Annotated in this window: 100 protein-coding genes, 4 pseudogenes and 1 riboswitch (2 of these 105 cut by a window edge); of the genes and pseudogenes, 56 read left to right on the forward strand and 48 right to left on the reverse strand. The window is 72.1% G+C overall.

The genetic code is table 11. The features are described from left to right. Positions 1–508: the final stretch of a zinc-dependent alcohol dehydrogenase family protein gene (locus ABD329_RS07375; RefSeq protein ID WP_198277008.1), read on the forward strand. It extends 512 nt beyond the left edge of the window; only the last 508 of its 1,020 coding nucleotides appear in the window; its start codon lies beyond the left edge, outside the window; the stop codon is at positions 506–508. Between the two features lie 12 nt (positions 509–520). Here ABD329_RS07375 and ABD329_RS07380 read toward each other — a convergent pair whose 3' ends face one another. Continuing rightward, positions 521–1,285 carry an SDR family NAD(P)-dependent oxidoreductase gene (locus ABD329_RS07380; protein WP_198277009.1) on the reverse strand — a complete coding sequence of 255 codons (765 nt, stop codon included), beginning with the start codon at positions 1,283–1,285 and terminating at the stop codon, positions 521–523. 123 nt (positions 1,286–1,408) lie between these two features. On the opposite strand from ABD329_RS07380, the gene ABD329_RS07385 reads away from it, so the two are divergent. Both ABD329_RS07385 and ABD329_RS07390 read left to right on the forward strand, forming a co-directional pair. Continuing rightward, a complete protein-coding gene (locus ABD329_RS07385) occupies positions 1,409–2,269 on the forward strand; it encodes a transketolase (protein ID WP_198277010.1) in 861 nt (286 codons plus the stop codon). After that, a complete protein-coding gene (locus ABD329_RS07390) occupies positions 2,266–3,261 on the forward strand; it encodes a transketolase family protein (protein ID WP_198277011.1) in 996 nt (331 codons plus the stop codon). The genes ABD329_RS07385 and ABD329_RS07390 overlap by 4 nt, the downstream gene beginning before the upstream one ends. Before the next feature lie 131 nt (positions 3,262–3,392). Here ABD329_RS07390 and ABD329_RS07395 read toward each other — a convergent pair whose 3' ends face one another. Both ABD329_RS07395 and ABD329_RS07400 read right to left on the reverse strand, forming a co-directional pair. Beyond that, positions 3,393–4,184, reverse strand: coding sequence for an IclR family transcriptional regulator (locus tag ABD329_RS07395; protein ID WP_198277012.1), 792 nt, complete (start codon positions 4,182–4,184; stop codon positions 3,393–3,395). A 40-nt stretch (positions 4,185–4,224) separates the two neighbouring features. Beyond that, the gene (locus tag ABD329_RS07400) at positions 4,225–4,764 is read right to left on the reverse strand and encodes an ATP-binding protein (protein ID WP_344316117.1); all 540 of its coding nucleotides are present in this window, start codon (positions 4,762–4,764) and stop codon (positions 4,225–4,227) included. 381 nt (positions 4,765–5,145) lie between these two features. On the opposite strand from ABD329_RS07400, the gene ABD329_RS07405 reads away from it, so the two are divergent. The 13 genes from ABD329_RS07405 to ABD329_RS07465 all read left to right on the forward strand — a co-directional run bounded on the left by ABD329_RS07405 (position 5,146) and on the right by ABD329_RS07465 (position 17,830). After that, positions 5,146–6,201 (forward strand): substrate-binding domain-containing protein, encoded by a 1,056-nt coding sequence (locus ABD329_RS07405; RefSeq protein WP_246618535.1) that lies wholly within the window; start codon positions 5,146–5,148, stop codon positions 6,199–6,201. Between the two features lie 81 nt (positions 6,202–6,282). Further along, entirely contained in the window at positions 6,283–7,320 is a 1,038-nt protein-coding gene (locus ABD329_RS07410) for an ABC transporter permease (protein WP_198277763.1), read from the forward strand. After that, positions 7,317–8,162: an ATP-binding cassette domain-containing protein gene (locus ABD329_RS07415; RefSeq protein ID WP_198277764.1), complete on the forward strand. Its 846-nt coding sequence runs from the start codon at positions 7,317–7,319 to the stop codon at positions 8,160–8,162. The genes ABD329_RS07410 and ABD329_RS07415 overlap by 4 nt, the downstream gene beginning before the upstream one ends. 40 nt (positions 8,163–8,202) lie before the next feature. Next, positions 8,203–9,105 carry an MBL fold metallo-hydrolase gene (locus ABD329_RS07420; RefSeq protein ID WP_198277765.1) on the forward strand — a complete coding sequence of 301 codons (903 nt, stop codon included), beginning with the start codon at positions 8,203–8,205 and terminating at the stop codon, positions 9,103–9,105. Then, positions 9,102–9,746 (forward strand): bifunctional 4-hydroxy-2-oxoglutarate aldolase/2-dehydro-3-deoxy-phosphogluconate aldolase, encoded by a 645-nt coding sequence (eda, locus tag ABD329_RS07425; protein ID WP_198277766.1) that lies wholly within the window; start codon positions 9,102–9,104, stop codon positions 9,744–9,746. The genes ABD329_RS07420 and eda overlap by 4 nt, the downstream gene beginning before the upstream one ends. Before the next feature lie 95 nt (positions 9,747–9,841). Beyond that, positions 9,842–10,678, forward strand: coding sequence for an SDR family oxidoreductase (locus tag ABD329_RS07430; RefSeq protein WP_198277767.1), 837 nt, complete (start codon positions 9,842–9,844; stop codon positions 10,676–10,678). Between the two features lie 13 nt (positions 10,679–10,691). Next, positions 10,692–11,780, forward strand: coding sequence for a galactitol-1-phosphate 5-dehydrogenase (locus ABD329_RS07435; protein ID WP_198277768.1), 1,089 nt, complete (start codon positions 10,692–10,694; stop codon positions 11,778–11,780). After that, positions 11,777–12,871, forward strand: coding sequence for a zinc-dependent dehydrogenase (locus ABD329_RS07440; RefSeq protein ID WP_198277769.1), 1,095 nt, complete (start codon positions 11,777–11,779; stop codon positions 12,869–12,871). Before ABD329_RS07435 ends, ABD329_RS07440 begins: the two co-directional genes overlap by 4 nt. A gap of 4 nt (positions 12,872–12,875) precedes the next feature. Then, positions 12,876–14,375, forward strand: coding sequence for a glycerol kinase GlpK (glpK, locus tag ABD329_RS07445; protein ID WP_198277770.1), 1,500 nt, complete (start codon positions 12,876–12,878; stop codon positions 14,373–14,375). Between the two features lie 54 nt (positions 14,376–14,429). Then, on the forward strand, positions 14,430–15,392 hold the full coding sequence (locus ABD329_RS07450) for a shikimate dehydrogenase (RefSeq protein ID WP_198277771.1): 963 nt from the start codon (positions 14,430–14,432) through the stop codon (positions 15,390–15,392). Continuing rightward, positions 15,389–15,970 carry a glucose-6-phosphate isomerase gene (locus tag ABD329_RS07455; RefSeq protein WP_198277772.1) on the forward strand — a complete coding sequence of 194 codons (582 nt, stop codon included), beginning with the start codon at positions 15,389–15,391 and terminating at the stop codon, positions 15,968–15,970. The genes ABD329_RS07450 and ABD329_RS07455 overlap by 4 nt, the downstream gene beginning before the upstream one ends. Continuing rightward, a complete protein-coding gene (locus ABD329_RS07460) occupies positions 15,967–16,896 on the forward strand; it encodes a phosphoglycerate dehydrogenase (RefSeq protein WP_198277773.1) in 930 nt (309 codons plus the stop codon). Before ABD329_RS07455 ends, ABD329_RS07460 begins: the two co-directional genes overlap by 4 nt. Positions 16,897–16,912: 16 nt before the next feature. Then, on the forward strand, positions 16,913–17,830 hold the full coding sequence (locus tag ABD329_RS07465; protein WP_198277774.1) for a MurR/RpiR family transcriptional regulator: 918 nt from the start codon (positions 16,913–16,915) through the stop codon (positions 17,828–17,830). A 13-nt stretch (positions 17,831–17,843) separates the two neighbouring features. Here ABD329_RS07465 and ABD329_RS07470 read toward each other — a convergent pair whose 3' ends face one another. From ABD329_RS07470 to ABD329_RS07480, 3 genes are read right to left on the reverse strand one after another with little or no spacing between them, the layout of a single operon-like run. Continuing rightward, on the reverse strand, positions 17,844–18,428 hold the full coding sequence (locus tag ABD329_RS07470; RefSeq protein ID WP_246618536.1) for a hypothetical protein: 585 nt from the start codon (positions 18,426–18,428) through the stop codon (positions 17,844–17,846). A gap of 60 nt (positions 18,429–18,488) precedes the next feature. Beyond that, positions 18,489–19,628, reverse strand: coding sequence for an acyl-CoA dehydrogenase family protein (locus ABD329_RS07475; protein WP_198277775.1), 1,140 nt, complete (start codon positions 19,626–19,628; stop codon positions 18,489–18,491). A gap of 53 nt (positions 19,629–19,681) precedes the next feature. Beyond that, entirely contained in the window at positions 19,682–23,206 is a 3,525-nt protein-coding gene (locus tag ABD329_RS07480) for an indolepyruvate ferredoxin oxidoreductase family protein (protein WP_344316119.1), read from the reverse strand. 184 nt (positions 23,207–23,390) lie between these two features. Between ABD329_RS07480 and ABD329_RS07485 the strand changes: the two genes are divergently transcribed. Beyond that, complete coding sequence (locus tag ABD329_RS07485) at positions 23,391–23,831, forward strand: Lrp/AsnC family transcriptional regulator (RefSeq protein WP_037961940.1); 441 nt, start codon at positions 23,391–23,393, stop codon at positions 23,829–23,831. Positions 23,832–23,976: 145 nt separating this feature from the next. Here the strand turns inward: ABD329_RS07485 and ABD329_RS07490 are convergent, their stop codons facing one another. Then, positions 23,977–24,489, reverse strand: coding sequence for a MarR family winged helix-turn-helix transcriptional regulator (locus tag ABD329_RS07490; protein ID WP_198277280.1), 513 nt, complete (start codon positions 24,487–24,489; stop codon positions 23,977–23,979). A gap of 149 nt (positions 24,490–24,638) precedes the next feature. Between ABD329_RS07490 and ABD329_RS07495 the strand changes: the two genes are divergently transcribed. Then, entirely contained in the window at positions 24,639–25,703 is a 1,065-nt protein-coding gene (locus ABD329_RS07495; protein ID WP_198277281.1) for an alkene reductase, read from the forward strand. Positions 25,704–25,785: 82 nt separating this feature from the next. On the opposite strand, the gene ABD329_RS07500 is transcribed toward ABD329_RS07495, so the two are convergent. Beyond that, a complete protein-coding gene (locus ABD329_RS07500; protein WP_198277294.1) occupies positions 25,786–26,238 on the reverse strand; it encodes a Rossmann-fold NAD(P)-binding domain-containing protein in 453 nt (150 codons plus the stop codon). Here ABD329_RS07500 and ABD329_RS07505 point away from each other — a divergent pair. Then, complete coding sequence (locus ABD329_RS07505) at positions 26,225–26,584, forward strand: MmyB family transcriptional regulator (protein ID WP_344316120.1); 360 nt, start codon at positions 26,225–26,227, stop codon at positions 26,582–26,584. The genes ABD329_RS07500 and ABD329_RS07505 overlap by 14 nt on opposite strands. Here the strand turns inward: ABD329_RS07505 and metE are convergent. The 3 genes and pseudogenes from metE to ABD329_RS07520 all read right to left on the reverse strand — a co-directional run. Next, positions 26,525–28,843: a 5-methyltetrahydropteroyltriglutamate--homocysteine S-methyltransferase gene (gene metE / locus ABD329_RS07510; protein WP_198277282.1), complete on the reverse strand. Its 2,319-nt coding sequence runs from the start codon at positions 28,841–28,843 to the stop codon at positions 26,525–26,527. The two genes, ABD329_RS07505 and metE, sit on opposite strands and share 60 nt — an antisense overlap. Positions 28,844–29,008: 165 nt before the next feature. Then, a riboswitch (cobalamin riboswitch) is annotated at positions 29,009–29,230 on the reverse strand. A gap of 67 nt (positions 29,231–29,297) precedes the next feature. Continuing rightward, on the reverse strand, positions 29,298–29,507 hold the full coding sequence (locus ABD329_RS07515; RefSeq protein WP_198277283.1) for a hypothetical protein: 210 nt from the start codon (positions 29,505–29,507) through the stop codon (positions 29,298–29,300). 148 nt (positions 29,508–29,655) lie between these two features. Further along, positions 29,656–29,769 (reverse strand): annotated as a pseudogene (locus tag ABD329_RS07520) (AraC family transcriptional regulator); the annotation flags it as partial. 297 nt (positions 29,770–30,066) lie between these two features. Here ABD329_RS07520 and ileS point away from each other — a divergent pair. From ileS to ABD329_RS07535, 3 genes are read left to right on the forward strand one after another with little or no spacing between them, the layout of a single operon-like run. After that, positions 30,067–33,177, forward strand: a complete 3,111-nt coding sequence (gene ileS, locus ABD329_RS07525) for an isoleucine--tRNA ligase (protein ID WP_198277284.1) — start codon at positions 30,067–30,069, stop codon at positions 33,175–33,177. Between the two features lie 40 nt (positions 33,178–33,217). Then, the gene (locus ABD329_RS07530) at positions 33,218–34,810 is read left to right on the forward strand and encodes an amino acid adenylation domain-containing protein (protein ID WP_198277285.1); all 1,593 of its coding nucleotides are present in this window, start codon (positions 33,218–33,220) and stop codon (positions 34,808–34,810) included. After that, positions 34,807–35,847 carry a GNAT family N-acetyltransferase gene (locus ABD329_RS07535; protein ID WP_198277286.1) on the forward strand — a complete coding sequence of 347 codons (1,041 nt, stop codon included), beginning with the start codon at positions 34,807–34,809 and terminating at the stop codon, positions 35,845–35,847. The genes ABD329_RS07530 and ABD329_RS07535 overlap by 4 nt, the downstream gene beginning before the upstream one ends. 242 nt (positions 35,848–36,089) lie before the next feature. Here the strand turns inward: ABD329_RS07535 and ABD329_RS07540 are convergent, their stop codons facing one another. From ABD329_RS07540 to ABD329_RS07605, 14 genes are read right to left on the reverse strand one after another with little or no spacing between them, the layout of a single operon-like run. Next, on the reverse strand, positions 36,090–37,109 hold the full coding sequence (locus tag ABD329_RS07540; RefSeq protein ID WP_198277287.1) for a class I SAM-dependent methyltransferase: 1,020 nt from the start codon (positions 37,107–37,109) through the stop codon (positions 36,090–36,092). A 41-nt stretch (positions 37,110–37,150) separates the two neighbouring features. Beyond that, entirely contained in the window at positions 37,151–37,933 is a 783-nt protein-coding gene (locus tag ABD329_RS07545) for a class I SAM-dependent DNA methyltransferase (protein ID WP_198277288.1), read from the reverse strand. 53 nt (positions 37,934–37,986) lie between these two features. Next, the gene (locus tag ABD329_RS07550; protein WP_309142725.1) at positions 37,987–38,973 is read right to left on the reverse strand and encodes an LLM class flavin-dependent oxidoreductase; all 987 of its coding nucleotides are present in this window, start codon (positions 38,971–38,973) and stop codon (positions 37,987–37,989) included. Then, on the reverse strand, positions 38,952–39,209 hold the full coding sequence (locus ABD329_RS07555; protein ID WP_344316121.1) for a phosphopantetheine-binding protein: 258 nt from the start codon (positions 39,207–39,209) through the stop codon (positions 38,952–38,954). Before ABD329_RS07555 ends, ABD329_RS07550 begins: the two co-directional genes overlap by 22 nt. A gap of 46 nt (positions 39,210–39,255) precedes the next feature. After that, positions 39,256–40,260 carry an aldose epimerase family protein gene (locus ABD329_RS07560; RefSeq protein ID WP_198277290.1) on the reverse strand — a complete coding sequence of 335 codons (1,005 nt, stop codon included), beginning with the start codon at positions 40,258–40,260 and terminating at the stop codon, positions 39,256–39,258. Then, entirely contained in the window at positions 40,260–40,829 is a 570-nt protein-coding gene (locus ABD329_RS07565; RefSeq protein ID WP_198277291.1) for an N-acetyltransferase, read from the reverse strand. Before ABD329_RS07565 ends, ABD329_RS07560 begins: the two co-directional genes overlap by 1 nt. A gap of 3 nt (positions 40,830–40,832) precedes the next feature. Continuing rightward, positions 40,833–42,473 (reverse strand): aldehyde dehydrogenase family protein, encoded by a 1,641-nt coding sequence (locus ABD329_RS07570; protein ID WP_198277292.1) that lies wholly within the window; start codon positions 42,471–42,473, stop codon positions 40,833–40,835. Then, positions 42,470–44,167, reverse strand: a complete 1,698-nt coding sequence (locus tag ABD329_RS07575) for a class I adenylate-forming enzyme family protein (protein ID WP_344316122.1) — start codon at positions 44,165–44,167, stop codon at positions 42,470–42,472. The genes ABD329_RS07570 and ABD329_RS07575 overlap by 4 nt, the downstream gene beginning before the upstream one ends. Before the next feature lie 3 nt (positions 44,168–44,170). Continuing rightward, positions 44,171–44,905, reverse strand: a complete 735-nt coding sequence (locus tag ABD329_RS07580; protein ID WP_344316123.1) for a cupin domain-containing protein — start codon at positions 44,903–44,905, stop codon at positions 44,171–44,173. Then, positions 44,902–46,077, reverse strand: coding sequence for an SIS domain-containing protein (locus tag ABD329_RS07585; protein WP_344316124.1), 1,176 nt, complete (start codon positions 46,075–46,077; stop codon positions 44,902–44,904). The genes ABD329_RS07580 and ABD329_RS07585 overlap by 4 nt, the downstream gene beginning before the upstream one ends. Further along, a complete protein-coding gene (locus ABD329_RS07590) occupies positions 46,074–46,880 on the reverse strand; it encodes a BtpA/SgcQ family protein (RefSeq protein WP_246618803.1) in 807 nt (268 codons plus the stop codon). The genes ABD329_RS07585 and ABD329_RS07590 overlap by 4 nt, the downstream gene beginning before the upstream one ends. A gap of 3 nt (positions 46,881–46,883) precedes the next feature. After that, positions 46,884–48,455, reverse strand: a complete 1,572-nt coding sequence (locus ABD329_RS07595; protein WP_198279620.1) for a pyridoxal phosphate-dependent aminotransferase — start codon at positions 48,453–48,455, stop codon at positions 46,884–46,886. Between the two features lie 59 nt (positions 48,456–48,514). Beyond that, positions 48,515–49,432: a TauD/TfdA family dioxygenase gene (locus tag ABD329_RS07600; RefSeq protein WP_198279621.1), complete on the reverse strand. Its 918-nt coding sequence runs from the start codon at positions 49,430–49,432 to the stop codon at positions 48,515–48,517. A gap of 19 nt (positions 49,433–49,451) precedes the next feature. Continuing rightward, positions 49,452–50,681, reverse strand: a complete 1,230-nt coding sequence (locus ABD329_RS07605) for an MFS transporter (RefSeq protein WP_309142840.1) — start codon at positions 50,679–50,681, stop codon at positions 49,452–49,454. Between the two features lie 374 nt (positions 50,682–51,055). Here ABD329_RS07605 and ABD329_RS07610 point away from each other — a divergent pair, with 374 nt between their 5' ends. The 7 genes from ABD329_RS07610 (at position 51,056) to ABD329_RS07640 (ending at position 56,639) form a co-directional block, all read left to right on the forward strand. Then, positions 51,056–51,445: an NUDIX domain-containing protein gene (locus ABD329_RS07610; RefSeq protein WP_309142841.1), complete on the forward strand. Its 390-nt coding sequence runs from the start codon at positions 51,056–51,058 to the stop codon at positions 51,443–51,445. Between the two features lie 164 nt (positions 51,446–51,609). Then, on the forward strand, positions 51,610–52,671 hold the full coding sequence (locus ABD329_RS07615) for a helix-turn-helix transcriptional regulator (RefSeq protein WP_309142842.1): 1,062 nt from the start codon (positions 51,610–51,612) through the stop codon (positions 52,669–52,671). 219 nt (positions 52,672–52,890) lie between these two features. Beyond that, on the forward strand, positions 52,891–53,382 hold the full coding sequence (locus tag ABD329_RS07620; RefSeq protein WP_198279623.1) for a hypothetical protein: 492 nt from the start codon (positions 52,891–52,893) through the stop codon (positions 53,380–53,382). 180 nt (positions 53,383–53,562) lie between these two features. After that, positions 53,563–53,790, forward strand: coding sequence for a hypothetical protein (locus ABD329_RS07625; protein ID WP_198279624.1), 228 nt, complete (start codon positions 53,563–53,565; stop codon positions 53,788–53,790). Next, positions 53,787–54,146, forward strand: a complete 360-nt coding sequence (locus tag ABD329_RS07630; protein ID WP_198279625.1) for a response regulator transcription factor — start codon at positions 53,787–53,789, stop codon at positions 54,144–54,146. The genes ABD329_RS07625 and ABD329_RS07630 overlap by 4 nt, the downstream gene beginning before the upstream one ends. 6 nt (positions 54,147–54,152) lie before the next feature. Continuing rightward, complete coding sequence (locus ABD329_RS07635) at positions 54,153–55,787, forward strand: AfsR/SARP family transcriptional regulator (RefSeq protein WP_344316126.1); 1,635 nt, start codon at positions 54,153–54,155, stop codon at positions 55,785–55,787. A gap of 369 nt (positions 55,788–56,156) precedes the next feature. After that, complete coding sequence (locus tag ABD329_RS07640; protein WP_198279670.1) at positions 56,157–56,639, forward strand: molybdopterin-dependent oxidoreductase; 483 nt, start codon at positions 56,157–56,159, stop codon at positions 56,637–56,639. Positions 56,640–56,672: 33 nt separating this feature from the next. Here the strand turns inward: ABD329_RS07640 and ABD329_RS07645 are convergent, their stop codons facing one another. Beyond that, positions 56,673–57,524 carry a putative RNA methyltransferase gene (locus tag ABD329_RS07645; protein ID WP_198279669.1) on the reverse strand — a complete coding sequence of 284 codons (852 nt, stop codon included), beginning with the start codon at positions 57,522–57,524 and terminating at the stop codon, positions 56,673–56,675. A 166-nt stretch (positions 57,525–57,690) separates the two neighbouring features. Then, entirely contained in the window at positions 57,691–58,797 is a 1,107-nt protein-coding gene (locus ABD329_RS07650) for a glycoside hydrolase family 99 protein (RefSeq protein ID WP_198279668.1), read from the reverse strand. Between the two features lie 311 nt (positions 58,798–59,108). On the opposite strand from ABD329_RS07650, the gene ABD329_RS07655 reads away from it, so the two are divergent. The 6 genes and pseudogenes from ABD329_RS07655 to ABD329_RS07680 all read left to right on the forward strand — a co-directional run bounded on the left by ABD329_RS07655 (position 59,109) and on the right by ABD329_RS07680 (position 68,128). Next, positions 59,109–59,903: an IclR family transcriptional regulator gene (locus ABD329_RS07655; RefSeq protein ID WP_198279667.1), complete on the forward strand. Its 795-nt coding sequence runs from the start codon at positions 59,109–59,111 to the stop codon at positions 59,901–59,903. 280 nt (positions 59,904–60,183) lie between these two features. Then, positions 60,184–61,356, forward strand: coding sequence for a Gfo/Idh/MocA family protein (locus ABD329_RS07660; RefSeq protein WP_198279671.1), 1,173 nt, complete (start codon positions 60,184–60,186; stop codon positions 61,354–61,356). Positions 61,357–61,480: 124 nt separating this feature from the next. Then, positions 61,481–63,940: a PQQ-dependent sugar dehydrogenase gene (locus tag ABD329_RS07665; RefSeq protein ID WP_198279666.1), complete on the forward strand. Its 2,460-nt coding sequence runs from the start codon at positions 61,481–61,483 to the stop codon at positions 63,938–63,940. Positions 63,941–64,079: 139 nt separating this feature from the next. After that, positions 64,080–64,655 carry a hypothetical protein gene (locus tag ABD329_RS07670; protein WP_198279665.1) on the forward strand — a complete coding sequence of 192 codons (576 nt, stop codon included), beginning with the start codon at positions 64,080–64,082 and terminating at the stop codon, positions 64,653–64,655. A gap of 309 nt (positions 64,656–64,964) precedes the next feature. Beyond that, a pseudogene (locus ABD329_RS07675) lies at positions 64,965–65,711 on the forward strand (ThuA domain-containing protein); the annotation flags it as partial. A gap of 29 nt (positions 65,712–65,740) precedes the next feature. Beyond that, on the forward strand, positions 65,741–68,128 hold the full coding sequence (locus ABD329_RS07680) for a glycoside hydrolase family 95 protein (RefSeq protein ID WP_214665593.1): 2,388 nt from the start codon (positions 65,741–65,743) through the stop codon (positions 68,126–68,128). A 16-nt stretch (positions 68,129–68,144) separates the two neighbouring features. Here the strand turns inward: ABD329_RS07680 and ABD329_RS07685 are convergent, their stop codons facing one another. The 4 genes and pseudogenes from ABD329_RS07685 to ABD329_RS07700 form a co-directional block, all read right to left on the reverse strand. Next, the gene (locus ABD329_RS07685; RefSeq protein WP_309142912.1) at positions 68,145–68,840 is read right to left on the reverse strand and encodes an HAD family hydrolase; all 696 of its coding nucleotides are present in this window, start codon (positions 68,838–68,840) and stop codon (positions 68,145–68,147) included. 149 nt (positions 68,841–68,989) lie between these two features. Further along, positions 68,990–70,351 carry a pyridoxal phosphate-dependent decarboxylase family protein gene (locus ABD329_RS07690; protein WP_198281122.1) on the reverse strand — a complete coding sequence of 454 codons (1,362 nt, stop codon included), beginning with the start codon at positions 70,349–70,351 and terminating at the stop codon, positions 68,990–68,992. A gap of 71 nt (positions 70,352–70,422) precedes the next feature. Next, positions 70,423–70,521: pseudogene (locus tag ABD329_RS07695) on the reverse strand (fumarylacetoacetate hydrolase family protein); the annotation flags it as partial. A gap of 74 nt (positions 70,522–70,595) precedes the next feature. After that, positions 70,596–71,171, reverse strand: coding sequence for a MarR family winged helix-turn-helix transcriptional regulator (locus ABD329_RS07700; RefSeq protein ID WP_198280267.1), 576 nt, complete (start codon positions 71,169–71,171; stop codon positions 70,596–70,598). Between the two features lie 150 nt (positions 71,172–71,321). Here ABD329_RS07700 and ABD329_RS07705 point away from each other — a divergent pair. Further along, positions 71,322–71,750, forward strand: a pseudogene (locus ABD329_RS07705) (glutamine synthetase family protein); the annotation flags it as partial. A 29-nt stretch (positions 71,751–71,779) separates the two neighbouring features. Here the strand turns inward: ABD329_RS07705 and ABD329_RS07710 are convergent. Then, positions 71,780–72,511, reverse strand: coding sequence for a dienelactone hydrolase family protein (locus ABD329_RS07710; protein WP_198280266.1), 732 nt, complete (start codon positions 72,509–72,511; stop codon positions 71,780–71,782). Positions 72,512–72,696: 185 nt separating this feature from the next. After that, on the reverse strand, positions 72,697–73,638 hold the full coding sequence (locus tag ABD329_RS07715) for a LysR family transcriptional regulator (protein ID WP_198280265.1): 942 nt from the start codon (positions 73,636–73,638) through the stop codon (positions 72,697–72,699). 98 nt (positions 73,639–73,736) lie between these two features. Here ABD329_RS07715 and ABD329_RS07720 point away from each other — a divergent pair, with 98 nt between their 5' ends. The 5 genes from ABD329_RS07720 to ABD329_RS07740 all read left to right on the forward strand — a co-directional run bounded on the left by ABD329_RS07720 (position 73,737) and on the right by ABD329_RS07740 (position 78,749). Then, positions 73,737–75,050 carry an aspartate aminotransferase family protein gene (locus ABD329_RS07720; RefSeq protein ID WP_198280264.1) on the forward strand — a complete coding sequence of 438 codons (1,314 nt, stop codon included), beginning with the start codon at positions 73,737–73,739 and terminating at the stop codon, positions 75,048–75,050. A gap of 91 nt (positions 75,051–75,141) precedes the next feature. Next, positions 75,142–76,068: an ABC transporter ATP-binding protein gene (locus tag ABD329_RS07725; protein WP_198280269.1), complete on the forward strand. Its 927-nt coding sequence runs from the start codon at positions 75,142–75,144 to the stop codon at positions 76,066–76,068. After that, on the forward strand, positions 76,065–76,880 hold the full coding sequence (locus tag ABD329_RS07730; RefSeq protein ID WP_198280263.1) for an ABC transporter permease: 816 nt from the start codon (positions 76,065–76,067) through the stop codon (positions 76,878–76,880). The genes ABD329_RS07725 and ABD329_RS07730 overlap by 4 nt, the downstream gene beginning before the upstream one ends. A 25-nt stretch (positions 76,881–76,905) precedes the next feature. Continuing rightward, the gene (locus ABD329_RS07735; RefSeq protein ID WP_246618911.1) at positions 76,906–78,147 is read left to right on the forward strand and encodes a sensor histidine kinase; all 1,242 of its coding nucleotides are present in this window, start codon (positions 76,906–76,908) and stop codon (positions 78,145–78,147) included. Next, complete coding sequence (locus ABD329_RS07740; protein WP_198280262.1) at positions 78,144–78,749, forward strand: response regulator transcription factor; 606 nt, start codon at positions 78,144–78,146, stop codon at positions 78,747–78,749. The genes ABD329_RS07735 and ABD329_RS07740 overlap by 4 nt, the downstream gene beginning before the upstream one ends. A gap of 118 nt (positions 78,750–78,867) precedes the next feature. On the opposite strand, the gene ABD329_RS07745 is transcribed toward ABD329_RS07740, so the two are convergent. Continuing rightward, complete coding sequence (locus tag ABD329_RS07745) at positions 78,868–79,884, reverse strand: alpha/beta fold hydrolase (RefSeq protein ID WP_198275512.1); 1,017 nt, start codon at positions 79,882–79,884, stop codon at positions 78,868–78,870. A gap of 211 nt (positions 79,885–80,095) precedes the next feature. Between ABD329_RS07745 and ABD329_RS07750 the strand changes: the two genes are divergently transcribed. From ABD329_RS07750 to ppk2, 3 genes are read left to right on the forward strand one after another with little or no spacing between them, the layout of a single operon-like run. After that, complete coding sequence (locus ABD329_RS07750; protein ID WP_198275511.1) at positions 80,096–81,250, forward strand: inorganic phosphate transporter; 1,155 nt, start codon at positions 80,096–80,098, stop codon at positions 81,248–81,250. A 27-nt stretch (positions 81,251–81,277) separates the two neighbouring features. Then, positions 81,278–81,511, forward strand: coding sequence for a hypothetical protein (locus ABD329_RS07755; RefSeq protein ID WP_069862019.1), 234 nt, complete (start codon positions 81,278–81,280; stop codon positions 81,509–81,511). 39 nt (positions 81,512–81,550) lie between these two features. Further along, on the forward strand, positions 81,551–82,483 hold the full coding sequence (gene ppk2 / locus ABD329_RS07760; protein ID WP_198275510.1) for a polyphosphate kinase 2: 933 nt from the start codon (positions 81,551–81,553) through the stop codon (positions 82,481–82,483). 296 nt (positions 82,484–82,779) lie between these two features. Here ppk2 and ABD329_RS07765 read toward each other — a convergent pair whose 3' ends face one another. After that, on the reverse strand, positions 82,780–84,108 hold the full coding sequence (locus ABD329_RS07765) for a family 43 glycosylhydrolase (protein WP_198275509.1): 1,329 nt from the start codon (positions 84,106–84,108) through the stop codon (positions 82,780–82,782). 129 nt (positions 84,109–84,237) lie between these two features. Here ABD329_RS07765 and ABD329_RS07770 point away from each other — a divergent pair, with 129 nt between their 5' ends. After that, complete coding sequence (locus ABD329_RS07770; RefSeq protein ID WP_198275508.1) at positions 84,238–86,217, forward strand: aconitate hydratase; 1,980 nt, start codon at positions 84,238–84,240, stop codon at positions 86,215–86,217. A gap of 10 nt (positions 86,218–86,227) precedes the next feature. Then, complete coding sequence (locus ABD329_RS07775) at positions 86,228–86,788, forward strand: YceI family protein (protein ID WP_198275507.1); 561 nt, start codon at positions 86,228–86,230, stop codon at positions 86,786–86,788. Between the two features lie 37 nt (positions 86,789–86,825). Here the strand turns inward: ABD329_RS07775 and ABD329_RS07780 are convergent, their stop codons facing one another. Both ABD329_RS07780 and ABD329_RS07785 read right to left on the reverse strand, forming a co-directional pair. After that, positions 86,826–88,346, reverse strand: coding sequence for a sulfatase family protein (locus ABD329_RS07780; protein ID WP_198275506.1), 1,521 nt, complete (start codon positions 88,344–88,346; stop codon positions 86,826–86,828). 81 nt (positions 88,347–88,427) lie between these two features. Next, a complete protein-coding gene (locus ABD329_RS07785) occupies positions 88,428–89,405 on the reverse strand; it encodes an MsnO8 family LLM class oxidoreductase (RefSeq protein WP_198275505.1) in 978 nt (325 codons plus the stop codon). Positions 89,406–89,525: 120 nt separating this feature from the next. Here ABD329_RS07785 and ABD329_RS07790 point away from each other — a divergent pair, with 120 nt between their 5' ends. From ABD329_RS07790 to ABD329_RS07800, 3 genes are all read left to right on the forward strand, one after another. After that, on the forward strand, positions 89,526–89,966 hold the full coding sequence (locus ABD329_RS07790) for a PPOX class F420-dependent oxidoreductase (RefSeq protein ID WP_198275504.1): 441 nt from the start codon (positions 89,526–89,528) through the stop codon (positions 89,964–89,966). A gap of 95 nt (positions 89,967–90,061) precedes the next feature. Beyond that, on the forward strand, positions 90,062–93,742 hold the full coding sequence (locus tag ABD329_RS07795) for a CHAT domain-containing protein (protein ID WP_309142620.1): 3,681 nt from the start codon (positions 90,062–90,064) through the stop codon (positions 93,740–93,742). A gap of 137 nt (positions 93,743–93,879) precedes the next feature. Further along, on the forward strand, positions 93,880–94,803 hold the full coding sequence (locus ABD329_RS07800; protein ID WP_198275502.1) for a MerR family transcriptional regulator: 924 nt from the start codon (positions 93,880–93,882) through the stop codon (positions 94,801–94,803). On the opposite strand, the gene ABD329_RS07805 is transcribed toward ABD329_RS07800, so the two are convergent. Continuing rightward, positions 94,800–95,456 (reverse strand): maleylpyruvate isomerase N-terminal domain-containing protein, encoded by a 657-nt coding sequence (locus ABD329_RS07805; RefSeq protein WP_198275501.1) that lies wholly within the window; start codon positions 95,454–95,456, stop codon positions 94,800–94,802. The two genes, ABD329_RS07800 and ABD329_RS07805, sit on opposite strands and share 4 nt — an antisense overlap. A gap of 143 nt (positions 95,457–95,599) precedes the next feature. After that, positions 95,600–96,064 carry an RrF2 family transcriptional regulator gene (locus tag ABD329_RS07810; protein WP_086883838.1) on the reverse strand — a complete coding sequence of 155 codons (465 nt, stop codon included), beginning with the start codon at positions 96,062–96,064 and terminating at the stop codon, positions 95,600–95,602. Between the two features lie 220 nt (positions 96,065–96,284). Here ABD329_RS07810 and ABD329_RS07815 point away from each other — a divergent pair, with 220 nt between their 5' ends. Continuing rightward, complete coding sequence (locus ABD329_RS07815) at positions 96,285–99,047, forward strand: FAD/NAD(P)-binding protein (RefSeq protein WP_198275500.1); 2,763 nt, start codon at positions 96,285–96,287, stop codon at positions 99,045–99,047. Between the two features lie 267 nt (positions 99,048–99,314). Next, positions 99,315–99,833, forward strand: a complete 519-nt coding sequence (locus tag ABD329_RS07820) for a lytic polysaccharide monooxygenase auxiliary activity family 9 protein (RefSeq protein WP_198275499.1) — start codon at positions 99,315–99,317, stop codon at positions 99,831–99,833. Positions 99,834–99,934: 101 nt separating this feature from the next. Here ABD329_RS07820 and ABD329_RS07825 read toward each other — a convergent pair whose 3' ends face one another. Beyond that, positions 99,935–101,158 (reverse strand): DUF418 domain-containing protein, encoded by a 1,224-nt coding sequence (locus tag ABD329_RS07825; protein WP_198275498.1) that lies wholly within the window; start codon positions 101,156–101,158, stop codon positions 99,935–99,937. 164 nt (positions 101,159–101,322) lie between these two features. On the opposite strand from ABD329_RS07825, the gene ABD329_RS07830 reads away from it, so the two are divergent. Then, positions 101,323–102,105: a TetR/AcrR family transcriptional regulator gene (locus tag ABD329_RS07830; protein ID WP_198275497.1), complete on the forward strand. Its 783-nt coding sequence runs from the start codon at positions 101,323–101,325 to the stop codon at positions 102,103–102,105. Here the strand turns inward: ABD329_RS07830 and ABD329_RS07835 are convergent. From ABD329_RS07835 to ABD329_RS48175, 5 genes are all read right to left on the reverse strand, one after another. Beyond that, positions 102,102–102,611 (reverse strand): ATP-binding protein, encoded by a 510-nt coding sequence (locus ABD329_RS07835; protein ID WP_198275496.1) that lies wholly within the window; start codon positions 102,609–102,611, stop codon positions 102,102–102,104. The two genes, ABD329_RS07830 and ABD329_RS07835, sit on opposite strands and share 4 nt — an antisense overlap. A gap of 89 nt (positions 102,612–102,700) precedes the next feature. After that, complete coding sequence (locus tag ABD329_RS07840; protein WP_198275495.1) at positions 102,701–103,735, reverse strand: ABC transporter substrate-binding protein; 1,035 nt, start codon at positions 103,733–103,735, stop codon at positions 102,701–102,703. A gap of 103 nt (positions 103,736–103,838) precedes the next feature. Continuing rightward, on the reverse strand, positions 103,839–104,630 hold the full coding sequence (locus ABD329_RS07845; protein ID WP_198275494.1) for an ABC transporter ATP-binding protein: 792 nt from the start codon (positions 104,628–104,630) through the stop codon (positions 103,839–103,841). Beyond that, positions 104,603–105,412, reverse strand: a complete 810-nt coding sequence (locus ABD329_RS07850) for an ABC transporter permease (RefSeq protein ID WP_198275493.1) — start codon at positions 105,410–105,412, stop codon at positions 104,603–104,605. The genes ABD329_RS07845 and ABD329_RS07850 overlap by 28 nt, the downstream gene beginning before the upstream one ends. Positions 105,413–105,537: 125 nt before the next feature. Then, a complete protein-coding gene (locus ABD329_RS48175; protein WP_350203233.1) occupies positions 105,538–105,621 on the reverse strand; it encodes a putative leader peptide in 84 nt (27 codons plus the stop codon). A gap of 101 nt (positions 105,622–105,722) precedes the next feature. Between ABD329_RS48175 and ABD329_RS07855 the strand changes: the two genes are divergently transcribed. Continuing rightward, on the forward strand, positions 105,723–106,142 hold the full coding sequence (locus ABD329_RS07855) for a YjbQ family protein (protein ID WP_198275492.1): 420 nt from the start codon (positions 105,723–105,725) through the stop codon (positions 106,140–106,142). Between the two features lie 35 nt (positions 106,143–106,177). Here the strand turns inward: ABD329_RS07855 and ABD329_RS07860 are convergent, their stop codons facing one another. Beyond that, positions 106,178–108,649 (reverse strand): ABC transporter permease, encoded by a 2,472-nt coding sequence (locus tag ABD329_RS07860; protein WP_198275491.1) that lies wholly within the window; start codon positions 108,647–108,649, stop codon positions 106,178–106,180. Continuing rightward, on the reverse strand, positions 108,643–109,380 hold the full coding sequence (locus ABD329_RS07865) for an ABC transporter ATP-binding protein (protein ID WP_198275490.1): 738 nt from the start codon (positions 109,378–109,380) through the stop codon (positions 108,643–108,645). Before ABD329_RS07865 ends, ABD329_RS07860 begins: the two co-directional genes overlap by 7 nt. A 192-nt stretch (positions 109,381–109,572) precedes the next feature. Here ABD329_RS07865 and ABD329_RS07870 point away from each other — a divergent pair, with 192 nt between their 5' ends. Beyond that, entirely contained in the window at positions 109,573–110,835 is a 1,263-nt protein-coding gene (locus tag ABD329_RS07870) for a sensor histidine kinase (RefSeq protein ID WP_198275513.1), read from the forward strand. Beyond that, positions 110,808–111,467 (forward strand): response regulator transcription factor, encoded by a 660-nt coding sequence (locus ABD329_RS07875; protein WP_198275489.1) that lies wholly within the window; start codon positions 110,808–110,810, stop codon positions 111,465–111,467. The genes ABD329_RS07870 and ABD329_RS07875 overlap by 28 nt, the downstream gene beginning before the upstream one ends. Before the next feature lie 104 nt (positions 111,468–111,571). Here the strand turns inward: ABD329_RS07875 and dacB are convergent, their stop codons facing one another. Further along, positions 111,572–112,915, reverse strand: a complete 1,344-nt coding sequence (gene dacB / locus ABD329_RS07880) for a D-alanyl-D-alanine carboxypeptidase/D-alanyl-D-alanine endopeptidase (RefSeq protein WP_198275488.1) — start codon at positions 112,913–112,915, stop codon at positions 111,572–111,574. A 314-nt stretch (positions 112,916–113,229) separates the two neighbouring features. Between dacB and ABD329_RS07885 the strand changes: the two genes are divergently transcribed. Then, positions 113,230–114,366 carry the 5' portion of a DUF1996 domain-containing protein gene (locus ABD329_RS07885; RefSeq protein ID WP_344316129.1) on the forward strand. 294 nt of this gene lie beyond the right edge of the window, so only the first 1,137 of its 1,431 coding nucleotides appear in the window; the start codon lies at positions 113,230–113,232; its stop codon lies beyond the right edge, outside the window.

A 114,366-nucleotide genomic window follows, 5' to 3' on the forward strand; every position in this document is an offset into this window, starting at 1 on the left:
GCTGCTGCTCGCACAGCTGCTGGCCGGCAGCGGCGCGGGGCGGGTGACCGTCGCGGCGCCGACCGAGGCCAAGCTGAGACTGGCCCGGGAGTTCGGCGCCGACGAGACGGTGGTCATGGACCGCGACGACTCCTCGGCCTCCCTCGGCGCGCTGCGCGCCCTGGCACCCGACGGCTTCGACACCGTCGTCGACGCGACCGGCGCCCTCACCGTGATCGAGCGGTGTCTGCCGCTGACCCGCGACGGCGGGACCGTCTTCCTCTACGGCATGGCCGGGGAGCGGGAGCGCGTCGAACTCTCCCCGTACGAGATCTTCAGCAGGGAGCTGACCATCCGCGGCTCCTTCACCCAGGCGTTCAGCTTCGATCGCGCGCTGCGGGTCCTGCGCACGGGCCGGGTGCGCACCGACGGCATGATCACCCATCGGTTCGGGCTGGACTCGTACGGCGCCGCCCTCGACGCCGTACGGAACGACCGCGGCTGCATCAAGGCGGTCATCCACCCCTGACCCCGTACGGGGTCAGAAGGTGCCGTCGATCGTGATGCCCCCGTCGACCCGGAGGGTGGCGCCGTGCACGAAGGAGGCGTCGGCGGAGAGGAGGAAGGCGATGGAGGTGGCGATCTCGGCGGGCTCGGCCAGTCGTCGCATCGGTGTGCGCCGCACCAGCGCCTCCCGGTCGAGCGCTCCCGACTCCAGGCCGCTGCGCACCATTTCGGTGGCCACGTATCCCGGCGCCACGGCGTTGACCCGGATGCCGTCCGGCCCCCATTCGGCCGCCAGGGTCCGGGTCAGGCCCAGCACTCCGCTCTTGGCGGTGGCGTAGCCGAGCCGTCCGGGGAGCCCGAAGGTCGACCCGACGGAACCGATGTTGACCACACTGGCCCGGGCGCTGCGGACCAGCAGCGGGTAGGCGCCGCGCGCGCAGTGCATCGCGCCGGTGAGGTGGACCGCGAGCTGATGGGTCCACTGCCGGCTGTCGAAGTCCTGGGCCGCCTGCCGGAAGATCACCCCCGCGCCGTTGACCAGCGCGTCGAGCCCACCGGCCCGGGTCGCGATGTCGTCGAACATCGCGGTGACGCCGGCCTCGTCGGTGACATCGACGGCGACGGCCAGATGCCCTCCGGCCACGGGGGATGCCGAGTCGAGGGCCGCGACCTGGCCCTGGGCGGCCTCGCCCTTGAGGTCGGCGACGACGACGCGCCAGCCGCGCTCGGCGAGGACCCGGGCCGCGGCGGCCCCGATCCCCTGTGCGGCGCCGGTGATGAGAACGGTGGGGTCGGCCATGGGAGATCTCCGTGGTGGTTTCGGCGTGCTGGACCCTTGAAACATTCCCATGACGTGGACTACCTGTCCAGTGAGTGATAACTTCCGTTGACCTACGGGCTCACCGACTGGGAGAGACACCGAATGACTGCACAGACGCCGGTCGCGCCGGCGGACCGCGAACTCATCGAGCACATCGAGGAACGGGCCCAGTTCGCCCGTCTGGAGACCGTGCGGCTGATCTCGATCGCCAAGACCGGCCACTACGCGTCCGGCTTCTCCTGCGCCGAGATCCTGGCCACGCTCTACTACGGGGTGATGCGGCTGCGGCGCGGCGAACCGGACTGGCCCGACCGCGATCGCTTCCTCTTCGGCAAGGGCCATGCGGCGGCCACGCTGTATCCGCTGCTGGCCGACTGGGACTTCTTCGACGCGGCCGAGCTGGATGAGTACACCCGTCTGGGGAACGCCTTCGGCGACCACCCGGACATGACCCGCATTCCGGGGATCGACTTCAGCTCAGGGTCGCTGGGCCACGCGCTGTCGGCGGGGACCGGTATGGCGATGGGCGGCCGCCTCCAGGGGCGTTCGTACACCACGTTCGTCCTGCTCGGCGACGGAGAGCTGCACGAGGGGCAGGTCTGGGAGGCGGCCCTGGGCGCCGCACACCACCGCCTGGGGCGGCTGGTCGCCATCGTCGACCGCAACGACCACTCGCTCGACGGCCGCATCGACGGTGTGACCGGGATCGAGCCGCTGCTGGAGAAGTGGCGGGCGTTCGGTTGGCAGACGCACGAGGTGGACGGGCACGACGTCTCGGCCCTGCTGCCTCTGCTGCGCTCGCTGGCGCAGGACACCGGCCGCGACCGTCCGGCCGTGGTCGTCGCCAACACCGTGAAGGGGAAGGGGATTTCCTACATGGAGTCCGAGTTCGGATGGCACCTGGGCTGGCTGGCCGAGCGGGACGAGGCCAACGCCCTGGCGGAACTGCGGGGGACACGATGAGCGTCGCACCCGGTCTCCAGCCCGAATCCTGGCACCTGCTGAGCCTGCTGGAGCAGGCTCCGGGACTTCAGGCCCTCGGCGACACCCTCGCCGACCTGGCCGACGAGGGCCATCCCGTGGTCGTGGGCACCGCCGACCTGAAGTACTCCAACGGACTGGTGCGCTTCCAGGACCGGCACCCGGACAAGTACCTCCAGTTCGGGATCTCCGAGCAGCACATGGTGTCCACGGCGGCGGGTCTGGCCACCACGGGCTTGCGGCCGTATGTGGCCACCTTCGCGTCCTTCATGGCGCTGCTGGCCTGCGAGCAGATCCGCACCGACGTGGCCTACACCCGCCAGCCCGTCCGGCTGATCGGCCACCACGCGGGGATCACCCTGGGCTTCTACGGGACCTCCCACCACGCGACCGAGGACCTGGCCATCACCCGCAGCATCGCCGGACTCACCGTGGTCGCACCGGCCGACACCGCGGCCCTGGCCGCGGTGCTGCGCGCCTCGGTGGACCTCCCGGGCCCGGTCTACTTCCGTATCGGCCGTGGCCGGGACCCGGACGTCTACCCGGCGGGCACCACCCTTCAGATCGGGAAGGCGGTCGAGCACGGGACGGGAAGCGACCTCACCCTCATCGCCACCGGCTCCATGGTCCACCCCGCCCTTCAGGCCGCGGCGGCGCTCACCGCGGACGGGTACGACGTCGGGGTGCTGGACATGCACACCGTCAAACCGCTCGACGAGGAGGCGGTGCTGACGGCGGCGCGGCGCTCCCGGCTGCTGATGACGGTGGAGGAGCACAATGTGCTCGGCGGTCTCGGCGGCGCGGTGGCCGAGCTGATCAGCGAGCACGGCGTGCCGGTCCGGCTGCACCGCCACGGGATCCGCGACCACTACAGCCTCATCGGCCCGCCCACCCATCTGTACGGGCACTACCGGCTGGACGCCCCCGGAGTCGAGGCCGAGGCCCGCGATCTGCTGCGCGCACCGGGCCGTTGACCCCGAACGGGTCCATCGCCCCCGGCGCTCCGCCCGCCTCGGCGGAGCGGCCGGGGCGGGCGGCAGGCTCCGCCGGGTCGGCAGGCTCCGCCGGGTCGGCAGGCTCCGCCGGGTCGGCCGGTTCCGCCGGGTCAGCCGAAGTCGGCGACGGCGCCGGTGACGGCCTGCCAGCCCAGCGCCCGCGAAATCTCCTGGCCGGCCTCGACCAACCGCTCGCGCAGACCGGCCGGGTCGGTACCGAGGATCGCCTCCCGGACCCCGCTGATGGACAGGGCGGCACGCACCTGTCCCCGGTAGTCCAGGATCGGGACGCCGAGCGCGGCCACGCCGACTGTGACGTCCTGGTCGCTGACCGAGACCCCGGTGTCGAGGGTCTCCTCCAGTACCGGGATCAGCGTGTCCGCCGTGACCGGGGTGGACGGGGTGAACCGCTCCACGGGCCCCTGTTCGAGGTAGTCCGACCAGGCCGAGCGGTCCTGGAAGGCCAGCAGGGCGCGGGAGGCCGCCCCGGCGTGCAGCGGCAGCGCACCGCCGAGCTTCAGGGCGAGGGACTGGACCCGCCGGCCGTCCAGCCGCTCGATGCACACCGCCTCGCGGCCGCGCTGGACGCACAGGTACACCGTCTCGCCGGTCTCGTCGTGGAGGCGCTCCATCACCGGCTGCGCGAACCGACGCTCGTCGAACCGCTCCACCACGGCGGTGCCGAGGGTGAGCAGATGGAACCCCAGACGGAAGGTGCCGCGGCGGCTGCCGCCCTCCACCATGTCCAGGCCCTGGAGGCTCGACAGCAGCCGGTAGACCGAGCTGCGGGGCTCGCCCAGCTCCTCCGCGAGCTGTGCGGCCGTCGCCTCTCCCTTCGCCGCGAGCAGGTCGAGGACCTCAACGGACTTACGGACGAGAGCCAGACCACCTTCATGTGCCACGCGCGCAAAGATATCACTCAGCGGACAGGCGGTCTCCTGGTCAGGAATCGACGCCGATGAACGGGTGCGGGGAGGCGGCGCGGGGTGCCGGGATCCGGTCGTCCCGTACCCGGCGCCGGAACCAGGTGACCTTTCCGGTGGTGGTGACGCGGGTGCCGAGGGCGTCGGCGAGGGCGGCGACGAGGAGCAGCCCGCGGCCGCTCTCGGCGTCGGGGTCGCCGGGGCGCGGCTGGGGCGTTTCGTGGCAGCCGTCCCCGACCTGGCAGATCACACAGCATCCGCGGCGCAGCCACAGCCGCAGCCACACGGGGCCGCCGGCGTGCTCGATCGCGTTGGTCACCAGCTCGTCCACCATGAGGACGATGTCGTCGGCGGCGGTGTCGGGCACCCCCCAGCAGCGCAGCGCGCCCGCCGCGGTACGGCGGGCCCGGCCTACGGCGGCCGGGTCGGTGGGCAGCCGCAGGGCCAGCCCGCACGGGGCGGTGTGGGCATCGGGCGGACCCGTCCGCCGGCGCGGCGGCGGGGGGTTGGGTGGTGAGGGGGATGCGGTGGCGACCGCCCCCGCTGGGTTCACTGTCATATCCGTACTCCTTTCCGGGCGCCGTGCGGTCCGGAAGGGGGTTGTGGCCGACTCCGTCGGGAAGGGGGCCACCTCCCAGCCTCGTAGTGATTTCTGCGACAGTCAAGATTATTCGAAGAAATTTCCACGTCGATGTCGCGGTGCGGCTTGTGTCGGGCCTGTCGTGGAAATTTCTTCGAGATGCATTGACAGTGCTCGAAACCTCTGCGACGTTGTGGATCGAGCCGCTGAGCACGTCCCACCGGCCATCCCCAGCCCGATCAGGGCCGAGCCGACCGAGGAACGCGTCGGCACCGACAGTCCCCGCTGCCGCGAACCGGCACCCGGCGGGCGGCGCACTCCCCCCAAGCCACCCCCCGCACGTCGAGAAAAGGCAATCTCATGGCAGATCGCGTCATGCCGCGCCACAGAGCGCTCGCGGCCGCTTCCGCGGGAATCGGTCTCACCCTGCTGCTCACCTCATGTGGGAGCGGCATCAGCGGTCACGGTGACGACAAGCCCATCGTCGGCCTCGTCACCAAGACCAACGACAACCCCTTCTATGTGAAGATGCGCGAGGGCGCCCAGCGGAAGGCCCGCCAGCTCGGCGTGGACCTGAGGACCTTCGCCGGTAAGGGCCAGGCCGACAACGACTCACAGGTCAAGGCCATCGAGAACCTGGTGGCCGCGGGCGCCAAGGGCATTCTGATCACCCCGGCCGACTCCGGTGCGATCATCCCCGCCATCGATCGGGCGCGGAAGGCCGGTGTCATGGTCGTCGCCCTGGACTCGCCGACGGAACCGGCGTCCGCGGTGGACGCCACGTACGCCACCGACAACCGGCTGGCCGGCCGCATGATCGGCAAGTGGGCCAAGGCGCGGATGGACGGCGAGCGGCCGAGGATCGCCCTGCTGGACCTCAGCTCCGAGCAGGTCAAGGTCGATGTCCTGCGGGACCAGGGCTTTCTGGAGGGCTTCGGCGTCGACGTCCGGAACCCGAACCGGATCGGCGACGAGCGCGACTCCCGGATCGTCGGCCACGAGGTGACCGGCGCCAACGAGGAGGGCGGGCGCGACGCCATGGAGAAGCTGCTCCAGAAGAACGGCTCCATCAACCTCGTCTACACCATCAACGAGCCCACCGCCGCCGGTGCCTATCAGGCCGTCAAGGCGGCCGGTAAGCAGAAGGACATCAGCATCGTCTCCGTCGACGGCGGCTGTCCCGGCGTCAAGAACGTGGCCGGTGGCGTCATCGGCGCGACCTCGATGCAGTTCCCCGTGAAGATGGCCGCCGAGGGCCTCGCCGCCGTGGCCGCGCACGCCAAGGACGGCGGCAAGGGTTCCGGCTCCGCCGGACAGGGCTTCACCAACACCGGAGTCTCCCTCATCACGGACAACCCCGTATCCGGTCTGGATTCGCAGAAGTCGGACTGGGGCCTGCGCCACTGCTGGGGCTAGCCCCGCGCACCACCGCTCGGGGCCGACCCCGGCGGACGTCCGGCACATCCACATATCCCTTACCGCTTCCAGGAGTTGACCGTGGTGCACGACACCGTCCCCCCACCCGCCGCAGACCCTCCCACCACCCGGCCGCGGGCGCGCGGAGCGCTCGCCCGCGGACAGTCGGCCCTGCACACCAAGCCGCTGCTCGGCCCGCTCATCGTGCTGCTCCTCGCCTCGCTGTTCTTCAGCGTGTGGGTGGGGTCCCGGTTCAGCGATCCGCTCAACATCTCGCTGATCGTCCAGCAGGTGCAGATCATCGGCATGGTCGGTATCGCCCAGACGCTGATCGTGCTGACCGCGGGCATCGATCTGTCGGTCGGGGCCATCACCGTGCTCGCCTCCGTGGTGATGGGCAAGCTGGCGGTGGACCACGGTCTGCCGGTGCCCCTGGCCCTGTTGCTCGGTGTCGTCGTCGGCGGCGTCTGCGGCGGACTCAACGGTGTGCTGGTCACCCGGTTCCGCATTCCGCCGTTCATCGCCACGCTCGGCACCCTCAGCGTCTTCTCCGCCCTCACCCTCTTCTACTCGCGCAGCGAGACCATCCGGGCCCAGGACGTGCCGCCCCTGCTGAGCTGGCCGGGCCGCTCCATCAATGTCCTGGGCACCGATGTCACCTACAGCTCGCTGCTGATGATCGGCTGCTTCGCCGCCGTGGCCTATCTGCTGCGGGGCACCGCGTGGGGTGCCCATCTGCACGCGGTGGGCGACAACCGCGAGGGGGCCCGCCTCAGCGGGATCCGCACCGGGCGGGTGCTGCTCAGTGTGTATGTGGTGGCGGGGCTGATCTGCGGTCTCGCCGCGTGGTTCCTCATCGGGCGGATCGGCTCGGTCAGCCCGCAGGCCGGTGAGAACCTCAACCTCCAGTCCATCACGGCCGTCGTCATCGGCGGGACCAGCCTCTTCGGCGGCCGTGGTCATGTCCTCGGCACCCTGCTGGGCTCCCTCATCGTGGGCGTGTTCAGCAGCGGACTCGCGCTGTCCGGAGTGGACGCCCTGTGGCAGGTCTTCACCGTGGGCGTGCTGGTGATCGTGGCCGTCGCCGCCGACCAGTGGATCCGGAAGGTGGCGGCATGAACCCCCGGAACAGCCCCCGGAACAACGCCCGGAGCACCCCCCGGAACACCGACGTACTCGCCCTCCAGGCGCGCGGTCTGGTCAAGCGCTACGGACATGTCACCGCCCTCGGCGGGGCCGATGTGGAGCTGCGGGCCGGTGAGGTCCTCGCCGTCATCGGCGACAACGGCGCGGGGAAGTCGACGCTCATCAAGTGCCTCTCCGGAGCGGAGGTCCCCGACGCCGGGGAGATCCGCCTCTTCGGGGAGCCGGTGCGGTTCCGCAACCCCCTGGACGCGCGGGACCACGGACTGGAGACCGTCTACCAGAACCTGGCCGTCGCGCCCTCCCGGGACATTCCCGCCAACCTCTTCCTCGGCCGTGAGCGCCGCAGGTCCGGCCCGCTCGGCAGGGTCTTCCGGCTGCTGGACAAGAAGGGGATGCGGGAGGAGACCCGTGAACTCCTCACCTCCCTCGGGCTGCTGACCATCCAGAACTTCTCCCAGCCGGTGGAGACGCTCTCCGGCGGGCAGCGCCAGGGCGTCGCCGTGGCACGCGCCGCCTGCTTCGGCAGCCGGGTGATCATCATGGACGAGCCGACGGCGGCGCTCGGGGTGCGGGAGTCGCAGCGGGTGCTCGACCTCATCCGCGAGATCCGCGACCGGGGTGTGCCGGTCGTCCTGATCAGCCACGACATGCCCCACGTCTTCGACGTCGCCGACCGCATCCACGTCCAGCGGCTGGGCCGGCGCGTCGCCCTGGTGAACACCTCCGACATCTCGATGCCCGACGCCGTCGCCCTGATGACCGGAGCGCTGGACCCCGCGGAGCTCGACGGCAGATCCCCGGCGGGCACCCCATGACCGCACACAGCGACCCCACCCCCACCCACCGGGAGCACGCATGAACAGCACACGGCCAGCCGTGCGCCCCGTGTCCGGCACCCCCCTCACCGGCACCTTCACCGCCCCGCCGGAGGCCGGGCCCGACGATGTGACGCTGTGGTGGCTCGGCCAGGCCGGATTCGCCCTGCGCCACCGCGGCCGGCTGATCCTGATCGATCCGTACCTCTCGGACACCCTCGCCGAGAAGTACCGGGGCCAGCTCTTCCCGCACCGCCGGATGCACCCCGCCCCGGTGGCACCGGAGGCCATCCGCGGGGTGGACGCGGTGCTGTGCACCCATGGACACACCGACCATATGGACCCGGGCACCATCCGGGCCCTGCTCCCGCACAACGACCCGCGTTTCGTCGTCCCGCGCGCCGAGCGGACGCGGGCCCTGGAGCGCGGTGTACCCGCCACCCGTCTGACCGGGACCACCGCGGGCGAACGCGTGGAACTGGACGGCGGGATCACCGTCGAACCGGTCCCCGCCGCCCATGAACACCTCGAACAGGACGGGAACGGAGACCACCGCTTCCTCGGCTATGTGCTCACCGTCGGCGGGGTCCGCGTCTACCACTCCGGTGACTGCGTCCCGTACGACGGGCAGTCCGAACGCCTGCGCACACTCCGCGCCGATGTGGCGCTGCTGCCCGTGAACGGGCGCGACCGCCACCGCACCGAGAACGGCGTCCCCGGCAACTTCACCGTCCGGGAGGCGGCCGAGCTGTGCGAGGCGGCCGGGATCCCGCATCTGCTCTGCCACCACTTCGGCCTGTTCGACTTCAACACCGTCGACCCGGAGGAGACCCGGGACGCACTGCGCCGCCGCGCCACGCCACTGTCCTGGACGGTGCCGCGGGTGGGCGACGCGTACGTCCTCACCCCGGGCGACGACCCCACCGCGAAAGAGGACCGATGAACCCCACCGAACTCCTCGGCGAACTGCGCCGCGTCCGGGTCGTCCCGGTCGTCACCCTGCCACACGTACGCCACGCCGACCCGCTCGGCGAGACGCTGCTCGGGGCGGGGCTGCCGGTCGCCGAGATCACCTTCCGCACCCCGGCCGCCCGGGACGGGATCGCCACCCTGCGGGCCCGCCACCCCGAGCTGCTGGTCGGCGCGGGTACGGTCCTGGACCGCACGACCGTGGACCACGCCATCGACGCGGGCGCCCAGTTCGTGGTGGCGCCCGGCTTCAACCCGGACGTCGTGGACCACTGCCTGGAGCGCAAGATCCCCGTCGTCCCCGGCATCAACAGCCCCACCGGTGTCGAGGCGGCCGTGGCCAGGGGACTGCCGCTGGTGAAGTACTTCCCGGCCGAGGCGTCGGGCGGACTGCGGCTGCTGGACGCCATGGCGGCTCCGTACGACGGGATGGCGTTCCTCCCCACCGGCGGCCTGACACCGGAGAACCTCCCCGACTACCTGAGCCGCCCGCACGTGGCCGCCTGCGGTGGCACCTGGATCGCCAGTACGGCGCTGCTGGCCGAGGGGGAGTACGAGGCCATCGGGCGCAACGCCCGCGGCGCGGTCGGGATCGCCGCCGCGGCCACCTCCTGAAACCACCTCCCGCAACACCACCTGACGACCACCTACTGCCACACCACCTGAAAACCACCTCCGTACACCCACCCACCACACCCCAAAGGGACAGCATGACCACCACCTACGAACCCGCCTCCGGCACCGCGCTGGAGGGCAAGGTCGCCATCATCACCGGTGGCGCCTCCGGTATCGGCGAGGCCGTCGGCCGGATCTTCGCGGCCAACCGGGCCAGGGTCCTCCTGGTCGACATCGACGGCAAGCGGCTCCAGCAGGTCGTCGGCTCCATCCAGTCCCAGGGCGGCAGCTGCGTGGGCATCGAGGCCGATGTCACCGAGGAGGAGCAGGTCCAGGGCTTCTTCCGGACCGCCATGGAGGAATGGGGGCAGGTCGACCTCCTCGTCAACAGCGCGGGCCGCGACTCGCTCTCACCCCCGGTGACCGAGGTGACGCTGGAGGAGTGGAACAAGACCATCGGCCCCAATCTGACCGCGGTCTTCCTGTGCTGCCGCGAGGCGTTCCGCATCATGGAGCGGCAGTCCACCGGCGGGCGCGTCATCAATATGGGATCGTCCTCGGCCCGATTGGCATCCGGCCCCGGCCACAGCCCCTACCGCGCCTCCAAGCACGGGATGATGGGATTCAGCAAGAACATTCTCCTTGAGGGCAAGGAGAAGAACATCGGTGTGACGGTGATCAACCCGTCCCACGTCAAGACCCCGATGACCGAGATCATCGACAAGGGCCTGTACGACGGCGACATCCCCGCCTACCTCGACGGCTGGCTGGACGACAAGGAGCTCGCCGAGGGCATCCACGCCAGCTGCATCGACGTCGACAACGTCGCCGAGGTCTCCCTCTACGTGGCCACGCGCACGCCCGACGTCACCATCCCGCAGATCGCGCTCTACCCGACGCACAAGGCACACCGCTACGGCATGGAAGTCTGAGGCGGACCGAGCGATGAAGGCAGCAGTACTGCGATCCGAGGGCGTCCTCACCCTCACCGACATCCCCGCCCCCGCGCCGGTGGGCGACCGCTCCGTCCTCGTCCGCGTCGGCGGTGTGGGCGTCTGCGGCTCGGACGTGCTGAGGTACGGCCGCGGGAAGGCGTATCACTATCCGCTCGTCCTGGGCCATGAGTTCTCCGCCGTGGTCGAGGAGGCCCCGGAGGGAAGCCGCTTCCGCCCGGGGGACCGTGCCGCGGTCTTCCCCCTCCTGCCCGACCCGGCGGATCCGATGACCCAGATCGGCGAGTACGCCGTGGGCTCCGGCTACGACTACTACGGGTCGCGGCGCGACGGCGCCATGGCCGAGTTCCTCCACGTGCCCGAGGCCAATCTGGTGCCGGTGGCGCGGGACGTGCCGCTGGTGCACGCCGCCATGGTGGAGCCCGCCGCGGTCGCCCTGCACGCCATGCTGAAGTTCCAGCTGCCCGCCCACGCCACCGCGCTGGTGATCGGGGCGGGGCCCATCGGGGCGCTGGCCGCCCAGTGGCTGCGCATCCTGGGCGCCGACGAGGTGTACGTGGCCGATGTGGACGAGCGCAAGCGCGCCGTCATGGCGGACCTCGGCTTCCCGGTGATCGACGCGTCCGCCGGGGACACGGTGGACACGGTCCGGGAGCTGACCGGCGGCCGGGGCGTGGACTGCGCGGTGGAGGCGAGCGGTCTGCCCGCCACCCTCGTCCAGGCCATCACCGCGGCGGCCCGGCTCGGCCAGGTCATGCTCCTGGGCGACATCTCCGGTGACCTCACCCTGCCGCGCGCCCTGGTCTCCTCGATCCTCCGCCGTGAGCTGCGCGTCTACGGCACCTGGAACTCCAGGATCACCCCGGCCGGGCGCAGTGAATGGGACATGGTGGTCCACCATCTGGGCCGCGACCTGAAGGTGGCGCCACTCATCAGCCACACCCCGAGCCTGGAGGAGGCACCGGCGATGTTCGCCGACATGCTGGAGCGCCGCACCTGGTACAACAAGGTCGTCTTCGCGGTCTCCGACCAGGCCCAGGCCGAGCTCATCCGGCCCGGTGTCGTCGGAGGTGCGGCATGAGGGCCGCCGTTCTGCGCCGACCGGGGGAGCTGGCGGTCGAGGACGTGCCCGAGCCCACCGTCGTCGGCGACGACCTGCTGGTGCGGGTCCGGGCGGCCTCCATCTGCGGCACCGACCTGCGCATCTTCAAGCACGGCCACTTCAAGATCCCGGACGGGCGACGCCGGGTGCTGGGCCACGAGGTGGCGGGGGACGTGGTGGCGGCCGGGCCGCGGGTGTCCGCGTTCCACCCGGGCATGCGGGTCACCGTCACCCCGAACGTGGGCTGTGGCCGCTGCGACATGTGCCGCCACGGCTACAACAACATGTGCCCGGACTACGAGGCGTTCGGCATCACCATCGACGGCGGCTTCCAGGAGCTGCTGCGGGTGCCCGGCTTCGCCCTCCAGCGCGGCAACGTCTTCGAGATACCCGATGGTGTCTCGTACGCCGAGGCGGCCCTGGTGGAGCCGTTCTCCTGCTGCTACAGCGGGCAGCGCGGGCTGCGGGTGGGCCCGGAGGACGTCGTGGTCATCACCGGCGCGGGCCCCATCGGCGCGTTCCACGTGCTGCTCGGCAAGCTCGCCGGGGCCCGGAAGGTGATCATCTCCAACCGCGGCCGCCCCCGTCTGGACGTCGCCGCCCGGCTGGGTGCCGATGTGTGTGTCGGGGTCCGCGAACAGGACCTGGCCGAGGTGGTGCGCGAGCACACCGGCGGCCGGGGCGCGGACGTGGTGATCACGGCCGTGTCCGACCCCCAGGTGCAGGCGCAGGCGGCCGAACTGCTCGCCCCGCACGGCCGGCTCAACTACTTCGCGGGCCTCGGCGCCGCGCGGACCATCCCGCTCGACACCAACGCGGTGCACTACAAGGGCCTCACCCTGACCGGGACGACCGGCTCCACCAACGGCGACTACGGCCGTTGTCTGCGGCTGGTCGGCGAGCGCCGCGTCGATCTGTCACCCCTGGTCAGTGAGGTGTTCCCACTGGAGAAGATCCACGATGCCTTCGGCTACGCGGCCTCCGGGGCCGGAATGAAGGCCATGGTCGCGCTTCACGGCGACCCCCACGCCACCACATCGGGCCCCGCGGTCCCGGCGGAAGACAGGTGACCCCATGACCCACCGCTATGTCATGGCCTTCGACGCCGGTACCACCAGCATCCGGGCCATCCTCTTCGACAAGGCGGGCGACATCGCCGCGGTCGCCAGCCAGGAGTTCCCGCAGATCTACCCCCAGCCCGGCTGGGTCGAGCACAACCCGCTCGACATCTGGAACACCCAGGTCACCGTCGCCAAACAGGTGCTGGCCCAGGCCGAGTGCGGCTCCGAGGACATCGCCGCCATCGGTGTCACCAACCAGCGCGAGACGGTGGTGATCTGGGACCGCGCCACCGGAGAGCCCGTGCACCACGCCATCGTGTGGCAGGACCGCCGCACCGCCGCGCTGTGCGAGGAGCTCAAGGCCCGCGGCCTGGAGGAGTACGTCAAGCGGACCACCGGGCTGATCATCGACGCCTACTTCTCCGCCACCAAGGTGAAGTGGATCCTCGACAACGTGCCCGGCGCACGGCAGCGCGCCGAGCGCGGCGAGCTCGCCTTCGGCACCGTCGACTCCTGGCTGATCTGGAACCTCACCGGCGGCGCCGCACACGTCACCGACTACACCAACGCCTCGCGCACCATGCTGTTCGACATCACCCGTCTTGACTGGGACCAGCGGCTGCTCGACGAGCTCGACATCCCCCGTGCGATCCTCCCCGAGGTGCGCCCCACCAGCGAGGTCTACGGCCACACCGAGGAGTCGGTGCTGCTCGGCGCCCGGATCCCGGTCGCCTCGGCCGTCGGCGACCAGCAGGGCGCGCTGTTCGGCCAGGCGTGCTTCGACCCGGGCTCGGTGAAGGCCACGTACGGCACCGGGGCCTCGCTGGTCCTCAACACCGGCGACAGCCCCGTCTTCAGCGGCAGCGGCATGCTCACCACCATCGCCTGGGGCGTGGACGGCGGCGTCGAGTACGCCCTGGAAGGGCTGATCTTCGTGGCCGCCGCCTCCATCCAGTGGCTGCGCGACGAGCTCCAGATCGTCTACGACGCCGAGGACACCGAGTACGCCGCCCTCAACGTCCCCGACACCAACGGCGTCTATGTCGTACCGGCCTTCGTGGGGCTCGCCGCCCCGTACTGGGACCAGTACGCGCGGGGCGCCATCCTCGGACTGACCCGCGGCGCCAGCCGCAAGCACGTCATCCGGGCCACGCTGGAGTCCATCGCCTACCAGATCCGCGACGTCATCACCTGTATGGAGGCCGACTCGGGCCTCACCACGCGGGAGATCAAGGTCGATGGCGGGGCCACCGCCAACAACTTCCTCATGCAGTTCCAGGCCGACATCCTCGACGTCCCCGTGCTGCGCCCCACCGTCATCGAGTCCTCGGCCCGTGGCGCGGCCTTCCTCGCCGGGCTCGCCACCGGGTTCTGGAAGGACCGGGACGAGCTGTCCGGCACCTTCCGGCTCGAGCGCCGCTTCGACTGCGCGATGGACCGGGCGCGGGCCGACCGGCTCTACGCGGGCTGGCAGAAGGCGGTGGGCTGCGCCCGGGACTGGGAGGAGCACTGACCCGGCCGCCCACCCGGCCCTCAACCCCGCACGGCCGCTCGAAGGAGAACTGACATGCCGCGGACGTATCACGCCGCCGCCAGCCCGACGATGTACTTCATCGGCGTCACCACCACCAAGTCCTCCATCATGAAGGTCTTCCCGGCGTGGGCGCGCGAGCTGAGCCTCGACGCCGTCATCGAGGGCATCGACCTCCCGCTGGACGACACCCCCGAGCACTACCGGGAGGTGGTCGACTTCATCAAGCACGACCCGCACTCGCTGGGCGCGCTGGTCACCACCCACAAGCTCAACCTCTACAAGGCCGCCCACGACCTGTTCGACGGCGTCGGCCACGAAACCGAGCTGCTGGACGAGGTCAGCAGCGTCTCCAAGCGCGGCGACCAGCTGTGGGGCCACGCCATGGACCCCGTCACCAGCGGCCTGGCCCTGGAGGCCATCGTGCCCGACGGCTACTGGTCCCGCACCGGGGGCGAGCTGCTGCTGCTCGGCGCGGGCGGCTCCTCGCTCGCCCTCACCCTGTACCTCCACAACCGCGCGGCGGCCGGTGGCGACGTCCCCTCCCGCATCGTGGTCACGGGCCGCCGCGAGGCCCGGCTGCGCGAGATGCGCGACGTCCACGAACGCCTCGGCTTCGCCATCCCCGTCGACTACCGGCTCGCCCCCGAGCCGGGCGACAACGACGCACAGCTGCGCACACTCCCGCCCGGCTCCGTCGTGGTCAACGCCACCGGACTCGGCAAGGACCGGCCCGGATCCCCGCTCACCGACGCCGCCCGGTTCCCCGCCGACGCCATCGCCTGGGACTTCAACTACCGCGGCGACCTGGTCTTCCTGGACCAGGCGCGGGCCCAGCGGGACGCCTCCGGGCTGGGCGTGGTCGACGGCTGGCTGTACTTCATCCACGGCTGGACCCGGGTCATCGCCGAGGTCTTCCACATCGACATCCCCACCCACGGCCCCGTCTTCGAGCGGCTGTCCCGCATCGCCCGCGACGTCACCAAGGAGCACGCATGAGCACCACCGCCCCCCGCCCCGCCGTCGTCACCGACTTCAGCCTCGTCACCGGACTCTCCCGGACCAGGAAGCCGCTCCAGCGCCGGATGTCCGCCATGGCCGGGATGTACGCCGACCAGCGGGCCGCGGAGCGCCTGGCCGAAGAGGACGTCCTGGTCTACGAGTTCTTCGACATGGGCGTCCCCCAGAGCTCCGGTGAGGTGGCCTACGGCACCAGCATCACCTACCCGGGCAAGGTCGGTGACGAGTACTTCATGACCAAGGGCCACTTCCACTCCGTGCTCGACACCGCCGAGATCTACTACTGCCTGCGCGGCCGGGGCCTGATGATGATGGAGAACCCCGAGGGCGATGTGCAGTGGCAGGAATTCACCCCCGGCCAGGGCGTCTACGTCCCCGGCCGGTACGCCCACCGCTCCATCAACACCTCGCCCGACGAGCCGCTGATCACCTTCTTCGCCTTCCCCGGCCACGCCGGACACGACTACGGCACCATCGAGTCCAAGGGCTTCCGCAAGATCGTGGTGGAGCGCGACGGCGCCCCGGCGGTCGTGGACAACCCGAAGTGGGCGCGGTGACGAACCGGATCGCCGTGACGCCACGCTCGCTCTCCCAGGGTGGCCACCCCGCGCTGGCCGCCCTGGAGGCGGCGGGCTACGACCTGCTGTTCCCGACCCCCGGCCGCCAGCCCACCCGCGAGGAGCAGCTGCGGTTCCTGCCCTCGTGCGTGGGCTATCTCGCCGGGGTCGAGCCGATCACCCGCGAGGTGCTGGCCGCGGCCCCCGGCCTCAGGGTCATCAGCCGCAACGGCGTCGGAGTCGACTCCGTCGACCTGACCGCCGCCGCCGAGCGGGGGGTGGCCGTCGAGACCGCGGCCGGGGCCAACGCGCAGGGCGTCGCCGAACTCGCCATCGCCCTCATGCTCGCCGGGCTGCGCCACATCCCGCCGCAGGACACCGCGCTCAAGGCCGGCCGCTGGCAGCGGATCGAAGGCCGGGAGGTGGCGGGGCGCACCCTCGGGGTCGTGGGGTGCGGGCAGATCGGCCGCAGGGTGGTCCGGCTCGGCCTCGGGCTCGGCATGTCCGTACGCGCCTTCGACGCCTTCCCCGACCCGGAGTTCACCCCCGCCGGGGACTTCTCGTACACCACGATGGAGGACCTGCTCGCCGGCGCGGACGCGGTGACCCTGCACTGCCCGCCCGCGGAGCGGCCACTGATCGACAAGGCCGCCCTCGCGGCCATGCGGCCCGGCGCCCATCTGGTCAACACCGCCCGCGCGAGCCTGGTGGACGACGGCGCGGTCCTCGACGCCCTCGAGGACGGCCGGCTCACCGGGTACGCCACCGATGTGTACGACCAGGAGCCGCCGGAGCCCCAGGAGCTGCTCCACCACCCGCGAGTGATCTCCACACCCCATATCGGGGGGTACACCGGGGAGAGTGTGGAGCGCGCCACCCGCGCGGCCGTGGAGAATCTGCTACGGGTACTTACCGTCCCTTCCTGAGACCACGGAGCGAGTCATGGCTGTCCCGGCGGACGAGGCCGGCAATGTGCTGCACCTCATCACCAGCAAGCTGCCCTACCTACCGGGCGCCCTGCGCCAGATCGGCGAGTATCTGCTGGCCCACCCCCGGCAGGCGCAGTCGATGACCATTTCGCAGCTGGCCTCGGCGTGCGGGGTGGCCGAGTCGACGGTCTCCCGGTTCGTCCGCGAGCTGGGCATGGACAGCTATCACTCGCTCCGCCTCAGCCTCGCCGAGGCCACCTTCGCCACCCGGTCGGCCGCCGCCGGCCGGGACGAGGAGTTCGTCTACGAGGGCATCCTCCGCGGCGACGAGCCCCCCGCCATCGTGGGCAAGATCGAGCGCAGCAGCCGTCAGACGCTGGCCCAGACCGCCAAGCAGGTCAGCGGCGACGCCATCAGCCGGGCCGTCGATCTGCTGCACGAAGCGGACGCGGTGGTGTTCTGCTGCATGGGCTCCTCCAGCATCGCCGCGGAGGAGGGGGTCATGCGGTTCACCCGCGCGGGCAAGAAGTGTCTGCTCTACCGCGACCAGAGCGTGCAGGTCATGCTGGCCACCATCCTGACGCCCCGGGACGTGCTCATCGGCATCAGCGACTCCGGCAAGTCCACCGCGATCGTGGACGCCATGCGGCTCGCCCGGCAGACCGGGGCCACCTCCATCGGCATCACCTCCGTCCAGGACAGCCCGCTGGCGGAGCTCAGCGATGTGCCGCTGTTCACCTCCAACGTCGCGGGGGAGGGGCTGTACGGGGAGTCCGTCACCTCGAAGTGGGGCCAGCTGCTGCTGATCGACATCCTCTACGCCACCTACGCCGCCCGCCACTTCGACGACACCCTCCACCACCTCAAGGAGACCTACGAGGCGGGCATCCGCCACTCCCGTTCCCCCGGAAGCCCGCCGGTGGAGGGCTGACCAGCGGGGCCGGTCACCTGGACACGATGTGCAGGACCGCCGTGCCGTCCGCCCCGGCGGCCATCAGGATCACCACGGCGCCCGGCTGAGCGGCCGGCCGCGTGGTGCTCACCCTTCCGCACACGTTGCTGCTGCCGTGGTCGCGCAGCACGGTGAGGCACCCCTGGCCGGGGCCGCTCGCCCCGCCCCGGGAGCGGTTGTTGCCCGACTTCACCGTGTATGTGACCTTGTTCGGACCGATCTCGTCCACGGTCAGCGTCGCCGGACCGGCCGGGCCCTTGAAGCGGACCGTCACCCGCTCGGACACCACGATCTCGCAGTCGCCGTCCGCGCAGGCGCCGACGTCACGCCCGTCCGCCGCCGACGCCGACGCCGACGGTTTCGCCGGGGCCCCGGGATCGCCGGAGGGGCTGCCCGAGGGCTGTGCGGAACGGGACTCCGACGGGTTCCCCCGGTGCGGGGGCGCCCCGTCGGTCGTGTCCGACCCGCCGCAACCGGCCACGGTCAGGGCGGTCAGCACCGCCATCATCACCGCCGCCGTACGACCTGATCCCGGCTGATGCGCTCGCGCCCCGCGCGTTCCACGTACCGATGTCATGGTGGTCATCATGACCGGTGTCCCGGCGTGCCAGGGTGCGACATTCCGTCACGGGGCCGGTCAGGGGGCGAGTTGGCGGCTGATGATGAGCCGCTGGATCTGGTTGGTGCCCTCGAAGATCTGCATGATCTTCGCTTCGCGCATATAGCGCTCCACGGGGAAGTCGCGGGTGTAGCCGTACCCGCCGAAGACCTGGACGGCGTCCGTGGTCACCTTCATGGCGGCGTCGGTCGCCGTCAGCTTGGCGACGCTGGCCTGACGGGTGTACGGGCGTCCGTGGTCACGGCGGCGGGCCGCGTCCAGATAGGTGGCGCGCGCGGAGTCGACCGCGGCGGCCATGTCGGCCAGCAGGAAGCCGAGCCCCTGGTGGTCGATGATCCTGCGGCCGAAGGCGGTGCGTTCATGGGCGTAGCCGACCGCGGCGTCCAGGGCGGCCTGGGCGAGCCCGGTGGCGCAGGCGGCGACGCCCAGCCGGCCGGAGTCCAGGGCTTGGAAGGCGATATGGAGCCCTTGGCCCTCGCCGCCGATGAGCCGGTCGGTTTCGAGGAGGGCATCGTCCCAGAAGGCGGAGGTGGTGGGGATGGCGTGCAGACCCATCTTCTCCTCGGGCCGGCCGAAGCTGAGGCCGTCGGTGTGGCCGGGCGCGAAGAAGCAGGAGATGCCGTCGCTGCCGGGGCCGGTGCGGGCGAACAGGGCGTAGAAGTCCGCCTTGCCGCCATGGGTGATCCACGCCTTGGCGCCGTTGATCCGGTAGCCGTCGGGGGCCTTCTCGGCGCGGCAGGTCAGGGCCGCCGCGTCGGATCCGGCCTGGGGCTCGGACAGGCTGTACCCGCCGATGAGCCGGCCGCCGAGGATGTCCTCCGCCCAGCGTTCGCGCTGCCCGGCGGTGCCGAACGTGAGCAGGGGGAAGGCCGCGAGGGTGTGGACGCTGGTGGCGATGGCGACGGCGGCCCAGCGCGCGGCCAGCTCCTCCAGCACCTGGAGGTAGACCTCGTAGGGCTGGCCGCCCCCGCCGAACTCCTCCGGGTAGGGCAGACCCAGCAGCCCGGCGTCGCCCAGCAGGCGGAACAGGCCCTCGGGGTAGGTCTCGGTGCGTTCGTGCTCGTCGACGCGGAGGGCGAGCTCCTTGTCGGCGATCTCGCGGACGAGGTCGAGCAGATCCTCGGCCTCACGGGTGGGAAGCAGACGGTCGACGGGCATGAGGGGCGCTCCTGTGCTGCGGACGGGGCGAGGCGGTGTGCCGAGGGCCGGGGTCAGACGGAGACGGCCGCGGGGGCGTCGGCGGTGGCGGTCAGATCGTCCAGGGCCGCGCGGGCCGTGGCGCGGAACTCCTCGACCCGGGCCAGCTTGATGTCCTCGTAGCCGCGGACGGCCTCGACGAGCCGCACCAGATCCTCCACGGCCGCGGCGTTGCCGGGCGTCAGCCGGGCCAGGGCGTCGCTGACCAGGCGCGGGTACTCCTCGATCAGCGCCCGCTCCTGGCGGCGGACCTCGGCGTATCCGAAGAGGTCCAGCCGGGTGCCCCGCAGCCGCCGCAGGGCGCGGAGGAGCGAGAAGAGGGCGGGGGCGGTGCGGCGGAGCCGGATCTTGCGCTTCATGCCCAGCGCGCGCAGCGCCGGAGGGTGCAGCAGGACGGACACGTCGGCATCGGCACCGAACTCGTCCGCGACCCTGGCCCGTTCCACGGTGTCCAGATGCAGCCGGGCCACCTCGTACTCGTCCTTGTAGGCCATGAGCTTGTGCAGCCCCTCGGCGTAGGCGACGGCGATGCGCTCGCCCGCCTCGTCACCGGCCCGCCGCCGGGCCGTCGCGGCCACCCGCTCCACCTCGGTGGCGTACCGCTCGGCGTAGGCCCGGTCCTGATAGGCGATCAGGTCGGCGGTGCGCAGGGCGACGGTGTCCTGGAGCGTTCCGGGCCCGGCGGCGGTGGCCGCGACGGTGCGCGCCTCGGGTGTGACCTCCAGGACCGGCCGCTCCGGTGCGGCCAGCGCACGCCGTACGGCCTCGGGGTCGAGGGCGGCGGCGCGCCCCCAGCGGAAGGCCGCGAGGTTCTTCTCCACGGCGGCGCCCAGGCGGATCGCGCCCTCGATGGCGTCTTCCGTCAGCGGGACGCAGCCGCGCTGGAAGGCGGCTCCCACGAGGAGCATATTGGTCGGCATGTGGTCGCCGAACAGGGCCTCGGCCATGCTCTGCGCGTCGAGGTAGAGGTTGTCCCCGGGGCGGGTGGCCGACTCGATCCGCTCCAGGGCGTCGTCCGGGGAGCCGGGCACGACGACCCGGTTGGTCACCATGGCCGCGGTGGGGACGATGGCGGAGTTGACGACGGCGATGGTGTGGCCGGGGCGGGCGATGCGCAGATTGGCGTCGGCGGCAGCCCCGAGCAGATCGAAGCCGATGAGCACGTCCGCGGTGGCGCGGGAGGCGCGCACGGCACCGGTGACCGGAGTGGCGGAGATCCGCACGTCACTGACGACGGGTCCGCCCTTCTGGGCCAGCCCCGTCTGTTCCAGTCCGGCCGCGTAGCGGCCGTCGAGATGGGCGGCCCGCTGGAGCATCTGTGAGACGGTCACGACGCCGGTGCCGCCGATGCCGGGCATCCGCAGCAGTGTGCTGTCCCCGGCCACCGCCGGAGTGGGCGCGGCCAGCGCAACGGGCGGCTGGGGGATCGCACGGGGCCGCTCGCCCTTCGCCTTCGCCTTTGCCTTCGTCTTCGCCTTCTTCGGCTCGACGAGGAGGAAGGAGGGGCAGTCGCCCTTCAGGCAGCTGAAGTCGGAGTTGCAGGACGCCTGGTGGATCCGGGTCTTGCGGCCGAAGGTGGTGTCCACGGGCTGCACCGACAGACACGTGGACACGTCCCCGCAGTCGCCGCAGCCCTCACAGACCCGCTCGTTGATGACCACCTTCTCGGCGGGGGTGGGCAGCTGACCGCGCTTGCGCAGCCGGCGCTCCTCCGCGGCGCAGCGGTCGTCATGGATGAGCACGGTCACGCCGTCGGTGGCGGCCAGCTCCTTCTCGGCCTCGGGCAGATCGTCGCGGTGGCGCACCGTGGCGATCGGGTCGAGGCGTACACCGCGGTAGTCGGCCGGTGCCGCGGTGGTCACCACGACCCTCCGCACACCCTCCAGGGCGAGCCAGCGGGTCAGCGCCGGGACGTCCAGCCGCCCCTCCGGCCGCTGACCGCCCGTCATCGCGACGGCGTCGTTGTAGAGGAGCTTGTACGTCATGGTCACGCCCGCGGCGACCGCCGCGCGGATGGCCAGGGAGCCGGAGTGGTGGAAGGTGCCGTCACCGAGGTTCTGCACGAAGTGCCGGTCGTCGGTGAACGGGGCCAGGCCGATCCACTGCGCGCCCTCGCCGCCCATCTGGGTCAGCCCGATCTGGTGGCCGCGGCCCGCGCCATCGAGGGCGATCATGGCGTGGCAGCCGATGCCCGCGCCGACGAGGGTGTCATCGGCGGTGCGGGTGGAGGTGTTGTGCGGGCAGCCGGAGCAGAAGTAGGGAGTGCGCGCCGACACGGTGGGCAGCGCGATCCGGGGCGCGGGCGGCGGTGCCAGCGAGGCCAGCCGGGCGGTCGCGGTCCGCGGCAGCCGGTCCTGGCCGATGCGCTGGGCCAGGGCCTTGGCCACGTCCTCGGCGCCGAGGGTGCCGCGGGCGGTGAGCAACGGACGGCCGTTCTCGCCGCGGCGGCCGACCACCACGGGCGCGTCGGCGCTGCCGTACAGGGCCGCCTTGAGGTGCCCTTCGAGGAAGGGCACCTTGTCCTCGACCACCAGGACCTGGTCCAGATCGCCGGTCATGGCCACCAGGTCCTCGTCGCAGAGGGGGAACGGCATCGCCAGCCGGATCAGCCGGATACCGAGGGCCTCCATGTCTGCCTCGCCGATACCGAGATCGGCCAGGGCGCGCCGCACCACGGCGTACGAAGTACCGGACGCCACCACGCCCAGGGTGGCGTGCGCGGCGCTGAAGGTGATGCGGTTCAGCCCGGCCTCGCGGGCGTAGGCGCGCGCCAGGTCCAGCCGGCGGGTGAGCATGTCGTGCTCGGCGTCCAGGGACGCGGGGCCGACCAGGGTGGGCGGCGCGCCGCGCGGGGCGGCGGGCGGGGCGGGGATGTCGGGCCGGAGCGCGTCCAGGTCGACGACCGCCGAGGCGTCCGCGATATCCGCGACGATCTTCAGCCCGGCCCAGAGGCCGGTGACCCGGGACAGGGCCACGGCGTGCAGCCCAAGTTCGAGGATCTCGGGTACGGAGCCGGGCGCGAGCAGGGGCATGGCCAGGCTCTGGCACATCGGCTCGCAGGAGCTGGGCACGGTCGAGGACTTGCTCCCGGGGTCGTCGCCGATCCAGGCCACCGCGCCGCCCAGCGCCGCCGTACCGGCCACCGTCCCGTGCCGCATCGCGTCGGCCGCGCGGTCGAGACCGGGGTTCTTGCCGTACCAGAACCCGGTCACCGCCTCGTGGCGGCGTCCGGGCACCTGTCCCAGCAGCTGTGTCCCGGCCACGGCGGTGGCGGCCAGCTCCTCGTTGAGCCCGGGCCGGAACACCACACCGGCGGGGTCGAGGAAGCGGCGTGCCCGGTCCAGCTCCAGATCGACTCCGCCCAGCGGTGAGCCCGGATAGCCGGAGACGAACGCGCGGGTGTCCAGGCCGCGCGCCTCGTCCAGCCTGCGCTGTTCGAGGGTGAGCCGGACCAGGGCCTGGATGCCGGAGATCAGCACACGGCCGCCGCGGGCCGTGTAGGGGTCGTCGAGCGAAACCGCGGCGGGGTCGGTGCTCACGTGAGCCTCCTCGGCGTATCTGGGGTCCGGCTCAAGGACAGCAACACCCACCGGAGGAGCACAAGTAACTTGCGGCCGATCCGGGAGAAGACGCAAACTGCCGAAGATATTCGCGGTGCCGACTAAAAGAGTTTGCGCGCGCTGTGGGGCCGCACGGGCGTGCGCGGCGCGGAGTGGAGGGCCGATGCCCGAGTTCGACGATGTGGACCGGCAGTTGCTGCGCATGCTGCGCGAGGACGGGCGGCGCACCTTCTCGGAGATGGCACCCGAGGTGGGACTGTCGGTGGCCGCGGTCAAGCGCCGGGTGGACCGGCTCAAGGACACCGGGGTGATCAAGGGCTTCACGGTGCAGATCGACCACACCAAGCTCGGCTGGGGCATCGAGGCGTTCGTGGAGCTGTCCTACACCGGTACGACACCGGTCGGGGAGATCGTCCGCACCTGCTACACGGTTCCCGAGGTGCAGGCCGTCTTCACCATCGCTGGTGACCCCGACGCGCTGGTGCACGTCCGGGTGCGGGACATCGAGCACCTTCAGCAGGTCATCGACGGTCTGCGGCGCGTCGGCCTGGTCACCGGAACCAAGACGCTGATGGTGCTGGGCTCGTGGACACGCCACGCCTGACCCAGGGGGTGCCCGACGGATCCTGACGCCTGCGGCGGGCCGCTCCCCTCCCCGCCCCTTCCCACAACGGGGGCTCCGTCCCAGACCCCTGGCCGGGGGCGAAGCCCCTGCCATGCGGCTCCGTCGCATGGTCCGCCGGACACTCCTAGGAGCGCTCGGGGCCCTCTTCTCCTTCATCCGCGGCGAGGTTCTTCTCGACCTTCGTGAGGATCCTGGCGAAGGCCTCGCGCTCCCCGTCGTCGAGCCCGTCCAGGATGTGCTCCTCCAGCCGCGCCCAGGTCTCCGCGACCTTGGGCCGCAGGGCGTAGCTCCGCTCCGAGGCCCGGACGAGCATGACGCGCCGGTCCTGCGGATCGCGGGCCCGGGTGACATGCCCGCCCTGCTCCAGCCGCCGCAGCATCAGCGTCACCGTCGACGGGTCCAGGTCGAGCGCCCTCGCCAGCTCCGACTGCCGGACCGGCCCCGCGTCCCACAGGGTCATCATCAGGAATTCCTGGCCGGAGCAGAGACCGGTCGGGCGCAGCAGCCTGCCCCCGGCGAGGCGGTGCAGGCGGGACACCCGCGCCAGGGTCTGACTGACGTGGCCGCCGGATCCGGCCTCCGTGGCGCCGGTGGGCCCGACCTCCGTCGCGCCGATGTGCGGGAGCTCTGTGGTCATGGGGCAAGGCTATCGTGGCCGACCAATCATTGGCCACCCAATGAATGGGTTATGGTGGCTCCGCCGCGAGGTCATTGGCTGCCCAATGATCCCGTTGCCGACTGTTGTGCGTCCTCGACCGTCATGCCCCATCGACCCCGGGAGCCGTTGTGTCCACACCCTTCGAGCCGATCGACCTTGCCGGGCTGCGGCTCCGCAATCGCCTGGTCATGCCCGCCATGGGCCGTGCCCGTGCCTTCGGGCCCGGCAATACGGCCACCGAATCCATGGCCACGTACTACGCACAGCGGGCCACGGCCGGGCTGATCATCACGGAGGGGTCACAGCCGTCCGTGGTCGGCCAGGGCTTCCCCCACACCCCGGGGCTGCACAGCGCCGAGCAGATCGCCGCCTGGCGCCGCGTCACCGACGCGGTGCACGCCGAGGGCGGGACGGTCTTCGCCCAGATCTCGCACGTCGGCAGGGTCGGCGACCCCGGCCTGCTGCCCGAGGGGCTGGTCCAGGTCGCCCCCTCGGCCGTCGCCGCACCCGGCAGGCTGTTCACCGTCGACGGGATGAAGGACTTCACCACCCCGCGCGAGCTGACCTCCCAGGAGGTGCGGGAGACGATCGCGGACTTCGCCCAGGCGGCACGCAACGCCGTCGAGGCGGGGTTCGACGGGGTCGAACTGCACGCCGCCTACGGCTACTTGATCCACCAGTTCCTGGCCCCCAGCTCCAATCTGCGCACCGATGAGTGGGGTGGATCGACCGAGGGCCGGATCCGGTTCGCGGTCGAGGTGGTCGCGGCCGTGTCGGCGGTCATCGGAGCGCGCCGCACGGGGATACGGATCTCGCCCGGGATCCGTTACAACGGCATCGAGGAGCCCGACCTCGAGGCCACCTACGTCCAGCTGATCCGTCGCCTGAACGGGACCGGCCCCGCCTATCTGCACCTGGTCGAGGACTCCCGCGAGCTGACCGGCATCCTCCGCAAGGAGTTCTCGGGAACCCTCATCCTCAACCCCGCGACGGACGGGTTCACCAGCGAGGAGGAGCTGGCGCTCATCGAGGACGGCACGGCCGACATGCTGTCCTTCGGGGCGCTCTTCCTCGCCAACCCGGACCTGCCGGCCCGGCTGCGCGCGGGCGGGCCGTACAACACACCGGACGGGACGACCTACTACGGCGGCACCGACAAGGGGTACATCGACTACCCGAAACTGAACGGCTGAGGGGGTGCGCGAGGCCGCTCAGGGCGTGTGGGTCACGGTGAACCGCTCGACGGCGTCCCGCAGTTCGCGCTCGCGCCGCGGGTCATAGGACTCCTCGGACGGGGTTGTACGCGATGGCGTCGAGCCCGGCCGGAAGCCTCCGTGCGTACTCGTGCACGAGGTGGATGGCGGCCAGCTTGCTCGTCGAGTACGCGGTGCGCCCGCCCGCCGTGCCGGACGGCTTGGCGAAGGCGCCCGGACGGGCCAGCACATCGGGGGAGTTCCAGACGGGCCCCGGCACCATGCCCATGTTGTGCTTGAAGTCCCCGAAGTGGGTGTCGCTGACGGTGATCACGATCCGGGCGGGCGCGGCGAAATGGTCCTGGAGCACCCGGACGAAGAGGTGGTTGGCCAGTACGTTGACGGCGAAGGTGGCCTCGTACCCGTCGGGGGACTCGGTCAGCGCGTTGGTCGCGCCCCGGGGCTGCGCCGCGAGGAGCTCGCCGAGCTGGCCGGGCTCTCCGTCCTTCGAAACCTCGATCGTGGCCGACCTCAAGGACGCCGTCTCCCGCTACCCCGCCGACGCGGGGCTGGCCCGTCTGGTGCGGGAACTACGGACGGGGTCCGAGGTCTTCGCCCATCACTGGGCCACCGCCGCCCAGCACACCTCCGACCGCAAGACGATCCGGCATCCGGAGATCGGCGACATCCTGCCCGACTGCGATGTGCTCATCGTCCCCGGCGCGGATCTGCGCATGGTCACCTACACGGCGGCGACCGGAAGCGGCGACGCGGGCAAGCTGGACCTGCTGCGCGTCACCGGCCCCGGCCGCTCTTCCGGGTCAGGACGCGGGCAGCTCACCGCGGACCGTACGGGCCGCGGTGACCAGATGCGCGAGTGAGGCGCGGGTCTCCGGCCAGCCGCGGGTCTTCAGGCCGCAGTCGGGGTTGACCCACAGCCGTTCGGCGGGGATGGCCCTCAGCCCGGTCCGCAGCAGTTCGGCGGCCTCCTCCGCGCTGGGCACGCGCGGGGAGTGGATGTCGTACACCCCGGGCCCGGCCTCGCGCGGATAGCCGTGGGCGGCGAGCTCGCGGGCCACCTGCATATGGGAGCGGGCGGCCTCCAGGCTGATGACGTCGGCGTCGAGGTCGTCGATCGCCTGGACGATGTCGCCGAACTCGGCGTAGCACATATGGGTGTGGATCTGGGTGTCGGGGCGCACGCCGCCGGTGGTGAGGCGGAAGGCCTCGGTTGCCCAGGCCAGGTAGGCGGGCCGGTCGGCGGTGCGCAGGGGCAGGGTCTCGCGCAGCGCGGGTTCGTCCACCTGGATGACCGAGGTTCCGGCCGCCTCCAGGTCGTTGACCTCGTCGCGCAGGGCGAGGGCGACGTGGCGGGCGGTGTCGCCGCGGGGCTGGTCGTCGCGGACGAAGGACCAGGCGAGCATGGTGACCGGGCCGGTGAGCATGCCCTTGACCGGGCGGTCGGTGAGGGACTGCGCGTAGCCCGTCCACCGCACGGTCATCGGCTCGGGGCGCGAGATGTCGCCGGCCAGGATCGGCGGGCGGACGTAGCGGGTGCCGTAGGACTGGACCCAGCCGTGCTGGGTGGCCAGGTAGCCGGTGAGCTGTTCGGCGAAGTACTGGACCATGTCGTTGCGCTCGGCCTCGCCGTGCACCAGCACATCCAGGCCGGTCTTCTCCTGGAAGGAGATCACCTCCTGGATCTCGGCCTTGACGCGCTCCTCGTAGCCGGCGGTGTCGATCCGGCCCCCGCGCAGGTCGGCGCGTGCTGTGCGCAGTTCGCCGGTCTGCGGGAAGGAGCCGATGGTGGTGGTCGGCAGCAGCGGCAGGCGGAGGTGGGCGCGCTGGGCCGCGGTGCGTTCGGCGTAGGGCTGGGAGCGGCGGCCGTCGGCCTCGGTGACCGCGGCGGCGCGGGCGCGGACGGCCGGGTCGCGGGTGATGGGGGAGCCCGCGCGGGAGGCGAGGTCGGCCCGGTTCGCGGCCAGTTCGGCGGTGATCGCGCCGGTGCCGCGGGCCAGGCCCTTGGCGAGGGTGGTGATCTCCGCGGTCTTCTGCCGGGCGAAGGCCAGCCAGCGCAGGATCTGCGGTTCGATGTCCCGCTCGGCCGTGGTGTCGAGGGGGACGTGCAGCAGCGAGCAGGAGGCGGCCACGTCGACCCGGTCCGCCAGGCCCAGCAGGGTGCCGAGCGTGGTCAGGGACTTCTCCAGGTCGTTGACCCAGATGTTGCGGCCGTTGACGACACCGGCGACCAGCCGCTTGCGGGGCAGCCCGCCGACGGCGGCCAGCGCGTCCAGATTCGCCGCCGCGGCCTCGGTGAAGTCCAGCGCCAGCCCCTCGACCGGGGCCTTGGCCAGCACCGGCAGCGCCTCGCCGAGGCGGTCGAAGTACGAGGCGACCAGCAGCCTCGGGCGGTCGGTGAGGGCGCCGAGGTCGCGGTAGGCGCGGCCGGCCGAGTTCAGCTCGGCCGGGGTGCGGTCCTGGACCAGCGCCGGCTCGTCCAGCTGCACCCACTCGGCACCGGCCGCCCGCAGATCGGCCAGGACCTCGGCGTACACCGGAAGGAGGCGGTCCAGGAGGGTGAGCGGCTCGAAGCCGGCGGGCGCGCCGGGCGCGGGCTTGGCGAGCAGGAGGTAGGTGACGGGGCCCACGAGGACCGGCCGCGCGGTCAGCCCGAGCGCGAGGGCCTCCTTGAGCTCGGCGACCTGCTTGGCGGAGTCGGCCGCGAACACCGTGTCCGGACCCAGCTCCGGGACCAGGTAGTGGTAGTTGGTGTCGAACCACTTGGTCATCTCCAGCGGCGCCACGTCCTGTGTGCCCCGGGCCATCGCGAAGTACCCCTCGAGCGGGTCGGCGGCGACGGCGTTCCGGTGGCGGTCGGGGATGGCGCCGACCATGACGGTGGTGTCCAGTACATGGTCGTAGTAGGAGAAGTCACCCGTCGGCACCTCGTGGATACCGGCGTCGGCGAGCTGCTGCCAGTTGCTCCGGCGCAGCTCGGCGGCGGTGACGCGGAGGGCGTCGGCGGTGACGCGGCCCTTCCAGTAGCCCTCGATCGCCTTCTTCAGTTCCCGGTTCGGGCCCTGGCGGGGGTAGCCGTACACGGTCGCCCGTGCCGCCGCGGCTGCGGACTTCGCTGTCACGGAGATCTCCTTCGCGAGATGGATCCCTGAGATCCCGGCGAGGGGAGGAGAGCGCGAAGGGTGACGGACCGGGCGGAAACGACCCCGCGCGGTACGGCACGGTCATCCGCCTGGTGTGTTCGCCGACCCGCCCTCGAGGTCACCGGGATGTCCGCGCACGGATGGTCCGTACACGGGCAGATGGCAGGTCTTCGGACTCACGGGCGCGCCCTCCCCAGGAGGACACCTACTGGCCGTCGCTTCCCAGACCCGGTACGTCGGACCCAGTGCGTATGACGGCGGTCGTTCCCGCTCACCGCTGCGGGGCAGTCCCGGATTCCCACCGGGTTCCCTCTTGCGACGCCTCCCGCCTGGCGGGCGGGGCGAACCAGCTGCACCAGCCAGCCTACGGCATGGGAAACCCCCGGCCGCGTCGGCCGGGGGTCCGTGCCTCACGGGTTCGCGGGGCGGGGGCTCAGCACGAGCTGGAGTCCGACTGGCTCCCCAGGCCGACCGGGACGGTGATGAAGGAGAACTGATTGCTGGCGCATACGCCGGGGAAGGTCGTGCTGCTGGTGTTGTTGACGGTGACATCGGGGTCGTCCTCCGCGACGGCACCGGTCGCGCCGACGGCGAGGGACGCTGCGGTGAGAGCAAGCGCAGAGAGGGCGGTCCGCATACGCATGGGAACTCCTTGCTGGGGATGAGCGGCCGGAAATGACCGGCTTCGCATGCATGGTGCCCCTTTGTCGGGCGGATTGCGGCCCAACGTCCCCCCAATGGGGTAACACGTCACCCGCTGTCACATCACCCGCCGCCGAGCCGTGCCTCGTCCGCCGTACCGCGGTGCGCAGTTCGGCCGGTGTCATGCCGTGCCGGGCGGCGTGCTCGGCCACCGACAGCGGCCGGAAGGCGTCCCGGGCCAGCGCCTGGAGCACCGGATGCCCGCCCGAGCTGATGACCACCGCCACATGGTGGTCCGGGCCGCTGCTGACGGCGGTGGCGCGGGGGGGTGCGCTCGACGCCGTCGATGAGCACCGTACGGACCGGCTCCCGCTGCCCGTACAGCACCGCCCCGCTCTCGCTGCCGTTCCGATTCCGGCCAGTGTGAGGGAATCGCCGGGTAATCGCGCGGCGCCATCGGCGCGCATGCCATGTTTTCGCGATTACCGGGCATTGCCCGTCCGCTCGTTAGAGTCGGCCCTCACTGCACTGCGGGCCGACCCTGCGAGGTTTACTGAGCGATGGCATATCCGATGGCCGGGGCCGATGGCGTACCCGCGAGACCGCATTTTCCCGAGGTCGAACTCGACGTCCTGGACTACTGGGCGAAGAACCACATCTTCCAGGAGACCGTGGACGCGCGAAAAGCCGAAAACGCCGAAGAATTCGTGTTCTACGACGGGCCGCCGTTCGCCAATGGCCTGCCGCACTACGGGCATCTGCTGGCCGGTTACGCGAAGGACGTGGTGCCGCGCTATCAGACCATGCGCGGCCGCAAGGTCGAACGGCGCTTCGGCTGGACCTCGCACGGGCTGCCCGCGGAACTCGACGCCGAAAAGCAACTCGGCATCACCGCCAAGTCCGATATCGAGCGCATGGGCGTCGAGCGGTTCAACGAGGTGTGCCGTACGACGGTGATGCGCTATACCGGCGAGTGGCGCGACTACGTCAATCGGCAGGCCCGCTGGGTCGATTTCGACGAATCCGTCAAGACCCATGACCTGGACTACATGGAGAGCGTCATGTGGGCGTTCAAGACCATGTGGGACAAGGGGCTGATCTATCAGGGACATTCGGTTTCCTGGTATTGCGCGCACTGCGAGACCCCGCTGGCCAACGCCGAGAGCAGCGGCCGTATCGACGGCAGCGACACCCACCGCGAGGTGCCGGGCACCACCGTGGTCGTGGGCGTGCCGCTGGACGGCGGCGAGCTGCTGCTGGTGGAGTCCGAGCAGCCCTGGGCGCTGCCGGGCGCCACGGCGGTGGCCGTGCACCCCGAGGCCGAGTACGCCGTGGTGGAGAGCGGCGGGCGGCGCCTGGTGGTGGCGGCCGACCGGCTCGACGCCCACGCCGAGCTGCTGGGTGGCGGCTCCGTGGTCGCCCGGCACAGTGGCGCCGAGCTGGCCGGCCGCCACTACACACCGCTGTTCGACTTCTCCGGCACCGCCGACGACAGCCACGTCGTGGTGGCGGAGCGCTTCGTGGACACCGACGAGGGCACCGGCGCGGTGGCCGTCACCCCGTGTTTCGACGAGCGGGACCACGCCCTCGCCACCGAGGAGGGCATCGGCCGGACGTACCCGGTAGACTCCGCCGGCCGCTACACCGACGAGGTGCCGCCGTGCGCCGGGGCCCCGGTGCTGGAGTCCACCGGAACCGTGCTCCGCCTGTTGGAGACGAGCGGCGCGCTGCTGAACAGCCGGCCGCACACCCGCTCCCGGCCGCACTGCTGGCGCTGCGGCAGCCAGTTGCTGCAACACGCCATCGCCACCTGGTTCGTCGCCGTCACCCGGCTCCGCACCCGGATGCTCGAACTCAACGAGCGGATCAGCTGGACCCCCGAGCACGTGCGCGACGGCCAGTTCGGCAACTGGGTGCGCGGCGCCAAGGACTGGAACATCTCCCGCAACCGCTACTGGGGCGCCCCCATCCCGGTGTGGGTGTCGGACGACCCGGCCCACCCCCGGGTCGATGTGTACGGCTCCCTGGACGAGATCGAGCGCGACTTCGGCGTACGGCCGGGCGATCTGCACCGTCCGTACATCGACGAGCTGACCCGCCCCAACCCCGACGACCCGTCGGGTCGGTCGGTGATGCTGCGGGTGCCCGAGGTGCTGGACTGCTGGTTCGAGACCGGCTCCATGCCGTTCGCGCAGGTGCACTACCCCTTCGAGAACGCCGAGTGGTTCGAGCGCCACTCCCCGGGCGACTTCGTGGTCGAGTACTACGCCCAGACCCGCGGCTGGTTCTACAACATGCACGTCATGTCGACCGCGCTGTTCGACCGCCCGGCCTTCGCCAACTGCACCGTGCTCGGTGTGGTGCTCGGCCACGACGGCCAGGCCATGTCCAAGGCGCGCAACAACTACCTGGACGTCAACGACGTCTTCGCCCGCGACGGCTCCGACGCCATGCGCTGGTTCCTCATGAGCTCACCCCTGCTGCGCGCCCGGGACCTCGAGGTCACCGAGGCCGGCAGCAGGGAGGCCCTGCGCCAGGTGCTGCTGCCGCTGTGGAACGCCTGGCACTTCCTGACCCTGTACGCGGGCGACACCGAGGGCCGCGTCCGCACGGACGCCGGCCATCCGCTGGACCGCTATCTGCTGGCCAAGACCCGTGACCTGGTCGAGCTGACCACCCGCGCGATGGACGACTACGACCTCTCGCGCGCCTGCTCCGCGCTGCGGGACCACCTCGATGTGCTGACCAACTGGTACATCCGCTGCTCCCGCGACCGGTTCACCGCCGGGGACCGCGCGGCCGTGGACACCCTGCACACCGCGCTCGAAGTGCTGTGCCGCCTGATGGCGCCGCTGCTGCCGCTCCTCACCGAGCGGATCTGGCGCGGGCTGACCGGCGGCCGGTCGGTGCACCTGACCACCTGGCCCTCGGCGGCGGAACTGCCGTCCGACCCGGAGCTGGTGCGGGTGATGGACCGGGTGCGCGAGGTCGCCTCGACCGCGCTCGGCCAGCGCAAGAGCCACCGGCTGCGGCTGCGGCTGCCCCTGGCGCGGCTGGTGATCGCCGACCCCGACGCCCCCGCGCTGGAGCCCTACACCGGGCTGCTGCGCGATCAGCTCAACGTCAAGGACGTGGCGCTCACCACCGATGTCTCCGCCCACGGCCGGATGCGGCTGACCGTCGACCCCCGCAAGTGCGGCCCCCGCCTCGGCGGGGCGGTGCAGGAGGTCATCCGCGCCGCCGCCACCGACGACTGGACCACGAACGGGGACGGAAACGTCGTGGCGGCGGGGCGGGAACTGCTCGCCGGGGAGTACGAGCTGCGGCTCGCCGCCGACGGACCGGGCGCCGTCGCCGCGCTGCCCGGCGGAGCGGGGCTGATCGTGCTCGATGTCGAGGTGACCGAGGAGCTGGCGGCCGAGGGCGCGGCACGCGACCTGGTGCGCGTGGTGCAGCAGGCACGCCGCGCGGCCGACCTCGACGTCTCCGACCGCATCGTGCTGAGCGTCGAGCTGCCCGACGAGGTGGCGGCACGGATCCGGGCCCATGACGCGCTGCTGACGGCCGAGACCCTGGCCGAGCGCCTGACGTACGGCCCCCTCGCGGACGCCGGTCACGAGGGCGTCATCGGCGACGGCACCGCGGTCCGGGTGCGCATCGACAGGCTCTGATCCGGCTCTGACCCGGCCCTGACACAGGAAGAGAGAACGGATGACCCGTCTAGAAGGGCTTGTGAGCGCACAGGCCAGGCGAACACCGGACGCGGACGCGGTCGTGTTCGGCCCGACCCGGCTGACCTATCGAGAGCTGGACGAACGGGCCGGCCGGCTGGCGCACGCGCTGCGCGCCGGCGGGCTGCGCCCGGACGACCGCGTGTGCGTACTGGCGCCCAAGGGCCCGGACGCGGTGGTGTATCTGCTCGGTGTGCTCAAGGCCGGTGGCGTCTGTGTGCCACTGGACACGGCGTCGCCCGCGGACCGGCTGGTGTCCATCGTCAACCAGACCGGGCCGTGCCGGATCCTCGCCGACCGGCGGCGGACCCCACTGGCCACCGAGGTGTCGGCCGCGGCGGCGCCCGGCGCGGTGGTGGGCCTGTGCCTGCCCGAGGGAGACGCCACGGGTCCCCTCCCCACGGTCACCGCGGCCGATGTCGCCTCCGCGCCCACGACCGCGCCGGAGCCGGTCAGTGGCGAATCCGGGGTGGCGTATGTGCTGTTCACCTCCGGCTCGGCGGGTGAGCCCAAGGGCGTACCGCTCACCCACGCCGCCATCATCCACTTCGTCACCTGGGCCAATGAACACTTCGGGCTCAGGTCCGACGACCGGATCTCCTGCCATCTCCAGCTGCACTTCGACGGTTCGCTGTGGGATGTGTACGGTCCGCTGATCTGCGGGGCCGAGCTGCACCTGGTGCCGCCGGAGGCGAGCCTGCTGCCCACCACGCTGGCCCGGTTCATCCGCGACGCACGGCTCACCCAGTGGCTTTCGGTGCCGTCCGTGCTCAGCGCGATGGCACGCCATGAGGTGGTGGAGAAGGACGACTTCCCGGAGCTGCGCCGGGTGTTGTGGGGCGGTGAGGTGTTCCCGCCCACGGATGTGGAGTACTGGATGCGGCGGCTGCCCCACGTCACCTTCACCGGCTTCTACGGCACCACCGAAACCACCATCGCCAGTTCGTACTACACCCTGACCGAGCTGCCCGACGAGGCGCTTCCGGTCGGCCGGGCCATCCCCGGCGAGTGGCTGGAGCCCGTCGACGACCAGCTGCGTCCGGTCGCCCCCGGTGAGGTGGGCGAGATGGTGATCGGCGGCGCGGGGGTCAGCCCAGGCTACTGGCGTGACCCCGAGCGCACCGCGGCCTCGTTCGTCGAGCTTCCCCCCGGCTCCGGTCGGCGCGCGTACCGCACCGGGGACCTCGGCAGCCGGGACGCGGACGGCCTGCTGCGCTTCCACGGCCGCGCCGACCGCCAGGTCAAGGTCAACGGCTACCGCGTGGAGCTGGACGAGGTGATGACCGAGCTGCACTCACTGCCGGAGATCGCCGCCGCGGCCGTGGTGGCGGCGCCGAGCCGCACCGGATCCCCGCTGATCTGCGCGGCCTACACCCTGACCGCCGGTGTCTCGCTGACCACGGCACAGGTGAAGGCCCGCCTCGGGAGCAAGGTGCCCGGGTACATGCTGCCCACGCGCTGGCTCGCGCTGGAGACGCTGCCCGTCAACGCCAACGGCAAGACCGACCTGCGCGCCCTCCAGCAGCGCTTCACCGCCGACGAGGCCGTCCCCGGCGGTGGTGGCGGCGCGTGACCGAGTTCTCCTTCACGGGCTGCACGGCCCGGGACCGGCTGGAGATCGCGGACTTCCAGGACTCGCTGTGGCGCGGCGGACGCCGCGCCAATCTGGCCTACCTGGACTGGAAGTACGCCACCAACCCCCACCTCGACGACCGCTACGTCACCCTCGCCCGCGAGGGAGACGAGCTGGTCGGCATGGTGGGGGTCTTCGGCGCGTGCTGGGAGGTGGCGGGGGAGCGGTTCATGCTGCCCTGTCTGACCGACACCGTGGTCGCCCCCCGCCACCAGGGCAGCCCGCTGTTCCGGATGCTCACCGACGAGGTGGTGGCACGGCTGCGCGCCGACGGCGTGCCCTGGCTGCTGGACTTCGGCGACCAGGGGGCCGGCCCCGCCATGCTGATGAACGGCTGGCGTCCGATCGGCCCCTGGGCGCAAGCGGTGGTCAAGCGCGAGAAGCCACTGGTGGCCGACCGGCCGTGGCACGAGCTGCCCGCCACACGGGGGGCCAGGTCCGGCCTGACGCTGCGTCCGGCGCCCGCCGTGGCCGCGGAGGCGATGGCGGGGCTGGTGGCCCGGCTACCGGGCGGCGAAGGCCCGCGCCCGGCCCGGGACGCCGCGTACTTCCGCTGGCGCGCCGCGAACCCACTGGCCCGCTACTTCCATCTGGTGGCCGGTGACGGACCGATCGAGGGCTATCTCATCGGGCACCGCTCGGGCGTCGACACCGACGACGGCGAGACCCCGACGACCATCGTGGACTGCGAGGCCACCTCCGACGAGGTGTTCGCGGACCTGGTGGAGGCCGCCCTGGCGTGGCTGCCGGGCGCCGAGGTGCTGATGTGGACCCGCGATCTGTCCGCGGTACGGGTGGCTGCGCTGCGCGCGCTCGGCGCCGAACTCGACGAGCCCACGGGCCTGTTCACCCGCGATATGTACCTCCCCGGTCTGATGGTCCGCGCGACCGGTGCCGAGCTGCCGCCCGCGCTGCGCCACCTCGACAAGCCGGACGGCTGGAACCTGAGCGGAGTGTCCGGCCGCGCCTGGCGCTGACACCGGCTGACCCGTCCCCACGGACGAAAGCGCCGCTCGCCCCCCCTTCCGGGAGGCGAGCGGCGCTTTCGTCGCAGCTCTACGGAGTGTCCCCCGCGCGGCAGGGGCTTCGCCCCCGGACCCTGGGGTGGCCCCGGACCCCGGGGTGGACCCGGGCCCCGGGGTGGACCCGGGCCCCGGGGTGGACCCGGGGCCTGGGGCGGAGCCCCGTCTTCCAGCCCCTCCGTGGCCCGCCGCAGGCGTCAGCGGCTGGGGCGCAGCTCGAAGAGCAGGCCGCCGGGCGGCCGGTTGAACTCCTGGACCGCCTCGCACTCCCAGCCCGAGGCGTCGAACGCGGCCATCCAGTCCGAACGCGTCGGCAGCGTCACGCCCATGAGCGCGTGGGCGAACTCGAAGCCCAGGGTGAAGATGGGCGTGTGCGGCCCGGGCGCCACCTCGCTGCGCACCACGTCGCACAGCAGGAACCGCTCCACATCGGGGAAGACCTCGCGGATCCGGCGCAGCACCGTCACACACTTGTCGTACGGCCAGAAGTCATGCCCCATGAACACGCAGGTGACCACGTCGATCCCGGCGAACTCGGGCAGCTGGGGCAGCGCGTGCACATCGCCGTGGTGCACCGAGATCCGGTCCGCGAGACCGGCCTCGGCCACGGAGGCCCCGGTCAGCTCCACGGCCGCGGGCGCGATGTCCACTCCCACGCCACGCACATCGGGGTGGTTGCCCGCGATGCGGATGAGCCGCTGGCCGGAGCCGCAGCCCAGGTCGCACACCGCGCGGGGCGGCTGGTCGGCCAGGATCTTGTCGAACCGCAGCTCGACCTCGACATCGCCGATCATCCGGGAGCTCACCGCGACGGCCCGCATGTCCCGGTGGTAGAACTCGCCCTCGCGGTTGCGCTCCAGCGCGACATGCGGCGCCCGGCTCGTCAGCTCGCCGTTGCCACCGGCCAGCCAGTAGAAGTAGCCACGGTCGAGGTAGGCCGCGTCGAAGCCCGGTCCCGGGCGGGCGGACCGCTCGTCCAGCACGACGATCCCGGCCCACTCCAGGGGCAGCAGGATGCCGCGGAGCACGGCGGGGTCGATCCGGTCGTCGCCCTCCTGACGGTCGTCGAACCGGATCTCGCCGCGGTCCTTGAGGTGGTCCAGCAGTCCGAGCTCCACGGCGGCCGACAGCGCGGAGACCGCCACGGACGCGGAGAACAGGGAGCCGGTGCTGGGAGTGGCGCTGGGAGTGGGGGTGAAGTGCGGTGTTGTCGTCATCACTGCTCCTTGGGTGGTGAGGGGGGTGTGCCGGCGGCCGATCACTTCTGCCCGAGGGGCTTGCGGGCGCGGTAGATGGTGCGGCAGGGGACGGGGGTCAGCGAGCACGAGCCCGAGTCGCATTTGACGTAACGCCGCTCGAAGTCGTGCTCGGCCGGGACGAGACCGGCGGCCTCCAGCGCCCCGGCCACCTCGGCGTCGTCGTACTCCCAGCTGCGCAGCGTCTGGTCCACCCGCTGGGCGGACACCCCGGTGCCGAAGACGCCGGAGACGCGCAGCATCCCGGTCCGCGTGCCGTCGTCCCAGACGCCGCGCTTGACGATGACCGCCTCGTCGTCGTCGGTCAGGGTGACGTTGTTCCAGTGGCGGAAGTGGGATCCGGCGTAGAGGTCGAAGACGAACTCCCCGCCGGGGAGCAACGCGTCGTGCACCGAGGTGAAGCACTGGGTCAGCTCCGCCACCGAGCCCAGGTGGTTGAGCGCCCCGTCCAGGCTCACGCAGGCGGCGGCCCGGCGCGGGACGCGGAAGCTCCGGGCGTCGGCCTCGACCAGCGTGAGTGTGCCGTTCTCCACGGCGGGGGCGAGCTTCTTGCGCGCGATGTCCAGCATGGCGCTCGACCCGTCCACGCCGGTGGCCCGCCAGCCCGCCGAGCAGAAGACCGACGCCGTGACGCCCGTGCCGCAGCACAGGTCGATCACCGAGCGCTCCGGCAGGCCCTGCCGGTCCAGGTGTTCGGCGAGCCGGGGCGAGAAGGCGTGGACCCATCCCGTGTACCGGCTGTCGAAGAAGGTCGCGAAGCCGTCGCTGTAGTAGTAGTTCGCCATGGTGAGCCTCCGTGGGCCGCGGTGTGGAAGGAAGGGGGACGGGGGCCGGTCGCTCAGCCGGCCGGGTGGGCGCGCAGCGCCGGGGCGACACGCCGGGCGAAGAGCTCGAGGGTCTGCCAGTCGACCGGTGGGCGGGCGCCGAGCAGGAAGTCGCGTACGCCCAGCTCCAGATAGGGCCGCAGCCGCTCCACGCACTGCTCGGGCGTGCCGAAGACCAGATACTCCGGCCACACCGGCGAATCGGGGCCCACCCGCTCCAGCAGCCGCTCCCTGCGCTCCAGCGCCTGCCGTTCGTCCTCGGCGAGGATCGCCCGGAACGTCACCGACTGGCGGACGGTCCCGGGGTCGCGGCCCACGACGGCGGCGTGTTCGGCAAGCTTCCGGACCTTGCGGCGGTAGGTGTCCGGGGTTTCGGCGAGGGTGTTCCAGATGTCTGCGTGTTCCGCGACGATCCGCAGCATCCGCCGCTCGCCCTCGCCACCGATGACCAGCGGCAGCCGCCGCTGGAGGGGCCGCGGCGCCAGATGGGCGTCCGCCAGCCGGAAGTGCTTCCCCGCGAAGGTGGCCGGTCCGCCGGTCCACAGCGCCCGGAGCACCTGGCATGCCTCGTCCAGCATGTCCAGCCGGGTCCCGGCGCCGGGGAAGTCGATGCCGTACTGGTCGTAGGCCAGGTCCGCACCGGCCGCGCCCATCCCGAACTCCAGCCGCCCGTCCGAGACATGGTCGATGGTGGCCGCGGTGGCGGCGGCCAGCGCCGGGTGCCGCCAGGTGACCGCCGAGACGAGCACGGCGCAGCGGATCCGGCTGGTGCGCGCCGCCAGCGCCGCGAGCAGCGACATGCCCTCGAAGCAGGGGCCCGCCGGGCCGCCCATGGGCGGACGGAAGTGGTCGAAGAGGGACACCCAGTCGTATCCGAGTTCCTCGGCCGTCTGCCACAGCTCCAGCGCCTCGGCGAAGGACGTGTACTGCTGGCCCGAGTGGACGCCCACCCGGACGGCGTCTCCGTGGATCCGCATGGTCAGCCGGCCTGCGGTGCGCACAGCGTGCGGACCGTATCGGTGAGGGTGCGGATGGTGCGGAACACCTCGGGACTGACCGCGTCGTCGGGGAACCGGAAGGAGAAGGTCTCCTCCAGGTCCACGATCAGTCCCGCCACGCCGAGCGAGCTCACCCCGAGGGACGACAGTTCGGCGTCCGGGTCCGGGGCGGTGGCCGGTGGCGGCGCCTCCGCGCGGCGCCGCACGGCCTCCGCCACGGAAGCCATGAGTGGGTCCATGTACGCGATACCTCCTGTGGATCGGGCCCGATGGGCGGGCGTCGGCTCAGTGGGCCGAGAAGTGGTGAACGGTGCGATGGCGGTAGGTCTCGCCGGGGTCGAGACGCACCGGGGGGTAGTCGGCGCGGTTGGGCGCGTCCGGCAGCGGGCCGGCCTCCAGACAGATGCCGGAGCGCCGCCGCCCCGCGAAGCCGTCGGCCGAGTACACCCCCACCGCGGGCTGGTCGGTGACCACGCGCATGGTGCGCCCCGAGGCGGGGTCGTGCAGCCGCGCCGCCCAGTCCGGGCCGTCCAGGACGAAGCAGTTGTCCAGCCGCCGGCCGCCGATCGGTTTGGGCTCGCGGTGGTCCAGCGGACTTCCGGTGAGGTCCGCCGGCGGCCCCGGGAGGGGGATCAGCTCGTCGTCGAAGACCACCGCGCGGCCGGCGTTGAGCGCGAGCAGATGGCCGTCGATCCGTCCGCCGCCGGCCAGGTTCCAGTACGCGTGGTTGGTGAGCCCCACGATGGTGCTGGCGGTGGTGGTGGCCCGGTAATCGAAGGTCAACGTCCCCTCGCCGGACACCTGGTAGCGGACCTCGGCGGACAGCGCGCCGGGGTAGCCCTGGTCGCCGTCCGGGCTGTCCAGGCACAGCCGCAGCGACAGCACACCGTCCGCGCGCTCCGCCTCCGCCCGCCACACATACCGGTCGAAGCCGAGGGCCCCGCCGTGGATGTGGTGGTCGCCGTCGTTGCGGTCGAGGTGGTGTGCCACGCCGTCGAGCCGGAACCGGCCGCCCGCCACACACCGGCAGTAACGGCCCACGGTGGAGCCGACATACGGATTGGCCGCCCGGTCCTGGTAGCCGTCGAGGTCCGGGAGGCGCACCACCACATTGCCGGTGCGGCCCTCCCGGTCGGGGACCAGGACCTCCACGAGCTGCGCCCCGTAGGTCCACACCACCACGGCCAGGCCCTCGCCGGTGTCCAGGGTGTAGGCGTCCACATCGGTCGGCCCCTGGCCGCGGTGGCCCGCGGTGGTGCCGACCCTCTCCCGCTGAATCGTCGCGCCCATCAGCCCTCCTGGTCCGGGCCGGAAACCGCGGTGCGGAGCGTCTTCTGAAGGTGGACGCGGCGGCTGCCGCCCTCGTCGCCGAGCGTGGGCCCGTACTGCCGGAACCCCAGGATGTCCAGCAGCGACCGGGTCTCCCGCAGATCCGGATTGGCCTCCGAGCGCAGTACGTCAGCACCGGCCCGCGCCGCCTCCTCGATGGCGTGGCGTACGCACCGCAGCCCCACCAGCGACCCGTCCGCGAGCCATTCGGGGGCCACCGCCAGCCGGGAGAGGTGGATCGGCCGGTCCGCGTGCGGGTACACCCCCTCGGCCACGGTGAACGGCCGGTCCCAGGTGAGGGTGAACATCCCGGCGGCGCACGCGCCGTGGCGCAGCAGCCGCACCGAGCCGGATCGCACCCGGGCCTCGGTGGTCTCCGGGCGGCGCCGGGGCGCGGGGGTGCCGGAGGCCGCCGCCTGGTGGGCGTCGCACGCGCACAGCAGCGCGTGCGCCTCCCGCGGGTCGCGGCTCACCTCCCACCGCCATCCGGCCGTCGTCGTCTCCTCGGCCAGGAGCCGGGTCTCCGCCATCGCTCAGCCCCTGCCCACGCGTACGGTCACGGTCTTGGGGCGCTGGTACTCGGTGAGCGCGAGCACGCTCATGTCCGTGCCGTGTCCCGAGCTGCCGCGTCCGCCGTGGGGGAGTTCCGCGGTCTGCTCCAGATGGCAGTTGACCCACACCTCCCCGGCGTTCAGCCCTCCGGCCAGCTCCAGGACCTCGTCCGTACGGGCGCCCCAGACGCTCGCGGCGAGGGCCTGCGGCACCGAGTTGGCCAGGGCCAGGGCCTCGGCGTGGCCGTCCGCCGCCTGCACGGTGAGCACCGGAGCGAACACCTCCGCCAGCACCGCCGGATCGTCCGGTGGCAGGTCGGCGAGGACACGGCCGGGCCGCCAGTGGCCGCCCTCCGCGCCCGGGGGCGGGGCCAGCGGGGCGATGTGCTCGATGCCCGCCGCGCTCCGGCCGACGATCCGGTCGTAACGGGCCGCCTGGTCCGCGTTGTTGAGCGGGCCGAAGTGGACACCCGCACGGCGGTCGGCCATCGCCTTGGCCAGCCCCTCGACGGTCTCCAGGTAGTTCTCCCGGAGGGTGATGACCCGGGCGGGCGCCGCGCAGCTCTGCCCGGCGTTGTAGGTGGCGGCCCGTACGAGCGCCTCATGGGTGTCCGGCGGCGCGTCGGGCAGCACCAGCGCCGGGCAGTTGCCGCCGAGCTCCAGGCTGACCCGGCGCAGACCGGCCCGGGCGACGACGTCGCGGCCGCCCGCCTCGCTGCCGGTGAACGCCACCGCGTCGATGTCGCTCTCCACCAGCAGCCGGCCGGTGTCGCGGTCGCCCGGCACGGTGAGCAGGACGCCGGGGCCCAGTGTGGTCGCCGCGTCCCGCGCCAGGAGCAGCGCGGTGTCCGGGGTGGTCAGCGCGGGCTTGAGGACCACCGTGTTGCCGGTGGCCAGCGCGGGCCCGATGCGCCACGCGGCCATCATCAGTGGGTAGTTCCAGGGGACGATCACCCCGATGACGCCCAGCGGCTCCCACCGGACCCAGCTCTCCCGGCCGGGCAGATGGTGTCCGCCCGCCGGGGAGATGCCCGCGCGCACCGCGCCCGCGTAGAAGCGCAGCAGATCGGCGCAGTTCCCGACCTCTCCGGCCGCCTCGGCGGCGGGCTTGCCGGTGCCCGCCCGCTCGGCCTCGGCGTACTCGGCGGACCGCTCCTCGATCAGATCGGCGAAGCGGAGCAGCCGCCGTGCCCGGTCGCGGGGCGCGAGTGAGGCCCAGGAGGCCGCGGCGGCGCGGGATTCGGCCACCGCGGCCGCCACCTCCGGCTCACCGCCCAGGGCGATCCGCCGTCGCTCGTGTCCGGTGCGCGGGTCGGTCAGCACCGTCTCGGCGGCGGCCGGGCCCCGCGCGGCGACGGCGGGGCCTGCGGGGCCTGCGGGGCCTTGTTTGGCGGCCACGAACGCGGCGATGCGTTCGACGGTGCGGAAGCTGTCCGGGGACAGGTCGGCGGCGGTCACACCGATGCCGAACTCCTTCTCCATCGCCACGAACAGATTCATGAAGCCGATGGAGTCGAGCAGACCGGTCTCGATCAGATCCGTCCCCGGTGGCGGCGGCTCGATCTGGAGGACCGCACACAGCAGGTCCGTGACGCGGGAGGTCATCCCGGAGTCGGTGTTCATGGGGTACTCCTGGGGCTGGGCGGGGAGGTTGCGGGGGCCGGGCGCGGATGGCCGGTGGCGCCGTCCCGGGCCGTGGCGGCCAGCCGGTCGGCGAGTTCCCGGCGCAGGACCTTGCCGGTGCGGGTCCTCGGGATGGCGTCGAACAGCTCCACCCGGCGCGGCAGCACCGCGGGCCGGAACGCCGCGGCCAGCGCGGGCAGCACATCGGGCGGGCCGTCGGCGCCGGGCGTCGGCACGACCGCCGCCACGATCTCCTCGCCCAGGAAGCGGTGCGGAAGCGCGGCACACGCGGCGTCCCGCACCCGGGGCACGGCGCGCAGCACCCGGTCCATCTCGTCGAGGGAGACGGTCTCGCCCCCGACCTTGGCGATGTTCTTACGGCGTCCGGTGACCACGACGAACGACTCCGGGCGGTCCGGGTCGGCCACCTCCGTCCCCAGATCCTGGGTGTGGAACCAGCCTCCCGCGAACGCCTCGTCGGTCGCGGCCGGGTTGGCCTCGTAGCGGGACATCACATTGTGGCCGCGCACACAGATCTCTCCCACCTGCCCGGGGGCCGCCCGCTCGCCCTCCGGGGTCAGCACCGCCACCTCGTTGCCGAACAGGGCCGTGCCGATCGTGGGGATGTCGGTGTCGAGCATCAGCCGCCGGTAGGTGTCCTCGGACAGATCGGCGGGGAGTGTGGTGGAGAAGTTCACCGTCTCGGTCAGCCCGTAGCCCTGGAGCACCCGGGCGCCGAACCGGTCCCGTACGGCCCGTGCGGTGCGGGTGGTCAGCGGTGCTGCGGCGGAGACGAAGTACCCGAAGTCAGCGGGGAGTTCGGGCGTCCGCCACGTCTCGAGCAGCGCCTCCAGCACACTGGGCACCACACTGGCGATCCGCGGCCGGAACCGCTGGAGCAGCCGGGGGTAGCGCAGCGGGTCGAAGCCGTCCGCGAGCAGCACATGGGCACCGGCCGCCAGGACGCCGAGGACGGTGAAGTGCAGACCGTTGACATGGTGGACGGGAAGGCAGCCCAGCAGCCGGTCACCGGGGCGCAGCCCGTGGTGGCGGCCGAGGGCCTCCGCGTTCACGGCCGCGTTGTAGTGGGACTGGGCCACCAGTTTGGACGCCGCGGTCGATCCCGAGGTGGCGAAGAACAGCGCGTCCTGATCCGGGTGGAGCTCCGGCTCCGCGGCGCCGCCCTCCGGCTCCTCCAGGGTCCGCGGATCGGGGAGTACGACCGCCTCCGGCAGCGCCTCGGCGGGCACCGACGGCGGCCGGAGCACCAGCCGGGCCCCTACGGCCTCGGTCTGCTGCCGTCGGCGGTCGGCCGGGTCCTGCGGGCCGAGCAGCAGCAGGGGACAGCCCGTCCGCAGCACCCCGAGGACGGCCACGATCGAGGCCGGGTCGTTGACCGGGGCCAGGGCCACGGTCCGGCCGGGCGCCACCCGGAGCTCGGTGCGCAGCCATCGGGCCACCCGCCGGCTCAGCCGGTCGGCCTCGCCGTAGCTGAGCGTGGTGAGCTCACCGTCGTCCGCCACGGTGGTCAGGAAGGGGTCCCCGCCCCGGGTCCTGGCGTGGTGCGCGAGCCGGGACACCAGGGTGGGGTGCGGGGTCAGCCGGTCCTCGAAGGGGATGCCGCGGTAGGTGTGGGCCAGTTCGGCGTCGGTGCGTGGCGCGGAGACCGCGCCGGTGGGAGATGGCGAGCCCATCGCTCACCCGAACCGGTGGGGGGAGTGGGTGCAGCCCTTCGCCGTGAGCTCCTCGCCGCTGGTGGCCCGGATGTCGCACAGCCGGCAGGTGATCTCCCCCAGCTCGCCCAGCAGCGCCGCGTACGCCGTCAGTTCCTGCCGGTCCGGGCTGTCGAGGCGGCGGTGCGGCGCGCCCACGGACAGGATCATGTGGTCGGTGACCGCGCCCACCGCGTGGGTGACGGCCCCCTGGACCATGTACACCTGACCGGGCCGGGTCCGCACGATCTCACCGGCCACCGCGATCGTCCCGGTGCCCGCGAGCACGAACAGCAGATGGTCCCCGGGGTGGGTGTGGGGCGCGAAACCGCTGCCCGCCGGGACATGCAGGATGTCGGCCCCCACATGCCCGCTGGACACCAGGGAGTGTCCGGTGGCGGCGGCCGTCTTCATCACCTTCGTCGGCCCCGGCTCGACCGTGATGCCGAGTTGCTGGGTCGAGCCGTCCAGGCCGAGGTCTTCGGCCCAGTCGCAGATCAGCAGCGGGCCGGGCGGGGTCTCGGGCGCCTCGGGGCGCTCCTCGGCGGGCAGCGCGTCGGCCTTGGCCCGGCCGAAGACCGAGAGCAGTTCGAGCGATTTCGCCTTGCGCTCGGCGGGGTCGAGGTCGTGCAACTCCTCCGTCAGCAGGGAGATGATCTGCTGGGTCGACAGGTCGGTGGACAGGTCGGTGGACAGGTCTTCCGTCGTGGTCCGGGTCACGGGGTCTCTCCGCGGTGTTGGGGGGTGGTCGGGGTCGGACGGGGCAGGTCGGCCAGGAACGGCGCCCGCCCCAGGTGTTGGGCCAGATGGCAGGAAAGAGGGGCGGCGAACACGTGGTAGAGGAGCGGCGAGAACTCCTCCCGTACGCGCCCGGTCACCGGCAGCGCGGCCCAGCCGTGCCGGGTGACGCCGGGGTCGTCCTCGGGCGCCACGGTGATGACGCGCCGTCCGAGCGCCGCCGCCCTCGCGGCGACTTCCGCGGCGTGCCCGTACGCGCGCCCCGGTGCGGCCACCACGATCACGGGCGTCCCGGGCGGGCGGGCGAACCGCTCGACATGGCACCACTCCTCCAGGTCCTGCCCGGTGGCGAAGACGCCGGAGGTCTCGATCACCTTGGCGGCCGCGAAGAGCGCGGTGCCGTGGGAGGGGCCGCTGCCGAGCACGCTCAGCACGGGCGCGTCGGCGATGCGCTCGGCGAGCTCGGGACACCGGGCCCGTGCCGCCCCGGCGGTCGCCTCGACCGGTCCGGCCAGCGCGGTCAGCTCGTCCCGCAGGGCGTCCGCCTCCTGCCCGGTCAGGCGGCCGCGCAACGCGCCGAGACGGATGGCTATCAGCAGCAGGCCCAGCACACTGGCCTGGTAGGTGCGCACACCCGGCGACCGCTCGGTGTCCGGCAGGGCGACCAGGAGGGCGTCATCGGCCGCCCGCGCCACCGGGCTGTCCGGCGTTCCGGTGACCGCGATGGCATGCGCCCCGCTCTCCCGGGCCCGTTCGGCCGACCGCACGACGAGCGGGGTACGGCCCGACGCGGAGACCGCGAGCGTGAGTTCGTCACGCGGCGGGCGGCCACCACCGAGTCCGGGGTGGTCGTACTCCACGAACCGCAGCGCGTTCACCGGGCGGCAGTCCACCCCGGCCAGCGTGGCGAAGGCCATCCGCACGGCGCAGGCGGCGTGGTAGGAGTCGCCGTCGCCCACGATGCTGACGGTGTCCACCGCCGCCCACCGCGCGGGCAGCAGGGTACGCACCCGCTCGTCGAAGGGCCCGGTGCGCCCGCGGAGGTCCCCGGCGAGGGCATCGACCTGGCGCAGCATCACGGCCGGGTCCAGGGGCGGTGGTGGCGCCTGGATTCCGGCTCCGGCCCGCGGGTCGGGATCGCGTCGGCCGGTCACCGCTCGAGCCTCCGTACGATGTCCACGTACTCCGCCACCCGGTCGCGGTCGACCTCGCCACCCCACCCGTCGCGCTCCAGGCAGGTGCCCACGAACGCCCCGTCCGCCGCGGCCATCAGCCGTGCGGCGTTCTCGTGGCGGGTGTGTCCGGCGAGGATCACGGGCAGCTCGGGGGCTGCCTCGCGGACCGAGGCGATCATCCCCAGCGCGGTGTCCTCGTCCGGGTGGCACAGCGACACCGCGTCGGCACCGACGGCCTTCGCCGCGCGCGCCACCTCCGCCGTGGTCTTCTGCCCGTCGGGCCACCGGAAGTGCATCGAGTCGACCTCGGCGATGATTCTGACGTCTTCGGCACCGATCCGGCGGCGGTAGTCCATCACCGCCAGCGGATCGGCCCGCACCATGCCGTGTGCGGTGAGGGTCTGCCCCACCAGGGCGCCCGCGCGGATGTAGCCGCCGCCCGCCACCTTCGCCACCGCCAGGGATGCCTTGAGGGCGTTGCGCATCAGCTGCACACCGATGTGGAACCGTTCGCCGGTCGCCTCGGCCACCGCACGTGTGATCAGGCCCATCGCCACCGTGCGCGCCGGGTCGGACTCCTCGTCGACGGTGTACACCCGGTCCACGGTCTGGATCAGGCACCCGTCCGCCCCGCCCTCGTACAGCGCCCGCGCCGATCGCACGGCGGTGTCGAGAATCCGGGCGAAGGAACCCTCCTCGTGGAAGGGGGTGCCGGGCAGCGGTGACAGGTGCACCATGCCGAGGACCAGCTTGCGGCCGCCCGCGGTCAGCCATCCGTCCATGGGTCAGCCTCCGTGTCCGGGGGCGGCGTGGATACGCAGCCGGTCGAGGGCGGGGGCGAGCTCGTCCCACGGGCGGGACGTGGTGACGCGCACGACGCCGCCGGAGAGGCAGAAGGTGAGGATCCCGGGGAACACCGAGACGCCGGTCTCCCGCAGGACATCGCGGAAACACCGGTAGGAGTCGTCCCAACCGGGCAGCTCCACGGCGGTGTTGATGGAGAAGCGCGGCGGAAGCACCCGGCCGGGGATCTCCGTCAGCCGTACGGTGGCCGCGTCCCGCAGGACGGTCAGGTCCTCGGCCCGGCGCAGCCGCTCGACGCGATAGCCGCGGTAGGCGTTCCGCAGCCGTTCCAGATCGATGTCGTACGAGGACTCGAACTCCTTGGCCTCGGCCGGACCCGGTGTTTCGACGCCCGTGATGTGCCACCGCTCCAGGCGGGCGAGCACCTCGATGACCGTGTAGAAGAACGAGGGCGGGCCGCCGAAGGAGGACGACGCGTACTCGTAGTACTCGTCGATGAACGCCGGATCGGCCAGGAACCACCCGGCCTTCAGCCCGGGCGCCGACCAGGTCTTGGAGAGGCTGGACACCCGCACCACCTGGGGCGCCGCACGGTCCGCCGACCGCTTCTCGTACTCCCCGAGCCACTCGTGGCACTCGTCCAGCACGATCACCGTGGAGGGCGAGGCGGCGCGGATCAGCCGGACGAGATCGGCCTCGGCCACGGCGGCGCCGGTCGGATTGCCCACCGTCTGGAGCATCACCAGCGGGGTGTCCGGGGTGAGCGCGGCGATGAGCGGCTCGAGGGAGGTCTGGCCGCCCTCGGAGGCCAGGGGCACCAGCCGCACTTCATGCCTGCGGGCTATCGTCTCCACCAGCGGCGGGTAGTTGGGGATCGCGCACAGCGCCGGTGCGGTGGGCCGCGCGCCGCCGTGCAGCACGAAGTCGGCGAGCGTGCTGATGGCGAAGGTGCCGCCCATGGTGATGGCCACGTTCTCGGTGCCGTAGCGCGCCCCCTCGATGCGGGCGTTCTCGTACGCGGCGATCGCCTCGCGCGCCGGGACCCGGCCGCGTGAGTCGGAGTAGCCGTACCAGTCCCGGTCGAGGGCGTAGCGGACGCACTCCTTCAGGCTCTGCGGCAGCCCCCACCGCTCCTCGTCGATCGACCCGCTGGAGAGGATGTAGCGGGCGCTGTCCCGCAGTTCGCCGTAGAGGTCGTCACGGAAGAACCAGTTGAACAGCTCCTTGACGAAGCGGACGGTGGCGCGGGACGAGAGCACCTCCTCGGCCTCCACGGACCGGCGCGGCCTGCTGGCACGCCAGGTCTCGGCGAGCGCCGGGCGCAGGGCGTTGCCACCGAGCTCGTGCTCGATCCGTCCCAGCCACAGGTCCCGCAGCTCCAGCGGGTCGTGGGGGTCGCGGGCCCGGGCGTAGACCTCCAGGACACGGTGGTCGACACCGGGTGTGAAGACATCGCGGATGCCGCCGGGACGCGGTGGGCGCGCCGCGGTCTCGCGCGCGTCCGGCGGGGCGTGACACGGACGCGGAGACGGTACGGATTCGAAGAGTTTCATGCGTTTCCCCGAGTGGGCCGCCCCTGTGGGCGAGCGTGAACGGATGGCATGGGCAGGCCCTACACGACGCGCAGGCGCTTGAGGTGCCGCAGCCGCGCCTCGGGCGTGGCCGAACCGCTGGTTCTCCCGTGGAAGAAGTAGGTGTTGTCGATGACGACGAGCAGCCCGCGCCGCCACTGGAGCCCCTGCGCGTGCTCGGGCGCGTACATGGCCGCCAGCAGCTCGCGGAGCGCGTCGCCCACGGCCGTGGCCTCCTCCTCCGGTCCCTCGTACGACCACCGGAGCTCATCGGCGAGGAAGTCACGGAAGGAGAACACCCAGCGGTCCCCGACCTGCCGGGCGATCGTGGGCACGCCGGTGCGGTCGCGGTATCGGGTGCGGGAGAGCACGGCCAGCGTCTCCGGGGACAGCCGGCGCGCCACCTCCCGCATCGGCACGAGCACCGTCCTGGCACCCTGCGCCGCGTCCCCGGGGGCGAGGCACATCAGCACGATGTAGCGCGGCTGGGTGTCGACGGGGGCGCCACTGCTCTCGGTGTGCAGCGAGAGGGGGTTGACGGCGAAGGGCTGCAAGGACACGTCGTCGGTGCGGGCGTGCTCACTGCGCAGATTGAGGATCACCTCCCGCTCCACGTACGGCGCGACGGCCGGGTCCCGTTCGGGCATGGCCGTGCCCAGGAACGGGCCGAGCGCGGTGAACCGGTCGTCGGTCAGGGGCTCGTCGAGCTGGATCGCGGCCAGGCCACGGCTCCAGAGCTGCTCGGACACCTCCTCGTGGAGGGCGTCGTGCGGCCCGGCCGCCAGATCCGGCCGGGGGCGGCCGGTGACATCGGCCAGCGGGACGCCGTTCCCCAGCAGCCGCTCGCGCGGTGCGAGATGCGGATCGGTTGGGCCGGCCAGGAAGGTGCCGTGGGCGGGCCCGTCCCCGGCGCTCCGCACCGGGGGCCGGACGGGGGAGAGGGCGGATCGATGTTCCATCGCAGTGCTCCTTGGGGGGTCAGCCGCTGTGGGCGAGCCGCGGGGCGCGGGTGCGCTCGGCCCAGCCGACGACCGGCTTCATGGCCAGTCCGGCGAGGATGAACAGGCCGCCGAGCAGCAGCCAGCCGAGGGCACCGCCCTGGAGGACGGTGGCGGTGAGAAAGGTGGGCGCGATCATGGCGGATGCCGCGTAGCCGGAGAAGAAGAACCCCTGGTACTGCCCCTGCTTGTCGGCCGGCGCGAGGTCGAACCCGATGACCCAGGCCCCGGCCGACAGCACCATCTCCCCGTACACATGCACCGCGCCGGCCAGCAGCAGGAAGGCCACGGCCATGGCCATGCCGTCCGCCGACGAGGCCGCGAACAGCCCACACGCGGCGCACAGGACGAAACCGGCCTGCCGGACGGCCCGTACGGCGAGCGGAAGTTCGGACACCCGCTTGGCGATCCGCACCTGGAACGCCACCACGTTCGCCGTGTTGAGCAGGAACAGGGCCGTCACCATCCAGCGAGGCGCGTCCGTATGACCGGCGATCCACAGCGGCACCACGATCTCCAGCAGCACCGCGTGCAGGGACAGCACCGCGCTCAAGGCGGTGACCAGGGCGAAGGGCCGGTCGCGCAACACGGCGAGCCGGGGCTGTCCGGCGCCGCCCTCCGCGGCGGCCACCGGCGCCACCTTCGGCAGGGCGGTCAGCACGGCCGCGGCCACCAGGAAGGAGAGCGCGTCCAGCACCAGGACGGTACGGAACGCGGCGGGCGAGTCCAACTGGAGCGCTATGCCCGCGAATCCGGCGCCCACCGCCACGCCCACATTGGTGATCGCGCGCAGATAGGCCCGGGTCTCCACCAGGTCTGCACCGCGCAGGGTGCCCGCCACGGCCGTCTGGAGGGCCGCCCGGCCGCCGCGCTCCAGCACCACGAACAGACACGCCGACACGGTGAATTGGGCGAAGGAACCGACGGCGAGGTATCCGGCGGCCGCCAGTCCGTTGAGGGCGATCAGCAGCGCCGCCGTTTCGCGCCCACCGTGGCGGTCGGCCAGATGCCCCAGCGGAACTCCGGCGAACAGCCCCACCGCTCCGGCAATGGTCAGCCCGAGTCCCAATTGGGGCACGGAAATTCCGACCACCGTGGTGAAATACAGCGCCGAACACGTCATGAAGGCGCCCTGCCCCATGGTGAGGAAGAGGGTCGCCAAGGCCAGAACGCGTCCCGGCCCCGAAGCGGGGAGAAGTCGATTCAGCACGCGGACAACTGTAGGGATCGGGCGGAATTCGCCGGGAACTGTGAAAACGGCGGCAGCGGTTGGGGAAATGACCGCGCGATGACCGGAGCTTTCCCCGGGGCGTCGGCCCGCGGGCCCGCCGGGGCCCGGGCGGAGCCGGGCCGGTCCCGGGCTTTCCCGCTGGTGCGGCGGCCCGGTTGTTGTATGTTGCCTGCTGCCGCATGCCGAGGAAGCGGAGTGGGAGGCTCATGGGGTACACGCGTGGACGCCGCGTCACACACTGTTCCTACTGCGGTACCGCCTTCGCCGAGGGGGCCGGCTGGCCGCGGGACTGCTCCGGCTGCGGTGAGACCCAATGGCGCAACCCACTGCCCGCGGCGGTGGTCCTACAGCCCGTGGCAACGTTGTCAGGCAGGCTCGGGGTGGTCGTGGTGCGCCGGGCCATCGAGCCCGCCCTGGGGCGGCTGGCGCTGCCCGGCGGCTATGTGGAGGTCGGCGAGACCTGGCGGGAGGGCGCCGTGCGGGAACTGCGGGAGGAGACCGGCCTCGAGGCCGATCCGGGGCGGGTCCGCCTCTTCGACGTGCACTCCACCCGCGACACCCTCGAGGTCTTCGCCCTGCTGCCGGTGCGTGACGCCGCGACCCTGCCCGAGGCCGTGCCGATGCCCGAGACGGCCGGATGGCAGGTCCTCGACGCACCCGCCACGCTGGCCTTCGACGGACATACGACGGCCGTGGCCGCACTCCTGGGGACGGCCTCGCACGCCGGGGCGGGGCCCGAGTGAACCCGCCCGCGGCGATGGACGTCTGTCCCACCAGAGCGCTTCTGACCGGCCCAGTGGGAGAAGAGAAAAGAAACCGAAATGCTCCAGAGACACCGGCTGCCCGATGTCGGATTCCCGTCCGATGGCTCGTCGACAAGACTCCTCGGCGGACGCGGGGAGAGCCTGTGAAGCTGCCCCTCCAGCGGGCCGCTTGCGGCTCCTCCTATGTGAGCGACACCGAAGTCGCGGTGTATTCCTGCATACTGCGATTCCAGCAGGTGACCAGGAAATTCCTGTGCACCTTATCCGAGCTGGAAATCTCCGGGGAAGAGCTTGACGCGGCGGTCGACCGGCTGGAGGAACTGGGGCTGTTGCGCTCCCATTCGAAGGACCCGTCGCTGCTGGTGCCCGTCGACCCCGACCTGGCCGCGGCCGCGCTCACCGCCCCGATTCAGGAGTCCCTCCAGGAGCGGCGGCGCCAACTCGACCAGATCAGCGTCGAGTTCGGCCAGCTGCGGGCCCACTTCCTGGAAGGGAGGCGCCGTCACGCCGCCGGGAGCATCGAGGTGGTCGGCCATCTGGACGAGGTGCGCGCCGCCCTGAACCGCGCCTCCAACGAGTGCCAGGAGGAGGTGCTGAGCAGCCAGCCCGGCGGCGGACGGGCGCCGGAGGTGCTGGAGGAGGCGATCAGCCGGGACACGGCGTTGCTCGCCCGGGGGGTGCGGATGCGCACCCTCTACAACCACACGGCCCGGTTCAACGCGCCGAGCCAGGCGTACGTGGCCGTCATGTCCGGCCTGGGCGCCGAATACCGCACCGTCCACGATCCCTTCGGCCGCCTGATCGTCTTCGACCGGGACCTGGCGTTCATCCCCGACGGGGACGGGAGCCTGGGGGCGGTGATCGTGCGCGAGCCGTCCGTCGTGAGCTATCTCTGCTCGGTCTTCGAGAACGCCTGGGCCCATGCCCGACCCTTCTCCGACGCCGCCGTCGACGGTCTGGAATCCGTGGCGAAGGAGCTGGACGGAACGATCCTTCGCCTGCTGGCGGCGGGCTACAAGGACGAGGCGATCGGCCGCAGACTGGGGATGTCGCTGCGCACCACGCGCAAGCACGTCGCCGACATCATGGACACCCTCGGCGCGGTGAGCCGGTTCCAGGCCGGAGTCCTCGCCGCCCGCGCCGGTCTGCTGGACCACGACGAGAGCGAACCGGACACCGGGGTCGGCGAGGCCGCCGCCCGGTAATCGGCGCCCGTCCGGCAGTGGGCGGGGAGGTGAGGCCGCGACGGTGGTACGCCGTCGCGGCCTCACGCGTTCTGGCCGAATGTGTTTGTCACGCCGGTGCGGGACCGCCCGTACGGGACTGGCACACCGGGTCGTCGGCGGGCGAGGATGGGCAGCCGCCTGCGCGGGGGGTTCCGTGGACGACACTTCCGGCGGCCCATTCGAGAGCGAAGGGCAAGGGTGTCCGATACCGACTGGGAACTCTTCCTCCGTGACCTGGCGCTGTGCCTGTCCACGTACCAGGACAGGGGCCCCGCGGTGGTCTGGCCCGAGCGCGCCCACAGCGTCCTCCCGAGCCTTGGCGGGACGTACGGCGGGGAAGTGGCGGACACGGAGTGGCGGCCCGCGCCCCTCGGCGCGCGCGCCCGCCAACTGGCCGCCGATCTGGGCCATGTCATGGGCTACCCCGTCGAGGCGTACGAACGGCTGCTGCCGGCCGGGACGGCGCTCCCCCTCGGGTGCGTCGGCGTCGACGTCCTGCTCTTCCCGCTGAGCGGCGGAGCGCGCTGCCGGGTCGAGGGCCCGGGCCCCGCGGGCCCTCGGAGCGGGGGAGTCGAACTGCGGTTGCGCGCCGGAGAGATGGTCTTCGTGCCCGCCCGCCATTCCTGCACGCTCTCCGAAGCCTGGACGCCGTGCCGACTGTTGCTGTTGGTGCTCCACGCCACACCATGATGGGACGACGCCGGACGACCGAATAGTCTGGTTCGTCACCTTGTGTTCCCCCCTCGTTTTGTTGCCGGGCACCTTGGTGAGCGGCGGAACGCGTGGTGCGCGGGCCGGGGTCGAGCCATGATCGATCCATTCGAGCCCAGGGCCGATTCCCACACCGGATCTCTTCCACCGGAGGCCAGAATGCGTACGTTGCTCCTCACCGCCGTCATGACCGCGATCGCCGCACCGGCCCTCTCGCTCTTCGTGAGCACGGCCGCACACGACCGAGCCGGCACCGGCACCCGCGGCCTTCACCCGCTCGCCGTCGCCATGGACGCCACGCCCCTGGCGACGGACGGCGCCAAGTCGCCGGGCGAGGACGACACCGGCTGGGGCCTGTACGGCAAGGCTCTGCCGTCGGGCCGATGACGGCCGGACGGCCCGGCCGTCAACCGCTGGACTTACTCAGCGACCGCGAACGCGAGGTGCTGGACCGCGTTCTGGAAGGGCACACCTACCCCTCCGTGGCGCGCGCTCTGGGTCTCAGCCCGCACACCGTCGACACGTATATGCGACGCATCCGTGCCAAGACGGGGGTCACCCATCGCCTGCAACTGCTGCGGCTCGCGATGGCCGACGCCCTGGAGACGGGCTCGGCGGCCACAAGGAACGCCGGGGCCACAAGGAACGCGGGGGACGCAAGGAACGCGGTGGGCGCAAGAAACACGCGGGACGCAAACAAAACGGGGGACACACGGGGACACGCGCATCCAGACAGAAGGTGAGGTTCCGTGGACTTCCACTTGCTCGGCCCCCTCGAGGTGCTCGATGGCGGAGCGCCGGTGCCGCTGGGCGGAGTGATCAAGCGTGGGGCGCTCGCCCATCTGCTCATCCACGCCAACAGCGTGGTGGCCACGAGCAGGTTACTGGCCGCCCTGTGGCCCGGCGACACCCCGCTCACCGCCCGGAAGATGCTCCAGAACGCGGTCCGGGACCTGCGCCGGACCCTGTCCTGCGAACCCGGCTCCGAGGGGCGGGCCACGCTGGTCACCGACGCCCCGGGGTACCGGCTGCGGGTGGACCCCGACGCCGTCGATCTGCTTCGCTTCCGGCGCGCGGTGGAGCGCGGAAGGGCCGAGGTGGCCGCCGGCTCCCATGAGTCGGCCGCGCGGGTGCTGCGGGAGGCCCTGGGGCTGTGGCGGGGGCCCGCACTCGCGGACCTCGTCGAGGACGGCCTTGTCTGGCCCGAGTTGACCGGGTGGGAGAACAGCCGGCTCAACGCCCAGGAGGACCTGTTCGAGGCCGAGCTGGCGTGCGGCCGTCACCACGCGGTCCTGGGGGAGCTCCAGGCGGTGGCCGCCGCCGAGCCGACGAGGGAGCGCCTGAGCTGTCAGCTCATGCTGGCGCTGTACCGCTGCGGACGGCAGACCGAGGCGCTCGCCGCCTACCGCCACCGCCGCGTGGAACTGGTCGAGCGGTACGGCCTCGAACCCACCCGCGAGATGCAGAAGCTGGAGCGGGCGATCCTCGCCCACGACCCCGAGCTCGACCCTCCGTCCCGTCCCGCGCCGGTCGACGGCCCCGGGCTGGTCGATGTGACGCCCCTGCCCAGGCCCGATGTGACCCGCGAGGCCCCGGCGACCCCGGCCCCGGCCCCGGCCGCCCCGGCCCAGGGCAGGGCGGGTCTCGCCGCGGTGGGCGGGCGTGCCACCCGGCCACGGCGGCTGAGCGAGTTCACCGTGGAGCACAAGCGGATCAGCCTGGTGTGGGTGCGGTACGCGCTGGAGGGCCACGGCCACGATCCGTCGAGCGTCCAGGACGCGCTGCGAGAGGCCGAGTGGGTGGTCCGCGAGGAGGTCGCACGGTTCGGCGGGACCATGGGCCACGCGGCCGGGCCGGTCTTCTCGGCGCTGTTCGGCCACCCCGAGACGAGTGAGGACGACGCGGCGCGTGCGGTACGGGCGGCGTTCGCGATGCGCGACCGCTTCGCCGGTCGTGGCCCCGGCCCTGCCGGTCGTGGCCCAGGCCCCGCCGGTCCCGCGCTCAGGGGTCCCGGCCCCGCGTGTCTCCATGTCGCCGTGGTCACCGGAGACGCCTATCTGCTGTTCCGGCCGGGGGAGACGGACACCGCCCCGAGGGTGATGGGGGAGGCGGCCGACCGATGTTTCCGGTTGCTGGCGCTCGCCCCGCGGGGGCAGGTGCGGGTGTGCGAGGTCACCCGGCGCGCCAGTGAGCCGGTCATCGCGTACCGCGTCGGCCCGGAGCCCCCCGACGGCTGGGAGGCCGTCCGGGTTCGCAGGCAGGGACACGGCACGGAGGTCCGTCAGGGACACGGCACGGAAGTCCGCCGTACGGCCGGACCCCGGGACTGGGCGGCCCTGCCCGCTCCGGAGCCCGAGGAGATCCCCGCCCACGCCGCGCTGTGACGGCCGGGGTGTGGTGAGCGCAGGGGCGCCGCCTGGTCGGCGAGCGGGGCGGACGCCCCATGCCCCTCACCACCCCGCTCGCTGGTCGTACGCGGCGGAGGTGGCGGACCGGAAGGCCGTCGTCCGGGCGCTGCTGACCGTGGCGAGCGGTGCGTTCGTCCTCCTGGGCGCCGCGACGCTCGTCCACGGCGGTCGGCGCTTGCGCCCGCGGGCCGGCCGTCACCGAACCATCGGTGAGCCGATTGCCGCAGATGCGAGGGAAATTGAGGGCTCTCCCTCGCATGAGCGCGATCTTTGGACGATCGGCGTGGCATGTGCGTTTGCCTGGGATGGGTGTTCGGGTAACGCTCCTCCAGGAGGTGGTAGCCCGTGAGTGACTCCCTCGCAGCTGCCAGTACGGCCGCCGGTCCGATGGCGGAAGTCGTTCTCACCGGCGATCTGACCCGCCCCGCCCGGTTGACGGTGTCCGAGCTGCTCTCCTGGCCCCAGCACCGGGCGCGGGTGAGCTTCGACTGTGCCACCAGCGGCATCCAGCACCACCGCTTCACCGGGCCGTTTCTCCATGATGTCCTGGTCGCCGCCGGCCCCGGCTTCGACCCCGCCCGGCGCAAGGACCGGCTGCGCTTCCTGATCGCCGTACGCGGCGCGGACGGCCACCGCGCGCTGCTGTCCTGGGCCGAGATCGACCCCGACTTCGGGCGAGCCCCCGTGCTGCTCGCGGTCACCATCGACGACACTCCGCTCGACCGCGCGGGCCCCCAGCTCGTCCTGCCCCAGGACCGCTGTGGCGCCCGGTACATCAGCGGTATCGAGGCGATCCGCGTGGACGGCGGATACACCGTCTGGACGTGACGGCACCTTGCGGAGCTTGGTGGTGGCCGGGTGTCAGATCAGCGGACGGTACGCCGTGAGCGTGACGGACAGCGTCACATCGCAGGGCTCGGGCAGCCGCGCGATGCGCTCCTCCAGCCGCTCGCTCCGCTGATGCCAGGCGTTGGGGCCCATCCCCACCACCTGAGGCAGGGCCTTGTGGTCCAGTGCCATGGTGCTCCGCGACCGCTCGCGGGCCACCTCGGTGAAATGCGCCGAGAGCCGGTCAGCCAGCCGCTCGTCCTTCTGCTCGCCCACCCGCAGCAGCCCCAGCGCCTCCACCAGTTCCCGTAGATGATCCGGCCGGGGCGTCACCACCAGCAGCACACCATCGGGACGCAGAATCCGCCGGAGTTCGGCCGGATTGCGCGGTGCGAAGACATTGAGGACCACCGACGCGGCCCCGTCGGCGAGCGGCAGCCCGTCCCAGGCGTCGGCCACCACCGCGCTGATCCGGGGATGCGCCCGCGCGGCCCGGCGGGCGGCGAACTTGGAGATGTCGAGCAGGATCCCCTCGGCGTCCGGGAACTCCGACATCACCCGGGCGAGGTGATAGCCCGTGCCACCACCGATGTCCGCGACACAGCCGGGGTCCCCGCCGGTGGCCTGCGGTGCCGTCTCGCGCGCCAGCGCGGCCAGCGCCCCGGCGATCGGCGCGTAGTGACCGGCGGTCAGGAAGTCCGCTCGGGCCGCCACCATGGCGGCGGTGTCCGCGCTGAACCTGGCGGCGCCACGCAGCAGATTGACATACCCCTGCTTCGCCACGTCGAAGCTGTGCCCCCGCGAGCACCGCAGCGTGCCGTCGGTCATCGTCATGGCGCCGGAGCAGTACGGACAGTGAAGGTACCGAACCGCCTCTTTCCGCACTGTGTCCCCCGTTACCGCCGTTGTCCTGACAGGACCCCAGCCTATGCGGAGGACCCGGGGGTGCCGCACACCCACCCCCGCGCCCGGTGCCACGGCACTCGGCGCGTTGGGCGCAGCCAGGCCGACGACGGGCACCGCCGCACCGCGGCCAGCCCGCCCGGTGGCCTCAGCGGCGGCGGGTGGCGGCCTCGAACCGGCCCACCCAGTACGCGGTGCGGTCGAGATAGGCCGTCTCGGCCGCGCGGCCCGTCCGCCCGTACGCCCCGCTGTAGGTCCGGTAGCTCAGAGCCGTGGGCGGGGTGGCGGTGGCGGGCTCGATCTGGCTGCCCTCGTGCCACTCGTTGAACGAGGTGATCGAGACCCAGCTGGGCGGGCCCCCGTTGGCCGGGGAGAGGGCGTTGTTCCACTCCAGGTCGTAGGTGGCGCCGTCCGCGCGCTCCAGGGTGGGCGTGCTGTTGCCGGGCACGGCGCGGTCGTCGATGTAGCCGGGGCCGATGGACGGCGCCCAGACCATGCCGTGGTCACGGCAGTACGCGGCCGGGCCGCCCCACTGCGGATTGTTGCCCGCCGCGATGGCGTCGTAGGTGTACATGCCGCCGAAGTGCGCCACCTTCGACACGTCGGTGGTCTGGGCCAGCACGATCGCCCGGTCGGCCACCTGGTCCAGCGGGCTCCAGTCGACGATCCGCAGGGACTCGAAGACGTAGTACGCGCCGCGGTTGCCGTGTGCCGCGTCCCGGTAGAAGGCCGGGTGGCCGCCGTACCGCTGGATGAGATGGCCGATGTCGTCCACCACGGACCGCGCGGTGCGTCCGGCGTACGGCTCGATGTGCCAGGCCACCTTCAGCCCGTGTGCGGCCGCCGTGTCCAGGAGCAGCGGCACCCGCTGGTCCTCGTAACCGCCCGGCCCCCACCAGCTGGTGACGACCACGCCGGTGCGGGCCTGGGCCAGCCACCCCATGTGGCGCTCGACCACGGCGCGGTCGCCGGAGTCGTACGGACCGGCCACCGGGTAGAAGTCGGAGCCGATCCGGTCGGGCGGGGTGAGGCCGCCCTGAGGCCAGTGGCGCCAGGAGCCGCTGACGGCGGGGCTGCCGTACCAGGGGTAGTAGAAGATGTGCACGTCCGGCGAGGGAGCGAGCCGGGCCGCCGGTGAACCGGAGGCGGCGGCCGCCGCCCGGCCTCCCGCCGCGGCGAGGGCCCCGGCGCCCAGGGCGCCCGCGACCGTGCGGGTCAGAAAGGTCCGGCGGGTGGTGGCGGGGCTCTGTGCCATCTCACATTCCTTCCGTGGGGGAGGAGCACCTCGGAACCCGCGTCAGCGGGTGTCCTCGGTGCCGGCGTCCGCGGTGCGCCAGTGGTGGGCGGGGGAGAAGCCCGGCAGCCGGGGGCGGCGCGAGGTGTCGTACGGCCCCGCGAAGCGGGGGGCAGCGGCTCCGTGGTCCCCGTCTGATGCGAAGCGTTCAGAAGACCGAATAGCGTTGGAGTAACGGAACATAGGCTTACCGTGATATAGCGTCAAGACGAGCTACGGAAGTTGTCGGGGACCGGGTTGGCGGGGCGCCGGGCCGGGGAGCGGAGGCTGGCGTGGAATCGGTGTCGGGAGCAGCGCGGGTCCGGCGTCACGAGGACGTCAAGTCCGCGGCGCGCGTCCTGGAAGTGCTCGAACTCCTGGGCGCCGAGGGCGCCCGGCTCTCGCTCGCCGACATGGCGAACACCCTGTCCGTGCCCAAGAGCAGTCTGCACGCGGTGCTGCGCACCATGGAGTCCCGTCGCTGGGTGGAGACCGACCCGTCCGGAACGCTGTACAGCCTCGGCCTCAAGGCGCTGCTGACCGGCACCGCCTATCTGGAGAGCGACGATCTCGCCGGGATCGCGGGACCGGTGCTCGACCTGCTGGCCGAGGAGACGGGCGAGGCCGTCCACCTCGGGCGGCTGGACCATACGGACGTCGTCTACCTGGCCAAGCGCGAATCCCGGCACGCCCTGCGGATGTACTCGGCGGTCGGCCACCGGCTGCCCGCGCACGCCACCGCGCTGGGCAAGGCGATCCTGTCCCAGTACGACGCGGCGGAGGTCCAGCGCCGCCTCAACTGGCCGCTGGAGGCGCTCACTCCGAGCACCGTCACCGACCCGGACGAGCTGCTGGCCCAGCTCGCCGACGCCCGTAAGCGCGGCTGGGCGGCGGACGAGGGCGAGAGTTCGGTGGACATCCGCTGTGTGGCGGTCCCGCTCGGCACCGGGCACGGCGGCGGCGACGCGATCAGCTGCTCGGCGCCGCGCAGCCGCATGGACGACGTCCGGCTGAGCGAGATCGCCGCCCATGTCACCGAGGCGGCCCACTCGTTGCGCACCCTGCTGAAGCGCCTCGGCGAGCACTGAGAGCCCGCGTCATGTCCCCGGCCGGATCCCGGCACGGTCATTGACACCGCTCCTGAACCCTCTTTACGTTCGAATGGACGACCGCCATTCGGTTATGGGAATGGGAGCGTATGTCCGCATCTCGCGAACCGCACCTCCCGCCGGCCGGCACCTCGCCGCCGCCTACGAGTGCGCCGCGGGCGCGGGCACTGACCGGGAGGGGACCACTGTGGGCGAGCCGCTGAGGGCAGGGCTGGACGAGCCGCTGAGGGCAGGGCTGGACGAGCCGTCGAGGACAGGGCTGGACGAGCCGCTGAGGATAGGGCTGGTCGGGGCGGGGAAGATCAGCGGGGCCTATCTGGACACGCTGGCGCGCCTGCCGGGACTGCGCCTGACCGCCGTGACCGACCTCAACCGGGCCCGCGCCGAAGCCGCGGCCAAGTCCGCCGAAGCCGCGGCCAAGTCCGCCGAAGCCGCGGCCAAGTCCGCCGAGGCGTCCTCCAAGGCCGCGCGGGGCGTGGCCGTCGCCGCGTCGGCCGATGAGCTGATGACACGCGAGGACGTCGACGCCGTGCTCAACCTGACCATCCCGGCGGCGCACGCCGAGGTGGCGCTGGCCGCGCTCGCCGCGGGCCGGCACGTGTACGGAGAGAAGCCGCTGTCCGGCACCCGCGAGGAGGCCGACGCCATCCTGAGCGCGGCCGAGCGAGCGGGGTTGCGGGTCGGCTGCGCGCCGGACACCGTGCTCGGCCCGGGCACCCAAACCGCGCGCAGGGCCGTGGACGACGGGCTCATCGGCACACCGGTCGCGGCCACCGCCTTCATGGCCACCGCCGGACCCGAGGCGTGGCATCCGGACCCGGAGTTCTACTACCGGCCCGGCGGCGGGCCGCTGCTGGACATGGGCCCGTACTATCTGTCCGCCCTGGTGCACCTGTTGGGCCCGGTGGTCCGGGTCGCCGGGGCGGCGTCCCGGCCGCGTGCCCAGCGCAGCATCGGCAGCGGGCCGCGCGCGGGCGAGCGCTTCGCGGTCGAGGTGGACACCCATGTCACGGGCGTCCTGGAGCATCGGGGCGGCGCGCTCACCACGCTGCTGATGAGCTTCGATGTGCACGCGGCCCGGCTGCCGCGCATCGAAGTCCACGGCAGCGAGGGCGCGCTGTCGGTGCCGGACCCCAACACCTTCGACGGCCCGGTGGAGCTCTGGCGCGGTGGCGCCTGGGAGCCGCTGGCGCCGTCGGCCGGTTACCCGGGCTCCGCCCGGGGTTACGGCCTCGCCGACATGGCGCGGGCGCTGCGGGCGGGCCGTCCGCACCGGGCCTCCGCCGAGCTCGCCCGGCATGTCCTGGACGTCATGCTCACCCTGCTCGACGCCGTCCGGGAGCGGGCCTCGCTGCCGGTCGGCACCACATGTTCCCGTCCCGAGCCCGTGCCCTTCGCCGACGAGCTGTCCATCTCGGCGGGCCACGGCTAGGGCGGTGTCGAGTACGGGCACAAGGGTCCCCTCCACCCTGCCGAAGGCCCGTACCGCGGCGCGGCGGCGCGCGCCCGTGCTCAGCACGTCCGCGAGTATCCCCCACCGCATACGGAGGACTTCCGTGCACAGGAAACGCCTGAGACTGCGCAGATCCCTCGCGCTGTTCGCCGGAGCGCTGCTCACCGGTGCCACCCTGACGCTCACGACCCCGGCGGCCGACGCGGTGCCCGACCCCGGCCGGAAGGCGGCCGCGCCCGTGTTCCAGCAGGTCACCCTCGCCAAGGGGGTGGCCGAGACGGGCGAGCCGATGTCGCTGGCCGTGTTGCCCGACCGCTCGGTGCTGCACACCTCGCGCGACGGCACCCTGCGGCTGACCGACGCCGCGGGCACCACCAAGGTGGCCGGCACCCTGCCGGTGTACAGCCATGACGAGGAGGGGCTACAGGGCGTCGGGGTCGACCCGGGCTTCAGCGGCAACCGCTTCATCTACCTCTACTACGCGCCACCGCTGAACACCCCGGCCGGTGACGCCCCGGAGAACGGCACGGCCGCGGACTTCGCCAGGTTCGACGGCGTCAACCGGCTCTCCCGGTTCGTGCTCAAGACCGACGGCACCCTGGACCGGGCCAGCGAGAAGACGGTGCTGGAGGTCAAGACCTCCCGTGGCATGTGCTGCCACGTCGGCGGCGACATCGACTTCGACGCCCAGGGCAATCTGTACCTGTCGACCGGCGACGACTCCAACCCCTTCGCCTCAGACGGCTACACCCCCATCGACGAGCGGGCGAGCCGCAATCCGGCCTTCGACGCCCAGCGCAGCGCGGGCAACACCAACGATCTGCGCGGCAAGATCCTGCGCATCAAGGTCAAGGCGGACGGTTCGTACGACATCCCGGCGGGCAACCTCTTCGCGCCGGGCACCGCCAAGGCCCGCCCCGAGATCTATGCGATGGGCTTCCGCAACCCGTTCCGGATGAGCGTCGACAGGGCCACCGGTGTGGTGTACGTGGGCGACTACGGGCCCGACGCGGGCAGCGCCAGCGCCACCCGCGGTCCACAGGGCATGGTGGAGTTCGCCCGGGTCACCAAGGCGGGCAACTTCGGCTGGCCCTACTGCGTCGGCAAGAACCAGCCGTACATCGACTTCGACTTCGCCACCGGCGCCTCCGGCTCCGCCTTCAACTGCGCCGCGCCCAAGAACACCTCGCCCAACAACACCGGCCGCACCGATCTGCCCCCGGCCCAGCCCGCCTGGATCCCCTACGACGGCGGGTCGGTGCCCGAGTTCGGCTCCGGCTCGGAATCCCCGATGGGCGGACCGGTCTACCGCTACGACGCGGGCCTCAACTCGCCGGTGAAGTTCCCGCAGGAGTACGACGGCGACTTCTTCGCGGGGGAGTTCGGCCGCAAATGGATCAAGCGGATCGAGCAGGGCGCGGACGGCACGGTCGGCTCCATCAACGCCTTCCCCTGGACCGGCACCCAGGTGATGGACATGGCCTTCGGTCCGGACGGCGCGCTGTACGTCCTGGACTACGGCACCGGATGGGGCGCGGGCGACGCGAACTCGGCGCTGTACCGCATCGAGAACGTGGTCGGAGGCCGGGCGCCGGTCGCCCAGGCGTCGAGCGACAGGACCTCGGGCAAGGCCCCGCTCCAGGTGCGGTTCTCCTCGTCCGGCTCCAGCGACCCGGACGGCGACGCCATCGGCTACAGCTGGGACTTCGGCGACGGCGGGAAGTCCACCGAGGCCAACCCGACGCACACGTACACCGCCAACGGCACCTACACCGCCACCCTCACCGCCAGGGACCCCGGCGGTCTGACCGGCACGGCGAGCGTGCACATCACCGTCGGCAACACCGCGCCGACGGTGACCCTGGAACTGCCCGGCGACGGCCAGCTGTTCACCTTCGGCGACAAGGTGCCCTTCCGGATCAAGGTCAGCGATCCGGAGGACGGCGGCATCGACTGCTCCAAGGTGAAGATCACCCATCTGCTCGGACACGACAGCCACGCCCACCCCATCACCTCCGCCACCGGCTGTGAAGGCACCCTCCAGACGCTGGCGGACGGCGAACACGACGAGAACGCCAATATCTTCGGGGTCTTCGACGCCGAGTACACCGACCAGGGGGCCAACGGCCAGCCCCCGCTGACCACCCACGACCAGAACGTCACCCAGCCGGGGCACCGCCAGGCCGAGCACTACACCGCGTTCCAGGGCATCGAGCAGGCGAGCCACTCCACGGCACACGGCGGTAAGACGGTCGGCTTCACCGACAACGGCGACTGGATCTCCTTCAAGCCGTACATCCTCAACAACGCCACCAAGCTCACCGCCCGCATCTCCTCCGGCGGCCCCGGCGGCACCCTCGAGGTCCGCGCCGGCAGCCCCACCGGGACCCTGCTGGGCACCGCGACCGTGCCCGGCACCGGCGGCTGGGAGAACTTCCAGGACGTGAGCGCCACCCTCAGCGGTGCCCCCTCCGGGACGACCACGCTCTACTTCGTCTTCAAGGGCGTCACCGGCCAGGGCAACCTCTTCGACCTGGACGACTTCACCTTCACCACCGGCTGAGCCGGGACGAGCAGGGCCGCGCCGCAGGTCCCGAGGGTAACCGCCGGACGGCCCGCGCGGCGGGGAGGAGAACGCCGACTCCTCCCCGCCGCACGCGCGCTTTCCCGAAAGCCAGGCAGGGCAGGAGGAAGGGCCGACCATGCACGACGACCGCCACGCCGTGGAAGAGCGCATCGCGAAGTTCATCGCCGAGCGCCTGCGCCCGGCGCTCTACGGGGATCGCGTCCCGCTGGAGGTCGCCGCCTGGCACATCCCGGGGGAGCCGGTGCCGGTGGCCGACGCGCTGCGCGCCGAGTACCGGCCGTTCCTCACCGGCGGCAGCTGGGGCGGCCCGTGGTCGACCACCTGGTTCCGGACCACCGCGACGGTCCCCGAGCGCTGGGCCGGCCGCCGGGTTGAGGCGCTGTTCGACCTCGGCTTCGACCTCTCCCGGGGCCCCGGAGGTCAGGCCGAGGGCCTGGTCCACACCGCCGACGGCACCCCGCTGGAGGGCCTGCACCCCCACCACCGCTCGGTGCCGCTGACCACCCGCGCCGTCGGCGGCGAGAGCGTGTGCCTGCTGGTCGAGGCCGCCGCCAATCCGCCCATCGAAGGCAGCGCGGGCATCGGCACCCACTACGGCGCGACCCGGTGGCCGAGAAGGCCGTGCGCCATGTCGCCGGGGCCATCGGCAGGGGAGCGCTGTCCCTGGTGGACCTGCTGGACATCGATCTGATCGTGCTCGGCGGGCCGTCCCGCGCCCACGAGGCGGTGAGCGGATGACCGGGTACAGGATTTTGTCAACGGGCTTTGCAAAGTGGGGCCGACTCGGTACGGTCCCCTTACGCCCAACGGACGCGGCCCCTCCCCACAGGCTCTCACCGAGGCTCGCATCCGTGCGGCGCCCCAGGCGCGACGGCGCGCGCTGTGCCCAACCCCCTTTGAGAATCACACTTCTCCCCGGAGGTTCCCCGTGCACAGGAAACGTCCCGACCTGCCCGTCCCCGTCCCCGTCCCCGTCCCCGGCCCTGCCCGGCGCCGCTCCATGATGAAGGCCGCGGCCGGAGCCGTCCTGATCACCGCGGCGAACGCGCCCGCGTGGGCCGCGCCCGTCCGCAGGCGGCCGAAGGCGGGCCGGGTGCTGGTGTTCTCCAAGACGGCCGGCTTCCGCCATGACTCCATCCCCGACGGCATCGCCGCCATCCGGCAACTGGGCACCCAGGCCGGGTTCACCGTCGACGCCACCGAGGACGCCGCCGCCTTCACCCCCGGCAACCTCGCCCGCTACGCCGCCGTGGTCTTCCTGTCCACGACCGGTGACGTCCTCGACCCGACCCGGCAGACGGCCTTCGAGGGCTATATCGCGGCGGGCGGCGGCTACGCCGGGGTGCACGCCGCCGCCGACACCGAGTACGACTGGCCGTTCTACGGCGGCCTGTGCGGTGCGTGGTTCCAGTCCCACCCGGCGATCCAGCAGGCCACGGTGCAGGTCGAGGACCACGCCCACCCGGCGACGGCCCACCTCGGAAACACCTGGGTGCGCACCGACGAGTGGTACAACTACCGCACCAATCCGCGCGGTACGGCCACCGTGCACGTGCTCGCCGCGCTGGACGAGTCCTCGTACAGCGGCGGCACCATGAACGGCGACCACCCCATCAGCTGGTACCAGCAGTACAAGGGCGGCCGGGCCTTCTACACCGGCCTCGGCCACACCAAGGAGTCCTACGCCGAGCCCGCCTTCCGGCAGCACCTCCTCGGCGGCATCACCTACGCCATGGGCGTGGCCAAGTGACCCCTGACGTCCCGCGCCGGCGGTTCATGGCCCTCGCCGCCACGACCACCACGGGCCTCGCCGCCACCGGCCTGCCCGCCGGGTCCGCCCAGGCCGCGCGGCACGGCGGCCACCAGGCGGCGGACCGGCCGCTTTCGCTGTGGTACCGCGCGCCCGCCGCCGACTGGCTGAGCGCCCTGCCGCTGGGCAACGGGCGGCTCGGCGCGATGGTGTTCGGGGGCACCGAGACCGAGCGGCTCCAGCTCAACGCGGACACCGTCTGGGCGGGCGGGCCGCGGAATTACGACAACCGCAAGGGTCTTGCCGCCCTGCCCCGCATCCGGCAGCTCGTCTTCGACGGCAAGTGGGCCGAGGCCGAGACGCTGATCAACTCCGACTTCCTCGGTGTGCCCGGCGGCCAGGCCCAGTACCAGACCGTCGGCAATCTGCTGCTGAAGCTGCCGGCGGGCGGCACGGTGTCCGGCTACCGGCGGGAGCTGGACCTGGACTCGGCGATCGCCACCACCACCTACACCCGCGACGGTGTGACCTACACCCGCGAGGCGTTCGCCAGCGCTCCCGACCGCGTCATCGCCGTCCGGCTGTCCGCCTCCAGGAAGGGCGCGCTGTCCTTCGGCGCCACGTTCGACAGCCCGCTGCACACCTCCCTGTCCTCGCCCGACCCGCTCACCGCCGCGCTCGACGGGACCGGCGACGCCACGGGCGGCGTGGACGGCGCGGTGGGGTTCCGCGCGCTGGTGCGGGTGCTCGCCGAGGGCGGCACCACCACCAGCGCGGGCGGGACCGTCACCGTCCGGGGCGCCGACGCGGCCACCGTTCTGGTGGCCATCGGCACCACCTATGTGAACTGGGAGAACGCCCATGGCGACGCGGTGGGGCGGGCGGCGGGCGACCTCAACCCGGCGGCGAACCGCCCGTACGGACAACTGCGCGGCCGCCATGTCGAGGACCACCGCGCGCTGTTCCGCCGTACCTCGCTGGACGTGGGCACCAGCGACGCGGCGGCCCTGCCCACCGACGAGCGCGTCGCCCGCTTCGCCTCCGGCGGCGATCCGCAACTGATCGAGCTGCACTTCCAGTACGGCCGCTATCTGCTCATCGCCGCGTCCCGCCCCGGCACCCAGCCGGCCAACCTCCAGGGCATCTGGAACGACCTGACGAGCCCGCCCTGGGGCTCGAAGTACACCATCAACATCAACACGGAGATGAACTACTGGCCGGCCGCCCCCGCCAACCTCCTGGAGTGCTGGGATCCGGTCTTCGCGCTGCTCGACGAGCTCGCCGTGGCCGGGCAGTCGACAGCGCGCACCCAGTACGGCGCGAACGGCTGGGTCACCCACCACAACACCGACGCCTGGCGCGGTACGGCGCCCGTGGACGGAGCCTTCTGGGGCATGTGGCCGATGGGCGGCGCGTGGCTTTCCATGGCCATCTGGGAGCACTACCGCTACACCCGCGACACGGCGAAACTGCGGGCGCGCTACCCCGTCCTCAAGGGCGCCGCCCAGTTCTTCCTCGACGCGCTGGTGACCGACCCGACCACGGGCGCGCTGGTCACCTGCCCCTCCGTCTCCCCGGAGAACGCCCACCACGGCGGGGGCGGCGGCTCGCTGTGCGCCGGGCCGACGATGGACATGCAGCTGCTGCGCGACCTGTTCGGCGCGGTGGCCTCGGCCGCCGACCTCCTCGGCACCGACGCCGCCTTCCGGGACCGGGTGCTCGCCGCGCGCGGACGGCTCGCCCCGATGAAGGTCGGCGCGCGGGGCCAGCTCCAGGAGTGGCAGCAGGACTGGGACGCGGGCGCCCCCGAGCAGCAGCACCGTCATGTCTCCCATCTGTACGGACTGCACCCGAGCAACCAGATCAGCCGGACGCGCACCCCGGAGCTGTTCGCCGCGGCGCGCACCACCCTGGTACAGCGCGGTGACGCGGGGACCGGCTGGTCGCTCGCCTGGAAGATCAACTTCTGGGCGCGGCTCCAGGAGGGGGACCGCTCCTACAAGCTGCTCACCGATCTGCTCACCCCCGAGCGCACCGCCCCCAACCTCTTCGATCTGCATCCGCCGTTCCAGATCGACGGCAACTTCGGCGCCTGCGCCGGAGTGACCGAATGGCTGTTGCAGAGCCAGCACGACGAACTCCATCTGCTGCCCGCCCTCCCGCCGAACCTGCCCGATGGCAGCGTGCGGGGCCTGCTGGCGCGGGGCGGTTTCGAGGTGGACGTCAGCTGGCGGGGCGGTGCGCTGAGCGAGGCGCGGCTGAGTGCCCGGGCCGGAGGCCCGACTCGGCTGCGGACGGCGAAGGCGGTGCGGGTGACCTCCGGGGACGCACCCGTCACCACCACCCGGCCGGAGCCGGGGGTCACGGCCTTCACCGCGAACGCGGGCGCCACCTATGTGGTCCGTCCCGCCTGAGCGAAGCGGATGCCCATCATCCGACTGCGCGCAGCAGGGCGGGAAGGCCGGCCACCGAGTCCAGTACGTGGGTCGCCCCGGCCGCCCGGAACGCCTCGTCACCGTGGGCCCCGGTGCGCACCCCGGCCACCAGCCCGGCCCCGGCCCGAACGCCGCTGAGGATGTCGTAGGAGGTGTCGCCGACGACGGCCACCTGCGCCACGTCCTCGGCGGCCCTGGTCCGCAGGAACGCCTCCAGCACCATGTCCGGGTACGGCCGCCCGCGCCCGCCCGCGTCGGCGGGGCACAGGGCGAGCGGCACCAGACCGCGCCAGCCGAGCGCGTCCAGGATGGCGTCCCGGGTGACACGGGCGAAGCCGGTGGTGAGGACGACGGTGCGGCCGTCGGCGGCCAGCTCCTCGACGGCCTCGCGGGCGCCGGGCACGGGCGCGATCAGACCGCCGTCGACGAGTTCGCCGTACGACCTCTCGAAGGCGGCGTTGGCGCGCTGGGCCAGATCCTCGGCGCCGACCCCCGGGGCGCCGGACTCGACGAGGGTCACCACGGCCTGGGCGAGCCGCCGGTCCGCCGCGGCGAGGGGCGCGCCGAACCGGGCGCCCGCCTCGATGCGCGGGGCGGGCCCGTACCGGTGGGGGCGGGTCTGATGGATGGAGCCGAGCTTCTTCGGATAGCCCTGGTGCGACCCACGGGCGATCGCGAAGTCCTTGTCCACCCGAATGTAGACACAGCCCCCGGGTCCTCCTCGGCGGGCTCCAGCGGCTCCGGCGAGAGTTCACGCACCCGCGCGGGGTCGGTGCGCCACGCTCCTGACGCGGATGGCCGCGGATGGCCGCGGATGGCTGAGGGGAATGGGGGCGGCCGTCACATACGCGCGAGCCGCTCCAGACGCTCGTGGAGCTGGTCGACATAGCCCTCGGACTCCGGCTTCATCAGCACACTCCGCAGGACGCGGGCCCCGTCGGCGTCCCGGACGAGCTTCGGATGCAGGGCCGTCAGCCGATCGGCGCCGACGCGGAGCGTGCTCACGAAGACGGGGTCGCCGTCCGTCATCCCCTCCTGGAGCACGCGGCTGCTGGCCGCGTCGAGCTGCGACAGGGTGGCGGCCTCGGTCACCGGGAAGTAGCTGACGATGTCCAGCTCCGGGGCCTGGTACAGCTCCAGGTGGGCCGAACCCTCGATCAGTTCGGCCCAGCGCAGCGCCGCCCGCCGGCCCGCCGCGAGCGACTGCCCCAGCCCCTCCCGCGTGGGCGGTATCAGCTGGAAGGTCAGCCACAGCGCGGCGGCCGCCGCACCCGCTCGGGAACACTCCAGGCTGATCTCGCCGAGGTGCAGCTCCTCGGAGGTGAAGTACGTGTACGGCGAGTCGTGCAGATAGAACCGGCCCACCGAGGGGTCGCGGAACAGCACCGCGCCGCAGCCGTACGGCTGGAGGCCGTGCTTGTGCGGGTCCACGACGATGGAATCCGCCTCGGCGATGGCCCGCCACGGCTCCTCGGGCAGGCCCTCCGGGCCCGGCGCCCCGGCCAGCAGGGTGAAGAAGCCGCCGTAGGCGGCGTCGACGTGGACGCGCACGCCGTAGCGCTCGCGCAGCGCCAGCGCCTCGTGGATCGGCTCGACGGCGCCGAGCCCGGTGGTGCCCGCGGTGAGCACGACGGTGCCGACGCGGCCGGTCCGCAGGACCCGCTCCAGCGCGTCGAGATCGATCCGGCCCAGGTCGTCCACCGGGACCGGATGGCCCTCCACCCCGAGGACACCGCACATCCGGCCGTGGGTGTAGTGGGCCTCGGTGCTGTAGGCGACGCCCTTGCCGGGGCGCAGTTCGCGCGCGACGAAAAGCGCCTCGAGGTTGGCGATGGTGCCGCTGGTGGTCAGGTGGCCGAGGTGGGTGTCGTAGCCGAACATCGTGGCGAGCTGCTGGACGGCCTCCCGTTCCATGTCGGCGGTGGCCGGGCCGCCGTCCAGCGCGTGGTTGTTGGGATTGATCAGCATCGCCGTGAGGTAGCCCACGACGGCCGCCGGATGCGGTGGCTTGAGCATCTGGCCCGCGTAACGGGGGTGGAAGAACGGGTAGTTGTCCTTGAGCCGCTCGGTGAACACCTCGAACGCGGCGGCGAACCGGTCATCGTCGACCGCCAGCGCCGGGTGGGCCTGGTAGGGGCCGAAGCTCTTCGCCCAGTCGGCGTTGGACGCCACGGCCGTGGCGAGCCAGGCATTCAGGTCCATGTGGTCCACTCCTTGGTCGGGCCGGAGGTTCTGTTCGGGGCCGGAGGTTCGGTTCGGGGCCGCGGGTGTGCTCAGGGCCGCTTGGGCGGGCGGATGCCGCGGAACCCCCAGTCTCCGCCGAGCGCGGTGGACAGGACTTCCTCCGACTCGGTGGGCTGTTGGCGGGGGTCCCGGAGAGCCGGGTCAAGGTCGCCCGGTGGCCGGGGCCGTGGGGGAACCGCTCCGGGGAGGCGTCGGGGCGCGGTCACTGGCGTGAGCGGCGGCCCGAACGTCGCGGGGCGAGATCCCTTCCGTCGAGCAGCTGCCGTCGGCGCTCCTCGCCGTGCTCCTCCAGCTGGGCCACGATGGCGCGCAGCCCGTTGGCGAGCCGCAGGCACTCCTCGGCGCTCAGCCGCGTGGCGACGAACGCCTCTTCGGCGTTGAACGCGGGGAAGAGGCGCTCCATGAGCTCCTCGCCCTCGGGGGTGAGCGAGAGCAGCACGCGCCGCCCGTCCTCCGGGTGGGACGCGCGGGCCACGAGGTGACGCGACTCCAGGGTGCGCGCGATCCCGGTCAGCGTCCCCTTGGAGATGCCCGCCTCTTCCGCGACCGCCCAGGTCTCGGCCTCGCCCCAGATCCACAGCACCCACAGCACCACGAAGCCGGTCCAGGTCAGATCGTGCGGGCGCAGCGCGGAGTTCTCCAAATGCTGGCGTACGGCCGCGGCGGCGCGGTGGATGTTCGCGATGGCGGCCATCTGTTCACGCTGCAACTCGAAACCGCCGAGTCGTTCCTGGACGGCCTGTTCGGTCTCGGCGATGGATCGGCGGCGCCCGGGCACGGTGGATCCTCCTCGGCTTCGGGCGGCCTGGGCCGCCGGGTGATTCCTTCGCGCTCAAATGTAGCCCCGAGCGCGCCGGATGCCGGGCGACGGCGGTGCCTGGGGCTGGGCGACGGCGGTGCCTGGGAGGTTGGGTGACGGCGCGACCCGTACAAGCGCTTCGGCCCGGACACCACGGCCCCCTGGCTGGCCAACTGGGGCCTGGACAACCGCAACGCCCTGATGCGCGTCCCGCCCGAGCGCGGTGGCGCCGCCCGCCTGGAAGCGCGCCTCGGTGACGCCACCGCCAACCCCCACCTCGCCGTCGCCGGTCTGCTCGCCGCGGCCCAGCTGGGCATCGCCGCCGCCGAGGAACCCCCGGCGCCGATGACCGGCGAGAACCGCGACAGAGGCACCGCCACCCCGCTGCCGACCGACCTCGGCCGGGCCCTCGACGCCCTGGAAGCCGACGACGAGCTCACCGACGCGCTCGGCAAGCCCTTCGTCGACGCCTTCCTCACCTTCAAGCGCGATGAGCTGGCCAGGTTCCAGCGGTACGTCACCGACTGGGAGTTCCGCGAGTACGCCCGGCTCGTCTGAGGCGGGCCCTCCCCGAGGTGGCGGAGGTCTCAGGCGAGCTGCCGGGCGAAGAACCTCAGTGTGCTGTCCAGCTCGAAGGACGGGATCTCCGCGTGTGCGCCGGGGTTGGCGTGCAGGGTCTTCTCGGCCGAGGCCAAGGTGTCGAACAGCGCCAGGCTTTGGTCACGCGGCACCCGCTCATCGTCCCACTGCACCAGGAACTCCACCGGGACGGTGATCCGCGCGGCGGCCTCAGCCGAGGCCAACGCCCCGCCCAGGCCCAGCACGGCCGCGCGGACCCGGGGCTCGGCGGCCACGAACGGAACGCCGAGCCCGCAGCCCAGCGAGACCCCCCAGTAGCCCACCGGACCGGCGCCGACGTGATCGAGTCGCCGTACCGCGTCCAGGACCGCCTGCCATTCCGGGACCGTCTGCCGGGCCACCAGCGCCTGGAACTCGGCGATCAGCGGTGCCAGTTCCGCTCCGGCCGCCACACGTGCCTGGTTCTCGGTGGCGATCCGGTCGTACTCCTCGTGCGGTGGCCGGTCGCCGTGCCCGGGCACATCGACCGCCACCGCCGCGAAACCGCACTCGGCCACGAAGCGGTGTGCACGGGCCAGGATGTCCGGGGCCTTCTTGTGCTGACCGCCGCCATGTCCCAGCAGGATCAGGGGCCGGGCACCGGCGGCGCCTTCCGGCGTCCACAGCACGCCGGGAACCTCACCGAGGGTGAAGAGCTGTTCGCGGACACCATCGAATGACGTTTCAGAGGTGAAGCGCATTGCGTCGTAAGCCTTTCAGGATGCCTACGCGGGCACTCCCCAGGCCATGCGGGAGAAGAGAGCCCGACCTGTCACAGCGTTGATCGGTCTCACCTCCTCGGTTCGCGGTGGCGCACGGCGGCACCGAACGTATCACGAGGGGCTGGAGCGGCATGGGCCCGAACCAGCTTTCGGCGAGCGGCCCTTCAGCGGTCCCGGGCGGAGTGCTGGTTCCGCTGGTTCGGGGCCGACAGGGCCGGGATCTCGGGGTGGTCGCGCAGGGCCGCCACGACCGCGTTCACCGCGGCGCGCTGCGTCGTGCCGCGCCGCACCGCGATGGTGATGTTGCGGTGCACCGGTGTGCTGAGCTCGCGGGTGGCGACGGCGTGTTCCGGGGTGATGGCGAGGGCGGGCAGCAGGGTGATCGACCGGCCCGACTCGACATGTCGCAGCAGCATCAGATAGTTGCTGAACCGGCAGGCCACCCGGGGCTCGAACCCCGACTCCCGGCACAGCCGTACGGTCAGATCCGCCATGTACGACTGCGGTCGGTCGCAGGCCCAGGTCTCCTCCGCGCACGCCGCGAGGTTCACCGTCGTACGGCTGGTGAGCGGGTGGTCGCGCGGCAGCACCAGCACGATCGGGTCGGTTCCCAGCGGGATGATCTCGAGGTCCGCGCCCCATGAGAGGCCGACGTAGTCGGTGGTGGTGACGATGACGTCCGCCTCGCCCGAGCGGAGGGCCGGTCCGCCCTCGTGCGGCTCCAGCTCGAGCAGTTCCAGGTGCAGCCGTGGGTGGGTGGTGGCCAGGCGGGTCGCCGCCGGGACCGCGAAGGTGTAGATCGCGCTCTGGAACGCCCCGAGCCGTACGGTGCCGATGGGCTCGTCGTTCAGGGCGTGCAGCTCGGCCTCGGCCTCCGCCATCTGGTCCAGGATCTCCCGGCCCCGGCGGGCCAGCAGCAGTCCGGCCGGGGTCAGCCGCACCTTCCGCCCGGTCCGCTCGATCAGCCGGCACCGGGTCTCGGTCTCCAGGACCGCCAGTTGCTGGGACACCGTCGACGCGCTCAGATGCAGCGTCTCGGCGACCGCGCGCACGGTGCCCAGGGTTTCCAGCAGGCTGAGCAGCCGCAGCCGACCCGAGTTGAGCATGGGCGTGATTCTACGGGCACGCTGTCCGGTTCTGGCGAACAGAACGGTCGGATCTGTGCGATGGACGCGCGCAGTGGCGCATCCCTAACGTCGTTCGTATGGATCCCGAGACAGCCGGTGGCGCCGTGGAGCGCCACCTCATCCGCTATTCCGGCCGAGCCGCGTTCACCCCCGAGGTGATCACCCGCGCCGCGGGCACCTCGGTGTTCACCGAGAGCGGCCGCGAGCTGCTCGACTTCACCTCCGGCCAGATGAGTGCGATCCTCGGCCACTCCCATCCGGAGATCGTCGCCACGGTGCGCGAGCAGGTCGCCCACCTCGATCATCTGCACAGCGGAATGCTCAGCCGCCCGGTCATCGACCTCACCCGGCGGCTGGCCGAGACCCTGCCCGACCCCCTCGAGAAGGCACTGCTCCTGACCACGGGGGCGGAGGCGAACGAGGCCGCGGTGCGGATGGCGAAACTCGTCACCGGCCGCCATGAGATCGTCTCGTTCGCCCGGTCCTGGCACGGCATGACCCAGGCCGCCGCGAACGCCACCTACAGCGCCGGGCGCAAGGGCTACGGACCCGCCGCGCCGGGCAACTTCGCGCTGCCCGTACCGGACCGCTTCCACCCCGACATCGTCGACGCCGAGGGTGTACTCGACTGGCGCCGCCAGCTCGACCTGGGCTTCGACCTCATCGACGCCCAGTCGGTCGGCAGCCTCGCCGCCTGTCTGGTCGAGCCGATCCTCAGCTCCGGCGGCGTCATCGAGCTCCCGCCGGGCTATCTCGCCGCCCTGGCCCGGAAGTGCCGGGAGCGGGACATGCTGCTGATCCTCGACGAGGCCCAGACCGGGCTGTGCCGCACCGGCGACTGGTACGCCTTCGAGTACGAGGGCGTCGTCCCGGACATCCTCACGCTGTCCAAGACGCTCGGCGCGGGGCTGCCGCTGGCCGCCGTGCTGACCAGCCCGGAGATCGAGCAGCGGGCGTACGACCGGGGGTTCCTGTTCTTCACCACCCATGCCAGCGACCCGCTGCCGGCCGCCGTCGGCAACACCGTCCTCGACGTTCTGGTCCGCGACCACCTCGACAAGCGTGCGCGCGAACTCGGCACGGCACTGCGCGGGCAGCTCGATGAGCTCGCCACCCGCCACGAGGTCGTCGGGGACGTCCGCGGCCGCGGGCTGCTGCTGGGGATGGAGCTGGTCGGTGACCAGGTGCTGGGCGCCGGTGGCGCCGACCGGATCGGCGCGGCCGTCACCCGGCGCTGCTTCGAGCTCGGCCTGCACATGAACATCGTCCAGCTGCCCGGCATGGGCGGCACCTTCCGGATCGCGCCCCCGCTGACCGCGAGCGACGACGAGATCGCCCGCGGCGTCGCCATCCTCGACCAGGCGCTCACCGACGCCGTCCGCGGCAGCTGACGCCACGTCATGAGTCCGCATGACATCTGTCATGCGGACTCATGACACACCGCACTGCTCCCGGACCCGCCGTGCCGGAAACCTGGAAGGCATGGACACCGTCATCGAGACCGCCGACCTGCGGCGGCACTACAAGGGCTTCGAGGCCGTGCGCGGCGTCGACCTCACGGTCGCCCGTGGTGAGCTCTTCGCGCTCCTGGGGACCAACGGGGCCGGTAAGACCTCCACCCTCGAGGTCCTGGAGGGGCAGGCCACCCCCACCTCCGGGACCGTCCGGGTGCTCGGTAGCGACCCGTACCGCGACCGCGCCGCCGTACGCCCCAGGATCGGGGTGATGCTCCAGGAGGGCGGTTTCCCGACCGAGCTTACGGTCACGGAGACCGCGCGCATGTGGGCGGGGTGCACCAGCGGCGCCCGCCCCGTGGCCGAGGCCCTGGAGCTGACCCGGCTGACGCAGCGGCGGGCGGTGCGGGTCAAGCAGCTCTCCGGTGGTGAGCGCCGCCGCCTCGATCTCGCCCTGGCCCTGCTGGGGCGGCCTGAGGTGCTGTTCCTGGACGAGCCGACGACCGGCCTGGACGCGCAGTCCCGCCACGAGACCTGGGAGCTGATCCGGGAGCTCAAGGAGCAGGGCACGACCGTGCTGCTCACCACCCACTACCTGGAGGAGGCGGAGCAGCTGGCCGACCGTCTGGCGATCATGCACGCCGGGCGGATCGCCACCTCGGGGCGGGTCGCCGACGTGGTGGCCGAGCGGCCCTCGCGGATGAGCTTCGAGCTGCCCCTGGACTACTTCATCGGCGATCTGCCACCGCTGGCACCGCTGGGGGTGACCAGGCAGGAGAACGCCGGGCGGACGGTCAGGCTGGAGACCGCCGATCTCCAGCGCACGGCGACGGCGCTGCTGCTGTGGGCCCGGGACAAGGACGTGGCGCTGCGCGGGTTCGACGCCCGGTCGGCCACGCTGGAGGAGGCGTTCATGGAGATCGCGAAGGGCCTGGAGAGCGAGGGGGCACGATGACCACGTCAACAGCCCGTACGGGACGCACGCACACGGCCACGCCCACCCGGGTCACCGCCATGGACCGCCTGGCCGCCCTCGGCCGCGCCGAGCTGACGCTGCTGGTGCGCAGCAAGGCGTCCCTGGTCACCGCGGTGATCCTGCCGAGCATCATGGCCTTCGCGATGCGCGGCGTGGTCAAGCAGCTGGACCTGGGCGGCACCGGCCTGTCGGTGGCCACCGTCATGCTGCCCGCCGCGCTGGCGATGGCGCTGTTCTTCTCCGTCTACACGAACCTGGTCGGCGTGTACGTGCTGCGCCGCGAGACCCTCGTACTGAAGCGGCTGCGCACGGGCGAGGTGCGCGACTGGGAGATCCTCGTCGGCAACGCCCTCCCGGCGTTCGCCCTGGCGGTCGTGCAGTCCGTGCTGCTGGCGATGGGGATGACGGTGTTCCTGGACGCGGACGCGCCGGCCGCCCCGCAGCTGGCGGTGTTCGGCCTGCTCGTCGGGGTGGCGATGCTGGTCGCCGCGGGAGCGCTGACGGCGGCGTTCACCCGGACCGCGGAGAGCGCACAGCTGACGTTCCTGCCCTTCCTGCTGGTGACCATGGCCGCCTCGGGGGTCTACGCACCGCGTGAGGTGATGCCGGACACGATGGCCGACATCGCCGCCTGGCTGCCGTTCTCGCCGGTGATGGACCTGCTGAGGGGTGGCTGGACGGGCGGCCTGGGCGGTGCGGACCAGCTCCGGGCGGCGCTCCTCGCGCTGGCCTGGACGGGCCTGGCGGCGCTCGGTGCGCGCCGGTGGTTCCGCTGGGGACCGAGGGGTTGAGGACGGCGGAGCCCGAGGTGATGGGATGAGGAGCATGAGCGGGACGATGAGCATGAGCGTGGAGCACTGGGTGGAGCGGTTCGGGGGTCCGGACGGACCCGAGCGCTACCGCCGCTACACCCTCGGCACCGTCGTCTTCCTCGCCCTCACCGAGGCGGCGCTGTGGGCGTTCTGGATCGCCACGTCGGAGGCCGGGACGCTCGAGCTGGCCCTGGTGGCGGCGGTGGGCACGGTGCACGTCGCCGTCCAGGGGCTGCTCTCCCGCGCCGCCCTCCTCCACTACCTCGGCGCCGGACCGCGCCCGGTCTGGATGGTCGGGCTGTACGCCGCCGTCACCGTGGCCATGGCCGCCCTCGGGTGTGCGCTGCTGGCCGCGGGACGCATCCACGAAGGGAAGCTGGCGTCGTATCTGGTCTGGCTGCTGATGTACTACGCCGGCCCGCCGATGCTGGCGCTGCCGCGCCGCGCCGGGGCGGCGCTGGTCGCGGCGGTGCCGGTGGTGGCGCTCGGCGCGGCGGCGGCCAGCGGGCTGTCGGGCGAGACGCTGGCCCTCGCGATCGGCGCCAGCCTGCTGTTGGTTCCGTTCATGGCCACCGCGCTACGGGTCTCCGGGTGGAGCGTGCGGCTGATCGAGGAGCTGGCCAGGGCGCGGGCCACGCAGGCGCGGCTGGCCGTGGCGGAGGAGCGGCTGCGCTTCGGCCGCGATCTGCACGATGTGCTGGGCCGTAACCTCGCGGTGGTGGCGCTGAAGAGCGAATTCGCCGTGGAGCTGGCCCGGCGCGGCCGGGAGGAGGCGGTGGCCCAGATGGAGGAGGTGCAGCGGATCGCGCAGGAGTCACAGCGGGAGATCCGCGCGGTGGTACGCGGCTACCGCACCGCGGATCTGCACGCCGAACTGGCCGGGGCCCGGTCCGTACTCGAAGCGGCCGGGATCGACTGCCGGATCGAGAACGGCCCGGCGGCGCGGCTGCCCGAGCGGACGCAGACGGCGCTCGGCTGGGTGGTCCGCGAGGGAACGACGAATGTGCTCCGCCACGCGCAGGGCGCGTCCCGCTGCGAGGTCTCGGTGCGCGCGACGGTCGCGGGCTCGGTGGCACTGCTGATGGAGAACGACGGGGCGGACGCGGATCCCGGACCGGGCACCGGCAGCGGTCTGCCGGGGCTGCGCGAGCGCCTGGCCGAAGTGGACGGCACGCTGGCCACCGAACGGCGGCCGGACGGGATCTTCCGCCTGACCGCGAGGATTCCGTGGGAGGCGGGGGAATGATCAGGGTTCTGCTGGCGGACGACGAACACCTCATCCGGGGCGCGCTCGCCTCCCTCCTCGCGCTGGAGGACGACATCACCGTCGTGGCGGAGGCCGGATCGGGCGACGAGGCGCTGGCCATGGCCCGGGCACACCGCCCCGACGTGGCCGTCCTGGACATGCGGATGCCCGGGCGGGACGGGGTGTCGGTGGCGGCGCGGCTGCGCGACGAGCTGCCGGAGTGCGCCTCGATGATCGTCACCAGCCACGCCGGGGCCGGAGCGCTGAAGCAGGCACTGGCGGCGGGGGTGCGCGGCTTCGTGCCCAAGACGGTGTCCGCGCGGCGACTGGCCGAGATCATCCGCACGGTGCACACGGACGGCCGCTACGTGGACCACGAACTGGCGGCGGACGCGATCGCCGCGGGCGAGTCGCCCCTCACCCCCCGCGAGGCGGAAATGCTGTCCCTGGCCGCGGACGGGGCACCGGTGGCGGAGATCGCGTCCCGCGCCGCGCTGTCGCCCGGGACGGTGCGCAACTACCTGTCCGCCGCCGCGGCCAAGCTCGGCGCGGAGAACCGCCATGTGGCGGCGCGGATCGCCCGCGAGCGCGGATGGCTCTAGGCGGAGGGTGGCTGTGGGCGGGGTGGCCGTAGACGGAGGGTGGCTGTGGGCGGGGTGGCCGTAGACGGAGGGTGGCCGTAGGCGGGGGTGGCCGTAGGCGGGAGTGCGCCCATAGCCGTCAGCGCGGGCGGCGGCGTCGGCGGCGCCCGACGACGAGGGCGCCACCGCCCACGAGCAGTGCCGCCGCGCCCGCGGTCACCCACGCGGCGGCCGTGTCGGCGGGCCGGGACTCCGCCCGGGCGCGGGAGCCGGCTGGGTTGGCCGCGGGCGACGGCCGGGCCGGACCGGTGGCCGTGGCGGCCTTGACGATGAGGTCGGTGACCGCTTGGGGGTGGGCGATCATGGCCACGTGGGAGGAGTTGATCTCCACGGTGTGCGAGTGGGCGCGCTTGGCCTCGAACCGCTCCTGCCGTGGGTTGATGGTCTTGTCCTGCCGGGCGACGAGGAACCATGACGGGATCTGCCGCCACGCCGCCACCTTGGCCTTCTCCGAGAACGTGGCCGTGGCGGCGGGCCGTTGGGTCGCCGCCAGCAGCCTCGCCGTACCGGCGGGCAGGTCGGCGGCGAAGACCCGGTGGAGCTTGTCCCGCTCGAGGTACAGATCCGTGCCCCGCACCCCGCCACCGGCCCGGTAGGGCACCGCCTTGGTGGCGGTGGCGAGCTCGCTGGGGTACCGGGCGGCCAGCGTCTGCCCGCTCTCGCCCTTGTCGGGCATCAGCGCGGACACGTACACCAGCGACTTCACCCGGGAGTTCCCCGCCGCGGCCGTGCTGATGACCGCGCCGCCGTAGGAGTGGCCCACCAGCACGATCGGGCCCTTGACGTGGTCCAGGACGGAGGCGATGTAGGCGGAGTCGGTGGCGAGGCCGCGCAGCGGGTTGGCGGGGGCGATGACGGGGTAACCGCGGCGCTCCAGCCGTTCGATGACACCGTTCCAGCTGGAGCCGTCCGCGAACGCGCCGTGGATCAGGACCACCGTGGGTTTACGGCCCGCGGCGTCGTCCTCCGCGGTGGCCGGGGCCGCCACCGCCGCGCACACCGCCACGGCGCACCCGGCCACCGCGACACGTGCGCGGATCCGTCCGCGTGCCCGGATCCGTCCGCGTCCTGAGCCGAGAGCCGGAGACGCCGCCATGGTGTCCTCGTTTCCCTTGAGGGTTGTGGCTCCTCAACGTTGGCCGGACTCCCGGCGCGTGGCCGCGCGGCCGGGTCCGACCGGGTGAACCAGGTGATCCACCAGGGTCGTGCCGCGCTGACAACGATTCCCACGACCTGCCCGCGTCGTCCTTGTACTGCCTTTGCCTCGCGTTCGCCGGGCATTGGCCTGAGCTTGTTTGCATGCCGGAATGGACCACATCACCTTCTTGGTGGCGGTCGTCATCGTCACGGCCCTCGCCTTCGACTTCACCAACGGATTCCACGACACGGCCAACGCGATGGCGACCTCCATCGCCACCGGCGCGCTCACCCCCAGAACCGCGGTTCTGGTGAGCGGGATCCTCAACATCGTCGGTGCCTTCCTGTCCACCGAGGTCGCCAAGACCATCTCCGGTGGCATCGTCGACGACTCCCTGGTCACTCCAGGCATGATCTTCGCGGGGCTGGTCGGGGCGATCCTCTGGAATCTGCTGACCTGGCTGGTCGGGCTGCCGTCGAGTTCGTCGCACGCCCTGTTCGGCGGGCTGATCGGCGCCGTGTGGGTCGGTGCGGGCTCTCATGGCGTGCACTTTGACAAGGTTGTCGAGAAGGTGCTGATACCGGCGGTGGCCTCGCCGGTCGTGGCCGGTATCGCCGCGCTGCTGGCCACCTACCTCGCGTACCGGCTCACCGACCGGGCCCGTAAGAAGTCCGTGACCAAGGGCTTCCGGGCCGGTCAGATCGCCTCGGCCTCGCTTGTCTCGCTCGCACACGGCACCAACGACGCACAGAAGACCATGGGCGTCATCACGCTGACCCTGATCTCGACGGGCGCCCTTGGCCACGACGCCGGTCCGCCGCTGTGGGTGATCGCCTCCGCGGGCCTCGCCATCGGCCTCGGCACCTACCTGGGCGGCTGGCGGATCATCCGCACCATGGGCAAGGGCCTGACCGAGATCCAGTCCCCGCAGGGCTTCGCCGCCGAGACCGCCTCGACCACCGTCATCCTCACCTCCGCCCACCTCGGCTTCGCCCTGTCCACCACCCAGGTGGCCTCCGGCAGCATCCTCGGCGCGGGTCTCGGCCGGCGGCTGGCGGAGGTGCGCTGGGGCGTCGCGGGGCGCATGGTCATCGCCTGGATGGTCACCCTGCCCGCCGCCGCGCTGGTCGGCGGTGTCTCCGCGAGCGTGGTCACGAACGGCGGAAACATCGGTGCGGCGGTCGTCGCGCTGATCGGCGCGGCCCTCGCTGGGGGCATCGTGCTCCTCTCCCGCCGTAACCCCGTGGACGCGAAGAACGTCAACGACGCCCACGAGGTCACCATCCGCAACGAGCCGCCGGCCAAGGTCGGCACGGCCGCATAAGTCCTCGATTTCCGGAGAGTTGAAACGATGCATCTCGACTGGACCGCACTCGGCCAGGTCACCGCGGTGAGCATCGGCGTCACCATTGCCGTGGTCACCGTCTTCGCCCTCGGCGTCCTGGGCCTCGCCCGCGTGGAGGCGGCCCGTGAGGAGAACGGCACCGGCTCGACCCTGGGCCTCACCCAGGCCGGACTGTGCTTCGTGGCGTGCGCGGCGGTGGTGGCCTACGGAATCTACCTGATCGTGCCGCAGTTCCACTGAGAACGGGCAGTTCCACTGAGAACGGAAAGGAAGGACTGGATGACAACGCCGCCCTTGCTGTCCGAGCTGGCCGACCTGACGGTCGACTACAGCGACCACGACGACCCCGTGCTCATCCGGCCGGACGGAAGCCCGGTCGACACCTGGCGGGAGAACTATCCCTACGCGCACCGCATGGAGCGCAAGGAGTACGAGTGGCACAAGCGGCTCCAGCAGATAGAGCTGCTGAAGCTACAGAGCTGGATCAAGGAGACCGGACGCCGGCTCGTCATCGTCTTCGAGGGTCGGGACGCGGCCGGCAAGGGCGGCACCATCAAGCGCTTCACCGAGCACCTCAACCCGCGTGGCGCGCGGGTCGTGGCGCTGGAGAAGCCGACCGAGCGCGAACGCGGCCAGTGGTACTTCCAGCGGTATGTGGAGCATCTGCCGACCGCGGGGGAGATCGTGCTGTTCGACCGGTCCTGGTACAACCGGGCCGGTGTCGAGCGGGTCATGGGCTTCTGCTCCCAGGACGAGTACCGGCGCTTCACGCGCCAGGCGCCGCTCTTCGAGCGGATGCTCGTGGACGACGGCGTGGACCTGGTGAAGTTCTGGTTCTCGGTGTCCCAGAGCGAACAGCGCACCCGCTTCACGATCCGCCAGGTGGACCCCGTACGGCAGTGGAAGCTCAGCCCGATGGACCTCGCCTCGCTGGCTCGCTGGGACGACTACACCGCCGCGAAGGTCGCGATGTTCCGTGAGACCGACACGGAGTACGCGCCCTGGACGGTGGTCAAGAGCAACGACAAGAAGCGGGCGCGGGTGGAGGCCATGCGCAGTGTGCTCGCCCGTTTCGACTACTCCGACAAGGACGAGGAGGTCGTCGGCACCCCCGACCCGCGCATCGTGGGCGCGGCGGCGGGCCTGCTGGAGGAGGGCGAGGACGACACGAACGACGCCACGGGCGAGAGCAACGACGCCGACGGGCGCTGACGAGCACACCGAAGCCGGGCGGCGGGACCGCCCCGGGTTGTCCGCCGGGTCCGGGGCGCGGGCACCTTCGTCAACCGCCCGCTGGACTATGTGCTCTCCCAGAGCCGGGTCCCCTCGATGCACCAGATTATCCGCGAGGCGGGCGGGGGACATGCTGCCGGAGCTGGACGCGGCCGTGCACGACGTGGAGTCGCTGGACTCCATCCTGCGGCAGATGTGCGGGGTGACCCCGGTGCGCTCCTGGTGCCGGGTGAGCAGCGTGACCGTCGCCCCGCCCCGCAGGGCGACGGGCCCGTTCACCGGTGGCGGCGTTGGACGTACAGCCGACGGCCCTCCGGACCGGTCCACTCCAGCCGTACGACACCGGGCACGGCGGCGTCGGCGATGCGCGACGGATCGGACCAGTAGCCGAAGTTCGGGTTGCGGAAGAACGTGGCCCACAGGCGGCCGCCGTGGTCTTCGAAGACGTTGTTGTGGCCCGCGCCGACACCCGCGGTCCACCGCTTGGAGTACGGCCCCTCGAAGCGGTCCGAGACGGCGATGACGGCGTCGTAGTGGTACTGGGCACGGCCCGGACCGGGTGGGTCGTAGGCGTAGCGGGTGGTGCCGTCGGGATTGGCCGACGTCCGGTTCCACGCGGCCTGGAGGAGGTAGTACGCGCCCCCGTGCTTGAACACATACGCGCCCTCGAGATACGGCTCGGGGGAGTAGGGCCGCTGGCGGAACGCCGGGAGGTTGCTGGTCGGGACGATGTCCTCCATGTCGTCCCGGAACCTCGCGTACAGGTTGTTGTGCAGCACGAGCCACGCGTCGTCGCCCTCGGAGAAGAGGCTGCCGTCGATGTGGTGGTACGCGCCGGGCTCGATGAAGTCCGGCCCCCCGATGAACGGGTCGCCGAAGGGCTTGTCGTGATTGCCGTCGATGAGCCGGTACGGGCCCTCGACGCCACCCTCGCTCACCAGCAGGAACGAGCCGACCTTCCGGGAGTGGTCGCCCATGCACGCGACGATGTACCAGGTGCCGCGGAAGTAGTGCAGCTCCGGGGCCCAGACATTGCCACGCTTGCCGAACCGCTCGTCGTACCAGTACTGCTGCCACGGGGCGACGACGGTGCGTCCGGGCCGGTTCTCGCCGGCGAACTCGGGTGACCACACCTTGCCGCGCTCGGCGCGGGGCCGGATGCCGGTCGTGTCGACCAGCCGCCAGGGGCCCCGCAGGGACGGCGCCACCCACACGAAGATCCCGTCGTTCCACGGGCCGGCGGAGGTGAGCCCGGGGACGCGGGTGGTGCCCGTGGCCACGTAGACCGGACGGCCGTCCACGATGAAGCAGTTGACGTAGGTGTCCCGCATCCAGACCACGCCGCGCTCCCGGTCGCGGGGGCGTGGTTCGAGCGGGAGGATGAAGGAGTTGTCCTTGCGCGGCCACAGGTCGGGGCGGGTGTCCGCGAGGCCGTAGGGGTCGAGTTCGGGCCAGTTCGACGGGTAGCGCCGCAGCGCGGCGGCCTCCGGGGGCGATGCCTGGGCGGCGCCGGGCAGTCCGGCCGCCACGCCAAGGGAACCCGCGACTCCGGCCAACAATGTGCGTCTGTGGATGGGCAACCTGTTCTCGGAGCTGGTTGGCATGGGCACAGCATGCGGACGCCCGCCGATTTTCGTCAAGAGCCAGGAAAAAAGATGACGCGGCGTGGACCGGGTACCCGACGCGGGGCGCCCGGAGGGTCCGGACGCTCTGCCCGGAAAGGCGGTGGCCCAATGAACCCGCCCCGTGCCCGTGCGCACGGCACCGTGACCCAGCGGCTCATCGATGATCATCTGTTGTCCGGCCGGATGGCGCCGGGGGAGGAGATCGCGCTGCGGGTGGACCAGACGCTGACGCAGGACGCCACCGGCACGCTGGTGATGCAGGAGCTGGAAGCGCTGGATCTGGACCGGGTCCGCACCGAGGCCAGCGTCCAGTACGTCGACCACAACATCCTCCAGGCCGACGAGCGCAATGCCGAGGACCACCTCTTCCTGCGCTCGGCCGCCCGCCGCTTCGGCCTGTGGTTCTCCAAACCCGGCAACGGCGTCTCGCACCCGACCCATATGCACCACTTCGGCGCCCCCGGCAAAACCCTGGCCGGTTCCGACTCGCACACCTGCGCCGCCGGTTCCCTGGGCATGCTGGCGATCGGCACCGGCGGGCTGGAAGTGGCGCTCGCCATGGCCGGACGGCCGCTCCACCTCACCATGCCGAAGGTCTGGGGCATCCGGCTGACCGGGGAGCTGCCCCCGTGGGTCAGCGCCAAGGACGTGATCCTGGAGCTGCTGCGCCGTCACGGGGTGCAGGGAGGCGTCCAGCGTGTGCTGGAGTACCACGGCCCCGGGCTGGCCTCACTCACCGCGATGGACCGTCATGTCATCGCCAACATGGGGGCGGAACTCGGCGCCACCACCACCGTCTTCCCCGCGGACGGGGCGGTGCGCGGCTTCCTCGACGGGGTGGGGCGCGGCGATGACTTCGTCGAGATCACCGCGGCGGAGGACGCGGCCTACGACCTCGACGAGGAGATCGACCTGTCGTCACTGGAGCCGCTCATCGCGCGGCCCACCTCTCCGGGCAATGTCGTGCCGGTCAGGGAGGCCGCCGGGGAGCCCATCGCCCAGGCCGTCATCGGCTCCTCCGCCAACCCCGGATTCCGCGACTTCGCCGTCCCGGCCGCCATGGTGGCGGGACGCCAGGTCCCGGCCGGGGTGAGCCTCGACATCAACCCGACATCCCGCGAAATCCTCCAGGACCTGACGCGCTGCGGTGCCACATTCGACCTGATCGCCGCCGGTGCCCGCATCCACCAGTCGGGCTGTCTGGGCTGCATCGGCATGGGGCAGGCCCCGGCCACCGGAAGCAACTCCCTGCGCACCTTCCCGCGCAACTTCCCCGGCCGCTCCGGCACCACGGACGACGCGGTGTGGCTGTGCTCACCGGAGACCGCCACGGCCTCCGCGCTGACCGGCGCCATCGCGGATCCGCGCGACTGGGCGGACCGCGTCTCGGCGGCGGCCCCGCCCACGCCGGCCGCGCCCGACCCGCCGTCGAACAACGACGCCATGCTGGAACCACCGCTGCCACCGGACGAGGCCGCGCGCGTCCGGCTGGTACGCGGCCCCAACATCTCCGCGCTGCCGGAGCTGGATCCGCTGCCGGACAGCATTCACGGCCCGGTGCTCCTCAAGGCCGGTGACGATGTCTCGACCGACGAGATCTCGCCGGCCGGGGCGGCCGCCCTGCCCTACCGCTCCAACATCCCCAAGCTGGCGGGATTCACCCTCATCCGGCTGGACCCCGACTATCCGCGGCGCGCCGAGGCGGTCCGGGAGGACACCGGGCACCTCATCGTCGCCGGTGCCAACTACGGCCAGGGCTCGTCCCGCGAACACGCCGCCATCGCCCCGCGCTACCTCGGCCTGCGAGCCGTCATCGCCAAGTCCTACGCCCGCATCCACTGGCAGAACCTGGTCAACTTCGGTGTGCTGCCGCTCGAATTCGAGGATCCCGCCGACTACGACCGCATCGACCCCGACGACCGGCTGCATATGTCCGGTCTGCGCGAGGCCCTCGCCCCGGGTGCAGAACCGACCCTCCGCGTCCGCAACGCGACCCGGGACGAGGAGTACAGCGTCCGCCACCGCCTCTCGCCCCGGCAGCGGGAAGCGGTGCTCGCGGGCGGTATCATCCCGGCTCTCGCATCCTGAGGTGAGCGCTATGACACTGAGCGACGGTACGTATCGGATGGGCCCGCCGGACGCCCGGCTGCTGATCAGAACCAGCCGTACCGGGCTCGGCCGGAGAGCGGGACACGATCTGACGCTCGAGGCCGCCCGCTGGTCCGGGGAGGTGGCGGTTGCCACCGGCGCCCCTGAGGAGTCGTCGGTGAGCGTGACGGTCGAGGCGGACTCGCTGGAGGTACGGGAGGGGACCGGCGGGCTGAAGCCACTCACCGAGGGCGACCGGGCCGACATCAAGCGGACGCTGGAGGGCAAGGGGCAACTGCACACCGCGGAGCACCCCACGATCACCTTCCGCTCCACCCGCGTCACCGGAACGCCCCAGTCCTTCGAGATCACGGGCGACCTCACCATCAAGGGCCGGACCCACCCGGTGACGGTGCGGGGGAGCGCCGATCCGGACGGAACGCTGCGCGGCTCGGCGTCCTTCACCCAGTCCACCTGGGGCATCAAGCCGTACACCGCGTTCCTGGGCGCGTTGAAGCTGGCCGACGAGGTACGGGTGGAGTTCATATGCCCCGGCGTGGCGGGCCGTTGAGGGCCCGCCACGCCGGGGGCGCAGCCAGGGGGTGCCGCTAGCCGTCGGTCCGGGACGCGTCCAGGCAGCTCTTCGCGCCCTTGCACCGCTGGAGCGCGGTGAGGGTGCGATGCAGGGCGGCCCGTTGCCCGGCCGTCAGGGACGCCTCCCGGTTGTTCAGCTGCTCCGGGTCGGAGTCCAGATCGTAGAACTCGCGCTCCCCGTCGGTGTATTCGACGTAGAGGGAGTCATCGGTCCGCATCGCCGCGTAGGTCGGCGGATCGCCCGCGTTCTCGGGCGCCGCGTCGGGATCGCCCTTCTTGGACGCCGCGCGATGGTGCTCGACCAGGACGGTCTCGCGCCACTCCTTCTCCGAGCGCCCGTGCATCAGGTCGTTGAGGCTGCGCCCGTCCACGGTCGACGGCGGGTCCAGGCCCGCGAGGTCCAGGAAGGTCGGGTTGAGGTCGACGTTCTCCGCGAGCTGCGACACCTTCTCACCGGCCGGAACATCGGGTCCGGTGACCATCAGCGGTACGTTGATATCGGTGTCGTAAGCGGTCTGCTTTCCGGTGCGGAGTCGGTGTTCGCCCATGTGGAAGCCGTTGTCCGAGCCGAACACGATATAGGTGTCGTCCGCCAGGCCCTTGTCCTCGAGTGTCTTCTCCAGCTGACCGATCATGTCGTCGACCGCCTGGACCGAGCGCACTCGCTTGGCGAAATTCCCGTCGATCCTCTTCTTTTCCTTCGACGTCAGTGGTGACAACGAGCGCTGCCACTCCGGCGCGTTAAGGGTCGCCTTGTCATAGGCATCGGTCTGCGGAGCCTTGAGCCCCGGGAACTTGCCCTTGTCGCGCGGCGCGGGTACGTAGGGGCCGTGCGGTGCGAACGTGGCCACCTCCAGCATGAACGGCTTCTTCTCTTCCGCCGAGGAGCCGACGAACGAGGTGGCCTTCTTCGACAGGACGTCCGTCAGATAGTCCTCGGGGGCCTTTCCATAGGGCACGACCTTGCCGTTCTCGTTCAGCTCGTAGTTGTACTCATTGTAGCCCTGCCCGGCGACGTCCCACTCGTCCCAGCCGGAGGGCACATAGGGCTTGTCGGTGCCGTTCTTGTCGCCCGGCTGATATCCGTTGAGGTACTTGCCCATGAACCCGGTGCGATAGCCGGCACGTTGCAGCGCGGGCCCGAAGGTCTTCTTTTCGTTGCCGTTCTTCAGAAAGGCGCGGTAGCCGCCGTCGTCTCCGCTGTTGGTGAAGACACCGGTGTTGTGCGGGTATTGACCGGCGAGGATGGACGTACGCGACGGGCAGCACAGCGAGTCGGTGGCGAAGAAGTTACTGAAGGTCGTCCCCTTCTTCTGCATCTCCTGTACGTGCGGCATGTACTTCACGAGATTCCATGCCAGGTCGTCGGTGAGGACGTACACGATGTTGGGCTTCGTGCCGGAAGCCGAGCTGTCGGTGTCAGAGGTGGCACCTTCGGCCGTGTTCCCCATTCTGTTGTTGCACGAGGCCAACATCGCGACGGCCAGGGCCGCACACAGGGCGGCGAGGACACGTGGACGGCGACTGCCGAACATGGCGCAACCTCCTATGAGTTGTGCGTCTTCGTCGTCGCCGGGAACCGTAGGAGGCGGCTTTGTGTGATTCTTGTGAGTCGGCTACGGCGTGGTGGCGTGCCGTTTGACGAGTTCGTAACTGCGCAGCCGGGCGTCCAGCGCGTGGACCGGTGTGACCAGCATCAGCTCCTCCGCGCCCGTCGCCTTCGCCACCTCCGCCAGCCGCCGCAGCACGGTCTCGGGCGTGCCGTACGCCTGATGGGCCCCGAACGCCGCGACCCCCGCCCGCTCCTCCGCGGTGAAGGGGTGCGCCGACGCCTCTTCGGGCGAGGGGAACGCCGTCTCGCTGTGGCCCTTGAGGAGCCCGGCCTTGACGACGTTCATCGGGCCCGCCAGCCACCTGGCCTCGTCCTCGGTCTCGGCGCACACGGTTTCCACGCACACCAGCACACGGGGGCTCCCGCACCACGGGGAGGGGGAGAAGTGGGCGCGGTAGTGGTCGAGCGCGGCGAGGGTGTTGTCGGGGCGGATGTGATGGGCGAAGGCCATGGGCAGGCCGAGCCGCGCGGCGAGCGCCGCACCGGCCTCGCTGGAGGCCAGCAGCCACGGCTCCGGGAGCGTGCCGAGCGCGACCTCCTCGACCAGGAACCGCAGCGTCGCCGCCACATCCTCCCGGTACTCGTCGTCCGTCGCCGTACCGGCGCCACGCCGCAGCGCCCGGGCCGTGGCCTCGTCGAAGGTGCCGGGGCCGCGGCCGATGCCCAGGTCGATCCGGTCCGGGTGCAGCGCGGCGAGGGTGCCGAACTGCTCCGCCAGCATGATGGGGGCGTGGTTGGGGGCCAGTACACCTCCGGAACCCAGGCGGATGGCGGAGGTCGACGCGGCCGCGTGGGCGGTCAGCACCACGGGCGGGAAGGCGCCGATGGCGGGGGAGTGGTGGTGCTCGGCGTACCAGAGTCGGCGGTAGCCGAGGGCGTCGAGGCGCTGGGCGAAGGCGGTGGTGTCACGAAGCGTGTCCACGGCTCGCGTACCAGCTTGGACCATGGCGACTTCCAGCGCGGAGAGCGGCACATCGATCATGCTGTGAGCATACGGAGTCCCGGTGGGGTGTGGCAGCGGTTCCCGGACCCCGGGTGTTCGGAATCCCGGTGGTCAGGGTATGCGTTGACGGTTTGGCCTACGAAAGAGGAGCGAGCCCCCATGGCTGCCACGCTGGACGACATCACCCGCACCTGGCTTCGGGAACCCCGGTTCTGGCAGGTGGCCACGTTGAACCCGGACGGCTCGCCGCAGTTGACGCCGATGTGGGCCGATCTGGAGGACGGCCTGGTGGTGATCAACACCTCGGCGGGCCGGGTCAAGGAGGAGAACCTCCGGCGTGATCCCCGCGTGTCGCTGTGCTGCATGGACACCGAGGACCCGTATCACCGGGTGGAGATCCGGGGCAGCGCCGTCCGCTTCGTCGAGGGCGATCCGGCCGTACGGGTGATGGACCGTCTCGCGCGGAAGTACCTGGGCACGGAGACGTTCCCCTGGCTGGCCCCCGGCGAGGTGCGGGTGGCGGTCTACATCGAGCCGCACCATGTCCACCGCGTGACCGGCGTCGAGAAGTTCCGGCCGGGGGTGCTGCCGGAGGCGTGAGAGCGCCCCCGCGGCCGATCGAGTGGGGGCCGTCCGCTCCGCTCCGTGGGATGCTGGCCGACAGGGGACGTATCCGGACATCGGGGGAGTGCGGAGTGGACGAGGAGAGGCGCCGCGACGACGGCGAGGACGGTGCGCGGGCGCTGCGCGTGTGGGCCGACGTCGCGGCTCACCAGGCGCAGGACGTGCTGCGTCGCGCGGCGGACGACCCGGCGCGGCCCGTCGCGCTGTCCCGGGCGATCGAGCATCTCAGCGCCATCGAGCGGCTGTTGCCCGCGGACGATCCGCTCCGCGACCGCTTCGTGCCCTTGCTGGGCGTCATGGTGTGCATGCGGTTCGTCGGCCGTGGGGCGGGCGACACGTCCGAGGACGCCCGGCTCGAACGGGAGCATGCCCTGCGCCATCTGCGCTGGGCCGACCGCACCAGACCGCTCACCGACCCGTTCGCGGTGAAGGCCCGGAGCGCGCTGCTCCAGCTGCTCGTCCCGGAGCACTGCGCACGGGCCTGGCGCGCGTGGCGCCACGGCCCACGCCGGCAGCCGCCGCTCCGGGCCTCCGGTCCGCCGACCGCCCCCGAGCGGGCGGACCTGGCGGAGGCCAGGGAGGTGCTGAAGCGCCTCACCGCCGGGCCGGAAGATCCGGACATGCGCGGGATCCTCGAATTCCTCGCGTCGGAGATCGGGGAACCGGAGACCGGGGAACCGGAGACCGGGGAACGTGCCGTGGACCCGCTGGCCGACGCCGTCCAGGGCGTGCTGCGCTGGGCCACGGACGACATACCGCGGTTCACAGGGCTCCTGGTGTGGCTGTGCAGGGTCGTGAACAACCCCGCGACCTCCCCCGAGGCGGCCGACGCGGAATTGGCGGCCCTTGGCCTGGACCGTCCGGCCTTCGCGCCGCTGCGCGAGCTGCTGACCGGGCTCGGGTCGGGCGAGGGCGACCCCCGGGTGCTGGCCCGGGACGTCCATCGCGGTGCGGACGTCGCCCGGCGGGCGCTGCGGGAGCTGTCGGCGCACACGCCTGAACGGGCCCGCATCGCCAGGCTGCACGCCGCCCTGCTGGTGTGGGCCAACCTCCTGGTGCCCGGCACGATGGACTTCGACGAGGTGGACGAGGCCCTGTCGGAGCCCGGGCCGGATCCTGACGACCGTCCCGCCGGACCGGGGTATTTCGGCCTGGAGCAGCAGCTGGCCACTCTGGTCGATGGCGTACGGGTCTCCCAGACCGGGGATCTGGCACACCTGGAGACCAGCGCCGCCCGGATTCGGGAGATGATGGACGCCTCGCCAGGGGACGGTGAGAGGGCCGCGGCCGCCCGTCGTACCCTGGCCACCGGCCTGGCCGGGCTCCTCCACGAGGCGGCGACACTCGGGGGCAGTCTGCGGGCCGCCGACGCCGCCCGGACGATGGGCAGGGAATTGCGCTCCGCTTGCGAGGGCGATGGCTCACTGACACTGACGAACAAGCTCACCTTGGTGGTGTTCGCCGCCCAGAACGAGCTGGCTCTGGCCCGCCGCAGCGGGGATCCCACCGTGCTGCCGCGCCTGGTCGAGGAGCTGACCGGCCTGTACGCCACCCTGCCGCCCGACCAGGAGAACCGCTTCGGTCTGGCCAGCACCCTGGCCGAGGTGCATCAGGAACAGGCCGCCCGCACCAAGGATCCGGAGGAACTCCGCGCCGCGGCCCGGTACCTGAGGGAGGTCGCGGAGACCGACTCCCGGGGGATCGCCCCCATGCTCAGACCGTACTTCCCTGCCCTGCGCGCCTCCTCGCTGATCCGGCTGATCACGATCGAGCCCAGTCGGGACGCCGCCGACGAGGCCATCGCGGAGGTCCACCGGATCCTCGACGGACCGCAGCCCACCCCCCGCGAGGAACTCCGGCTGCGGTATCAGCTCGGCCGGGCCCTGCTGCACGCGGCCGGTCAGCTCGATGACCCGGACCTGCTCGACGTGTGCATCACCGAACTGTCCCAGGTCCGCGAGAAGATCGCCTGGGGGCACGGCTTGCCGCACTCCGCCGACGCCCTGACCCAGCTGTCCGATGCCCACTGGCTGCGCCGTCAACGCGGCGGTCCGAACGTCGACGAGGACCGGGAGGCCGCCCTGGCCACCAGAAGCGAGGCGCTGGTCAGCTTGTCCGCCGACGTTCTCCTCCAACTCGGCTCCGAACACGGCCTGTCCGTGGCCCGCTTCGGGTCGGCACAGGCGCTGTGGCTGGCCTACTGGACTACGGTGTGCGACCGCCCGGCCAAGGCGGTGGACGCGCTGGAACTGGGCCGGGCCCTGGTGTTGCGGGCCGCCGCCGCGTCCCGCGGCATTCCCGAACTCCTCGAAGCCCGGGGACACCCGGACCTGGCCCGGCAGTGGCGCGCCGAGGTCACCGCGGACGTGCCCCAGCCCGACACCGCGGCCGGGCCGCCGGACCAGGCCGCCGGGCAACCGATCCCGGGCACCCTGCGAGCCAGGGCACTCGACGCGCTGGGCGCGGGCAGCGGCGCGGACGCCGGGAAGCTGCTCGACACCCCGGACGTGCCGGCGCTGAGGGCCGGTCTCACCGCCTCCGGCACCGACGCGCTGGTCTATCTCGTCCCCGGGCCCGCCTCCGGCATGCCCGGCTTCGCCCTGATCCTGCGCCCTGGCACCGGCGACGCGCGGCACGCCATCCTGAAACTGCCGTTGCTGACCCCCGGCAGCCCGCCACTGGAGCGCTACCTCGACGTCACCGCCCGGCGTACCGGGGCGGCCGCCGCCACGGCGGATCCGGGCCGTCAGACGGAGTGGGACGGGCAGTGGGAAGCGGCGTTGCGCGAACTGTGCGACTGGGCCTGGCCCGCCGCGATGGGTCCCGTCCTGGCCGCCGTGGGCCCGCTCCACCAGCCACCCAGGATCGTGCTGGTGCCCTGTGGGCCGCTCGGCGCGGTCGCCTGGCACGCGGCCCGCACCCCGTACGGGACCAATGGGCGCGAGTACCGGTACGCGTGTGAGGAAGCGGTGCTCAGCTACGCCCCCTCCGGCGCCGAGTTCCTGCGGGCCGCGCCCCGGGACCGGCTGCCCACCACCGCCGGGCAGGTCCTGGTCGCCGACCCCGAACTCAGCCTCGTATGGGCCGAGATCGAGGCGGAGGCGCTGCACACGGCCTGCTACCCGGACGGCCTCCGCTACGGCGAGTTCCCCACGGCCGACGTCAGCGACGCGCCGGGGACACCCGAGGACATCCTCGCCGCCCTGCCCGGTGGCGGCTCACCGGTGGCCGTTCTGCACATCTGCTGCCATGCCCTGGCCGGTCCGGACCCCACGCGCTCGGCACTCTGGCTCGCCGCCCCGCCCACCGGACCCGAGGACGCGGGACGCCTGACCGTGGCCCGCATCCTGGACGGCGCCGTCACCGAACAGCCGCGCGCCGCAGGCCCGTTGGTGGTGCTCAGCGCCTGCGAGACGGATCTGAGCACCCGCGACCACGACGAGGCCCTGACCCTGTCCACCGCCCTGGTCGCCCGTGGCGCGGCCGATGTCATCGGCTCGCGCTGGGCCGTGAACGACGCCCCGACGGCCCTGATGATGGCCGTCTTCCACGACTTCGTCACCACACACGGCCTCGCCCCGGTGGACGCCCTGCGCGCGGCCCAGCTCTGGATGCTCGACCCGCGCCGCGAGCCCCCGCCCACCCTCCGCGGCGAACTCCGCGGCGAGGCCACCCGCACCGACCTCGACCACATCCACTTCTGGGCCGCCTTCACCCACCAGGGCAACCCGGCGGCCCGGGACCCACACTGATCCGGGCCTGAGCCGGTCGATCAGGTCCGCAACCGCGGGCACCGCGGACGTGGCGGTGGGTATGGGGTTGCACCTTCCGTAGCGGCATGTGGTCCGGTGGACTGACGTCCCGATCCCTTGAGGAAAGGTCCCTGCTCATGCGTTCGTCCTTCATGCCACCCCGCCAGGTCAAGATCGGTGACGCGGCGGCCTTCGTCGGCATCACGCCACGGGCGATTCGCCATTACCACGCGATCGGCCTGCTCCCCGAGCCTGAGCGGGGCGGCGACGACCGGCGCCGCTACGGGTACGAGGACATGATCCGCCTGCTGTGGATTCGCAAGATGGCCGACGCCGGGATCCCCCTGGACGACATCCGTGACGCCTTTACCACCGGCATGGCTTCCACCGGTGCGGACAGCGGAGACGGTATCGCCGACATCCTGGAGCGGTTGGACGAAACCCTCGCCGAGCAGGAGGCGGAATTGCGGCGGCAACGGACCGCCGTGCAGCGGATGCGCACCGAAGGCAGCCGGATGGGCCTGCTCTCCGACTTCGTCACCGAACGCCTCAAGAGCCTGCCCGAGGGCTCCCTCCGTCAGGCCGACTTGGACAGTCTGCTGGTCACTGAGCGCATCTTCGGCCCGCTCGGCGCCGCCCTCCAGGCCACCCGCTTCGTCGCCCTGGCCACGCATCCCGCTCTGCGGGAGGATTCCGACCGCATCGATGACGCCGAGGAGGCACTCGATGACAGTGTCGCCGTCGATGATCCACGGGTGGCTCAAGTGGCCGTCGAGCGGCACGCCTTCGAATGCGCCCTCCAAGCCGTCATCGAGGAGTCCGGCCTGGACAAGGACGACGATGCCCTCTGCGACGCCTGGGACACTTTGCACCCCGCTACCGCCGAGGACGGCGAGGACGGGGCCGACCGCAGCTCTGGCCGGCGGGAGGCCGACTCCATGAGCGTGCTCGAGGCCATCGGCAAGATGCCCTACGACTTCTCCCCAGCCCGCCTGCGCTGTATGGAACTGGCCGAAGAGCTATCCGCCCAGGACTCACCCGCTACCTGGAGCAGGGGCTAGCCGAGGACGAGCGGGAGCTTCGCGGCCAGATCGCCCAGGTCGGCCCGCTCTTCCGCGGTCGGGGCCCGTCGTCCGGTGCCGACCAGCAGCGTGTCCCGGTCGGACCATGACGAGGGGAACGCCGCCCCGGCGATCCTCTCCAGCATCTCTCGCGCCCCGGCGAGGCTTTCGGCGGGAGGGCCCGCCACGCCCGGGAGGTGGGCGATCAGGTCGAGATGGTGCAGGGTCCACTCCATGACGTACGCGGAGAGGTAGTCGCCCGCGGTGAGCACCACATCGCGGGTGCCGACCCGGACGGCCGGGTCGGCGAGCCCGGCCGCGCGTCCGGCGGCGGAGCCCACGTCGTCGAGGTGGAACTTCAGCAGCCACGGGTCCTCGTACGCGGCGGCCAGCCGGACGATCAGCGCGTCGAGCGGATCGTCGCCGGTCGGTGGCGTGTCGGCCACCTCCCAGTAGGACACCGCGTCGCGCGTGGGTTCCGCGTCGGTGGGGGTCGCCAGGGTGATCAGGACGTCCTGCGCGTCGATGACCAGGTGGCACACCAGGTCCCGTACGAGCCAGCCGGCACAGCCGGAGGGCCGTGCGAAGTCCTCGTCCGGGAGCTCGGCGACCGCCGTGAGCAACGCCGTCCACGAGCGTGAGAAGAGATCCACGGCCGCAAGCTAGCAGCGCGCGGCCCGCCCCGCGACCGATTTCTTCCCCGTCCCGCGACCGATTTCTCCCCCGTCCCGTGAACGCCCAACTGGGGCCCGGAAGCGGGGGATTGGCGGGGCGCCGACGCCATCGGCCCGGCCCGTCAGGTGTCGTAGTGGCGTACGTCGTCGAGGTATTCGCGCGCCCGCTCCTGGACCAGCGGGGGCAGTTCCCCGGCGGCCAGATCCGCGAAGGTGGTCTTCTCCAGCACCTGCCGCAGACTCGCCCGCACCGCGCGCCACACATCCGGCAGCACCGCCGCCGCCCCCGGGTACTCCAGACCGCTGAGGCCCACGTCCCGCACATTGGCCAGCGGGCCGTCGATGGCGCGGATCGCGTCGGCGAGGGTGATCTCCTTCGCCGGGCGCGCCAGCAGATATCCGCCTTCCGGGCCCCGCACACTGCGCACCAGATGGGCCAGGCGCAGCTCGCGCAGGATGCCGAAGAGGAAACGCAGGGGGATGTCCTGCCGGGTCGCCACCTGTTCGGCGGTCAGGGGTGAGCCCTCCGCGGCCGCCAGTTCGGCCATCGCCCGGACGGCATAGTCCGACTTGGCTGTGATCCGCACCAGGGCAAGTTATCACGCACGTCCGTTTCATGGGGTCGGGCCCCATACCACCGGCTTGGGCATCCACCCTGGTGGCGGTCGAGGTCGCCGCGTTGTTCCGCCATGAGTTCACCAAGTTCATTGAATTGGTGAACTTAGATGGCTACGGTACCGGTTGCGTGAGCGGGGCATCGATCCTTTCCCGCTCCGCCGCCGGTTCCGGGGAAGCAGGAGGTATCGCATGGCGTCGCCAGAGCCGTGTAGCACGTCAGGGCCGTGTACGAGGACCGTCGCCGTCGTGGGGGCGGGGGCCGCGGGCGCGCTGGTGGCGATCCAGCTCTGCGAGACCGCGGCACGCCGCCGTGTCCCGTTCGAACTCCTGCTGATCGACCCGGCCCCGGAGGCCGGCCGTGGTGTCGCCTACTCCACCCTCGACCGGCGCCACCGCCTCAACGTGGTGGCGGGCAGGATGAGCTGTTACCCCGACGATCCCGGACACTTCGTGCGATGGCTCTGCCACCACGGCGAACCGGGCGTGCGGAGCGGCGACTTCGCGGAGCGCTACCGCTACGGCGCCTACCTCGCCGACACCCTCGGCCGGGCCATCATGGCGGCGCAGGGTGTGGTCACCGTCCGCCGGCTGCGCACCCGGGCCACCGGCTGCCACTGGACCACTCTCCCCGGCGGGGACCCGCGGGCCCGGCTGGAGCTCGCCGACGGCCGTACCGTCGAGGCGCACCGCGTGGTGCTGGCCACCGGGCCGTCCCGCGCCTCCTCCGCCTGGGCCCCCGAGGAGCTGCGCGGCAGTGACCGCTTCATCACCGACCCCTGGGCGCCGGGCGCCCTGGACGCCGCCCTCCAGGACGGGCAGAAGGAGGATGTGCTCCTCGTCGGCACCGGGCTGACCTCGGTGGACATCGCCATGACGCTCGACCGCCCCGGCCGCACGGTGCACGGCGTGTCCCGTGGCGGAAGGCTGCCGCAGGCGCATGCGGTGGACCCGCTGCCCGCCGCCGCGTGCGCGACGCCGCTGCGCGGTCTCTCCCTGGCGGCGCTGCGGGCCGCGGTACGTCAGCACATCGGCCGTGTCATGCGCACCCACGGCGACTGGCGGCCCGCGGTGGACGGACTGCGCCCGGTCACGGCCGAGATCTGGGCGTCGATGTCCACGGCGGAACGGGCCGAGTTCGTGGAGCAGGACGGCTCGTTGTGGAACACCCACCGCCACCGCATGCCCCCGGCCACCGCCGAGGCGGTCGGGCGCATGCGCCGCGCCCGGCGGATGCGGACGTACCAGGGGCGGCTCGCCTCCGCGTCGGCCCGGCCCGACGGATCCCTGACCGTGTCCCTCACCACGGGCGACGGCCCGCGCACGCTGCCGGTGGGCTGGGTGGTGGACTGTACGGGGCCGGGCCTGCGGCTCTCCGACACGGCCGACCCGCTGTGGCGCAGCCTGCTCGACCAGGGCGCCGCGCTGCCCGGCCCGCTCAGCATGGGCGTCGCCACCGATCACGGGCGGCTGCGCGGCGCGGACGGCGGCACCACACGTCCCCTGTGGACCCTCGGCGCGCCCCGCCGCGGCGAGTTGTGGGAGACCACCGCCATCCCGGAGATCCGGGCACAGGCCGCCACCATCGCCGAGGCCGTCCTCGGCCCCTGGACGGCCCCCGCGCCGCCCGCCACCGGCGGCGGCACGGCCCGGCGCCGGACACGCCGGCCCACGGACACCTCGGGCCTCCCCCTCAGCACCCACGCGGCCGCCGCCACCGCCTACCGCCTCGGTGTGGACCGGCTGCTGAAGGTCCGTACCGGGGCCGCGCAGGCGCTCCGCCGCTCCGTGGCGCTCGACCCCGGATTCGCCCTCGGCCACGCCGCGCTCGCGCTCATCGGCCATGAGTGCGGGGCCGACGTGGATGTCCCGCGCGCCCTGGCCGACGCCCGGCGCGCGGTGCGCGAGCGCGCCGACGCCCACGAACGCTCCTTCGTGGACGTCGTCTCCCGACGTGTCCTGCACCCGCCCGCGGACGGCGACGCCGCCCTCCTGCGCCACTTGGCGGACTACCCGGGTGACGCGCTGGCGCTCGCCGTCGCCGTGCCCACCATCGCCTTCTCCGGTCTGCGCGATCTCGACGGCACCACCGCGCTCCGCGTGGTCGAGCGCACCGCCCCGGCACACGGGGAAGGCTGGTTCCACACCTCCCTGCTCGCCTTCATGCGTCAGGAGCAGGGGCGTTATGACGAGGCCGGAGTCCTGGCCGAGCGGGCCCTGGCCGCCGAACCCGCCTCCGGCCACGCCATGCACGCCCTCGCCCATGCGCACTACGAGTCCGGTGACCATCGGACGGGCCGTGTGCGGCTCGAACGATGGCTGGCCCACCAGGGCCGGGGCGGAACGCACCGCGCCCACTTCTCCTGGCACGCCGCCCTGCACGACCTCGCACTCGAGGACACGGCGGCGGTGCGCCGCCGGTGGGCGGAGCAACTGTCGCCCGGGAAGGTGTACGGGGTCCGCGCCCTGGTCGACTCCGGCTCCCTGCTGTGGCGCGCCCGGCTGGCGGGCGCGTGGCAGGGCCCGTTCCCGATCGGCGACGTCCTGGACACGGCGCCCGCGGACGTCCTGGAGCGTCCGGCCACCGCGTTCGTCGCGCTGCACTCCGCCATCGCCCTCACCGCCGCGGACGACCTCCCGGGGCTGCGGCGGCTGCGCGTCCACGCCCTGCGCGCCGATGAGGTGCAGCGAAGCGTCATCGCCCCGCTGTGCGCGGCGTTCGAGGACATCCTGGAGGAGCGCTGGGCCGACGCGGCGCGCGGATTGGAGCGACTCCTGCCACGGCTCCCCGGCGTGGGCGGCAGCGCCGCGCAGCGCGAGATCGTGGAGGAGGCCCTGCTGTACGCGCTGGTGTCCGCGGGCCGGTGCGAGGCGGCCCGGGATCGCCTGGCGGAGCGGCTGGACCGCCGTTCCTCTCCCCACGACCGGCGACGGCTGACGGCCCTCTCCTCCTGACAAGCGCCCCGGGCCGGATTCCCGGACCGGGTTCCCGGCCCGGGGCGGTGACGTGTGAGGGGATGACAGTGGACCAGACCACTTCCGTCCCATGTCTTGACCGTGAACGGACAGCGGGTATGGTCTAGACCTAGCGCGGCGCTGATTCACGGCCGCCCCTCGCGGCCCATGAAGCGTTCCGTGCAGCCACCCCCCACATCCCCCCACATCCTCACCTTCGGCAAGGACTTCCCGTCTGGCGTGGGGCCTCGCCGTGAAGGAGTTGGCATGAACATGAAACGGAAGTTGGCGGTTGTCGTCGGCGCGGGGATAGCCCCCATGATCGCTCTGAGCCTCCCCGCGAGCGAGGCGAGCGCGCACGGCTACATCTCCACCCCGCCGAGCCGCCAGGCCCAGTGTGCGGCCGGGACCGTGCCCTGCGGCGACATCAAGTACGAGCCGCAGAGCGTCGAGGGCCCCAAGGGGCTGACGAGTTGCAGCGGTGGCAACGCGAAGTTCTCCGAACTCGACGACGACGGCAAGGGCTGGACGGTCACGCCCATCCCGTCCAAGGCCGACTTCACCTGGAAACTGACCGCGCGTCACGCGACCAACACCTGGCAGTACTTCGTCGGCGGCCAGAAGATCGCGGAGATCAACGACGGCGGGGCGCAGCCGGGCGAGACCGTCACCCATCAGGTGGACTTCGGCAGCCTGAAGGGCAAGCAGAAGGTTCTCGCGGTCTGGAACATCGCGGACACCGCCAACGCCTTCTACGCCTGCATCGATGTGAACATCGGCGGCTGAACGCGGGCGGTTGAACGAACCCGGTTGAACGCCGAAGGCCGGTCGCCCCTGGGGCGGCCGGCCTTCGGTGTCGCCGCGTCCGCGGTGCGCATGGCGCCCGGCTATCGGGGGCCGTACGTAAGCCTCCGCAGCAGCTTTTCGGCGGGCCCCGGAAGCGACCGGCGCTGGAGGAGACAGGCCCCGGCCACCGTGGCGAGCCAGATCAGGACGGCGCTCAGAAACGCGGCGAGCGTCGGGCTGCCGCTCCGCTCTCCGAGCGCGAGGGCGAACGGGGAGAGCAGCACGACCCACGCGAGGGACTGGAACAGATAGCCGCTCAGCGACCGCTGGCCCAGGGCCGCCAGCGCCTCCACGGGAAGCTTCCCTCCCGAGGCGGCGCGGGACTTCGACAGGCGCAGGGCGAGGAGCCCGAAGAGCGCCACATATCCCGGGCCGCCGAACTGGCCGCTCACTTCGTACAGGCTCAGGAACGCGTCCGCGGTGGCGTCGTCGACATGCACGAAACCGCCGCTGACCAGGCCGATCGGCACCCCGCCCGCGAAGGCGATCCCGAGTGCGACCGACGCGGTGCGGACCAGCAGCCGCCGATGGCGGGCCGGGTCCTCCAGGACGCCACGGCGCGCGGCCCACGCGCCCAGCCAGACGATCACGATGAACGGCAGGACGGTCAGCGTGTGGATCGGCCACTCGCCGAGCCGGTCGGTCACGGAGGTCAGGTAGTCGGGGGCCGAGAGTGAAGCGACGTCGTCCGTCGGTACGGCGGCGGATCCCGGCCCGCTGTGGGTGGCCCGGTACACGGCCACGGCCGCCAGGGCGGCGGCGTACACCACCGTGCACCCCCAGAGCCACAGCACGACGCGCTGCACACGTTCGCCGCGGCGCAGGAGCAGCAGGGTGAAGACGATGCCGACGATGCCGTAGGCCCCCAGGAAATCACCGAAGTTGAGCAGCGCGGCATGGACGAGGCCGAACGCGATGAGCCACGCGTTGCGCTTCAGCAGCACGGAGCGGGCCGCACCGGGCCCGGACCCCTCCGCGTCCTGTCTGCGGGTGAGCTGCACCAGCCCGTAGCCGAACATCACGGCGAACATCGGATAGGCCCGGGCGTGCACGAAGACGAACATGAAGAGGTTGAACGGGCGCTCCCAGCCGTGTGGCGACGCCTCGGCGCCCGGCTGGTTGCCGAAGGCGGCCACCGCGGCGTTCGCGAGCGCGATGAACAGCAGCATGGAGCCCCGCGCCAGATCGGGGGCCAGGGCCCGTTCGGTCCGGCGGACGGGGCCCCGTGCGGGGCCCGGGGCGTGGGCCTGCGTTATGGCTGTCACCTGGATCTCTCTCCGTCCTGACATGAGGGCCCAGCGGGCAAGGGGCATGGGCGAGCCCTCGACGCCCAGGCTTAGTATAAGGCATAATCTATATGACAGATACTAAGTAGCGGTAGGCCATGATGTACCTGGTGAGCAACCGAGGTACGAGAAGGAGAAGCGCCATGTCGGCCGAGCAGGAGGAGGCGCCCGCCGAGCTGGCCCGCCTGTGGAGGCTCCCGGTCTCGGCCTCGGGCCTGGGCCGGCCCGCCGCGCTCGACACCGAGCGCGTGGTACGGACGGGAGTGGAACTGGCGGACCGCGACGGACTGACGGGCGCGACGCTGCCGAAGATCGCGAAGGAGCTGGGCGTCTCCCCGATGTCCCTCTACCGCCATGTGGGATCCAAGGACGAGCTCCTGGTCCTCATGCGGGACCTGGCGCTCGGCTCTCCGCCCGAGGTCGAGACCGCGCCGGACCGGTGGCGTGCGGGGCTACGGCAGTGGACCGTCGCCCAGCGGCTGGTCCACCACGACCGGCCGTGGCTCCCCCGCCTGCCCATCGCGGGGCCGCCGATGGGGCCTCATGAGATCGCCTGGATGGAGGCGGGCCTGAGCGCGCTGAGCGGCACGGAGCTGGACTGGGCCGCGAAGGTCGGCAGTCTGACCCTGCTCAGCGGCTATGTGCGCCACGCCTCCCTGCTGTCCCAGGAACACGCGCAGGGCAGGAGCGAAACGGGACTGAGCCAGGAGGAGACCGAGCGGGCCTACGGCAGGACCCTGGCGCGGCTCATCACCCCGGACCGATTTCCGCAGGTGGCGCTGTTGTTCTCGTCGGGCCTGTTCGAGTCGGCGCCCGAGGGGGCCTACGACGATCCGGCGACCGACCATGACTTCGTCTTCGGGCTCGAGCGCGTCCTCGACGGGATCGCCGCGGCGGTGGATGGCGCGCGGGCGGGGACGGGCTAGGACAGGGCAGGTGGCGTTGGCGTAGTGCGAGCGCACGGAGAGGGTCGATTCGGTGTCGGTGCGGTGGCACGTCCCGACCCCCGTCCTCTTCGGGCGATGACCGCGGTCACGGTCTTGCCCCCCGGCTCCTCGCTGACGGTCGTGGCCGTGGCCATGCCGCTGATCATCGGCCAGCCGAAACCGCCGGTCTCGCCGCGGACATCCGGAGCGCGCCGGTGCGGCGGTACCCGGCTGGCATCGCCGACGGCGATGGTGATGGCGTCAGGGTCGGCCGACACGCGCAGTGAGCAGAACCGGCCGCCCGAGTGCCGTACGGCATTGGTGACCAGCTCCGAGACGACCAGCATCACCGCGTCGGCGGCGCCCTGATCGGGCGCCGGACGCAGTCCTTCCAGAAAGGTGCTGGTGAGATGTCGTGCGTGCGCGGCCGCTTCGGGGCGGCATTCCAGGGTCTCCCGCACCGCGGACGGCGAGGCGGCCGTCCGCTGGGCCGTGGCGGTGTGCATGACGCTCACCTCGTTTCATCGGGTATGTATCGCGCGGCTGGCGGTTTCCACGCGCTTACCCGATGCGGCGCTCCCGAAAAGGGGCGTCTTCAGGATCCCTTTCCGTAGGTGCGCGGTGCGGAGGTGGAGGGCGGCAGACCGCCGTTGAAACGGGTGTCGACATAGTCGGCGAACGTGTAGCGGCGCGGGGTGAGCTTCAGCTTCGCGAAGGTGTCCGCGATCTCCTGCTCCGAGGCGACGGCGGGCTTGTCGACGGCGACGTACACCCGGGTGCCGTTGGTCCGCTTCACCGAGTCCAGCGCCACCTGGTACGGCAGCCCGGTCTCCTTGCCCCACACCTTGGCCCACTCCTCGGGGTGCCTGTAGACCCAGTCCTGGGCCCGGCGCAGCCGCCCGAGATAGTCCTTGATGACCTTGACCTTCTTCGCGTCCTTCAGGGAGGAGGGGTTGGCCACCTGGAAGTTGAGGCCGTTGACCACGCCCTGGCCCGTGGTGAGGACCCGCGCGTCCGACTGGCGCAGCGCCTGGGAGGTGTACGGGTCCCAGACGGCCCAGGCGTCCACCTTGCCGCGGGTGAAGGCGGCCAGGGCGTCGGCGGGCTGGAGGAAGCTGACCTTGACGTCCTTGATCGAGAGCCCGGCCTTGGCGAGCGAGGCGACCAGTTGGTAGTGGGCCGAGCTGCCCTGTGCGACCGCCACCGACTTGCCCTTGAGGTCGGCCGTCCTCTTCACCGGCGACCCCTTCTTGACCAGGAGCGCCTCCCCGTCGGACGTGCCGTGCTTGGCGGCCACGACCTTGATGTGGGACTTGGCGGCCGCGGCGAAGACCGGCGGGGTGTTGCCGACCCCGCCGATGTCCACGGCCTTGGCGCTCACGGCCTCCAGGATCGGCGGGCCGGAGGTGAACGTCGACCACTTGATCTTGTAGGGGAGATCCTTGAGCTGCCCGGCGGCGCGCAGCACCGCCTCGTCATTGCCCTTCTGGTCACCCACGTTGAGGGTCACATCGCCCTTGCCGTCGGTGTTGCCGGAGGAGCCGGAGTTGTTCTGCGCGTGCGAGCTGACGCAGGCGGACAGCAGCAGGGCGAGGGGGAGGGACAGGGCGGGGACGATACGCCGTCTCATGTCAGCAGGGTCCGTTCGGGAGGTACGGGAAGTTCTTGGGTGTTTCGGAACGCGCTCGGCGGTGCGGGCCGGGTCCGGCCGTTCGCGCTGGACCGGGCGCCCGTCAGGCGACCTTGTGGACGGCGGCCGGTTCGGGCGCCGTCACACCCAGCCGGTCCAGCAGCTCGGTGCGCAGCTCGGCGAGGAGTGGATCGGCGATGTCGCGCGGCCGGTCCCGGTCCACCCGGATCTGATGCGCGATGACGCCCCCGTCCATCACCAGGACGCGGTCGGCGAGCAGCAGTGCCTCCTCCACGTCATGCGTGACCAGCAGCACCGCGCAGCCACGCCGCTGCCACAGCTCGGCCACCAGCTGCTGGGCGGTGATCCGGGTGAGCGCGTCCAGCGCGCCGAACGGCTCGTCCAGCAGCAGCAGATCGGGCTCGCGCACCAGCGCACGGGCGAGCGAGGCGCGCTGGGCCTCGCCGCCGGAGAGGGTCTTGGGCCAGGCGTCGAGGCGATGGCCGAGCCCGACCTCCTTCAGCGCCCGCTCGGCCACGGCCCGCCCGGGGCGGCCGTCCAGCCCGAGCAGCACATTGCGCCACACCCGCTTCCAGGGCATCAGCCGGGGTGCCTGGAAGGCGACGGCCTTGCGGCGCGGCACCAGCACCTCGCCCTCGATCTCCCGGTCCAGCCCGGCGAGCACCCGCAGCAGGGTGGACTTGCCGCAGCCGCTGCGGCCGAGCAGCGCCACGAACTCGCCCGCCGGTACGTCCAGTTCGAGGTCGTCGATGACCGCTCGGCCGTCGAACGAGCGGGTCAGCGAGCGCACCCGCACCGCGGTACCGCCGCTCTCCTCCCCCTTCTCCAACCCCTTCTCCAGGGAGTTCACTTGCCGGTGAAGTTCGGTCGCCATTGCAGCAGCAGCCTCTCCAGAGTGCGGACGATGAAATCGGCGAGCAGGCCGAGGGCGGCGTAGACGATCAGGCAGACCACGATCACATCGGTCTGGAAGAACTCCCGTGCGCGGTTGAGCAGAAAGCCGATCCCGTCATCGGCGTTGATGGTTTCGCCGAAGACCAGCGCCAGCCAGGCGGTGGCGAGGGAGTAGCGCAGCCCGGTCATCGCGCCGGGGAGCGCCCCGGGCAGCACCACATGGCGGATCAGCCCCCAGCGGCCGAGCCCGAGCGAGTTCCCGGCCTCGATGAGCTGGGCGTCCACGCCGCGGATGCCCGCGTAGACGTTCAGATAGAGATGGAAGGTGACGCCCAGTGCGATGAGCGCGATCTTCGGGGCCTCGCCGATGCCCATCCAGATGATGAACAGCGGGATCATGCCGACCCAGGGGATGCTGCGCAGCATCTGCACGCTCGCGTCGACGAGGTCCTCGCCGAGCCGGGAGAGTCCGGAGACCAGCGCGAGCGAGATGCCGATGACACCGCCGAGCGCCAGCCCGATCAGCACCCGCTGTACGGACACCAGCATGGCGTGCGGGAGGGTGCCGTCCTTGAGCAGGTCGGAGGCGGTACCGGCGATGGTGCCGGGGGAGGCCAGGGTGTCGGAGGGCAGCACACCGGTGGCGCTGGACACCTGCCAGAGCACCAGCAGCAGAAGGGGTCCGGTCGTACGGCGCAGCCATCGCGGCACGGTGCGGCGGCGCGCGGAGAGCGGCACGACCGGTTCGAGAACCGGGGACATGGGGACTCCACGAAGGGGTACGCCTCGACGCCCGTACAGGCGCGTACCCACCGTGGGACACGGCGATCAGCACGGCACGGCGGAACGAGACCGAGGCGAGGAGGGAGAGAAGGGGGGAGGAAAGGTCAGCGGAGGCCGGGACACGCGGCGGACGCCACCCGCAGCAGGTCGATATGACCGCGCGTGGTGAGCAGGGCTGACGTAGACATGCCCTCGAAGCTAGCGAGGACGTCCGGAACCGGTCAACGGTGTCTTGCCCCTCGGACCTTTGTTGCGGGAGTTTTACGCGACGGCGTATCAGGATGGTCCCATGAGCACATTCCGTACCCACACCATCAGCGTCAGCACCGGATCCACCGAGACCGTCGCCGACCTCACCGCCGACTGCGAGGCGTATCTGCGCGAGGTGGCGGGCGGCGGCGACGGCCTGCTCAACGTCTTCGTACCGCACGCCACGGCCGGGATCGCCATCCTGGAGACGGGCGCCGGCAGCGACACCGACCTGCTCGCCGCCCTCCGCGACCTCCTCCCCGCCGACGACCGCTGGCGCCACCGCCACGGCAGCCCCGGCCACGGCCGCGACCACGTCCTCCCGGCCTTCGTACCCCCGCACGCCACCATTCCGGTCATCGGCGGCAGCCTGGGCTTGGGCACCTGGCAGTCGGTGTGCCTGGTCGACACCAACCGGGACAACCCAGACCGTCAGGTGAGGCTGAGCTTCCTGGGCTGACATGGGCTGACATGGGCTGACAGGGGCCGACGGGGTCACTCCCGCAGGCCCGCCCATGTCACCGCCCGGCGGCGCAGGGCGAACGCGGCGGGGGCGACCGACGACACCACGGCGAGCACCGCGCACGCGGCCACGGCCGCGCCGATGGGCGTCCAGGGGACGTCGATCGTGGTCCGCGCCGACAACAGGGCCAGGGCACTCCACATGCCGGCCAGGTTGAGCCCGGTGACCAGGAGGCCCAGGACCGCGCCGACCGCGACCACCGTCAGCGCCTCGGCGCCCACCAGCCGCAGCACCTGCCAGGTGGTGGCTCCGGCCAGGCGCAGCACGGCCAGTTCGCGGACGCGGTCGGAGGTGGCCATCACCATGGTGTTGGCCACCGAGATGCCCGTGTAGAGGAGGGCGATGCCGAGGACCAGCAGAAAGCCGAGCCGGGTCGTGCGGTTCGCCGGGGGGTGACTCGCCTTCACCCACTGGCCCTTGGTGAACACGTGGCCGCCGGTGGGGCGCACCACCGCACGCAGCCCGGCGGCCGCGGCGTCCGCGTCGGCGCCGCGCGCGAGGGCGATGTCGACCCGGTCCACGGTCGCGCCCGGGGCGTTGCGCGGGGTGACGTAGACGCCGTTGTCGCCGGTGCCGGTGGCCAGCACCGCCGCGATCCGCAGCGACCTCTCCGTGCCGTCGCCGAGCCACACCCGCACCCGCTCGCCCACGGTGTGGCGTTGCCACTCACCGTTGACGATGATCGAGTCGTCGTCGAGATCGCTCGCCTTCCCGGCCTCGATCGGCAACCGGGACGTGGCGGCGAGCGGGCCCGGGTCGGCGGCGTGCGCCCCGGACTCGAGGAGCGACACGCCGTCCTCCAGGACGTACACGGCGCTCGACGAGGTCGCGGACACCTCGGCACCGGGCACCTCGCGCAGCTTGCGCAGCGTCGCCGTATCGAAGCCCGCGGCCCCGGCCGGGGTGATGACGAAGTCGGCGGCCGTCCGCTGACGGGTCTCGGTGGCCCGCGCCCGGTCCAGCGTCGCGGTGGCCCCCAGGAGCGAACCGGTGAGGGCGACCGTGACCAGTACGGGTGCCGCGATCGCGGCCGTACGGCGCACACCGGCCGCGGCGTTCTCCCGCACCAGCATGCCGCCGGCACCGGGCAGCCGGGCCGGGAGCCAGGCGATCAGCCGGGTCAGCGGACGCACCGCCACCGGCGCGAGCAGCGCGACCGCGGTGATCAGCAGCATGGGCCGGATCACATAGGTCTTCCGGTGCAGCAGGTCGCCGGGGTCCGTGAGCAGGCTCAGGCACAGTGTCACGGCGGCGGTCACCAGCAGGGCCAGGCCGGACAGCCGGCGGCCCCAGGTCATCGTCCCGCCCGTCGTGGTGTCCGCGGACGCCTCGCGCAGTGCCTGGGCGGGGCCGGTGCGGCCCGCCCGCCAGGACGCGGCCGCGGCGCCGCACAGTGCGACGAACAGCCCCGTCCAGAACGCCAGGTGGTACGGCCAGATGTGGTCGCCGATGGTGAACCAGCGCGGCGCGAGACCACCGTCGACCACCCGGTCGGCCAGCCGTGGCGCGCCGTACGCGCCGAGCAGACAGCCGGTGGCCGAGGCGAGCACGCCCACCACGAGCGCTTCGGCGAAGACCATCCGGCGGATCTGGCCCGGAGTCGCCCCCGCCACGCGCAGCAGCCCGAACTCCCGGCGCCGCTGGGCGACCGCGAACGCGAAGGTGGAGGCCACCACGAACACCGACACGAAGGCGGCGACACCCCCGGCCGTACCGAACATCGCGTTCATCGCCGTGAGGGACTCGCGGTCCCGGTCCGGGTCGGGGTCGGCGTGGCGGCGCCCTTGCCCGGTGAGGACCCGGACACCGTCGCCGCCGCTGCCGCGCACCGCCTCGCGTACGGCCGCCGGGTCGGCGTCCACGACGAGTTGGACGCTGTTCGGCGACAGCCGGGCGGCGCGCGCGTCGGTGTAGAAGACGGCGTTCTCGAAGCCGCGCCCCGCGACGGTTCCGACGACCCGCACGGTGCCGCGGTCGGTCCGCACCCGTTTCCCCGGCCTCGCCCAGTCCCCGCTGACCACGACCTCGTCGGCCGCCCGGGGCGGGCGTCCCGCGCCCATCCGGTACGGGGCGAAGGCGGCGGTGGACCAGGGGTGCCCCACCAGCTCGCCCGGTCCGCCCCGCGCCCGTACGGCGAAGGAGCGGTCCACGACGACGGTGCCGAGCCGCCGCAGCTTGGTGACGGTTCCGGCGGGCACGGCGCGCGGATGCGCGAGCCTGCGGACCTGGACACCGGCCGAGGTGTCCACCCGCAGGGTGTCGGCTCCCCTGACCACGACCGGCGCGGCGGCGAACCGCTCGGGTCCGCGGCCGGGCGCGTCCAGGGACGAGGCGAGCGCCAGGCCCATCACCGCGGTCAGCGCGACGCCCAGCGCGAGGGCGACGAAGCTGCCGGCGAAGGTGGCCCAGCGAGTGCGCAGGGTGCGCAGGGCGACACTCAGCACGGCACGGCCTCCAACGTGGCCATGTGCGCGGCGATGGTGTCGGCACCGGCCCCGGCCAACTCGCCGCTCACCCGCCCGTCGACGAGGAAGAGCACACGGTCCGCGCAGGAGGCGGCCACCGGGTCGTGCGTGACCATGACGATCGTCTGGCCCTCACCGTCGACCATGCCACGCAGCAACGTCAGCACCTCACGGCCGGTCCGCGAGTCGAGGGCTCCGGTCGGCTCATCACCGAAGAGCACATCGGGCCGGGTGATCAGGGCACGGGCCAGGGCGACACGCTGCTGCTGGCCACCGGACAGCTCCGCCGGCCGGTGCCGCGCCCGCTCGCCGAGCCCGACCCGCTGGAGCACCTCACGCACCCGGGCCTTGGCGGGGCGATGCCCGGCGAGCCGCAGGGGCAGGGTGACGTTCTGCTCCGCGGTCAGGGACGGCAGCAGGTTGAACGCCTGGAACACGAACCCGACCCGTCGGCGGCGCAACAGGGTCAGCCTGGTCTCGCTCAGCCTCGTCAGCTCGGTCCCGGCCACGGTGACCGACCCCGATGTGGGACGGTCCAGCCCCGCGGCGCACTGCAACAGCGTCGACTTGCCGGAGCCCGAGGGGCCCATGACGGCGGTGAACGATCCCCGGGGAAACGACAGCGAGACGTCGTCGAGCGCCGTCACCGCGCCATCGCCGGAACCGTAGCGTCTGCTGACGGAACGCAACTGGATCACGTCGTTCTCCATCTGTCCCCACTCCGCGGTGTCGCCTTTTCGGTGACCTCACGAAACCGCGCGGGGACCCGGCGCCGCAGTACGGCAGGGGCGAGACCTGGGGTAGGGCCAGGCATACCCCCGAAGACTCCCTGGCCCGATGGCACCGGCGGGTCGCGGCCTTCTACGGTGACGTCCATGCATCCGCGGAACGTGTGGCACGCCATGTCCGGACCGGGCTTCCTGCTGTCGTCATGGCCGTGGCGCTCCGCCGGATATCTGCTCACCGGAGCCGTGACCGGTGGCGTCGCGCTCGTGCTGATCGCGGCCACGGCGGCGGCCGGAGCCGTTCTCGCCCTCGTGCTGGTGGGGATCCCGCTGCTCGTCCTCGCGGCCCTCGCCGGAATCCCGGTGGCCTGGGTGGAGCGCCACCGGATGCGCCTGATCGACGCGGACCCCGCCGTCGACCCGCACCGGGCGCCCGCCACCCATGGCCTCTGGGCCTGGCTGACCACGCGCATCCGGGAGCAGGCGACATGGCGGGAGCTGGGCCACGCCCTGCTGTTCGCGGTGTTGCTGTGGCCGGTCGACGCGCTCGTCGTCGCCGTTGCCCTGCTCTGCCCGCTGTCCATGGTCGCGACGCCGCTGTTGATGGCCACGGTCGGCGGCGGCCAGGAGGCGAAGGTGCTCAAGCAGTGGACGGTCACCACCTGGCCGGCGTCCTTCGGTGTCGCCGTCCTCGGTGTGGTGCTCCTGCTGCTGGGGGCCTATGTCCTGGGGGTGGTGGCGGGCGCCCGGGCCGGACTGACGCGTCTGCTGATCGCTCCGCGCGAGGCCGAACTGGACACGAGGGTCGTCGAGTTGAGCCGCTCCCGCCTCCGGCTGGTGGACGCCTTCGAGGCGGAACGGCGGCGCATCGAGCGCGATCTGCACGACGGGGCGCAGCAGCGGCTGGTGGGACTGACGATGACACTCGGCCTGGCCCGCCTGGACGCACCTCCAGGGCCGGTCGCCGATCAGCTCGCGAAGGCCCAGGAGGAGGCGGACCGGGTACTCGCGGAGCTGCGCGAACTCATCCGCGGCATCCACCCCAAGGTGCTTTCGGACCACGGCCTCCCCGCGGCCGTCGCCGACGCCGCGGACCGGTCCGCGATCCCCGTGGAGGTGGATCTCGCCCTGTCCGGACGGCTGCCCCAGGCGGTCGAGGCCGCCGCGTACTTCGTCGTCCGCGAGGCCCTCACCAACGTCGCCCGGCACAGCGCGGCGAGCCGCGCGGAGGTGAGTGGAGGACACCGGGACGGACGGCTGTTCCTCCAGGTGCGCGACAACGGCCGGGGCGGTGCGGACGCCGGCGCCGGAACCGGCCTGACCGGACTGGCGGACCGGGTCTCGGCGCTGGATGGCAGAATCTCCCTGTCCAGCCCGCCGGGCGGACCGACCCTGTTGCGTGTGGAGATTCCTTGCGTACGGACCGACCGCTCCGCGTAGTGCTGGCCGAGGACAGTGTGCTGCTGCGGGAGGGGCTCATCGGCCTGCTCGACCGCTGCGGCCACGAGGTCGTCGCGGCCGTCGGCGACGCTCCCGCACTGCTCGCCGCGGTCGAGGAGCACGCCCCCGACATCGTCCTGACGGATGTGCGAATGCCTCCGGGGTTCCAGGACGAGGGGTTGCACGCGGCGGTGCGGCTGCGCGAGCAGCGGCCCACGCTGCCCGTCCTGGTCCTCAGCCAGTACGTACAGCGGACCTACGTCTCGGAACTGCTGGACTCCGGTGACGGAACGGGCGTCGGCTACCTGCTGAAGGACCGGGTCGGGCAGGTGGCGGACTTCGTGGCCGCCCTGTGCGAGGTCGCGGACGGCGGCACCGTCGTCGACCCCGAGGTGGTGCGGCAGCTGCTGCGCCGACGCCGCGATCCGCTGGAGCGGCTCACCGCCCGGGAGCGGGAGGTGCTGGGGCTGATCGCGGAGGGCAAGTCGAACGGTGCCATCGCCCGTGCGCTGGTGGTGTCCGAGGCGGCCGTGGGCAAGCACATGGGCAGCATCCTCACCAAGCTGGACCTTCCTCCGGCGGAGGAGACACATCGCAGGGTGCTGGCGGTCCTCGCCTACCTGCGGGCGTGACGCGGAGGGCGACCGGGAACCGGCCCGGCTATCGCCTGCCCGTGAGGTTCTCCATCTCCCCGGTCGCCGGGTGACCCCAGCGGCCGGGGACTCGGGCCGTGCGGCTACGCCCAGCAGCCGTTGACCGTGGCGGCCAGGCCGTCGAGGGTGTCCTTGGTGGCGGCAGGGTCGGCGGAGGACTGGTTCTCGATGAAGGAGAAGACCTTCCACCGGCCGTCCTCCGCCTTCGTCAGGCCGCTGAGCGCGATGGCGCCGGTCAGCGTGCCCGTCTTGGCCTTGACCTGGCCGACGGCGCACTGGGAGTCCGCGGTGTCGAAGCGGCCCCACTCGGGGCCCAGGGTGCTGCCCGCCTCGCCCGCCACCGGCAGGCCCTCGTCGATGGAGCGCAGCAGCCCGCTGTAGCGCGGATCGGTGAGCAGGTCGAGGATGTCCGCCACGGTCCGCGCCGGGATGCGGTCCGCGCGGGAGAGCCCGCTGCCGTCGTGGATCTCGAAGTTGGCCATCGAGACGCCGTAGTGGCGGCTGAGGACGTCCCGCACCACGGCCGTGCCGCCCTCGTAGGTGGCGGGCTTTCCGGCGCCGAGCGCGGTCATGCGCAGCACCGTCTCGGCGATGTCGTTGTCGCTCTTCTTGAGCATCTTCTTGATCGTCTCGGACAGTGTGGGGGACAGGTGCTGCCCCACCGGGACGTCCGTGGCCGAGGCCGTGCCGCGGGTGACCTCCCCATCGACGGTGACGCCCTGGTCGGCGAGTTGCTGGGCGAAGACCTTCCCCGCGTCGATGGAGGTGTCCGCGGACAGCTTGCCGTCCACCACCAGGGAGCGCACCGGCGACACCTGGTCGTCGTAGTAGGAGTCGTTCCAGCCGGTGGCGAGGGTCGGCTCGGGGAAGAGGCTGTCGTCGATGCGGACCTTCACCGAGTCCAGGCCCCCGAGCTTCACCCCGGCGGCGGCCGTCTTGGCGAGCTCGGTGAGATCGGCGGTGGTCAGCATGCGGTCGCCGCCGCCGATGAGGGTGAGCGTGCCGTCGCCGTAGACCACCTTGGTGGTGAACCGGTGTTCGGGGCCGAGCACGGTCAGCGCCGCCGTGGCGGTGGCCAGCTTGGCGTTGGACGCGGGCATCAGCGCGGTGTCGGCGTCATGCCCCCAAATGACCTTGTCGGACGCGGAGTCCAGCACGATGCCGCTGAAGGTGTCGCCGAGACTCGGGTTCTGCGCGCGGGTGTTGAGGTTCTCCGCGATCCGCTGCTCGGCGGGGTCCAGCCCGTCGGCGGCCACGGACTGGGCCGTCGTGGTGGTCTTGGTGCTCTTGTCGGCGGCGAGCGCGGACGGAGCGGACAGCAACGCTCCGGTGACCGGGACGGCGGCGATGATGAACGCGCGGCGGACCGCGAGGCTCATGGGCTTGGCTTTGCGATGACGCCCGGTGGACGAGGTCGCGCTGGACATGTGGGGGGCTCCGCGGGCGCGTAGGAGGGACAACAGGGCTGGTAGAGCGAAGCACATACTTTAACCGCGACTGATCGGCTCCGTCCCGCCAGTCGGTGGACATGTGGTGAAGCCACTAGGGAGATCCATCACTGCACCGACTCCTCCGGCTATTTACGAGATGTTGCGACCACCGTTGAGAACGATCGCCCCGCCGTCCGTATCCATCGGCGTCGGGCTGTGCCCTCCACTCCGGGACGGGTGGGGGAGCGCGCTCGACGTGGCCGAGGGCAAGACGTCCCCGGCGTATGAGGACTGCCGATGAGGGGCGAAGGATGAGGAACAAGAAGAGACACAAGCGATCCAGGGTCATCGGGCTGACCGTGGTCGGAGTGACCGCACTGGCCGTGGGTGGCGGGGCTCTCCTGATGACCGACAACGATGCTTCCGCCGCCCGCCAGTCGGCCGGGCAGCAGACGTCGGCGCGGACGGCGATGACCGTCAAGTGCCCGGATGCCGCGACCCGGCTGGCGAGTGTGCCGCAACAGGCGCGGCCCACCGTGGACAAGGAACTGGCGACGATGGACAGCCAGGTGGCCGACGCCTACAAGCAGTTGGCCGCGCGCGGCCCCGGCGCCGACCGGGACTGGGTGCGCACCCGGGTGCTGGAGCCGCTGACCGCCCAGCGGCGTGGCGCGCTGAACCGCATCGGGAACGAGATCGACCGGGTGGCGAGCCGTCCGTCCGGCCTGGACACGATGGCGTCCTGCACCGTGCAGGAGGCGCCCGACCCCGCCGCCGCACCCGCCGCCGCTTCGGCTGGCGCCACCCCCGCCGCGGGAACGGCCGCCCCCGCCGCTCCGGCCGCGGGTGGCCAGGCGCAGTCCGGCCCGGTCCGGGCGGACTTCGTGGACATCCGCAAGGTGAAGCCGAACGTCAAGAACCCCCGCACCCGGGGCAACGCCTCCCGCGGCACCTTCTCATCGCGCTGCGGACGCAACGAGAACAAGCACTTCAACTCGGACAACGTGATCGTCGCCCCCGGTGTGTCCAACGGCGCCCACCACATGCACGACTACGTCGGCAACCGCGACACCGACGCCTTCTCCACCAACGACAGCCTCGCCGCCGCCGGGACGACCTGCTCAGACGGCGACCGCTCCACCCACTACTGGCCCGTACTGCGGCTCCAGGACGGGACGAAGGAGGTCGACGCCGACGCGCCCGGCGGCGGCACCGAGGGCAACATCGGGCGGATCCTGCGGCCGACCACCGCGTCGATCACCTTCCGCGGCAGCGCGGTGTCCAAGGTCGTGGCGATGCCCAAGTTCCTGCGCATCATCACCGGCGACGCCAAGGCCTTCACCAACGGCACGGCCAACGCCAACGCCTCCTGGAGCTGCACCGGCTTCGAGAACCGGCAGCTGAAGGACAAGTACCCGCTCTGCCCGAAGGGCAGCAAGGTGGTCCGT

Source organism: Streptomyces javensis (assembly GCF_039525925.1).
GTDB classification, from domain to species: Bacteria; Actinomycetota; Actinomycetes; order Streptomycetales; family Streptomycetaceae; genus Streptomyces; species Streptomyces asiaticus.

Bases quoted from the DNA above. Each gene is read 5' to 3' on its own strand.
- ABD329_RS07790 (WP_198275504.1), top strand. From the start codon at position 89,526: ATGGCTGCCACGCTGGACGACATCACCCGCACCTGGCTTCGGGAACCC.
- ABD329_RS07845 (WP_198275494.1), bottom strand. From the start codon at position 104,630: ATGGCGACCGAACTTCACCGGCAAGTGAACTCCCTGGAGAAGGGGTTG.
- ABD329_RS07830 (WP_198275497.1), top strand. From the start codon at position 101,323: ATGTCGGCCGAGCAGGAGGAGGCGCCCGCCGAGCTGGCCCGCCTGTGG.
- dacB (WP_198275488.1), bottom strand. From the start codon at position 112,915: ATGTCCAGCGCGACCTCGTCCACCGGGCGTCATCGCAAAGCCAAGCCC.
- ABD329_RS07870 (WP_198275513.1), top strand. From the start codon at position 109,573: ATGTCCGGACCGGGCTTCCTGCTGTCGTCATGGCCGTGGCGCTCCGCC.
- ABD329_RS07820 (WP_198275499.1), top strand. From the start codon at position 99,315: ATGAACATGAAACGGAAGTTGGCGGTTGTCGTCGGCGCGGGGATAGCC.
- ABD329_RS07450 (WP_198277771.1), top strand. From the start codon at position 14,430: ATGCCGCGGACGTATCACGCCGCCGCCAGCCCGACGATGTACTTCATC.
- ABD329_RS07555 (WP_344316121.1), bottom strand. From the start codon at position 39,209: ATGGACCCACTCATGGCTTCCGTGGCGGAGGCCGTGCGGCGCCGCGCG.
- ABD329_RS48175 (WP_350203233.1), bottom strand. From the start codon at position 105,621: ATGTCTACGTCAGCCCTGCTCACCACGCGCGGTCATATCGACCTGCTG.
- eda (WP_198277766.1), top strand. From the start codon at position 9,102: ATGAACCCCACCGAACTCCTCGGCGAACTGCGCCGCGTCCGGGTCGTC.
- ABD329_RS07850 (WP_198275493.1), bottom strand. From the start codon at position 105,412: ATGTCCCCGGTTCTCGAACCGGTCGTGCCGCTCTCCGCGCGCCGCCGC.
- ABD329_RS07740 (WP_198280262.1), top strand. From the start codon at position 78,144: ATGATCAGGGTTCTGCTGGCGGACGACGAACACCTCATCCGGGGCGCG.
- ABD329_RS07470 (WP_246618536.1), bottom strand. From the start codon at position 18,428: ATGACATCGGTACGTGGAACGCGCGGGGCGCGAGCGCATCAGCCGGGA.
- ABD329_RS07590 (WP_246618803.1), bottom strand. From the start codon at position 46,880: ATGGACGGATGGCTGACCGCGGGCGGCCGCAAGCTGGTCCTCGGCATG.
- ABD329_RS07815 (WP_198275500.1), top strand. From the start codon at position 96,285: ATGGCGTCGCCAGAGCCGTGTAGCACGTCAGGGCCGTGTACGAGGACC.
- ABD329_RS07780 (WP_198275506.1), bottom strand. From the start codon at position 88,346: ATGTTCGGCAGTCGCCGTCCACGTGTCCTCGCCGCCCTGTGTGCGGCC.
- ABD329_RS07730 (WP_198280263.1), top strand. From the start codon at position 76,065: ATGACCACGTCAACAGCCCGTACGGGACGCACGCACACGGCCACGCCC.
- ABD329_RS07725 (WP_198280269.1), top strand. From the start codon at position 75,142: ATGGACACCGTCATCGAGACCGCCGACCTGCGGCGGCACTACAAGGGC.
- ABD329_RS07385 (WP_198277010.1), top strand. From the start codon at position 1,409: ATGACTGCACAGACGCCGGTCGCGCCGGCGGACCGCGAACTCATCGAG.
- ABD329_RS07530 (WP_198277285.1), top strand. From the start codon at position 33,218: ATGACCCGTCTAGAAGGGCTTGTGAGCGCACAGGCCAGGCGAACACCG.
- ABD329_RS07430 (WP_198277767.1), top strand. From the start codon at position 9,842: ATGACCACCACCTACGAACCCGCCTCCGGCACCGCGCTGGAGGGCAAG.
- ABD329_RS07400 (WP_344316117.1), bottom strand. From the start codon at position 4,764: ATGACAGTGAACCCAGCGGGGGCGGTCGCCACCGCATCCCCCTCACCA.
- ABD329_RS07630 (WP_198279625.1), top strand. From the start codon at position 53,787: ATGACGGCCGGACGGCCCGGCCGTCAACCGCTGGACTTACTCAGCGAC.
- ABD329_RS07835 (WP_198275496.1), bottom strand. From the start codon at position 102,611: ATGCACACCGCCACGGCCCAGCGGACGGCCGCCTCGCCGTCCGCGGTG.
- ABD329_RS07545 (WP_198277288.1), bottom strand. From the start codon at position 37,933: ATGGCGAACTACTACTACAGCGACGGCTTCGCGACCTTCTTCGACAGC.
- ABD329_RS07800 (WP_198275502.1), top strand. From the start codon at position 93,880: ATGCGTTCGTCCTTCATGCCACCCCGCCAGGTCAAGATCGGTGACGCG.
- ABD329_RS07415 (WP_198277764.1), top strand. From the start codon at position 7,317: ATGAACCCCCGGAACAGCCCCCGGAACAACGCCCGGAGCACCCCCCGG.
- ABD329_RS07865 (WP_198275490.1), bottom strand. From the start codon at position 109,380: ATGGAGAACGACGTGATCCAGTTGCGTTCCGTCAGCAGACGCTACGGT.
- ABD329_RS07745 (WP_198275512.1), bottom strand. From the start codon at position 79,884: ATGGCGGCGTCTCCGGCTCTCGGCTCAGGACGCGGACGGATCCGGGCA.
- ABD329_RS07565 (WP_198277291.1), bottom strand. From the start codon at position 40,829: ATGGCGGAGACCCGGCTCCTGGCCGAGGAGACGACGACGGCCGGATGG.
- ABD329_RS07765 (WP_198275509.1), bottom strand. From the start codon at position 84,108: ATGCCAACCAGCTCCGAGAACAGGTTGCCCATCCACAGACGCACATTG.
- ABD329_RS07440 (WP_198277769.1), top strand. From the start codon at position 11,777: ATGAGGGCCGCCGTTCTGCGCCGACCGGGGGAGCTGGCGGTCGAGGAC.
- ABD329_RS07435 (WP_198277768.1), top strand. From the start codon at position 10,692: ATGAAGGCAGCAGTACTGCGATCCGAGGGCGTCCTCACCCTCACCGAC.
- ABD329_RS07380 (WP_198277009.1), bottom strand. From the start codon at position 1,285: ATGGCCGACCCCACCGTTCTCATCACCGGCGCCGCACAGGGGATCGGG.
- ABD329_RS07540 (WP_198277287.1), bottom strand. From the start codon at position 37,109: ATGACGACAACACCGCACTTCACCCCCACTCCCAGCGCCACTCCCAGC.
- ABD329_RS07475 (WP_198277775.1), bottom strand. From the start codon at position 19,628: ATGCCCGTCGACCGTCTGCTTCCCACCCGTGAGGCCGAGGATCTGCTC.
- ABD329_RS07575 (WP_344316122.1), bottom strand. From the start codon at position 44,167: ATGGGCTCGCCATCTCCCACCGGCGCGGTCTCCGCGCCACGCACCGAC.
- ABD329_RS07855 (WP_198275492.1), top strand. From the start codon at position 105,723: ATGAGCACATTCCGTACCCACACCATCAGCGTCAGCACCGGATCCACC.
- ABD329_RS07420 (WP_198277765.1), top strand. From the start codon at position 8,203: ATGAACAGCACACGGCCAGCCGTGCGCCCCGTGTCCGGCACCCCCCTC.
- ABD329_RS07785 (WP_198275505.1), bottom strand. From the start codon at position 89,405: ATGATCGATGTGCCGCTCTCCGCGCTGGAAGTCGCCATGGTCCAAGCT.
- ABD329_RS07625 (WP_198279624.1), top strand. From the start codon at position 53,563: ATGCGTACGTTGCTCCTCACCGCCGTCATGACCGCGATCGCCGCACCG.
- ABD329_RS07465 (WP_198277774.1), top strand. From the start codon at position 16,913: ATGGCTGTCCCGGCGGACGAGGCCGGCAATGTGCTGCACCTCATCACC.
- ABD329_RS07570 (WP_198277292.1), bottom strand. From the start codon at position 42,473: ATGAACACCGACTCCGGGATGACCTCCCGCGTCACGGACCTGCTGTGT.
- ABD329_RS07490 (WP_198277280.1), bottom strand. From the start codon at position 24,489: ATGACCACAGAGCTCCCGCACATCGGCGCGACGGAGGTCGGGCCCACC.
- ABD329_RS07515 (WP_198277283.1), bottom strand. From the start codon at position 29,507: ATGCGTATGCGGACCGCCCTCTCTGCGCTTGCTCTCACCGCAGCGTCC.
- ABD329_RS07750 (WP_198275511.1), top strand. From the start codon at position 80,096: ATGGACCACATCACCTTCTTGGTGGCGGTCGTCATCGTCACGGCCCTC.
- ABD329_RS07680 (WP_214665593.1), top strand. From the start codon at position 65,741: ATGGCCCTCGCCGCCACGACCACCACGGGCCTCGCCGCCACCGGCCTG.
- ABD329_RS07715 (WP_198280265.1), bottom strand. From the start codon at position 73,638: ATGCTCAACTCGGGTCGGCTGCGGCTGCTCAGCCTGCTGGAAACCCTG.
- ABD329_RS07770 (WP_198275508.1), top strand. From the start codon at position 84,238: ATGAACCCGCCCCGTGCCCGTGCGCACGGCACCGTGACCCAGCGGCTC.
- ABD329_RS07650 (WP_198279668.1), bottom strand. From the start codon at position 58,797: ATGGCACAGAGCCCCGCCACCACCCGCCGGACCTTTCTGACCCGCACG.
- ABD329_RS07840 (WP_198275495.1), bottom strand. From the start codon at position 103,735: ATGAGACGGCGTATCGTCCCCGCCCTGTCCCTCCCCCTCGCCCTGCTG.
- ABD329_RS07755 (WP_069862019.1), top strand. From the start codon at position 81,278: ATGCATCTCGACTGGACCGCACTCGGCCAGGTCACCGCGGTGAGCATC.
- ABD329_RS07405 (WP_246618535.1), top strand. From the start codon at position 5,146: ATGGCAGATCGCGTCATGCCGCGCCACAGAGCGCTCGCGGCCGCTTCC.
- ABD329_RS07670 (WP_198279665.1), top strand. From the start codon at position 64,080: ATGCACGACGACCGCCACGCCGTGGAAGAGCGCATCGCGAAGTTCATC.
- ABD329_RS07595 (WP_198279620.1), bottom strand. From the start codon at position 48,455: ATGAAACTCTTCGAATCCGTACCGTCTCCGCGTCCGTGTCACGCCCCG.
- ABD329_RS07485 (WP_037961940.1), top strand. From the start codon at position 23,391: ATGCCCGAGTTCGACGATGTGGACCGGCAGTTGCTGCGCATGCTGCGC.
- ABD329_RS07600 (WP_198279621.1), bottom strand. From the start codon at position 49,432: ATGGAACATCGATCCGCCCTCTCCCCCGTCCGGCCCCCGGTGCGGAGC.
- ABD329_RS07710 (WP_198280266.1), bottom strand. From the start codon at position 72,511: ATGCGCTTCACCTCTGAAACGTCATTCGATGGTGTCCGCGAACAGCTC.
- ppk2 (WP_198275510.1), top strand. From the start codon at position 81,551: ATGACAACGCCGCCCTTGCTGTCCGAGCTGGCCGACCTGACGGTCGAC.
- ABD329_RS07720 (WP_198280264.1), top strand. From the start codon at position 73,737: ATGGATCCCGAGACAGCCGGTGGCGCCGTGGAGCGCCACCTCATCCGC.
- ABD329_RS07735 (WP_246618911.1), top strand. From the start codon at position 76,906: ATGAGGAGCATGAGCGGGACGATGAGCATGAGCGTGGAGCACTGGGTG.
- ABD329_RS07455 (WP_198277772.1), top strand. From the start codon at position 15,389: ATGAGCACCACCGCCCCCCGCCCCGCCGTCGTCACCGACTTCAGCCTC.
- glpK (WP_198277770.1), top strand. From the start codon at position 12,876: ATGACCCACCGCTATGTCATGGCCTTCGACGCCGGTACCACCAGCATC.
- ABD329_RS07690 (WP_198281122.1), bottom strand. From the start codon at position 70,351: ATGGACCTGAATGCCTGGCTCGCCACGGCCGTGGCGTCCAACGCCGAC.
- ABD329_RS07390 (WP_198277011.1), top strand. From the start codon at position 2,266: ATGAGCGTCGCACCCGGTCTCCAGCCCGAATCCTGGCACCTGCTGAGC.
- ABD329_RS07775 (WP_198275507.1), top strand. From the start codon at position 86,228: ATGACACTGAGCGACGGTACGTATCGGATGGGCCCGCCGGACGCCCGG.
- ABD329_RS07560 (WP_198277290.1), bottom strand. From the start codon at position 40,260: ATGGGCGCGACGATTCAGCGGGAGAGGGTCGGCACCACCGCGGGCCAC.
- ileS (WP_198277284.1), top strand. From the start codon at position 30,067: ATGGCATATCCGATGGCCGGGGCCGATGGCGTACCCGCGAGACCGCAT.